Source organism: Streptomyces sp. NPDC058195, assembly GCF_042883525.1.
GTDB lineage: Bacteria > Actinomycetota > Actinomycetes > Streptomycetales > Streptomycetaceae > Streptomyces.
The window spans coordinates 54,389-166,701 of sequence record NZ_JBHVVM010000014.1 but is presented as its reverse complement, the minus strand read 5'-3'; the positions used below and the strand labels follow the sequence as shown (position 1 = coordinate 166,701).

95 protein-coding genes and 4 tRNA genes (1 of these 99 cut by a window edge) are annotated in these 112,313 nt (G+C 72.8%); 41 read left to right on the top strand and 58 right to left on the bottom strand.

Going from position 1 to position 112,313, the window contains the following annotated elements; translation table 11 throughout:
• A protein-coding gene (locus ACFVWY_RS19465; RefSeq protein WP_389873734.1) for a sugar phosphate isomerase/epimerase family protein crosses the window boundary here: on the top strand, positions 1–707 show its 3' portion. Its footprint begins 94 nt before the window's first position; only the last 707 of its 801 coding nucleotides appear in the window; its start codon lies off the left edge, out of view; it ends in the stop codon at positions 705–707.
• Between the two features lie 156 nt (positions 708–863).
• On the opposite strand, the gene ACFVWY_RS19460 is transcribed toward ACFVWY_RS19465, so the two are convergent.
• The 5 genes from ACFVWY_RS19460 to ACFVWY_RS19440 all read right to left on the bottom strand — a co-directional run bounded on the left by ACFVWY_RS19460 (position 864) and on the right by ACFVWY_RS19440 (position 5,770).
• Complete coding sequence (locus ACFVWY_RS19460) at positions 864–1,772, bottom strand: bile acid:sodium symporter family protein (protein WP_389873731.1); 909 nt, start codon at positions 1,770–1,772, stop codon at positions 864–866.
• 17 nt (positions 1,773–1,789) lie between these two features.
• A complete protein-coding gene (locus ACFVWY_RS19455; protein WP_389873728.1) occupies positions 1,790–3,124 on the bottom strand; it encodes a Dyp-type peroxidase in 1,335 nt (444 codons plus the stop codon).
• A 21-nt stretch (positions 3,125–3,145) separates the two neighbouring features.
• Positions 3,146–4,081, bottom strand: a complete 936-nt coding sequence (locus ACFVWY_RS19450) for a hypothetical protein (protein ID WP_389873725.1) — start codon at positions 4,079–4,081, stop codon at positions 3,146–3,148.
• A gap of 84 nt (positions 4,082–4,165) precedes the next feature.
• A complete protein-coding gene (locus tag ACFVWY_RS19445; protein WP_389873722.1) occupies positions 4,166–4,699 on the bottom strand; it encodes a hypothetical protein in 534 nt (177 codons plus the stop codon).
• 144 nt (positions 4,700–4,843) lie between these two features.
• Complete coding sequence (locus ACFVWY_RS19440; RefSeq protein WP_389873720.1) at positions 4,844–5,770, bottom strand: EamA family transporter; 927 nt, start codon at positions 5,768–5,770, stop codon at positions 4,844–4,846.
• A 128-nt stretch (positions 5,771–5,898) separates the two neighbouring features.
• On the opposite strand from ACFVWY_RS19440, the gene ACFVWY_RS19435 reads away from it, so the two are divergent.
• Positions 5,899–6,816, top strand: a complete 918-nt coding sequence (locus tag ACFVWY_RS19435; protein ID WP_389873717.1) for a LysR substrate-binding domain-containing protein — start codon at positions 5,899–5,901, stop codon at positions 6,814–6,816.
• Between the two features lie 270 nt (positions 6,817–7,086).
• A complete protein-coding gene (locus ACFVWY_RS19430; RefSeq protein ID WP_389873715.1) occupies positions 7,087–8,940 on the top strand; it encodes a glycoside hydrolase family 3 protein in 1,854 nt (617 codons plus the stop codon).
• A 56-nt stretch (positions 8,941–8,996) separates the two neighbouring features.
• Here the strand turns inward: ACFVWY_RS19430 and ACFVWY_RS19425 are convergent, their stop codons facing one another.
• Together ACFVWY_RS19425 and ACFVWY_RS19420 are read right to left on the bottom strand one after the other, a co-directional pair.
• The gene (locus ACFVWY_RS19425; protein ID WP_389873712.1) at positions 8,997–10,478 is read right to left on the bottom strand and encodes an aminopeptidase; all 1,482 of its coding nucleotides are present in this window, start codon (positions 10,476–10,478) and stop codon (positions 8,997–8,999) included.
• A gap of 227 nt (positions 10,479–10,705) precedes the next feature.
• Positions 10,706–11,164 carry a hypothetical protein gene (locus ACFVWY_RS19420; RefSeq protein ID WP_389873831.1) on the bottom strand — a complete coding sequence of 153 codons (459 nt, stop codon included), beginning with the start codon at positions 11,162–11,164 and terminating at the stop codon, positions 10,706–10,708.
• A gap of 162 nt (positions 11,165–11,326) precedes the next feature.
• Here ACFVWY_RS19420 and ACFVWY_RS19415 point away from each other — a divergent pair, with 162 nt between their 5' ends.
• Complete coding sequence (locus tag ACFVWY_RS19415; protein ID WP_389873711.1) at positions 11,327–11,869, top strand: hypothetical protein; 543 nt, start codon at positions 11,327–11,329, stop codon at positions 11,867–11,869.
• Positions 11,870–11,890: 21 nt separating this feature from the next.
• Here the strand turns inward: ACFVWY_RS19415 and ACFVWY_RS19410 are convergent, their stop codons facing one another.
• From ACFVWY_RS19410 to speB, 3 genes are all read right to left on the bottom strand, one after another.
• Positions 11,891–15,631, bottom strand: a complete 3,741-nt coding sequence (locus tag ACFVWY_RS19410; protein ID WP_389873709.1) for an ABC transporter ATP-binding protein — start codon at positions 15,629–15,631, stop codon at positions 11,891–11,893.
• Positions 15,632–15,760: 129 nt separating this feature from the next.
• A complete protein-coding gene (locus ACFVWY_RS19405; RefSeq protein ID WP_389873706.1) occupies positions 15,761–16,729 on the bottom strand; it encodes a serine hydrolase in 969 nt (322 codons plus the stop codon).
• 183 nt (positions 16,730–16,912) lie between these two features.
• The gene (speB, locus tag ACFVWY_RS19400; protein ID WP_389873703.1) at positions 16,913–17,881 is read right to left on the bottom strand and encodes an agmatinase; all 969 of its coding nucleotides are present in this window, start codon (positions 17,879–17,881) and stop codon (positions 16,913–16,915) included.
• A 221-nt stretch (positions 17,882–18,102) separates the two neighbouring features.
• Between speB and ACFVWY_RS19395 the strand changes: the two genes are divergently transcribed.
• Positions 18,103–19,575 carry a PucR family transcriptional regulator gene (locus ACFVWY_RS19395; RefSeq protein ID WP_389873700.1) on the top strand — a complete coding sequence of 491 codons (1,473 nt, stop codon included), beginning with the start codon at positions 18,103–18,105 and terminating at the stop codon, positions 19,573–19,575.
• 17 nt (positions 19,576–19,592) lie between these two features.
• On the opposite strand, the gene ACFVWY_RS19390 is transcribed toward ACFVWY_RS19395, so the two are convergent.
• From ACFVWY_RS19390 to ACFVWY_RS19375, 4 genes are all read right to left on the bottom strand, one after another.
• Positions 19,593–20,783 carry a lanthionine synthetase LanC family protein gene (locus ACFVWY_RS19390; RefSeq protein WP_389873698.1) on the bottom strand — a complete coding sequence of 397 codons (1,191 nt, stop codon included), beginning with the start codon at positions 20,781–20,783 and terminating at the stop codon, positions 19,593–19,595.
• Positions 20,784–20,872: 89 nt separating this feature from the next.
• Complete coding sequence (locus ACFVWY_RS19385; protein ID WP_389873695.1) at positions 20,873–21,037, bottom strand: hypothetical protein; 165 nt, start codon at positions 21,035–21,037, stop codon at positions 20,873–20,875.
• On the bottom strand, positions 21,001–23,727 hold the full coding sequence (locus ACFVWY_RS19380; RefSeq protein WP_389873691.1) for a lantibiotic dehydratase: 2,727 nt from the start codon (positions 23,725–23,727) through the stop codon (positions 21,001–21,003). Before ACFVWY_RS19380 ends, ACFVWY_RS19385 begins: the two co-directional genes overlap by 37 nt.
• Position 23,728: 1 nt before the next feature.
• The gene (locus tag ACFVWY_RS19375; RefSeq protein WP_389873689.1) at positions 23,729–24,559 is read right to left on the bottom strand and encodes a thiopeptide-type bacteriocin biosynthesis protein; all 831 of its coding nucleotides are present in this window, start codon (positions 24,557–24,559) and stop codon (positions 23,729–23,731) included.
• 625 nt (positions 24,560–25,184) lie between these two features.
• Between ACFVWY_RS19375 and ACFVWY_RS19370 the strand changes: the two genes are divergently transcribed.
• Both ACFVWY_RS19370 and ACFVWY_RS19365 read left to right on the top strand, forming a co-directional pair.
• Positions 25,185–26,342, top strand: a complete 1,158-nt coding sequence (locus ACFVWY_RS19370; RefSeq protein WP_389873687.1) for an acyl-CoA dehydrogenase family protein — start codon at positions 25,185–25,187, stop codon at positions 26,340–26,342.
• Between the two features lie 20 nt (positions 26,343–26,362).
• Positions 26,363–27,238 carry an acyl-CoA thioesterase gene (locus tag ACFVWY_RS19365; protein ID WP_389873685.1) on the top strand — a complete coding sequence of 292 codons (876 nt, stop codon included), beginning with the start codon at positions 26,363–26,365 and terminating at the stop codon, positions 27,236–27,238.
• A gap of 15 nt (positions 27,239–27,253) precedes the next feature.
• Here ACFVWY_RS19365 and ACFVWY_RS19360 read toward each other — a convergent pair whose 3' ends face one another.
• From ACFVWY_RS19360 to ACFVWY_RS19340, 5 genes are all read right to left on the bottom strand, one after another.
• The gene (locus tag ACFVWY_RS19360; protein WP_389873684.1) at positions 27,254–28,885 is read right to left on the bottom strand and encodes an NACHT domain-containing protein; all 1,632 of its coding nucleotides are present in this window, start codon (positions 28,883–28,885) and stop codon (positions 27,254–27,256) included.
• Between the two features lie 359 nt (positions 28,886–29,244).
• Positions 29,245–30,030: a phosphatase gene (locus ACFVWY_RS19355; RefSeq protein WP_389873681.1), complete on the bottom strand. Its 786-nt coding sequence runs from the start codon at positions 30,028–30,030 to the stop codon at positions 29,245–29,247.
• Between the two features lie 15 nt (positions 30,031–30,045).
• Positions 30,046–31,554 carry a DUF6056 family protein gene (locus ACFVWY_RS19350; RefSeq protein WP_389873678.1) on the bottom strand — a complete coding sequence of 503 codons (1,509 nt, stop codon included), beginning with the start codon at positions 31,552–31,554 and terminating at the stop codon, positions 30,046–30,048.
• On the bottom strand, positions 31,551–33,137 hold the full coding sequence (locus tag ACFVWY_RS19345) for a glycosyltransferase (protein ID WP_389873676.1): 1,587 nt from the start codon (positions 33,135–33,137) through the stop codon (positions 31,551–31,553). Before ACFVWY_RS19345 ends, ACFVWY_RS19350 begins: the two co-directional genes overlap by 4 nt.
• 221 nt (positions 33,138–33,358) lie before the next feature.
• A complete protein-coding gene (locus ACFVWY_RS19340) occupies positions 33,359–33,967 on the bottom strand; it encodes a TetR/AcrR family transcriptional regulator (protein WP_389873673.1) in 609 nt (202 codons plus the stop codon).
• A 98-nt stretch (positions 33,968–34,065) separates the two neighbouring features.
• On the opposite strand from ACFVWY_RS19340, the gene ACFVWY_RS19335 reads away from it, so the two are divergent.
• Genes ACFVWY_RS19335 through ACFVWY_RS19320 form a run of 4 tightly spaced genes read left to right on the top strand, consistent with a single transcriptional unit; the run spans position 34,066 to position 39,924 of the window.
• Entirely contained in the window at positions 34,066–35,673 is a 1,608-nt protein-coding gene (locus tag ACFVWY_RS19335) for a carboxyl transferase domain-containing protein (RefSeq protein ID WP_389873671.1), read from the top strand.
• A 7-nt stretch (positions 35,674–35,680) separates the two neighbouring features.
• Positions 35,681–37,783: a biotin carboxylase N-terminal domain-containing protein gene (locus ACFVWY_RS19330; protein ID WP_389873668.1), complete on the top strand. Its 2,103-nt coding sequence runs from the start codon at positions 35,681–35,683 to the stop codon at positions 37,781–37,783.
• Positions 37,780–38,721, top strand: a complete 942-nt coding sequence (locus ACFVWY_RS19325) for a hydroxymethylglutaryl-CoA lyase (protein ID WP_389873666.1) — start codon at positions 37,780–37,782, stop codon at positions 38,719–38,721. Before ACFVWY_RS19330 ends, ACFVWY_RS19325 begins: the two co-directional genes overlap by 4 nt.
• A 36-nt stretch (positions 38,722–38,757) precedes the next feature.
• Entirely contained in the window at positions 38,758–39,924 is a 1,167-nt protein-coding gene (locus tag ACFVWY_RS19320; protein WP_389873663.1) for an acyl-CoA dehydrogenase family protein, read from the top strand.
• Between the two features lie 68 nt (positions 39,925–39,992).
• Here the strand turns inward: ACFVWY_RS19320 and ACFVWY_RS19315 are convergent, their stop codons facing one another.
• From ACFVWY_RS19315 to ACFVWY_RS19305, 3 genes are all read right to left on the bottom strand, one after another.
• A complete protein-coding gene (locus ACFVWY_RS19315; protein WP_389873661.1) occupies positions 39,993–40,442 on the bottom strand; it encodes an RICIN domain-containing protein in 450 nt (149 codons plus the stop codon).
• A gap of 343 nt (positions 40,443–40,785) precedes the next feature.
• Positions 40,786–41,580: a hypothetical protein gene (locus ACFVWY_RS19310; RefSeq protein ID WP_389873659.1), complete on the bottom strand. Its 795-nt coding sequence runs from the start codon at positions 41,578–41,580 to the stop codon at positions 40,786–40,788.
• A 125-nt stretch (positions 41,581–41,705) separates the two neighbouring features.
• Positions 41,706–43,148 (bottom strand): MFS transporter, encoded by a 1,443-nt coding sequence (locus ACFVWY_RS19305; RefSeq protein WP_389873656.1) that lies wholly within the window; start codon positions 43,146–43,148, stop codon positions 41,706–41,708.
• Between the two features lie 212 nt (positions 43,149–43,360).
• Between ACFVWY_RS19305 and ACFVWY_RS19300 the strand changes: the two genes are divergently transcribed.
• The 6 genes from ACFVWY_RS19300 (at position 43,361) to glmS (ending at position 48,206) form a co-directional block, all read left to right on the top strand.
• On the top strand, positions 43,361–43,816 hold the full coding sequence (locus ACFVWY_RS19300; protein ID WP_389873655.1) for a MarR family winged helix-turn-helix transcriptional regulator: 456 nt from the start codon (positions 43,361–43,363) through the stop codon (positions 43,814–43,816).
• Between the two features lie 63 nt (positions 43,817–43,879).
• Complete coding sequence (locus ACFVWY_RS19295) at positions 43,880–44,521, top strand: GNAT family N-acetyltransferase (RefSeq protein ID WP_389873652.1); 642 nt, start codon at positions 43,880–43,882, stop codon at positions 44,519–44,521.
• The gene (locus ACFVWY_RS19290; RefSeq protein ID WP_389873649.1) at positions 44,518–44,877 is read left to right on the top strand and encodes a hypothetical protein; all 360 of its coding nucleotides are present in this window, start codon (positions 44,518–44,520) and stop codon (positions 44,875–44,877) included. Before ACFVWY_RS19295 ends, ACFVWY_RS19290 begins: the two co-directional genes overlap by 4 nt.
• A gap of 117 nt (positions 44,878–44,994) precedes the next feature.
• On the top strand, positions 44,995–45,939 hold the full coding sequence (locus ACFVWY_RS19285) for a DUF4429 domain-containing protein (protein WP_389873647.1): 945 nt from the start codon (positions 44,995–44,997) through the stop codon (positions 45,937–45,939).
• 87 nt (positions 45,940–46,026) lie between these two features.
• The gene (locus ACFVWY_RS19280) at positions 46,027–46,302 is read left to right on the top strand and encodes a hypothetical protein (protein WP_365245908.1); all 276 of its coding nucleotides are present in this window, start codon (positions 46,027–46,029) and stop codon (positions 46,300–46,302) included.
• A gap of 74 nt (positions 46,303–46,376) precedes the next feature.
• Positions 46,377–48,206 (top strand): glutamine--fructose-6-phosphate transaminase (isomerizing), encoded by a 1,830-nt coding sequence (gene glmS, locus ACFVWY_RS19275; RefSeq protein ID WP_389873645.1) that lies wholly within the window; start codon positions 46,377–46,379, stop codon positions 48,204–48,206.
• A 93-nt stretch (positions 48,207–48,299) separates the two neighbouring features.
• Here glmS and ACFVWY_RS19270 read toward each other — a convergent pair whose 3' ends face one another.
• Positions 48,300–48,821: a universal stress protein gene (locus ACFVWY_RS19270; protein WP_389873642.1), complete on the bottom strand. Its 522-nt coding sequence runs from the start codon at positions 48,819–48,821 to the stop codon at positions 48,300–48,302.
• Between the two features lie 958 nt (positions 48,822–49,779).
• Here ACFVWY_RS19270 and ACFVWY_RS19265 point away from each other — a divergent pair.
• The 4 genes from ACFVWY_RS19265 to ACFVWY_RS19250 all read left to right on the top strand — a co-directional run bounded on the left by ACFVWY_RS19265 (position 49,780) and on the right by ACFVWY_RS19250 (position 52,889).
• A complete protein-coding gene (locus ACFVWY_RS19265; protein WP_389873640.1) occupies positions 49,780–51,000 on the top strand; it encodes a helix-turn-helix domain-containing protein in 1,221 nt (406 codons plus the stop codon).
• Between the two features lie 10 nt (positions 51,001–51,010).
• On the top strand, positions 51,011–51,613 hold the full coding sequence (orn, locus tag ACFVWY_RS19260) for an oligoribonuclease (RefSeq protein WP_389873638.1): 603 nt from the start codon (positions 51,011–51,013) through the stop codon (positions 51,611–51,613).
• Between the two features lie 124 nt (positions 51,614–51,737).
• Positions 51,738–51,810, top strand: a tRNA-His gene (locus ACFVWY_RS19255).
• 545 nt (positions 51,811–52,355) lie between these two features.
• Entirely contained in the window at positions 52,356–52,889 is a 534-nt protein-coding gene (locus ACFVWY_RS19250) for a TerD family protein (RefSeq protein WP_389873635.1), read from the top strand.
• A gap of 582 nt (positions 52,890–53,471) precedes the next feature.
• Here the strand turns inward: ACFVWY_RS19250 and ACFVWY_RS19245 are convergent.
• The 7 genes from ACFVWY_RS19245 to ACFVWY_RS19215 all read right to left on the bottom strand — a co-directional run bounded on the left by ACFVWY_RS19245 (position 53,472) and on the right by ACFVWY_RS19215 (position 61,959).
• A complete protein-coding gene (locus ACFVWY_RS19245; protein WP_389873633.1) occupies positions 53,472–54,503 on the bottom strand; it encodes a LacI family DNA-binding transcriptional regulator in 1,032 nt (343 codons plus the stop codon).
• A gap of 228 nt (positions 54,504–54,731) precedes the next feature.
• The gene (locus ACFVWY_RS19240; RefSeq protein WP_389873630.1) at positions 54,732–56,192 is read right to left on the bottom strand and encodes a GH1 family beta-glucosidase; all 1,461 of its coding nucleotides are present in this window, start codon (positions 56,190–56,192) and stop codon (positions 54,732–54,734) included.
• A 78-nt stretch (positions 56,193–56,270) separates the two neighbouring features.
• Positions 56,271–57,215 (bottom strand): carbohydrate ABC transporter permease, encoded by a 945-nt coding sequence (locus ACFVWY_RS19235; protein ID WP_389873627.1) that lies wholly within the window; start codon positions 57,213–57,215, stop codon positions 56,271–56,273.
• 15 nt (positions 57,216–57,230) lie between these two features.
• Positions 57,231–58,229 (bottom strand): carbohydrate ABC transporter permease, encoded by a 999-nt coding sequence (locus ACFVWY_RS19230; protein WP_389873625.1) that lies wholly within the window; start codon positions 58,227–58,229, stop codon positions 57,231–57,233.
• 230 nt (positions 58,230–58,459) lie between these two features.
• On the bottom strand, positions 58,460–59,791 hold the full coding sequence (locus ACFVWY_RS19225; RefSeq protein WP_389873622.1) for an extracellular solute-binding protein: 1,332 nt from the start codon (positions 59,789–59,791) through the stop codon (positions 58,460–58,462).
• Positions 59,792–60,464: 673 nt separating this feature from the next.
• Entirely contained in the window at positions 60,465–61,406 is a 942-nt protein-coding gene (locus ACFVWY_RS19220; protein WP_389873620.1) for a spermidine synthase, read from the bottom strand.
• A 106-nt stretch (positions 61,407–61,512) separates the two neighbouring features.
• Positions 61,513–61,959 (bottom strand): hypothetical protein, encoded by a 447-nt coding sequence (locus ACFVWY_RS19215; protein WP_389873618.1) that lies wholly within the window; start codon positions 61,957–61,959, stop codon positions 61,513–61,515.
• Between the two features lie 265 nt (positions 61,960–62,224).
• Between ACFVWY_RS19215 and ACFVWY_RS19210 the strand changes: the two genes are divergently transcribed.
• Complete coding sequence (locus tag ACFVWY_RS19210) at positions 62,225–63,562, top strand: tetratricopeptide repeat protein (protein ID WP_389873616.1); 1,338 nt, start codon at positions 62,225–62,227, stop codon at positions 63,560–63,562.
• 9 nt (positions 63,563–63,571) lie between these two features.
• On the opposite strand, the gene ACFVWY_RS19205 is transcribed toward ACFVWY_RS19210, so the two are convergent.
• The gene (locus ACFVWY_RS19205) at positions 63,572–64,168 is read right to left on the bottom strand and encodes a histidine phosphatase family protein (RefSeq protein WP_389873613.1); all 597 of its coding nucleotides are present in this window, start codon (positions 64,166–64,168) and stop codon (positions 63,572–63,574) included.
• Between the two features lie 260 nt (positions 64,169–64,428).
• On the opposite strand from ACFVWY_RS19205, the gene ACFVWY_RS19200 reads away from it, so the two are divergent.
• From ACFVWY_RS19200 to ACFVWY_RS19185, 4 genes are read left to right on the top strand one after another with little or no spacing between them, the layout of a single operon-like run.
• Positions 64,429–65,388 carry a phosphatase PAP2 family protein gene (locus ACFVWY_RS19200; protein ID WP_389873829.1) on the top strand — a complete coding sequence of 320 codons (960 nt, stop codon included), beginning with the start codon at positions 64,429–64,431 and terminating at the stop codon, positions 65,386–65,388.
• Positions 65,273–66,460 carry a hypothetical protein gene (locus ACFVWY_RS19195; protein ID WP_389873826.1) on the top strand — a complete coding sequence of 396 codons (1,188 nt, stop codon included), beginning with the start codon at positions 65,273–65,275 and terminating at the stop codon, positions 66,458–66,460. Before ACFVWY_RS19200 ends, ACFVWY_RS19195 begins: the two co-directional genes overlap by 116 nt.
• Positions 66,451–68,064 carry a hypothetical protein gene (locus tag ACFVWY_RS19190; protein WP_389873610.1) on the top strand — a complete coding sequence of 538 codons (1,614 nt, stop codon included), beginning with the start codon at positions 66,451–66,453 and terminating at the stop codon, positions 68,062–68,064. The genes ACFVWY_RS19195 and ACFVWY_RS19190 overlap by 10 nt, the downstream gene beginning before the upstream one ends.
• The gene (locus ACFVWY_RS19185; RefSeq protein ID WP_389873608.1) at positions 68,061–69,419 is read left to right on the top strand and encodes an AAA domain-containing protein; all 1,359 of its coding nucleotides are present in this window, start codon (positions 68,061–68,063) and stop codon (positions 69,417–69,419) included. Before ACFVWY_RS19190 ends, ACFVWY_RS19185 begins: the two co-directional genes overlap by 4 nt.
• 129 nt (positions 69,420–69,548) lie before the next feature.
• Here the strand turns inward: ACFVWY_RS19185 and ACFVWY_RS19180 are convergent, their stop codons facing one another.
• Positions 69,549–71,150 (bottom strand): hypothetical protein, encoded by a 1,602-nt coding sequence (locus tag ACFVWY_RS19180; RefSeq protein WP_389873605.1) that lies wholly within the window; start codon positions 71,148–71,150, stop codon positions 69,549–69,551.
• A gap of 298 nt (positions 71,151–71,448) precedes the next feature.
• On the opposite strand from ACFVWY_RS19180, the gene ACFVWY_RS19175 reads away from it, so the two are divergent.
• From ACFVWY_RS19175 to ACFVWY_RS19165, 3 genes are all read left to right on the top strand, one after another.
• Positions 71,449–71,790, top strand: a complete 342-nt coding sequence (locus ACFVWY_RS19175) for a hypothetical protein (protein ID WP_389873602.1) — start codon at positions 71,449–71,451, stop codon at positions 71,788–71,790.
• A 173-nt stretch (positions 71,791–71,963) separates the two neighbouring features.
• Positions 71,964–72,674: a hypothetical protein gene (locus tag ACFVWY_RS19170; protein ID WP_389873600.1), complete on the top strand. Its 711-nt coding sequence runs from the start codon at positions 71,964–71,966 to the stop codon at positions 72,672–72,674.
• Positions 72,665–72,738, top strand: a tRNA-Lys gene (locus ACFVWY_RS19165). The genes ACFVWY_RS19170 and ACFVWY_RS19165 overlap by 10 nt, the downstream gene beginning before the upstream one ends.
• Positions 72,739–72,802: 64 nt before the next feature.
• Here the strand turns inward: ACFVWY_RS19165 and ACFVWY_RS19160 are convergent.
• Positions 72,803–73,996 carry a M6 family metalloprotease domain-containing protein gene (locus ACFVWY_RS19160; protein ID WP_389873823.1) on the bottom strand — a complete coding sequence of 398 codons (1,194 nt, stop codon included), beginning with the start codon at positions 73,994–73,996 and terminating at the stop codon, positions 72,803–72,805.
• A gap of 602 nt (positions 73,997–74,598) precedes the next feature.
• Between ACFVWY_RS19160 and ACFVWY_RS19155 the strand changes: the two genes are divergently transcribed.
• Entirely contained in the window at positions 74,599–76,359 is a 1,761-nt protein-coding gene (locus ACFVWY_RS19155; RefSeq protein WP_389873820.1) for a putative bifunctional diguanylate cyclase/phosphodiesterase, read from the top strand.
• 34 nt (positions 76,360–76,393) lie between these two features.
• On the opposite strand, the gene ACFVWY_RS19150 is transcribed toward ACFVWY_RS19155, so the two are convergent.
• Together ACFVWY_RS19150 and ACFVWY_RS19145 are read right to left on the bottom strand one after the other, a co-directional pair.
• Positions 76,394–77,596, bottom strand: coding sequence for an LLM class flavin-dependent oxidoreductase (locus tag ACFVWY_RS19150; protein ID WP_389873598.1), 1,203 nt, complete (start codon positions 77,594–77,596; stop codon positions 76,394–76,396).
• Positions 77,597–77,758: 162 nt separating this feature from the next.
• Positions 77,759–78,568 carry a decarboxylase gene (locus ACFVWY_RS19145; RefSeq protein ID WP_389873818.1) on the bottom strand — a complete coding sequence of 270 codons (810 nt, stop codon included), beginning with the start codon at positions 78,566–78,568 and terminating at the stop codon, positions 77,759–77,761.
• A 365-nt stretch (positions 78,569–78,933) separates the two neighbouring features.
• Here ACFVWY_RS19145 and ACFVWY_RS19140 point away from each other — a divergent pair, with 365 nt between their 5' ends.
• The 4 genes from ACFVWY_RS19140 to ACFVWY_RS19125 all read left to right on the top strand — a co-directional run bounded on the left by ACFVWY_RS19140 (position 78,934) and on the right by ACFVWY_RS19125 (position 82,606).
• Positions 78,934–79,893 carry a D-2-hydroxyacid dehydrogenase gene (locus ACFVWY_RS19140; RefSeq protein WP_389873597.1) on the top strand — a complete coding sequence of 320 codons (960 nt, stop codon included), beginning with the start codon at positions 78,934–78,936 and terminating at the stop codon, positions 79,891–79,893.
• A gap of 111 nt (positions 79,894–80,004) precedes the next feature.
• Positions 80,005–80,766, top strand: coding sequence for an IclR family transcriptional regulator (locus ACFVWY_RS19135; RefSeq protein WP_389873594.1), 762 nt, complete (start codon positions 80,005–80,007; stop codon positions 80,764–80,766).
• Positions 80,767–80,859: 93 nt separating this feature from the next.
• Positions 80,860–80,933 (top strand) — tRNA-Lys (locus tag ACFVWY_RS19130).
• Between the two features lie 131 nt (positions 80,934–81,064).
• Positions 81,065–82,606 carry an MFS transporter gene (locus ACFVWY_RS19125; protein ID WP_389873591.1) on the top strand — a complete coding sequence of 514 codons (1,542 nt, stop codon included), beginning with the start codon at positions 81,065–81,067 and terminating at the stop codon, positions 82,604–82,606.
• Here the strand turns inward: ACFVWY_RS19125 and ACFVWY_RS19120 are convergent.
• The 4 genes from ACFVWY_RS19120 to ACFVWY_RS19105 form a co-directional block, all read right to left on the bottom strand.
• Positions 82,603–84,300 (bottom strand): AMP-binding protein, encoded by a 1,698-nt coding sequence (locus ACFVWY_RS19120; RefSeq protein WP_389873589.1) that lies wholly within the window; start codon positions 84,298–84,300, stop codon positions 82,603–82,605. The genes ACFVWY_RS19125 and ACFVWY_RS19120 overlap by 4 nt on opposite strands.
• Before the next feature lie 26 nt (positions 84,301–84,326).
• Entirely contained in the window at positions 84,327–84,917 is a 591-nt protein-coding gene (locus ACFVWY_RS19115; RefSeq protein ID WP_389873587.1) for a lytic polysaccharide monooxygenase, read from the bottom strand.
• Between the two features lie 148 nt (positions 84,918–85,065).
• Complete coding sequence (locus ACFVWY_RS19110; protein ID WP_389873584.1) at positions 85,066–86,979, bottom strand: SPFH domain-containing protein; 1,914 nt, start codon at positions 86,977–86,979, stop codon at positions 85,066–85,068.
• A 78-nt stretch (positions 86,980–87,057) separates the two neighbouring features.
• Positions 87,058–88,383 (bottom strand): peptidoglycan-binding protein, encoded by a 1,326-nt coding sequence (locus tag ACFVWY_RS19105; RefSeq protein WP_389873582.1) that lies wholly within the window; start codon positions 88,381–88,383, stop codon positions 87,058–87,060.
• A gap of 184 nt (positions 88,384–88,567) precedes the next feature.
• Here ACFVWY_RS19105 and ACFVWY_RS19100 point away from each other — a divergent pair.
• Positions 88,568–88,641 (top strand) — tRNA-Lys (locus ACFVWY_RS19100).
• A gap of 331 nt (positions 88,642–88,972) precedes the next feature.
• Here ACFVWY_RS19100 and ACFVWY_RS19095 read toward each other — a convergent pair.
• From ACFVWY_RS19095 to ACFVWY_RS19045, 11 genes are all read right to left on the bottom strand, one after another.
• Positions 88,973–89,695, bottom strand: a complete 723-nt coding sequence (locus tag ACFVWY_RS19095; protein ID WP_389873580.1) for a class F sortase — start codon at positions 89,693–89,695, stop codon at positions 88,973–88,975.
• Position 89,696: 1 nt separating this feature from the next.
• Positions 89,697–90,332 carry a hypothetical protein gene (locus ACFVWY_RS19090; RefSeq protein WP_389873578.1) on the bottom strand — a complete coding sequence of 212 codons (636 nt, stop codon included), beginning with the start codon at positions 90,330–90,332 and terminating at the stop codon, positions 89,697–89,699.
• Positions 90,333–90,404: 72 nt separating this feature from the next.
• The gene (locus tag ACFVWY_RS19085) at positions 90,405–91,211 is read right to left on the bottom strand and encodes an HAD-IIA family hydrolase (RefSeq protein WP_389873576.1); all 807 of its coding nucleotides are present in this window, start codon (positions 91,209–91,211) and stop codon (positions 90,405–90,407) included.
• A gap of 102 nt (positions 91,212–91,313) precedes the next feature.
• Positions 91,314–92,375, bottom strand: a complete 1,062-nt coding sequence (locus ACFVWY_RS19080; protein ID WP_389873573.1) for a 2-aminoethylphosphonate ABC transporter substrate-binding protein — start codon at positions 92,373–92,375, stop codon at positions 91,314–91,316.
• Positions 92,376–92,544: 169 nt separating this feature from the next.
• Entirely contained in the window at positions 92,545–93,342 is a 798-nt protein-coding gene (locus ACFVWY_RS19075) for an ABC transporter permease (protein ID WP_389873570.1), read from the bottom strand.
• The gene (locus tag ACFVWY_RS19070; RefSeq protein WP_389873567.1) at positions 93,329–94,249 is read right to left on the bottom strand and encodes a 2-aminoethylphosphonate ABC transporter permease subunit; all 921 of its coding nucleotides are present in this window, start codon (positions 94,247–94,249) and stop codon (positions 93,329–93,331) included. The genes ACFVWY_RS19075 and ACFVWY_RS19070 overlap by 14 nt, the downstream gene beginning before the upstream one ends.
• The gene (locus ACFVWY_RS19065) at positions 94,242–95,342 is read right to left on the bottom strand and encodes an ABC transporter ATP-binding protein (protein ID WP_389873564.1); all 1,101 of its coding nucleotides are present in this window, start codon (positions 95,340–95,342) and stop codon (positions 94,242–94,244) included. Before ACFVWY_RS19065 ends, ACFVWY_RS19070 begins: the two co-directional genes overlap by 8 nt.
• A complete protein-coding gene (locus ACFVWY_RS19060; protein WP_389873561.1) occupies positions 95,339–96,082 on the bottom strand; it encodes a phosphonatase-like hydrolase in 744 nt (247 codons plus the stop codon). Before ACFVWY_RS19060 ends, ACFVWY_RS19065 begins: the two co-directional genes overlap by 4 nt.
• Before the next feature lie 4 nt (positions 96,083–96,086).
• A complete protein-coding gene (locus ACFVWY_RS19055) occupies positions 96,087–97,211 on the bottom strand; it encodes a TIGR03364 family FAD-dependent oxidoreductase (protein WP_389873558.1) in 1,125 nt (374 codons plus the stop codon).
• 136 nt (positions 97,212–97,347) lie between these two features.
• Positions 97,348–98,118 carry a GntR family transcriptional regulator gene (locus tag ACFVWY_RS19050; RefSeq protein ID WP_389873555.1) on the bottom strand — a complete coding sequence of 257 codons (771 nt, stop codon included), beginning with the start codon at positions 98,116–98,118 and terminating at the stop codon, positions 97,348–97,350.
• Positions 98,119–98,198: 80 nt separating this feature from the next.
• The gene (locus ACFVWY_RS19045) at positions 98,199–99,383 is read right to left on the bottom strand and encodes a hypothetical protein (RefSeq protein WP_389873552.1); all 1,185 of its coding nucleotides are present in this window, start codon (positions 99,381–99,383) and stop codon (positions 98,199–98,201) included.
• Between the two features lie 207 nt (positions 99,384–99,590).
• On the opposite strand from ACFVWY_RS19045, the gene ACFVWY_RS19040 reads away from it, so the two are divergent.
• Positions 99,591–100,766 carry a Gfo/Idh/MocA family oxidoreductase gene (locus ACFVWY_RS19040; protein WP_389873549.1) on the top strand — a complete coding sequence of 392 codons (1,176 nt, stop codon included), beginning with the start codon at positions 99,591–99,593 and terminating at the stop codon, positions 100,764–100,766.
• A 42-nt stretch (positions 100,767–100,808) separates the two neighbouring features.
• Here the strand turns inward: ACFVWY_RS19040 and ACFVWY_RS19035 are convergent, their stop codons facing one another.
• The 6 genes from ACFVWY_RS19035 to ACFVWY_RS19010 all read right to left on the bottom strand — a co-directional run bounded on the left by ACFVWY_RS19035 (position 100,809) and on the right by ACFVWY_RS19010 (position 105,781).
• Positions 100,809–101,669 (bottom strand): fumarylacetoacetate hydrolase family protein, encoded by an 861-nt coding sequence (locus tag ACFVWY_RS19035; RefSeq protein WP_389873546.1) that lies wholly within the window; start codon positions 101,667–101,669, stop codon positions 100,809–100,811.
• Positions 101,670–101,818: 149 nt separating this feature from the next.
• Positions 101,819–102,589: a YidC/Oxa1 family membrane protein insertase gene (locus tag ACFVWY_RS19030; RefSeq protein WP_389873543.1), complete on the bottom strand. Its 771-nt coding sequence runs from the start codon at positions 102,587–102,589 to the stop codon at positions 101,819–101,821.
• Between the two features lie 223 nt (positions 102,590–102,812).
• Positions 102,813–103,145: a DUF6412 domain-containing protein gene (locus ACFVWY_RS19025; RefSeq protein ID WP_389873540.1), complete on the bottom strand. Its 333-nt coding sequence runs from the start codon at positions 103,143–103,145 to the stop codon at positions 102,813–102,815.
• A gap of 134 nt (positions 103,146–103,279) precedes the next feature.
• Positions 103,280–104,779 carry a sodium:solute symporter gene (locus ACFVWY_RS19020; RefSeq protein ID WP_389873537.1) on the bottom strand — a complete coding sequence of 500 codons (1,500 nt, stop codon included), beginning with the start codon at positions 104,777–104,779 and terminating at the stop codon, positions 103,280–103,282.
• Positions 104,776–104,934 carry a DUF3311 domain-containing protein gene (locus ACFVWY_RS19015; protein WP_389873815.1) on the bottom strand — a complete coding sequence of 53 codons (159 nt, stop codon included), beginning with the start codon at positions 104,932–104,934 and terminating at the stop codon, positions 104,776–104,778. Before ACFVWY_RS19015 ends, ACFVWY_RS19020 begins: the two co-directional genes overlap by 4 nt.
• Before the next feature lie 55 nt (positions 104,935–104,989).
• Positions 104,990–105,781 carry a class E sortase gene (locus tag ACFVWY_RS19010; protein WP_389873535.1) on the bottom strand — a complete coding sequence of 264 codons (792 nt, stop codon included), beginning with the start codon at positions 105,779–105,781 and terminating at the stop codon, positions 104,990–104,992.
• An 87-nt stretch (positions 105,782–105,868) separates the two neighbouring features.
• Here ACFVWY_RS19010 and ACFVWY_RS19005 point away from each other — a divergent pair, with 87 nt between their 5' ends.
• From ACFVWY_RS19005 to ACFVWY_RS18995, 3 genes are all read left to right on the top strand, one after another.
• Entirely contained in the window at positions 105,869–106,870 is a 1,002-nt protein-coding gene (locus tag ACFVWY_RS19005; RefSeq protein WP_389873532.1) for an SEC-C domain-containing protein, read from the top strand.
• 102 nt (positions 106,871–106,972) lie between these two features.
• Positions 106,973–107,464, top strand: a complete 492-nt coding sequence (locus ACFVWY_RS19000; protein ID WP_389873530.1) for a GNAT family N-acetyltransferase — start codon at positions 106,973–106,975, stop codon at positions 107,462–107,464.
• Positions 107,465–107,811: 347 nt separating this feature from the next.
• Positions 107,812–108,204 (top strand): very short patch repair endonuclease, encoded by a 393-nt coding sequence (locus tag ACFVWY_RS18995; protein WP_389873813.1) that lies wholly within the window; start codon positions 107,812–107,814, stop codon positions 108,202–108,204.
• On the opposite strand, the gene ACFVWY_RS18990 is transcribed toward ACFVWY_RS18995, so the two are convergent.
• Together ACFVWY_RS18990 and ACFVWY_RS18985 are read right to left on the bottom strand one after the other, a co-directional pair.
• Positions 108,136–109,272, bottom strand: coding sequence for a DNA cytosine methyltransferase (locus ACFVWY_RS18990; RefSeq protein WP_389873529.1), 1,137 nt, complete (start codon positions 109,270–109,272; stop codon positions 108,136–108,138). The genes ACFVWY_RS18995 and ACFVWY_RS18990 overlap by 69 nt on opposite strands.
• Positions 109,273–109,602: 330 nt before the next feature.
• Positions 109,603–110,394, bottom strand: coding sequence for an LPXTG cell wall anchor domain-containing protein (locus ACFVWY_RS18985; protein WP_389873528.1), 792 nt, complete (start codon positions 110,392–110,394; stop codon positions 109,603–109,605).
• A gap of 240 nt (positions 110,395–110,634) precedes the next feature.
• Between ACFVWY_RS18985 and ACFVWY_RS18980 the strand changes: the two genes are divergently transcribed.
• Together ACFVWY_RS18980 and ACFVWY_RS18975 are read left to right on the top strand one after the other, a co-directional pair.
• The gene (locus tag ACFVWY_RS18980; protein ID WP_389873527.1) at positions 110,635–110,946 is read left to right on the top strand and encodes an ArsR/SmtB family transcription factor; all 312 of its coding nucleotides are present in this window, start codon (positions 110,635–110,637) and stop codon (positions 110,944–110,946) included.
• 108 nt (positions 110,947–111,054) lie between these two features.
• Complete coding sequence (locus tag ACFVWY_RS18975) at positions 111,055–112,287, top strand: MFS transporter (protein WP_389873524.1); 1,233 nt, start codon at positions 111,055–111,057, stop codon at positions 112,285–112,287.
• Positions 112,288–112,313 lie beyond the last annotated feature (26 nt).

The window sequence follows — 112,313 nt, the reverse complement described above, 5'->3', positions numbered from 1 at the left end:
TGCGCGTCCATCCCGAGGAGCCGGTGCACCCGCGCCTCCTGGCGGCCGAACGGGCCGCTGTGGCCGAGGAGTTCGCGAAGGGCGGGGTGGAGATCCTGACCGTCGCCGGATACGTGCGGGCCGCCGCCGAGGGGGACGACGCCCCGGTGCTGGCGGAGCTGGCCGCACTGGTGGACCTGGCCGGCGACCTGGGCGCCGGGAACGTACGGGTCTTCCCGGGCGGCGGCGGCCAGGACCCCGCCGAGGCCGACGCGGTGGCCGCCCGCAGGCTGGCCGCCGCCGCCCCGCACGCCGCCGACCGGGGCGTACGCGTCCTGCTGGAGACCCATGACTCGCACCGGGCCGGGGTCGACGTGGCCCGGGTCGTCGGGGCGGTCGGGCACGGTTCGGTCGGCGCGCTGTGGGACGTCATGCACACCTGGCTGGCGGGCGAGGATCCGGCCGCCAGCCACGCCGTGCTCGCCCCGCACCTGGGCTACGTACAGGTGAAGGACATCGCCTCGGCCGAGGACACGACGCCGCTGGCCCTGGGCACCGGCGTACTGCCCCTGGCGGCCTGCCTGGAGACGCTGGACGCGGCGGACCCGGACGGCTGGGTCTGCTGGGAGTACGAGAAGCGCTGGCACCCGCACGCCGCGGAACTGCCGGACCTGCTGGCCGCGGGGCGGGAGTACCTGCTGCGGCACGCTCTGGACGGCAGGTCCTGAGGAGTGTCCCTCCCGGATCGCCGTGCCCGCCGGCTGGGGACGGCGGCGGGGCGGCGGGTGGCGGTGGTCCTGTCGTACCGGGGGGATGCGTCGGCGCCCGACGGGTGCCGTCCCGCACCCGGCCGGGCCGCGCAGCCGGGCCGCGCGGCTTCCGCTTCATGGTGAGCCGTCGCCCGGGGCTGCGGTGTCCGGGGCGGCCGTGTCCGGGGGCTTCCTGCCCCTGCTGAGCAGTGCCGAGACCGGAAGGGACGCCGCCAGGCCGCTGAGAAGGATCGCGGCGAGTGCGCCCAGGACGGCGGGCTGGTCGGCGAAGGCGAGGCCGATGGCGGCCAGGGCGGGACCGGCGTTGCGTACCGAGGCGACGCCGCCCATGGTGGTGCGGCGTGTGGCGGGGCCGCTGGCCAGCAGTGTTCCCACGGCGAAGGCGAGGACGGCGAGCAGGAAACCGGCGAGGAGCGCGAGGGAGCCGAAGAGGCCGACGACGTCGTGCCAGTTGCCGAGCAGCATGCCCGCCAGCACCATCAGGAAGGTGACGTTGGAGACGGCGGCCGCGGTGGGGTGCCACGACCGGGCGGTGGGCTCGGCGTAGCGGCGCAGGAGCAGCCCGATGGCGAAGGGGACGAGTTGCAGGAGCGCCACCGTGCGCACCAGCGCGCCGACGTCGAGGGAGACCGTGGTGCCGATGTCGGCGGCCTTGAGGATCGCGTTGGCGGTGGGGGCGAAGGTGAGGCTGCCGAGGGAGGCGAGCAGTGCCTGCATCGCCGCGCCCGCGACGGTGTCCCCCTGCTGCACGGCCGCCAGCTTCGCTCCGAAGGGGCCGCCCGGGGACGAGGCGATCAGGACCAGGGCGATGAAGGAAGCGGAGGAGAGCCCGAGCAGTGTGCCGATGCCCCAGCCGAGCAGCGGGACGACCACCAGGTTGGCGGTCAGCGCCAGCGACAGCAGGCGGACATCGGCGAGGACGCCGCACAGCGCCGGGACGGTGGCCCGCAGCCCGGCGGCGAACATGGTGGCCGCGATGAAGATGACCGTGACGGCGTTGAGGACGAGGTGCAGGGTGTTCATGGCCCTTGTCCGCCCGGTCAGTCGCGGAGGTCCCCGAGCCAGCGCAGGGCGCTCAGGCTCGGCAGGAAGCAGTACTCGCCTCCCCGGGTGACGACGAAGCGGGGCAGCGGAGCGAGGCGGCGGCGCACGGGCCGCCGGGGGACGGTGTAGCCGGCCTGCCCGTCCGCGGCTCCGACGACGGGGTCCTTCGTGCCGCCGTCCCCGAAGAAGACGCCGTCGTTCATCCACTCCGACTGGACGAACTCGAACTGCCGGCCCAGGTGGGCGCCGATGAACGCGAACATCAGGCCGCGCTCCGCTCCGTCGTCCTCCAGCACCCCTTCGGGCAGCGGCGGACCGTAGACGGCGCCACGCCGGATCATGCGGTGCAGCCGCACCTCCCCGGCCACGGAGGCGTCGCGCGGGTTGGCCCGGCGTATGTGGCAGCCCCTGGGGGTGGTGAATCCCGTCGGGTCGTCCTGCTCGTAGAAGAAGGTGTTGCGGCGGAGCGGGTCGGCCCCGAGGGCGGGGTCGTCGTGCTCCGGGGCGAGGGCCAGCGGGGCTCCGCTGCGCCAGCGGCCCATGACCTTCGCGGCGATCAGTTCCTCGTCCTGGGCGGTGGTGGAGTTGTCCTTCAGGTAGCGCCTGAAGGCCGCGACGTCCTGGTGGAGTTTACGGAAGACCGCGTAACTGCCGTTGCGCCCGAGCACGGCCGGTTCGGGCGCCTGGACACCGCCGATCTCGTCGGGGCATCCCAGGATGAACTCCCCGCTCTTCAGGGGCACTTCCAGCCTGTTGGAACCGGGGATGCCGCTGCCTTCGACGGCGGGATGGCTGACGCCGTCGAGGTAGCCGAAGTGTTCCTTCTCGCTGGGCAGTGCGTAGCAGTCCTGTCGCCAGACCGCCGTCACGCCGGGCAGCCGGTCGTAGGCGGACCGGGCGCGGTCGACGGCCTCCTCCAGGTGCGGCGGATCGGGAGCGACGGCGGCGATCACCACATGGACGTCGCGGGTGCCGAGCGGCGCCTCCCAGTGCCGCGGGCTGCTGGCTCCCTCGTCGCACAGTGCCCGTGCGCGGGCCGCCATGCCCTGCCGGAACTCCCAGGCGAACGACTCCAGCGACGAGCCGGGCACCCCCAGGACCCGCAGGCCCCAGTAGGTGACGGCGACGCTGACCCAGGTGTTCCCGAGGGGGCTGGAGGTGTCGGCGGCCGAGGTCGCCGCCGTGCCCGCGCGCCGCATCAGCTCCCGCCCCTGGTCCCGGTCGTCGATGCGGAAGAGCAGATACGTCGCCGCGTACGGGGTGGGGCGCGGGCTGAGGACCCCGCGCTGGATGTCGTCGAGGTCGAGCGTGATGTCTGTGGGTGCGCTCATGCCTGCCTCCCTGCGGCATCGCTACGAGACGAGGTTGTGCCAGAAGTTCCGCAGGCTGTCGTCGGCGCCGAAGAGCGTGCTGAAGATCGTGGAGTCGGCCAGCAGCACATCGGCTGCGCGGTCGCCGCCGGGAGGCATCCACAGGAACATGTTGAACTCGGTGGTTCCGTCCTCGGTGAACGGATGGGGGCGGGAGGTGTCGATCGGCTGCCGGGCCAGCACGTGGATGGCCTCGGGCTGATCGGCCGTCACCGCGTAGTGGGGCAGGTGCAGGTGGAAGTTGAAGTTCGTGACTCCGTTCAGCCACCCCTTCCCGTCCAGGTCCGGGACGGTCGACAGGGGTGCGATCCGGTGGTCCTCACCGGTGGCGGGACGCAGCCCGTACCGGTTGATGACGGGTACGCCCAGCCCCTTCATCAGGTCGCGGACGTACGTGGCGAACCGCTGCTGGCGGGGCACCAGGGGATCGCCGTGGTGGCGGTACTCCATCTCCCGCACGGACAGGTCCTGCGACGCACCGACGTCGTGATGGGGCCCCAGGACCAGACGGGTGTCCTCCCTCGCCAGGAACGCCCGCAGCGCCTCGATCTCCCCGGGCCGCGCCTCCTGCCCGGTGACCATGTGGTCCAGCCCGAAGACGAACAGGACGTCCGTGTCATCGAGCACCCGCTCGTCGAGCGGGGTGTGGAAACCGGCCTGGTCGACGCGCTGGTAGACCGGGACGGGATGTCCGGTGGTCTCCTCGACGAAGTCCTGGAACGGAACCCAGGCCCGGAAGAACAGCTCCAGCGATCCCGCGACGGTCTGCTGGAACTGACCGGGGTCCGACCACTTCGGATCCTCGTAGGCGGGCCACGCCACCCGGCGCACCTCGGTCAGGGTGGAGAACCGGTTGTCCAGTTCGGTCACGTTCCGGCCCGCCTCGGCGGGATAGCTCCACGAGACGTAGACGCTCACACGGCGTCCGGCAGGTGTGTGCGCCCGGGGAACGTGTCGCTGGTTGTAGACCCGCGCTGTTGTGGCCTCGCTCATTTCCCCGCCTCACTGCATCTGGTCGAGCATCTCCGACAGGGCGCTCTTGATCCGCAGAGCCTTCTTGATCTCGTCCGCCGTCACATACGGATACTCCCCGTACTCGATGAAGCTCGGACAGTGGTGCTCGCGAACGAATCCGATGAACGCCTCCGGGTTGGTCCGCCAGTCCTCGGGGAACCCCTCCAGGTGCTCGAACGCCGTGCTCACGCCCGCCTTCGAGAACAGCGCGACGGCGTCCTCGGTGTACTTGTCGAAGTCGGTGTCGAAGATCCCCTGGTACATGAAGCGCGTGTCGTCGTCGAAGAGGACCCACCGCAGGTAGTGCAGCTTCAACGGCGCCAGAAGGTACGGATCCTCTTCCAGCGCCCCGGCCAGTGCGGAGCCGTACGCGCGCATCGCGTCGGCGTGGCCGGGCTTGACCCGCGCGACGATGGTGAACCCGTAACAGGCGGGGGTCTTCGGGAAGACCGGCCCGTACTTCCCCTGTTCGAGCTGGTCCGTCTCCTTGGGGAGGACGACCGCCTGAGGCCTGATCTCCATGTCCACTCCTGCCGCCCAGTGGCCGGGACGATCCCATCTTCCCGCCGCTCCGCCGGGCGCGCCTGCCGAGCGGGGAGAGGGCCTGGTGAATGCGGCGCGGGTCCGGGCTGTCCGGTGGCCCCGCGGCGGGCTGCTTCGTCCCGCCTACCGTCCGGTCGCGACCCGCCCGGAGCCCTCCGGTTCGGCAACGGGTGCCGCCTGCGGCACGGCGGGCCTGCGCGCGCCCGCCAGGGAGGTCAGGGCCACCCCGCCGACCAGCAGCGCCGCCGCGCACCACCGCAGCGGACTCACCGACTCGCCCAGCAGCAGCGCGGCCGAGGACATCCCGAAGACCGGGACGAGCAGGGTGAACGGCGCCACCGAGGAGGCCGGGTACTGGCGGAGCAGGAAGCCCCAGACGCCGAAGCCGAAGACGGTGGTGATCCAGGCGACGTAGACGATGATCCCGGCGCCGCTCCAGTCCAGCGCGGCCAGCGCCGCCCGGTCCCGGTCCCAGCCCTCGAAGAGGAGGGAGAGCCCGAGCAGCGGGAGCACCGGAACGGTCGAGACCCACACCATGAAATTGAGCGAGTCGGGCGGGGCGGCCTTGCGGGTCAGCACGTTGGAGACGCCCCAGCAGGCCGCCGCCGCGATCACCAGGACGAAGGCGAGCACGGGTCCGCTCGCTCCCTCGTCGACCGCCGCGACCCCGATGCCCGCGAGGGCCACTCCCATGCCCGTCACCCGTATCCTTCCCGGCCGCTCCCCGAGCGCGAGGGCGGCGAAGAGAGCGGTGAAGACCGCCTGGACCTGGAGGACGAGCGAGGAGAGACCGGCGGGCATGCCGCGGTCCATGCCGATGAAGAGCAGGCCGAACTTCGCGACCCCGAGGGCCAGCCCGACGCCCACGATCCATTTCCACGCGACCTTGGGCGGGCCGACGAGCAGGACCGCGGGCAGGGCTGCGGCCAGGAAGCGCAGGGCGGAGAAGAGCAGCGGCGGGAAGTGGTCGAGGCCGACCTCGATGACGACGAAGTTGACACCCCAGACGGCGGCCACCAGGACGGCCAGGGCGATGTGGAAGGGACGCATGCGGTGAGGATCACCCACCCCGACCATGTAGCACCAGCACGGATTCCTTCATGGTGGGATTGAGCATCGCTGATGAATCGTGTGCGGGGCGGCCGGCGGGTCCGACGCCCCGGAATCCTGGAGGTCTGGTGCTGGATCTGGCCCGGCTGCGCGCTCTGCACGCGGTCTCCGTGCACGGCTCGGTGGCGGCGGCCGCCGCCGCGCTCGGCTACACCCCGTCGGCGGTCTCCCAGCAGATCACCAAGCTGGAGCGGGAGACCCGCACCCCCCTGCTGGAGCGGCGCGGGCGCGGGGTCGCGCTGACCGAGGAGGCGCTCCATCTCGCCGGTACGGCCCAGGAGTTGCTGGCGATCGTGGAGCGCGCCGAGACGGCCCTGGAGGAGCGCAGGGGGCGGCCGACGGGGCGGCTGTCGGTCGGCGCGTTCGCCTCCGCGGCGCGCGGGCTGCTGCCCGGGGTACTGGCGGAGCTGGGCCGGGAGCATCCGGCGCTGGACGTCCGGATGACCGAGGTCGATCCGCACCTCTCGGTCGACCTGGTGGCCAAGGGCGTCATCGATCTGGCGGTCGCGCACGACTGGGACATCGCGCCCCTGCCCGCCCCGGAGGGCGTGGCGCAGGCGGTGCTCGGTGACGACCACTGCGATCTGCTGGTGCCCGAGGGGCACCGGCTGGCCGGGCGGGACGCGGTGCGGCGCACGGAGCTGGCGCAGGAGCGGTGGATCTGCCAGCCCCCGGGGACGGTCTGCCACGACTGGCTCGTACGGACGCTGCGGGCGGCGGGCTGCGAGCCGGACATCCGGCACCAGGCGGAGGAGAACCACACCCAGCTGGCCCTGCTCGCCGCCGGTCTCGGGGTCGCGATGATCCCGCGCCTGGGGCGGGGGCCGTTGCCGCCGGGGGTGGTGGCGGTGGCCCTCGACCCGGTTCCCGTGCGGCGGCTGTACGCGCTGTGGCGCACCGAGGCGGCCCGGCGCCCGGCGATCACGACGGCGGTGGCCGCGCTGCGGGCGCACGGGGTGACGGCAGGACTGCGGCCCGGCGGCTGACCGCTCCCCTCCACGAAGGCCGGGGGCGGCTGACCGCCCCCACCCGCGGCGGCCGGGCACGACCGTCCCCTCGGCGGCCGGGAGCGGCTGACCGGTTTTGCCCGCGGTGGCCGGGAATGGGGGCGGGGCGGCGGCGACGCCGCGCGGACCGGAACGGTCCGGACCCTTGACCGGAAGTTATTTTCTGGATATCCGTGCTCCTTGGAAGTTTCTTTCATCAGAGGATTCCCTCCTCACCTCTCGTCCCCGAGTACGGCCGAAGGAGCTCACGTGCACCACCGCACCTCCAGACGCACCCTTCTCACCGCCACCGCGGCGACAGCGGTCGCCGCCGTCACGGGCGCGGGCCTGGCCCCCGGCGCCGTGGCCGCCCCGAGGTCCGCGAGCAGCGGGCCGCACGCATCAGCCGCCACCGACCGGCGTATCCGGCGGATCATCTCCGGCATGAGCCTGGAGGAGAAGGTCGGCCAGCTCTTCGTGATGCGGGTGTACGGGCACTCCGCCACCGAGCCCGACCAGGCCGACATCGACGCCAACCTGGCCGAGATCGGGGTCCGTACGGCCGCCGAGATGATCGGCAAGTACCACGTCGGCGGGATCATCTACTTCGCCTGGGCGCACAACACCCGCGACCCGCACCAGATCGCCGACCTCTCCAACGGCATCCAGCGCGCCGGGCTCGCCGGGCCCACCCCGCTGCCGCTGCTGGTCTCCACCGACCAGGAGCACGGCATCGTCTGCCGGGTCGGCGAACCGGCCACCCTGATGCCGGGCGCGATGGCACTGGGCGCGGGCGGTTCGCGCTCCGACGCCCGCAAGGCCGGGCAGATCGCGGGCGCCGAGCTGGCCGCGCTCGGCATCAACCAGAACTACGCCCCGGACGCCGACGTCAACGTCAACCCGGCCAACCCGGTGATCGGCGTACGGTCCTTCGGCTCCGACCCGCAGTCCGTGGCCGGTCTGGTCACCGCGCAGGTCAAGGGGTACCAGAGCAGCGGGGTCGCCTCGACCGCCAAGCACTTCCCGGGCCACGGCGACACCAGCACCGACAGCCACACCGGACTGCCGGTCATCAGCCACACCCCGGCACAGTGGTCCGAGCTGGACGCGCCGCCGTTCCGGGCCGCGATCGCCGCGGGCATCGACTCGATCATGACCGCGCACATCGTGGTCCCGGCGCTGGACCCCTCGCAGGACCCGGCGACGCTCTCCCGGCCGATCCTCACCGGCATCCTCCGCGAGGAGCTGGGCTACGACGGTGTCGTGGTGACCGACTCGCTCGGCATGGAGGGCGTCCGGACGAAGTACGGCGACGACCGCGTGCCGGTCCTCGCGCTGAAGGCGGGCGTCGACCAGCTGCTGAACCCGCCGAGCCTGGACATCGCCTGGAACGCCGTCCTCGGGGCCGTGAAGAGCGGCGAGCTGACCGAGGCCCGGCTCGACGAATCGATCCTGCGCATCCTGCGGCTGAAGTCGAAGCTGGGGCTGTTCGACCACCCGTTCGTCAGCCACGCCGGGGTGGACCGCACCGTCGGCACCCGGGCGCACCTCGCCGCCGCCGACCGGATCGCCGAGCGCACCACCACTCTGCTCGCCAACGACGGGGCGGTGCTGCCGCTCTCCCGCCGCTCGCACAAGAACCTGCTGGTGGTCGGTGCCGACCCCGCGTCCCCGTCCGGCACCACCGGCCCGCCGACCACCACCCTGGCCACCGCCTTCGGCGAACTGGGCTTCGCGGCGACCGCGCTGTCCACCGGCACCGCGCCCGGCAAGGCGGTGATCGACCAGGCGGTGACGGCCGCGCGGGGCAAGGACGCGGTGGTCGTGGCGACGTACAACGTCACGGCGAGCAGCGCGCAGCGCACCCTGGTCGGCGCGCTGGCGGCGACCGGTGTCCCGGTGGTCACGGTGGCGATCCGCAATCCGTACGACGTCGCCCAGCTGGCCGGTACGGGCTTCGCCGCGAACCTGGCCACCTACTCCTGGACCGATGTGGAGCTGCGGGCCGCCGCCCGGGTGATCGCGGGCCGGGCCGCGCCGCGCGGCACCCTGCCGGTCCCGGTGCAGCGGGCGGACGACCCGGGCACGGTGCTGCACCCGGTGGGTTACGGGCTGCGGTACTGAGCCGACGGGAGGGGCGCGGAACCTCCGCGCCCCTCCCCCGGCGGGCCCCGGTGCGGCTACCGGCGCAGCCCGCGCTCCTCGCGTACGTCCCGCTTGTCGAGGCGGGCGTCGAACGCGGCGAGCGGCGCCGCCTTCGCCGGGTCCTCGCGCACGGCGGCCGGGGCGACGCCCGCCCAGCGCAGCACGGCGGCGGTGGCCTCCGCCCGTTCCTCCCCGGCGAGGGCACCGACCGTGGCGCCGTGGTTGCCGCCGGGCACGGTCATGACGTAACTGTCCCGGGAGCCCGCGCCGAGCCGGAAGGGCTCGGCACCGTACGGGTCGTTCTCGCCGTACACGTACAGCATCCGCTCCCCGTGGTGGCGCACCCAGCTGTCGATGTCGCGCATCGCCGAGGGCTGGAACCTCATGGGGATGGAACGCGGCACGAAGGTGCGCGGCGGCTGGTAGCCGTAGCGGCTGAGGCCGCCGAGCCAGGGCTGGCGGATGTCGGGCGAGCCGAGCTGGGTGCCCGCCTGGTAGTAGTACGGGACGTACTTCTCCAGGCCCTGATCGGTGTAGGTGGAGAAGCCGGAGACCGCGTCGACGGAATCCCAGATCGCCTGGTCGGAGGCGGACGTGGCGTCGGCCGGGACGTTCTCGCAGTCGGCCGGCAGGCTGTACTGCCAGAACGCCCAGTAGTAGTCCATGACGACGGCCTCGTACGCCTTGTCCAGCGAGCCGGTGGTCTGGAAGGTGTAGCCGTGGGCGGCGGCGTACTCCCGGTACTTCTCCTCCAGCGGGGCACGGCGTACCAGCGCCTCGCGCTGGAGGGCGCCCAGCCGGTCGCGGCACGCCTTGGTGCCCACCCGGGCGAGGAAGCGGTCGTAGGCCGAATCCTCCTTGTCGACCACGTCGTTGGGCGCCACGTACGCGACGACGCCGTCCATGTCCCCGGGGTGGAAGCGCTCGTAGTAGGTGGCCGTCATGCCGCCCTTGGAGGCGCCGGTGGCCAGCCACTTGGCGGGGTAGATCCGCTTCAGCGCGGTGAAGACCCGGTGCTGGTCGTCGGCGGCCTGCCGGATGTCGAGCCTGGACCAGTCGGCGGGCGAGGGCCGCGACGGCGTGAAGTAGCGGTACTCCAGGGAGACCTGGTTGCCGTCGATGATCCGGGTCGGCTCGGCGCGGCCGGGGCTGGTGGAGACGTTGTAGCCGCTGGTGGAGAAGACCGTCGGGCGGGAGGTGTCCTTGTGCAGCAGGGTGAGGCGCTGCTGGAAGGTGCCCCGGGACGGGTCGCGGTGGTCGACCGGCTGGGTGTAGGCGAGGACGAAGTAGCGGTAGCCCGCGTACGGCTTCTCCTCGATGACGCTCATCCCGGGGATCGCCAGGATGCGGTCCTTGATGTCCGTGCCCGTGCTGTCGTCAGCGGGGGCGGGCCCGCTGGTCACCGCGGCCGGTTCGGCGGCGGTGACCGCCCCGGCCGACGCACCCGTCATACCCGTCACACCCACCGTGCCGATGAGCACCGCGAGCGACAGGAACCCTCTGAGCGCCTTGCGCATACGACCTCCCTCAATTGGCCTTGTCGGCCGCGAGCTTAAGGGCTGTCCCGATCCCTGGTGGATCGGCGTGCGGCGTCAGACGCGGTGCGTCGCACGGCGGAGGAACGCCCGAATACGGGATGCATCCGGGCGTTCCGGCAACGCGGCGAGGTGCCGTGGCTGTCGTCGCACACCCGCCAGGGATTGGGGACAGCCCTGAGGAGGTCCGGCGGGAGTCCGGGCGTGCGTCAGCAGAGAATCCAGCCGGTGGAGCCCGACTTTCCTGAGATCGTGCCCGTGGCACGGACGCAGCGGTTGAGGGCGTGGACCGTCACCGGGCCCGCCTGCCTGGTGTACCGGCCCCGGTCGACGACGGGACGGCCGCCGCGCGCCTGGATCGTCACGGACATCGTGCGGGCCGCACCGGACTTCTTGGCGACCGCCAGCGCGCAGGCATAGGAGCGGTTCTTGTACACGCGCAGCTCGCCGGTGCCGAACGGGACGGTCTTCGCCGGGCGCCCGGCACAGACCGAGACGGCCCCGGCCGGTCCGACCGCGGGGCCGCCGAGCACCAGCCCGAGGGCCGCCGCCACGGACAGGACGACCACGCGCACCAGCGCCCGGCGGGCCCCCGGGAGGGGGCCACCGTCTCCCGGGCCTGCGGCCTTGGCGGACTTGCCCGTCGTTCTGGTCACTCGTCGCCCCATCATCACTCGAACATACGCACCCTGATCCAGCGCATACGCATACAGGTGTACGACGCAGGGAGCCCGTCCGAAGGTTGCGCGCCGAGTGCCCCGTACGCGGGGCGGCCGAAGCGCCAGCATGGCTCCACAGGACAGAGCCCCACGAAAGGCAGGAACCCCCTCATGCCTCCACTCCGCACCGCACCGTGTCCCCGGGGCCGGCGTCCCGTCGCCCGGACCCTGCTCGCCGCCGCGCTGCTGACCGCCGCCGCCGCGGTCCCGGCGGTCGCGGCGGGCCCGTCGGCTCAGCGGGCCCCGCAGGAGACCGTGGCCGCGGCTCCGGCCCGTGCCGAGCTCGGTTCCTCCGCCCGCCAGCAGGTCGCCCACTTCTACGGTGCCTACATCGACGCCAGGTCGGCCGAGGACGGCGAGAAGCTCGCCACCGGTCTGCGCGCGTTCTATCTGACCGCCCGGTTCCGCTCCCAGGTGGACGCCTGGGAGCGGCGCAGCCACGCGGACGGGGTGCTCCGCGCCCAGAACGCCCCGCTCGGCTTCCGGGTCACCCCGGGCGACAGCGGCGCCGGGCACACCTGGTCGACGGTGCGGCTCACCTGGAGCGCCGGGAAGCAGCCCGCGTACACCTACCTGACCGTCCGTTCCGACCTGCGGAACGGGAAGATCTCCGACATCACGGACGGCTCCGGCGGCTCCGGCGGCTCCGAGTGACCCGGCGGGCGGGCCCGCCGCTCACACCCCGGCGGGCTCGTCCTCCCCGATGAAGGTGCGCCACAGCACGGCGTAACGCCCGTCCCTGGCGAGGAGTTCGTCGTGGGTGCCGTCCTCGACGACCCGGCCGTGGTCCATCACCACGACCCGGTCGGCGCGGGCGGCCGTGGTCAGCCGGTGGGCGACGACCAGGGTGGTGCGGCGGCCGGCCAGCCGGTCGGTCGCCTGGTTGACCAGGGCCTCGCTGGCCAGGTCCAGGGAGGCGGTCGCCTCGTCGAGCAGCAGGATGTCGGGGTCGACGAGTTCGGCGCGGGCCAGGGCGATCAGCTGGCGCTGCCCGGCCGAGAGGTTGCGTCCGCGCTCGGCCACCTCGTGCAGGTATCCGCCGTCCAGGGTGGCGATCATGTCGTGGGCGCCGACCGCCCGCGCCGCCGCCTCCACCTCCGCGTCGGTGGCATCGGGCCGCCCGTAGGCGATGGCGTCGCGGACCGTGCCCGCGAAGAGGTACGCCTCCTGCGGGACGACCCCGAGCCGGTGCCGGTACGCGGTGAGGTCGAAGCGGCGCAGATCGGTGCCGTCGGCGGTGACCCGGCCGCCCGTCGGGTCGTAGAACCGGGCGACGAGCTTGACCAGGGTGGACTTGCCCGCACCGGTCTCGCCGACGAAGGCGACCGTCTGCCCGGCCGGTATCCGCAGCCCGACGCCGGTCAGCGCCTCCTCGGCGTCCCCGCCGTCCGCCGCTCCGCCGCCCCCGTACGCGAAGGAGACGTCCTCGAAGGCGATCTCGCCGCGCAGCGACGGCACGTCCAGCGGTGCGTCGGCGCTCTTCGTGGAGGTCGGTTCGCGCAGCAGTTCCTGGATGCGGCCGAGGGAGACGGTGGCCTGCTGGTAGCCGTCGAAGACCTGGGAGAGCTGCTGGACCGGGGCGAAGAACAGGTCGATGTAGAGCAGGTAGGCGACCAGCGCGCCGGTGGTGAGGGTGCCGTGGTCGACCCGGCCCGCGCCGACGATCAGCACGGCCGCGGCGGCCACCGAGGACAGCAGCTGCACGAACGGGAAGTAGACCGAGATCAGCCACTGGCCGCGTACCCGGGCCTCGCGGTAGTGGTCGCTGCGTCCGGCGAACCGTTCGGCCCCGTCGTGCTCGCGGCGGAAGGCCTGCACGATCCGCAGCCCGGAGACGGACTCCTGGAGGTCGGCGTTGACCACGCTGATGCGTTCCCGGGCCAGTTCGTAGGCCTGGACGCTCCTGCGGCGGAAGAAGAACGTGCCGACGATCAGCACCGGCAGCGTCGCGAAGACCACCAGGGCCAGCTGCACGTCCAGCACCAGCAGCGCGACCATGATGCCGAAGAAGGTGACGACCGAGACGAACGCGGTGACCAGTCCGGTCTGCAGGAACGTGGAGAGCGCGTCCACGTCCGTGGTCATCCGGGTCATGATGCGGCCGGTCAGCTCGCGCTCGTAGTAGTCCAGGCCGAGCCGCTGGAGCTGCGCGAAGATCTTCAGCCGCAGCGAGTACAGCACCCGTTCACCGGTGCGGCCGGTCATCCGGGTCTCGCCGATCTGGGCCGCCCACTGGACCAGGACGACCACCAGGGCCAGTGCGGACGCCGCCCAGACCGCGCCGAGCGCCAGCTGCGAGACGCCCTGGTCGATGCCGTGCCGGATCAGGACCGGCAGCAGCAGTCCGGCTCCCGCGTCGACCGCGACCAGCCCCAGGCTCACCAGCAGCGGCAGCCCGAAGCCGCGCAGCAGCCTGCGCAGCCCGTAGGAGTCCTCGGGGCGGACGGCCAGGGCCTCGTCGATGCCGGGGGTGTCGGTGGCGGGCGGCAGCGCCTCGACCTGGGCGAGCAGCTCGGGGGTGGCGGGCATCCCGGCCGCCGCGGTGTCGCCGGGCTCCTCCTTGCGGACCCACAGGTGGGGGCTTATGCCGCGCTCGGCGTCGAACTCGGCGTCCAGCTCCTCCTGGAGGGCCCGGTCGTCCTCGGGGCCGGGGGCGGCGGGGGTGAGCGGCCGGTGGCCGGGCGAGGTGCCGCCCAGCCCGTCGGGGTCGGTGAGAAGGCGCCGGTAGAGCGGCGAGCGGCGTTCCAGCTCCTCGTGTGTGCCGATGTCGGCGAGGCGGCCGTTCTCCAGGACGGCGATCCGGTCGGCGAGGCCCAGGGTCGAGCGGCGGTGGGCGATCAGCAGGGTGGTCCGCCCGGCCATCACCTGGCGCAGCGCCTCGTGGATCTCGTGCTCGACGCGGGCGTCGATGGCGGAGGTCGCGTCGTCGAGGAGGAGCAGCCGGGGGTCGGTGAGGATGGCGCGGGCGAGCGCGACGCGCTGGCGCTGGCCGCCCGAGAGGGTGAGTCCGTGTTCGCCGACCTTGGTGTCGTAGCCCTCGGGCAGTGCGGCGATGAAGCGGTCGGCCTGGGCGGCGCGGGCCGCCGCCTCGATCTGCTCCTGGGTGGCGTCGGGGACGCCGTAGGCGATGTTGGCGCGGACGGTGTCGGAGAACAGGAAGCTGTCCTCCGGTACGAGTCCGATGGCGGCGCGCAGCGAGGACTGGGTGAGTTCGCGGACGTCGTGGCCGCCGACCAGGACGGCGCCGTGCGTCACGTCGTAGAAGCGGGGCAGCAGGAGGGAGACGGTGGACTTGCCGCTGCCCGAGGCGCCGACGACGGCGACGGTCTCGCCGGGCTCGATGGTCAGTGAGAAGCCGTCGAGGACGGGGCGCTCCTCGGTGTAGCCGAAGCGGACGTCGTCGAACTCGACGCGCGCGGGGGCGTCGGCCGGGAGTTCCCTGGTGCCGTCCTTCATGGCCGGCTCGGTGTCGATGAGTTCCAGGACGCGTTCGACACCGGCGCGGGCCTGCTGGCCCACGGTGAGGACCATGGCGAGCATCCGGACCGGGCCGACGAGCTGGGCGAGGTAGGTGGAGAACGCGACGAAGGTGCCGAGGGTGATCTGGCCCCGGGTGGCGAGCCAGCCGCCGAGCGCCAGCATGGCGACCTGGCCGAGCGCGGGGACGGCCTGGAGGGCGGGGGTGTAGCGGGAGTTCAGCCGGATCGTGCGGAGCCGTCCGGCGAAGAGGCGGCGCCCGACCTCGCGGAGCTTGCCGGTCTCCTGCTCCTCCTGCCCGAAGCCCTTGACGACCCGGACGCCGGAGACGGCCCCGTCGACGACTCCGGCGACGGCGGCGGCCTGCCCCTGGGCGTACCAGGTGGCGGGGAAGAGGCGGGCGCGGGAGCGGCGGGCGATGTACCAGAGGGCGGGGGCGACGGCGACCGCGACCAGGGTCAGCAGCGGGGACAGCCACGCCATGATCACCAGGGAGATGACGAAGAGCAGGACGTTCCCGATGGTCATCGGGAGCATGAACAGGAGGCTCTGGATCAGCTGGAGGTCGCTGGTGGCGCGGCCGACGACCTGTCCGGTGGACAGCTCGTCCTGCCGTTTCCCGTCGAGCCGGGTGATCGTCCCGTACATCTCGGTACGGAGGTCGTGCTGTACGTCGAGGGCGAGCCTGCCTCCGTAGTAGCGGCGGATGTAGGTGGCTATGTAGACGAGCACGGCGGCGGCTATGAGGAGCCCGGTCCAGGTGGCGAGGGACCTGGTGTGGCCGACCACGACATCGTCGATGATCACCTTGGTGATCAGCGGGACGAGGGCCATCACCGCCATGCCCGCGAGCGACGAGCCGAGCGCCAGCAGCACATTGCGCCGGTAGCGCCATGCGTAGCCGCACAGGCGCCGGGCCCAGCCCTGGGTCCGTGTCACGCTCTGTGCGTCCTCTGCGTCCGTCACCGGTGCCTCCCGTCAGACCTGGTCTACCGGAAGGCACCAACGCGGTGGGCTGCGGATTTCATCCCGCCGTAACAAAGACGGGCCCTTGGCGGCGGGCGGGTGCTACGACCGGGGTGTGGCGGTGAGCATGCGGACGGCCGGGGCCTCCGGTACCGCGGGCACGGCCTCCTGCGGGGCGGCGGGCGGGGCGACGGTCGTGGTGGTGCGCGCGGCGACCGCCGGGCTGAGGTCCTTGTGCACGGCGCGGGCGACGGCCTGGATGGTGTTGACGCCGTCGTTCATCGTCTTGTTGTCGTGGGTGAGCACGGTGATCGCGTAGTCGTGCCCCTTGCCGGTGAAGGCGCCGATGCTGTGCACCCGCCAGCCGTGGGTGGCGCGCGGCAGCCAGCCGTTCTTGACCTGGACGGTCACCCCGGAGGGGGCTCCGGCCGGGGTGCCCCAGCGCTGCGAGGCGACGACCTTCTTCATCAGCCCGAGCTCGTAGGCGCGGGAGTTGTCGCTGAGCACGCTGTTCTTCACGGTCAGCAGGTGCAGCAGCCGCAGCTCGTCCTGGGCGGTGATCCGGGTGAGCCCCCAGTAGCCGCCCGAGCCGGGCACCGTGTGCGTCATCCCGGCGGCCTTGAGGAACGCCTTGACCTTGGTCACGCCCAGCTGCTTCCACAGGCTCGTGGTCGCGTCGTTGTCGGACTTGGTGATCATGGCGGTGGCGAGGTTGATCTCGCGCTGGGTCAGGTAGCGGTTGTGCTTCTTGTTGTCCCAGAGCAGCGTGGCCAGCACGGTCGCCTTCACCACGCTGGCGGAGTCGTACGTGCTCGTGGCCCGCAGGGTGCAGCTGGTCTTGGTCGTGCGGTCGTAGAGCGCCACGGCCGTGGTCGACTTGCGGCCCTTGAGCGCGGCGGTGATGTCCTTCGACAGCTTGGCGGCGAGTCCCGCCTTGCCGGAGGTGCAGCTCACCGTCGGTGTCGCCGCGGCGGCGGGTGCGGCGCCGAGCGCCACCGGCACGAGTACGCCGGCGGCGAGCACGACGGACAGCGCGCCCCGCGCACGGCGGGATATGTGGGATCCGTTCATGAGGCTTCCCCCTGAGTCGGTGTTCCGGGCGCGCCCCCGGCACGCCCGAAACAAATGACTCCTGGGAAGCGGAAAAGTTGTACGAGACACGCGTCAGGCGGCACACATCACCCTGCGGGGTGCACCGGTGTCGTACAGGCGGCTCAGTCCGGCCGCCGGGCCCTCAGGCCGCGTTCCGGGAGCTCACTTCGTCCGGGAGGCGGCGATCTGCCGGGACATGATCGTGGTCAGCTCGTACGCGGTGTGGGAGGCGGCGACGGAGGTGATCTCGGCGTGGTCGTACGCGGGGGCGACCTCGACCAGGTCGGCGGAGACCAGATGGCAGGAGGCGAGTCCGCGGACGATCTCCAGGAGCTCGCGGGAGGTCAGCCCACCCGCCTCGGGGGTGCCGGTGCCGGGCGCGTGCGCCGGGTCCAGGACGTCGATGTCGATGGAGATGTACAGCGGCCGGTCACCGATCCGCTGACGGAGCTGGTCGGCGATCTCGTCGACGCCGCGCCGCATGACGTCGGCGGAGGTCACGATGCCGAAGCCCATCTTCTCGTCGTCGGTGAGGTCCTGCTTGCCGTAGAGCGGGCCGCGGGTGCCGACGTGGGAGAGCGCGGAGGTGTCGAGGATGCCCTCCTCGACGGCGCGGCGGAACGGGGTGCCGTGGGTGTACTCGGCGCCGAAGTAGGTGTCCCAGGTGTCGAGGTGGGCGTCGAAGTGGAGCAGGGCGACCGGGCCGTGCTTCTTCGCGACGGAACGCAGCAGCGGCAGGGCGATGGTGTGGTCGCCGCCGAGCGTCATCAGCCGGGCGCCGGTGCCGAGCAGGTCGTCGGCGGCGGCCTCGATCGTCTCGACGGCCTCGTTGATGTTGAACGGGTTGGCGGCGATGTCCCCGGCGTCGGCGACCTGCGCGAGCGCGAACGGCGAGGCGTCCTGCGCCGGGTTGTACGGGCGCAGCAGGCGCGAGGCCTCACGGATCGCGTTGCCGCCGAAGCGGGCACCGGGGCGGTAGGAGACGCCAGTGTCGAAGGGAACGCCGACGACGGCGACGTCGGTGGTGCCGACCTCGTCGAGGCGGGGCAGCCGGGCGAAGGTGGCGGGGCCCGCGTACCGGGGGACGCGGGAGGAGTCGACCGGTCCGCGCGGGGTTTCGTTGCTGCTCATGTGGGTGCCTTTCCTTCGCTTCTCGCTCACGTACGCGGCCCGGGTGCCACGAGGCGTCACGAGGTGTCATGAGGCATCACGTGGCGTCGTGACGTGGTGTGCGGTGTCACGGGCGGCGCGTGTGTCCGATGTTCCGACGTGAAGGAACGGTAGGTGGCCCACGAGCGGCACTGAAGAGTACGTTTCCTCCATCATCGCCCTCATCGATGGATGGATCGTCCATGTCGCACGTCCCGGGCGGGCCCGCCCTGCCGCCCACTCCCCCGGTCCCGCTCGCCGAACTGCTCGCCCGTGAGGAGCTGGGGCTGCGCCTGATCGCGGGCCCGGCCGAGGCGGAGCTGCTGTGGGTGCACACCTCGGAGATGGCCGATCCGTACCCGTACCTGCTCGGCGGCGAGCTGCTGCTGACCGCCGGGGTGCAGCTGACGGACCCGGACGCCTTCGTGGCCCGGCTGGTGGAGGCGGGAGCGGCGGCGCTGGGGTTCGGGGTGACGCCGGTGTTCGACACGGTGCCGAGGGGGCTGGCCGAGGCGTGCGAGCGGCACGGCCTGCCCCTGGTGGAGGTGGGGCCGGGTACCCCGTTCACGGCGATCGCCCGCGCGGTGTGGCGGCTGATGGCCGAGGCCCGCCTCCGCGAGCTGCGCCGGGTGTCACGGGCCCAGCAGGCGCTGGCCTCGGCGGCGGCCCGCCCCGACCCGGTCCCGGCGGTCCTGCGCCAGCTGGCGGCCCAGCTGGGCGGCCGGGCCGTCCTGCTGGCCGCCGACGGCGGGGAACTGCACGCCTTCGGCCCCGTCCCGGCCCCCGGCGTCCGGGCCGCGCTGGCCCGGCTGACCCGGGTGGTCGCGGCCGGGGAGCGCCCCGGCCCGGCGTCCGCCGGTGACACCGTGCGCGAGACCCGTCTGTCGGCGTATGCGCTGGGCGGCGGGCAGGGGCTCGTCCTGGCGCTGGCCACGGACCGGCGGGAGGCGGGCGACCACACGATCTCCGGGGTCGCGGTCGTGCTGCTGTCCCTGCTGGCCGCCCCGCACCAGGGCGCCGACGCGGCGGGCCGGTCGGCGGCCCTGGTGCGGCTGCTGCTGGGCGCGGGCCCGCAGGAGGTCGCGCCGCTGCTCGGCGGCGCCGAGGAGTGGACGGTGGTGCACGCGCGCCGCGGCGGGAGCGGCCCGGTGGACCCGCTGGCCGCGGGGGCGCTGGGCGGCGCGCTCGGTTCGGCCCTGGTGGACGCGGGACGGGGCGGCGACGCGGTACGGGTGCTGGTCCCCCGCCTTCCCGGCGGCGGCCGGATCACCCCGCAGCCGGGCTGGACCCTGGGCGCCTCCGCCCCCGTCGGCCTCGCCGGTCTCGCCGCCGCCGACCGGCAGGCCGCCCGCGCCCTGGGCCGCGCCGTCGCCACCCGCACCCCGCTGGCGCACCACCGCGACCCGGACCCGGCCGGTCTGGCCGCGCTGGTCCCCGCCGACCGGGCCGAGGCGCACGCCCACGCCCTGCTCGCCCCGCTCACCGAGCCGCTGGCCGAGACGCTGCGCTGCTGGCTGAGCCTGCACGGCAGCTGGGACCGCACGGCCGTGGCCCTGCGGATCCACCGCAACACGGTCCGCCAGCGCATCACCCGCTGCGCGGCCCTGCTGGACGCGGACCTGGACGACATGGACGTACGCGCGGAGCTGTGGTTCGCGCTGCGGACGCTGCGCTGAACGGTTCCCTTCCCCGGCTACCGCAGCCCGAGGCAGGGCAGCCAGTCGCGCGAGGTGGCGTGGGTGACGGTGAGCAGGGCGCCGAGCGCGCCCGGCGCGCCGTCGAGCAGGGCGGTGGACGGGCGGGCGGCGGCGAGGGCGCCGGGCAGCCGGCTGCTCAGGTGGTCGGTGAGACGGGCGACGAGCGGGGCGGCGGCGGGCACCCGGGCCCGGTGGTGGAAGGCGTCCGCCACGGCCAGCACGCCCGCCGCGCCGTGGCACAGCCCGAGCCGGTCGGTCAGCGGGGCGCCGAAGAGGTGGAAGTCCATGTCGTACCGCTCGGCGAGGGTGGTGAAGGCGTGCGACGCCCAGTCGGCGCCCGCCCGGTCGCCGAGGGCGTCGGCCGCGTCCCAGAGCGCCCAGGTGATGCCGGGGGCGCCGTAGCACCAGGCCTGCCGGGCCAGGGCGCCGGCGGGCGGCGGGCCGTCGAGCCCGGCCCCCTCCCAGCTGCGCACGGACCGGGCGTCGTCGAAGGACTGCCGGACCAGCCAGCGGGTGGCGCGGCGCAGGGCGTCCGTCAGCCGGGGGCGCGGCCCGGTGCGGCGGACCGCGGCGGTCAGCGCGGCGGTGAGCCCGGCCACGCCGTGGCCCATCCCGGTGTTGACGCGGCCCTGGAGCCAGCCCAGGCGGGGGTGGTCCGCGTACTGGCCGATGCGCAGCCGGCTCAGTTCGTCGTGGTCGCACAGCATCGCCACATGGGCGGCGAACGGCAGGAGCTGACGGCCGGTCGGCTCGGGGTCACCGGCGCAGAGGGCGAGCAGGGTGCCGGACGGGCCGCCGATGAGGTCGTAGTCGGGCAGGCCGACGTCCCTCGTGCGCCAGGGGTGTGCGGCGGCCCGGTCCAGGAGGTGGTCGCGCAGCCGGTCGGCGGCGCGGTGCAGCGGCGGGTGGACACGGGCGGCCATGCGCAGGCCGACGAACGTACCGGCCAGGCCGCCGTCGTACAGGCCGTGGTGGGAGGGGCCCCGGCCGACGGTGCGTGCCCAGGCCGCGACCGCGCGCCGGGCGCTCGCCGCGGCGCCCGCCTCGTGGGTCTCCCTGACCAGCGCGGCCAGGACGGGAACCCCGGGGTCGGGGGTGGCGTGGGGGCCCCGGGCGAAGTCGTCGAGGAACCGGATGGCGAGATCGAGGGCGGCCCGGCGGGGCGGGGCCTGGTTGCCTGGATGCATCGGAGCTCCTCGTCGGGGAGCCACCCGTACCGGTCCGGGTGGCTCCGTTCATCGCAACGGCGGACACGGGGTGTCCGGGTGGGGGGCTGTCAGCAGTTGATGACGGAACCGCAGATGGTCGAGTTGCCGCAGACGACGGCAGTGGCGCAGAGCAGCGTGTCGCTGGCCTCCACGGCGGGCAGGTCGGCGCTGGTGATCCGCTCGTCCAGCTCGTCGATCAGCGTGTCGAGGTCGGTGAGTTCGATGAGGGGCATGGTGGTTCCTCCTGTTTCCCTGGTGTTCCCTGTGGTGCGTCGGCCGCCCCGGCATCCGGCGCACCAGGTGCGGCCGGGCCGGGGACGTCGGGGAGGAGGGCGGCGGCCGTGGCCGCCGTCTCCTGTGCGGTCCGGTCGAAGGGAATCCTGAGCAGCAGACCGGCGGCCACCGGTGCGCCCCGGTGCAGCGCGTCGCGCAGCACCGGTCCCCGCTGCCCGGCCCCGGGGCCGGGCAGCATCTCCTCCAGGACCAGTTCGTCACCGGGGGCGGCGCAGGTCCGCTCGATGACGTTGAGGGCGGTCAGCGCGTCGAGGTCGGCCGGTACCGGCTTCGCCCCGAACCCCGGCCGTACGAAGACGAAGCGCGGCAGCCCCGCGGAGCGCCGGAGCGAGCCGAGGGCCCGCACCCGGTCGAGGTCGTCGTCCCCCCGCCGCCCCAGCAGGGCGCGCGGCACCCGCCAGGCGGCCGGGCTGACCACCAGGTCGCGGCCGGCCGTCACGCGCGGCGCGCGGGTGACGGCGGGGCCCGCGGGGAAGGCCTCGGCGAGCCCGTCCAGGGCGATCACCGTGCCCGCCCAGGGGTGCCCGGCGGCGAGCAGCAGCCGCACCAGCCGGTCGTAGGGCGGCATCGGGTTGCGGGTGGCGTGGTGGACGGGCACCAGGCGCACGCCGTCCGCCTCCGCGACGATCCGGCGGCCCGACCGCCGCAGGGTGATGCGGTCCAGCGGCAGGTAGCGCTGCCCGGCGCCGCCGGGCGGGAAGTACGCGGCCGGGTTGGGGTCGCCCGTCCACCAGCGGGTGAGGACGGGGCGCCGGACGGTGTTGGCGGCGCGGCCGTCGGCCGAGGGCACCAGCAGTTCGACGAACCGCACCCCCGAGCGCTGTTCCACGGCGGCCAGGAACTCCCGGTAGGCGTCGGCGGTGTCGTAGCCGCCGTGCAGGGCCCGGAGCGCCTCGGTGAACCGGGCGTCGACGATCCCGGCGGGCGAGGCCGTCTCCAGCACCGCGAGCGGCCCCGGCCCGGCCATCGGGCGCAGCAGGCAGTCCAGTGGCCAGGGCGGCACCACGTCGTCGGCCGGTGGTGCCCCGAGCACGTCCAGCAGCGCGTCGTCCACGTCCACGCACGGTTCGCCGGCGCGGGCGGCGAGGTGGGCGAGGAGGTGGGCGTATCCGGACGCGGGGTCGTGCGCCGGGTGCCAGCCGGGGTGGCGGTGCGGGCCCCGGGCGGGCGGCGCGGGCTCGTCCGGGGCCAGCAGCCCGGCCAGGATCTCGCCGAGCGGGCGCGGGCGCGCGCCGAGCCCCTCGGTGCCGGGGACGGGGGGTGGCGCGCCGGCTCCGGTGGCCCGGTCGGCGCGGCGCAGGGCGGCGAGGCGGTGGGCGGTGCGCAGGGCTCGCTGGACGCGGGCGGCGGCCGGTCCGGGAACCCGGGCACCCAGGGCGCGGTGCGAGTCGAGGAACCGCTCGCCGTCCGTCCCGGGCTCCGTCCACCGGTCCGCGGGGCGGGGCAGGGCACCGGAGGAGGCGGCCCGGACGGCCGGGGACCAGGGCGTGTGGTGGCGGCGCGGGGCCACACAGAGCTGGAGCACGCCCAGGCGGGCCAGGTGGGTGAGGAAGCCGCGCAGGACGGCGGGGTCAGAGACCGGCAGCGCGCGTTCCAGTTCCGCGAGGGTGCGGGGCCCCTGGGTGAGCACGGTGAGGACGCGGTCGAGGAACGCGGTGCGCCGCAGGACGGTCTGCCGCAGCCGTCCGGGGTCGTCGGGGTCGATCGCGTAGCAGCGCAGTGCGCCGGCCGCGCCCGCCGGGGGGACGCCGTCCCGGCCGCCGCCCCGGCTTCCGCCTTCGGTGACGTACAGCGGGGCGAGGGCCAGGGCGGTCGCCGGGTCGGCGGTCAGCAGATCCCGGGCGGCGGCCCGGGTCCGTACCGTGTGGACGTTCTCCACGACGGCGGCGGCCAGCGCGGCGAGCTCGGCGCCGGGGGTGAGGAGGCGCCCGTCCGCCGCCGGACCGCCGACCGGGACCGGGGCGACCTGCCCCACCCAGCCGCGCGGCGTGGTCTTCACGGCGGCCCGGCCCAGCACCCGCCACAGATAGGCGGACCGTTTGCGCAGCCGCTTCCCGCTCCACCGCTCCCCGGCGGCCAGCCGGGCGGTCACCTCCGCCACCAGCCCGGGGCTCGCCGTGTCCAGGAACTCCCTCAGCACCGGGTCGGCGCGGACCAGCGACCAGCCGAGCGCCGCGACCCGCTCGCGCTCCGCCACGATCTCCCGTTCCAGAGCCGCCCGGTCCTCCCGGGCCGGTCCGGCCGCCCCGCACAGCTCGGCCGCCTCGTGGACCAGCCCGGCGGGAGCGACGGGCAGTGCCGCCAGGAAGCCGTGGTCCGCGGGGGTGGGCGCCGAGCCCGCGTGGAGCCGCCGCCGCAGGGCGAGGACGGCACGGCGCTCGGGGCCCGTCAGGCCCGGGTCGGGGACGAGGGCGCCCAGCTCCCCGGCCAGCCGCCGGGCGCGCGCGGCCCGCCGCTCGGCGTCGTCGGCGTGCGCGACGACCCGGCCGAACAGTCCGGAGCCGCCCGCGGCCGCCCACATCGCACAGGGGACGCCACACGCGCGGACCAGGGCGGTGGCACCCAGCAGCGGCCCTCGGTCCGCGCCGGAACGAACGGGCTCGGGGGCGGGCACGGGGGGGCCGGCCATGTCAGTCCACCGCCCCGTCGTCGGCCAGCGCCTCGGTGATCAGGCTCTGCCGGGCGTAGGAGAACCGGCCCCGGTTCCAGTGGAAGATCACGGCGTAGGCGGCGGCGCGGCGCGGTCCGCGCACCGCGTCCCCGGACTCGAAGTAGCCGGTGCGCCAGTGGTCCGCGGCCCGGCGCACCGCGTCGCCGTGGCCGTCCACCCCTGCCCGCCACCCCTCGGGCAGGGTGTCGAGCAGGTGGGCGCGGGGCTGGCGCCAGTGGGCGCGGATGCCTTCGGCGGCGCGGCGCAGGGCGGCGTCGCGCAGCCCCTCGGACAGGCCGCGCCCGGTGTCGCTGCGCACCGCGTCCCAGACGCCCCGGTGCTCCCAGCCGACGATCCGGAGCCCGTCGAACATGTCCCGGAGCAGGAAGAGGGAGAGCCGCCAGTCGGCGGCACCGGTGCCGTCGCCGGGCCGCCGGGTGTGGTGGTCGAGCCAGGCCAGCGAGTCGGCGGTGAACAGCTCGTGCACCCCGGGCATGGAGGCGGGGCCGCCGAAGAGGTAGGACTCCGGTTCGTAGACCGCGCAGACGGGAGGCCCGGTCAGCCCGTCGAACTGCCGCAGTCTGCTGAGGAGTTCGTCCCGGAGCGGGACGGTGCCGCCCGCCCCGTACGCCTGGAACCGCACCCGCAGGCCCGGCGGCTTGTGCATGAAGAAGAAGGCGCGCGCGGTGTCGGCGCCGAGGAGGTCGTGCGCGGTGTCCGCGAGCCATTCGTACAGGCGCGGCCAGGCCGTCGGCCGTGGGGTCAGATTCACCTGAACCCAGCTCGCCTCCGGGTGCTTCACCCCCAGCATGGGACCTCCGTGTGTCGTACGGGTGCGGTGCGTGTGCCGTGTGCGGCTACAGGTGTGCGGCCGGGTGCGCGCGGGCAGACGCGTGGGCCGTGGTGCGCGCGAGGAGGGCGGAGGGCGGTGCGGAAAGACCGCCCGGCGGCGCCGCGGGACGCCGGATCCGCGGGGCCGCGACCGGCCCCGGATGCGCGCGGTGCCCACGGAGCTTCACGGTGGGGACCGGCTGCGCCGGACGGGTGCGGAACCGTCCTACTCGCCTGTGTCGGCCTTGCTCAGGCCCTTCACCTCTCTCATTTCCCGCAGAATCACCATTCGAAAGAGAGAGGGGCATTAGTCATATCTTGGATGGGTGTGCGCTTGGCGTGATCACGGCGGCGCGAGCGCGACCGGCCGCGCCGGTGCGCACCGGGACGCCGCACGCTCCGGCACGGCCCCCGGGCGTCCCCGGGCCCGCCCGCCCACCTCCGGACCGGTCCGGGCCGGTCCGGAGCGGTCCGGAGCGGCCAGTCCGGGCGTGCTGCGCATCACCTGGACAGCGCCGGTGACCGTTGGGTAACTTCTAACGGTCTGAGCAAGCGCTTAGCCAGGGTGGCCGAAGCCCGACCGCAGCCGACCAAGGAGGCATCCCGTGCGCCGTACGGTATTCAACGAGGACCACGAGGCGTTCCGGGAGACCATCCGCGCCTTCATCGAGGCCGAGGTCGTCCCGCACTACGACGAGTGGTTCCAGCAGGGCATCGTGCCGCGCGAGTTCTACGGCAAGCTCGCCGGCCTGGGCCTGTTCGGCATCAACGTGCCCGAGGAGTTCGGCGGCGCCGGACTGGAGACCCACAAGTTCGAGGCCATCCAGTACGAGGAGACGGCCCGCGCGGGCGTCAACTTCGGCGGGTCCAACGTGCACGTGCTGCTGGCCCTCCCGTACATCAAGACGCTGGCCACCGACGACCAGAAGAAGCGCTACCTGCCGAAGTTCGTCTCCGCCGAGGAGATGTGGGCGCTCGCGATGACCGAGCCGGGCACCGGCTCCGACCTCGCGGGGATGAAGACCACCGCCAAGCTCTCGGACGACGGCACCCACTACGTGCTCAACGGCTCCAAGACCTTCATCACCGGCGGTGTCCACGCCGACCGGGTCATCGTCTGCGCCCGCACCTCCGCGCCGACCGCCGAGGACCGCCGCTTCGGCATCTCGCTGTTCGCCGTCGACACCACGTCCGAGGGCTACTCGATAGGGCGCAAGCTCGACAAGCTGGGTCTGCGCACGTCCGACACCGCCGAGCTGGCGTTCGTCGACGTGAAGGTGCCCGTCGCGGACCTGCTCGGCGAGGAGAACAAGGGCTTCTACTACCTCGGCCAGAACCTGCCGTCCGAGCGGTGGGGCATCGCCCACGGCGCGTACGCGCAGGCCAAGGCCGCCGTCGCGTTCGCCAAGAGTTACGTCCAGGACCGCACGGTCTTCGGCAAGACGGTGGCGTCCTTCCAGAACACCAAGTTCGAACTGGCCGCCTGCCAGGCCGAGGTGGACGCCGCCGAGGCCGTCGCCGACCGCGCTCTGGAGGCGCTCGACGCCGGTGAGCTGAGCCCCGCCGAGGCCGCCTCCGCGAAGCTGTTCTGCACCGAGGTCGCGCACCGCGTCATCGACCGCTGCCTCCAGCTGCACGGCGGCTACGGCTACATGAACGAGTACCCGATCGCCCGCCTGTACGCGGACAACCGGGTCAACCGCATCTACGGCGGCACCAGCGAGGTCATGAAGTCGATCATCGCCAAGTCCATGGGCCTCTGAGCGGCGGACCCGTTCGTGCCATGAGCGCAGCACTCGATTCCCTGCTCGATCTGCTCGACCTGGAGCAGATCGAGCGGGACATCTTCCGGGGTACGAGCCGTTCCTCGCTCGTACCCCGCGTCTTCGGCGGCCAGGTCGCGGCCCAGGCGCTGGTCGCCGCGGGCCGCACCGTGCCCGCCGACCGGACCGCCCACTCCCTGCACGCGTACTTCCTGCGGGCGGGCGACCCGGGCGCGCCGATCGTCTACAGCGTCGACCGCATCCGCGACGGCCGCTCCTTCACCACCCGCCGGGTCGTCGCCGTCCAGCACGGCCAGCCGGTCTTCCACCTCTCGGCGTCCTTCCAGACGTACGAGGAGGGCCTGGAGCACCAGGTGGCGATGGCGTCCGCCCCGGATCCGCGGACGCTGCCGACGGCGGCGCAGATGCTGCCCCGCCACGCGGACCGGTTCAGCGACCCGGGCGTGGTGGACCGGCTGATCGAGGCGCGGGCCGCGGTCGACCTGCGGTACGTGGACGATCCGCCCTTCGCCACCGTCGGCGAACCCCGCGAGCCGCGCTCCCAGGTGTGGTTCCGCGCCAACGGCAAGCTCGCGGACGATCCGCTGCTCCATGTCTGCCTGGCGACGTACGTCTCCGACATGACGCTGCTCGATTCGGTGCTCCTCGCCCACGGGCGCGGCGGCTGGACGGTCGGCGACGTGGTCGGGGCGAGCCTGGACCACGCGATGTGGTTCCACCGGCCGTTCCGGGCCGACGAATGGCTGCTGTACGACCAGGAGTCGCCGTCCGCGTCCGGCGGGCGCGGCCTGGGCCAGGCCCGTATCCACACCGAGGACGGGCGGCTGGCGATCACCGTCATCCAGGAGGGCGTGGTCCGGGTGCCCCGGACCTGATCCGGGGCCGCCCGTTCAGGCCGACCGGTCCAGCGCCCGCATCTCCTCGGGGGTCATGCGGGCCGCCCGCGCCGCGAGGTGGTCCTGGATGGTCTTGTGCAGGAAGGCGTGGCCGTCCCCCACGCGGCGCATGATCGCCCGGTCGGTCGCGTAGTCGAGGAAGCCCCGCTGGAGGTAGTCCGCCAACGGCGACCCCACCAGCGGGAGGGGCACCTGGTAGAAGCCGACGAGGAGCCGGTAGACCCGGTTCGGCCTGCTGGCGGGATTCCCGGCCTCGTATCCGCTCAGTCGGCGCATGCCCCGGAACACCGGGTACATCCATGACGGCATCTGCTGCCTGACCACGTCGTCCGGTGCCTGGAGGACGATGCGCGTGAAGTCGTCCGCGTAGTACACCGTCGCGTGCGCCTCGCTGAGGACCCGGGCGAGCCGCAGCAGACCGGCCCGCACCTGGACGGCGGGGCGTTGGGGTGTGACCGGCCGCCCCTGCAGCGTCCGGTCCCGGTGGATCATGCGTTCGATGTAGGTGTCGAAGATGCGGCCCCTGCGCTCCTCCGTGTCGCCGAGGGCCGCGACCTCGTTCTCGTCCACGCCCTCGTAGGCGAGCGCGGCGACGCCCAGCATCAGCGGTGTGGTCAGCAGCCGGGCCAGCACCGGATCGGCGGCCGCGGCGACGGCCAGGCCGCGCAGCCCCTCGCCCGCGCTGCCGAGCAGCGCGTGCACGGCCGCGACGTCCATGGGCCGCACGCGGACCGCGCCGCTGACGGTGAGCCGCTCCCCCAGCTCGTCGTAGTCGGCCGAGCGGCACGAGACGGCGATCGGGCAGTGCGGGTACCACTCGGCGGAGAGCAGCCCGTTGACCGCGCGGACGCATTCGTCGCGCAGGCCCGGAGCGACCTCGTCGAGCCCGTCCAGCACGAGGGCGATGCCGTTGCCCCGGAGCAGCGCGAGGCCGGTTTCCCGGGAGACCCGGTACCGGCTGTGCAGCTCGTCGAGGACCCAGCGTGTCATCGGTCCGCCGTGCCAGTCCGTCAGCAGCAGGACCACCGGAACGGGAGCGGCGTCGTCCCGCTCGGCCGCCTCGGCCAGGTCCTTGGTCAGTTCGAGCATCCGCGAGGTCTTGCCCGCGCCGGGAGCGCCCAGGACGAGGAGCTGCCCGTGGTGACGGTCGAAGACCTCGCCGATCCGGGTTCCCGCGGGCAGCTCCACCCCGCCCTCCGGGCCTCCGGCCGCGAGCCGGGGGGCGCCCCAGGGGTCGTGCACGGCCGTCCGGTGCTCGGCGAGGCCCAGCTCGATCCGCACGGAGCGCTCCCAGGCCCGGTCCGCGCCGTCCGTCCAGCTGCGGCGCACCGCGTGCAGCAGCGCCGCGCGCACCCTGGCCCGCTCCTCGGCACCGAGCTCGAAGTCCGCCTCCCGAGGTACGAGGCCGCGCAGGTGAACGATGTAGAGGAGCAGGCCCACCACGGCGAAGGCGACGGCCGCGCCGATGACCAGCGCCTTGCGGCTCTCGCCCGCGAAGCCCTTGTAGATGTCGGGCAGCAGCCCGGCGGCGAGCTCCTGGAGAAGGAAGAGGGCGAGCAGGACGAGCAGCCCGGTGAGAACCGGCTTCTGCCCGCGTCCGCGCAACCGCCGCCCCGATGTGAACATGGGCCCCCCACGACACTGGACATTCGCGGCACAGAATAGCAACGGCGCGCGTGCGGGGCGGAGTTAAGGCTCCGCGCCCTGGCGGTTTCCAGAGGCCGCTCCGGAGCGGGAAGCGGGGCCGTACCGGGCGCGGAACGGGCATCCGGCGGTCCCTCTGGCCCCCGCCCGCTCCCGGCCTGTCCCGTCCGTGCCTGTCTCGGCCTGTCAGGGCCCGTCTCGGCCTGTCCCCGGCCTGTGTCTCGGCCTGCCTGGGCCCGTCTCAGCCTGCCCCCGGCCTGCGTCTCGGCCTGCCTGGGCCCGTCTCGGCCCGTCTCAGCCCGTCCCCGCCTGCGTCTCGGCCCGTCCCGACCAGGCCGGGATCAGTCCGCGTCCAGCCCCGCCGCGTTCAGCAGGTAGGCCGTCATCGGGTCGTAGAACCGCGGGTCGATCACGTGGTCGTCCAGCGGGACGGCCACCTGGAGGGTGCCCTCCGCCTCGCCGAGGAAGAGCGCCGGGTCGTTGCAGTCCGCGTACCCGACCGCGTCCAGCCCGCGCTGCGCCGCGCACCCGGCCCATCCGTGGTCGGCGACGACCAGGTCCGGCAGCGGGCGGCCCTCGCGCTCCAGCCCGTCCAGGATGGCGGCCATCGGGGCGGGCGAGTGGGTGTGCCAGAGCGTCGCGCCCCGCTCCTGCACGGCGACGTCCGCGAACTGGAACACCATGCCCTCGTCGGCGACCAGCCCGGAGGGGATCCGCACGATCTCGCAGCCGGCCGCCCGCAGCGCCTGCGCCGTCTGCCGGTGCACGTCCAGCAGCCCGCCGGGGTGCCCGGTCGCGAACAGCACCCGCTCCGCGCCCGCCGCCGCCTTCCGCAGCCGTGCCGCCATCCGCTCCAGCGCGTCCACCGTCAGTTCCGGGTCGATGGTGTCCTGCCCGAACCGGTGCTCCGGGTCGTCGCTGACGCCGCAGCGTTCGGCCATCACCGCCAGCACGTCCTGCTCGTCGCGCCACCGGTCCCCGAGCTCCAGGCCCAGCCAGTAGTGCCGGTCACCGTTGGCGAGCCGCCGGTAGTGGGAGAGGTTGTTGTCGCGCGGTGTGGCGACGTCCCCGGCGATACGCGTACGGACGAGGTGATCGACGAGGGCGGCACGGCTGGGTATCGGCATGAACCCATTGTGCCGTCAGGAGTGCGCTCCGTGCTGGGAGTAGGTGACCTTCTCCAGACGGTAGTACTGGGCGACACACCCCGCGGGCCAGGGCCGCCGCCCGTGCCCGCCGAACGGCTCCACCATCCTGCCGACCGGCACCGGCGTGTACGGCAGCACCCGGGCGCCGTGCGCCGCCCCGTCGCGCAGGGCCCGGTCCTGGCGGTCCCAGCGCTGGGCGCGCACCTCCATCTGGGTGCCCAGCCGCGGCAGCGGGGCGGCGAGCCCGGCGCAGCTCAGCGCGCAGACGGCGGCGGCGACGGCGGCCACCGCCGGGCGGGCTCCGGGCGGCCGGGCCCGCAGCACACCCCCCAGCAGGGCGCCGAGACCGGCGAGCAGCAGGACGTACAGCAGCAGGAAGTCGCCCCAGACCCGGGCCGCGGTCACCACGGCCGCGCCGAAGGCCGGGTAGGTGATGACGGTGCAGAGGAAGCCGGAGACCAGGAAGGCGAGGGCCCCCGCGGCGGCCAGGAGCAGCGGGGGCCCGAGCGGGCCGCCCGCCGTCCGCGCGTCCGGCGCCCGCTCGCCGCCCCGGGCCAGCAGGCCGAGCAGCAGGCCCGCCGCGAGGGCCCCCAGGTAGGGCCAGGTGGTCAGGACCGTGCCCAGGATCTCGCCGAAGGCCCGCAGCGCGGTGGTCAGCCGCCCCGCGTCGAGCAGGGAACCGGCACCGGCCCCGAAGCGCGCGCGCCGGGCGTGCGCGCCGGGCGAGGTGTACAGCACGGCCGCCCCGGCCACGATCCCGGTGAGGGCGAGCACGCACCAGCGGCGGGTGAGCGTCAGCCCGGGTCCGGGGAGGGCGCGGAGGCCGAGCAGCAGCGCGGTGCCGAGCAGCACGCAGGCGACGACCGCGGTCTCCTCCGAGAGCGTTCCGAGGAAGAACCCGCCGAGGAGCGCGGTGCCCAGGGCGAGGCCCCGGCCCCGCCGGGTCCGGGCGCGCAGCAGCGGGATCACGGCGGCGCAGGCCAGCACCGGCGCCAGGGTGTGCGAGACGGAGTTGGCGGGCCAGTAGAACACCTTGTACGGGTCGGGCGTCGCGAGGAAGAAGACCACCGCGCCCGTCGCGGCCACCACCAGCGGCACCCCGCGCGGGGCGGTCAGCGCCGTCCGGTGGAGCACGGCGATGGTCAGCGCCCACAGGATGCCGACCATGAGCACCCCGCTGACCAGCGCGAACCAGGAGTGCCCCGGGACGCCGAAGGCTCCGTACGCGACGACCAGCAGGGCGTTGGCGACGCGTCCGTTGTCCTCGTAGTAGAACTTCGCGATCATCCCCGAGACGCCTTCGTCGCGTACGACGGGGAGGAAGCACCAGTCGTCGGCCCCCGGGCGGACCAGCCGGCCGGTCCAGAAGACCGCGGCGAGCAGGGCGAACGGGAAGGCACCGAGCGCCACCGTCCAGCCGGTGGCCCACCGCCGTACGCCCGGTGGCTCCTGTTCCCGCTCCCGCTCCCGCCCGTTCGGGGCTTCGAGGGTGTCCGTGGTCATGCGCGGCTTCCCTCCCCGTCCGGGCCCCGGGCGGCACCGGAGTCGATCGCCCAGCGGGCGAGCAGGAAGGAGAACGGGGTGGCCGCCAGCCCCGCGGCCAGGGCGGCGAGGTTCTTGTCCATCCCCAGCCCGCTCACCCCGAGGGAGAGCAGGGCGCCGCTGAGCACCAGGTTGACCGCGCTCGACAGGGGATAGCGGACGAACGCCTGCCAGGTCGGCCGCGTACGGCAGGTGAGGTACGAGTTGAGCAGGAAGGAGCCCGCGACGCTGCCCGCGTATCCGAGGACGTGGGCGGCCAGATAGGGCATCGCGGAGTTCAGCGAGGCGTACACCGCGAGATACACGGCCGTGTTGACGACGCCGACCGCCGCGAACGTCAGGAACTGCCGCACCGTACGGGAGCCGGGGGCGCGCGGCCCGGCTTCGCCGCGCGCCGGTTCCTCCCGGACCGCCGCCACCTGGACCCGGCCCGCCGGAATCCGTCCCCCCGCGCCTGAGCCCGGCCCCGGACCCCGCCGCGAGCCCGAGCCCGAGCCCGAGCCCGATCCCGTATCAGCTGCTTCGGCGGCGCCCGAATTCACCGCGGCCGAAGGGGAAGGAGCCGAATTCACCGCGACCAGTTCCGCCGGAATGCCGCGCATCAGGGCGGTGTCCAGGGAATCGCTCGTCTCCCGCACCAGATAATGCGGTCTCCGTTTGGACTCGCAGTAGATGCGGCCCACGTATTCACCGATCACCCCCAGGGTGGCCAGCTGAATTCCGCCGAGCGCCACGACGGCGGTGAGCAGCGTGGTGTAGCCGGGTACGCCGACCCCGTGCAGGGCGACGTCGGCGATGATCCACAGGGCGTACCCCAGCGCCGCCAGGGCGAGGGCGAGTCCGGCGTGGATGGCGAGGCGCAGGGGGCGGCTGTTGAAGGAGATCAGCCCGTCGATCCCGTAGTTCAGCAGCCGTCTGCCGCCCCACTTCGAACGGCCCGCCGCGCGCCGGACGTTGCGGTAGGTGAAGGCCACGGTGTCGTAGCCGATCCAGGAGAAGACGCCCTTGGAGAACCGGTTGGTCTCGGGCAGCGCGAGCACGGCGTCCACGGCCCGGCGCGACAGCAGCCGGAAGTCCCCCTCGCCGTCGACGACGGCCACGTCCATGCACCGGCCCATCGCGCGGTAGTAGGCGGTGCTGAGCAGGGTGCGCAGGGCGCCCTCGCCGCTGCGGTCGCGGCGGGCCACGACCTGGTCGTAGCCGTGCCGGTGCAGCTCCAGCATGCGGGGCAGCAGTTCCGGCGGGTGCTGGAGGTCGGCGTCCATGAGCACGACGGCGTCGCCCCGGGACATGCCCAGCCCGGCGAGCATGGCGGCCTCCTTGCCGAAGTTGCGGCTGAAGGAGACGTAGCGGACGCGGCGGTCCGCGGCGGCGAAGTCACGGACGCGGGCGCGGGTGCGGTCGCCGCTGCCGTCGTCGACGTACACGATCTCGAACGTCTGCCGGGTCGGTTCGAGGGCGGCGGTCAGCTCACGGTGAAAGGACTCGATCACCTCGTCCTCGTTGAAACAGGGGACGACGACCGAGACCTGGCATGTTTTCATTTAATTTCCCCAGCAGGCACAGGCGAGACGCCTCAAACCATATGCCCGGGGATCGCCACGACACTCCGAGGAAATGCCCCGGAAAAGAGGAAAGCGGGGAAGTCCGCGAGAAATCCCGCCGAAATCCCGCACCCTTCACGCATTAATTCATATGTTCGGGACGCCGCGGGGACGGCGGAGTGTCCTCAGCCGCGGAACAGCCCTCCCGCGGGGAACCGCCCTCAGGCGCGGACCGCGGCCGCCTCGAACGCCCCGCGTGCCAGCCGGTGCAGCAGCGCCGCGGTCTCCGCGCGGTCCGGGCGTACGCCGGGGCGGCCCAGGTGGGGGGTGGAGTTGAGCAGGCCGAAGACGGCGTGGACGGCGGCGCGGGCCTCGTGCTCGGGCAGGTCCGGGTAGACCGCCCGGACCACCTCGACCCACACCTCGACGTACTGCCGCTGGAGCTGGCGGACCCGCTTGCGGTCGGCCTCCCGCAGCCGGTCGAGCTCGCGGTCGTGGAGGGTGATCAGGGGGCGGTCGTCGAGGGCGAAGTCGATGTGCCCCTCGATGAGCGCGTCGAGCAGCGCCCGCGGGGAGCCCGTCGCGCTCGCCGCGTCCTCCGAGACGCGCAGCCGCCCGCCCTCCAGCAGCCGCTCGCTGATGCCGACCAGCAGCTCGGCGAGCATCGCGTCCTTGCCGGGGAAGTGACGGTAGAGCCCGGGGCCGCTGATGCCGACGGCGGCGCCTATCTCGTCGACCCCGACGCCGTGGAAGCCGCGCTCGGCGAAGAGGCGGGCGGCCTCCTTGAGGATCTGCTCGCGGCGGGTGGGGGCGTCCGTCCTGGTGGTCATGGATTCGATTCTAGACAGCCGGGTTAGCGAACGTTAACCTGAAGAACGGACGTTAACGTTCACTAACCACTGCGGTACGGGCAAGGGGGCTCGACACGATGCAGCAGGCACCGGTGCTGACGAGCGCGGCCGATCCCGCCTCCGAGGCCTGGAAGGCCAACGAGGCGGCGCATCACGCGCTCGTCGACGAGCTGCGCGAGCGGCTCACGAAGGCCAGGCTCGGCGGAGGTGAGCGGGCCCGCGCCCGGCATGTGGCGCGCGGCAAGCTGCTGCCCAGGGACCGGGTGGACACCCTGCTCGATCCGGGCTCCCCGTTCCTGGAGCTGGCCCCGCTGGCGGCCGAGGGGCTGTACGGGGGCGCCGCCCCGGCGGCCGGGGTGATCGCCGGGATCGGCCGGGTCGGCGGCCGGGAGTGCGTGATCGTCGCCAACGACGCGACGGTCAAGGGCGGCACGTACTACCCGATGACGGTGAAGAAGCACCTGCGGGCCCAGGAAGTGGCGCTGGAGAACCGTCTCCCCTGCCTGTATCTCGTCGACTCCGGCGGGGCCTTCCTGCCGATGCAGGACGAGGTCTTCCCCGACCGGGAGCACTTCGGGCGGATCTTCTACAACCAGGCCCGGATGTCCGGGGCCGGTATCCCGCAGATCGCCGCGGTCATGGGCTCGTGCACGGCGGGCGGGGCGTACGTCCCCGCGATGAGCGACGAGGCCGTGATCGTCCGCAATCAGGGCACGATCTTCCTGGGCGGTCCGCCGCTGGTGAAGGCCGCGACCGGCGAGGTCGTGACGGCCGAGGAGCTGGGCGGCGGAGAGGTCCACTCCCGTACGTCCGGGGTGACCGACCACCTCGCGGAGGACGACGCGCACGCGCTGCGGATCGTGCGGAACATCGTGGGCACCCTGCCGGACCGGGGCGCGCTGCCGTGGTCCGTGCGCCCCGTCGAGGAGCCCAGGACCGACCCCGCCGGGCTCTACGGCGCCGTCCCGGTCGATTCCCGCACCCCGTACGACGTGCGGGAGGTGATCGCCCGGGTCGTGGACGGCTCGCGGTTCGCCGAGTTCAAGGCCGAGTACGGCACGACGCTGGTCACCGGCTTCGCCCACATCCACGGCCACCCGGTCGGCATCGTCGCCAACAACGGCATCCTGTTCTCCGAGTCCGCCCAGAAGGGCGCCCACTTCATCGAGCTGTGCGACCAGCGCGGCATCCCGCTGGTCTTCCTGCAGAACATCTCGGGATTCATGGTGGGCCGGGACTACGAGGCCGGAGGCATCGCCAAGCACGGCGCCAAGATGGTCACGGCGGTCGCCTGCACCCGCGTCCCGAAGCTGACCGTGGTCGTCGGCGGTTCGTACGGGGCGGGCAACTACTCCATGTGCGGCCGGGCCTACTCCCCCCGCTTCCTGTGGATGTGGCCCAACGCGAAGATCTCCGTCATGGGCGGCGAGCAGGCCGCGTCGGTCCTCGCCACGGTCAAGCGCGACCAGCTGGGCGACGACTGGAGCGTGGCCGACGAGGAGGCCTTCAAGGCGCCGATCCGCGAGCAGTACGACACCCAGGGAAACGCCTACTACGCCACGGCCCGGCTCTGGGACGACGGCGTGATCGACCCGATGGAGACCCGGCAGGTGCTGGGGCTCGCCCTGACCGCCTGCGCCAACGCCCCCCTGGGCGATGCCGGCTTCGGCGTCTTCCGGATGTGAGGAACAGATGACGATGTTCGACACGGTTCTGGTCGCCAACCGCGGCGAGATCGCGGTGCGCGTCATCCGCACGCTGCGGGAGCTGGGCATCCGCTCGGTCGCCGTCTTCAGCGACGCGGACGCCGGTGCCCGGCACGTCCGGGAGGCGGACACCGCCGTACGGATCGGGCCCGCCCCCGCCGCCCGCAGCTACCTGCACGTCCCCGCGCTGCTGGACGCGGCCCGCCGCTCCGGCGCGCAGGCCGTCCACCCCGGCTACGGCTTCCTCGCCGAGAACGCCGCCTTCGCGCGGGCGTGCGCCGAGGCGGGGCTGGTCTTCATCGGCCCGCCCGCCTCCGCGATCACCCTGATGGGCGACAAGATCCGGGCCAAGGAGACGGTCGCGGCGGCCGGTGTCCCGGTGGTGCCCGGCTCCTCGGGCAGCGGTCTCACCGACGCCCAGCTGTCCGGCGCCGCGCGGGAGATCGGCACGCCGGTGCTGCTGAAGCCCTCGGCGGGCGGCGGCGGCAAGGGGATGCGGCTGGTGCGCGACGAGGCGCTGCTCGGAGACGAGATCGCCGCGGCCCGGCGCGAGGCGCGGGCCTCGTTCGGCGACGACACCCTCCTGGTGGAGCGGTGGATCGACCGGCCCCGGCACATCGAGATCCAGGTGCTGGCCGACGCCCACGGCAACGTGGTCCACCTCGGCGAGCGGGAATGCTCGCTCCAGCGCCGCCATCAGAAGATCATCGAGGAGGCGCCCTCGGTGCTGCTCGACGCGGCGACCCGGGAGGCGATGGGCGAGGCGGCCGTGCAGGCGGCCCGCTCCTGCGGCTACGTCGGCGCGGGCACGGTGGAGTTCATCGTCCCCGGCGACGACCCGGCCGCGTACTACTTCATGGAGATGAACACCCGCCTCCAGGTCGAGCACCCGGTGACCGAGCTGGTCACCGGCCTGGACCTGGTGGAGTGGCAGCTGCGGGTCGCCGCGGGTGAACCGCTCCCCTTCACGCAGCCCGGCGTCACCCTCACCGGTCATGCGGTCGAGGCCCGGATCTGCGCGGAGGACCCGGCACGCGGCTTCCTGCCCTCCGGCGGCACGGTCCTCGCCCTGCACGAGCCGCAGGGCCACGGGGTGCGCACGGACTCCGGGCTCGCCGAGGGCGGCGAGGTCGGCAGCCTGTACGACCCGATGCTGTCGAAGGTCATCGCGTACGGCCCCGACCGGGCGACCGCCCTGCGCCGTCTGCGGGCGGCGCTCGCGGACACGGTGGTCCTCGGCGTCCCGACCAACGCCGGGTTCCTGCGCCGGCTGCTCGCCCACCCGGCGGTGGCGGCGGGCGAGCTGGACACCGGACTGGTGGAGCGTGAGGCGGCCGGGCTGGTCCCGGACGGCGTGCCCGAGGAGGTGTACGCGGCGGCGGCGCTGCTGCGGCAGCGGCGGTCCGCGCAGGCGGCCCGCGCCGACGCCTCCGGCTGGACCGACCCGTTCTCGGCGGCGAGCGGCTGGCGCCTCGGCGGCACCCCGGCCCGTACGGTGCTCGACTTCCGGCTCCCGGGCCACGACCCGGTACAGGTCTGTCTGCGCCCCTGCTCCGGAGACGTGGACGGTACGGAGCTGTGCTTCGGCCATGTGGGCGAGGACCCACAGCCGCCGCAGCCGGTGACGGGGGCCTGCGGGCCGCTGGCCCCGCTGCCGGGCGGCCGGGAGACGGCCCGCTCGGTCGAGATCTCCGAGCACCGGATCACCTTCGAACTCGCCGGGGTCACCCACACGTTCACCCACGCCGCCACGCCCGCGGGCGTGTGGCTCGGCCAGGACGGCGACAGCTGGCACGTCCAGGACCACGACCCGGTGGAGGCGTCCTTGTCCGGGGCGGGCCGCTCCGGGGCGGACACCCTCGCCGCGCCCATGCCCGGCACGGTCACGGTCGTGAAGGTGGCGCTCGGGGACGAGGTCGCGGCCGGGCAGAGCCTGCTGGTGGTGGAGGCGATGAAGATGGAGCACGTCATCTCCGCCCCGCACGCCGGGACGGTGACCGAACTGGACGTCACCCCCGGCTCCACCGTCGCCATGGACCAGATCCTGGCCGTGGTCACCCCCGCCGAAGCCTCCGGGGAGGAAGCATGACGACCGGCCGCACCCTGCCCATGAGCGTTCCGGCGCAGGACCTTCCCGCCCGGGTCCGCATCCACGAGGTCGGCGCCCGCGACGGGCTGCAGAACGAGAAGTCCGTCGTACCGACCGAGGTGAAGGCGGAGTTCATCCACCGGCTGGCCGCGGCCGGGCTCACCACCATCGAGGCGACCAGCTTCGTGCACCCCAAGTGGGTGCCCCAGCTGGCCGACGCCGAGGACCTGTTCCCCCGCCTGGCGGACCTCGGCGGCGTCGCCCTGCCGGTGCTCGTCCCCAACGAGCGCGGACTGGAGCGGGCGCTGGCGCTCGGGGCGCGCCGGATCGCCGTCTTCGGCTCGGCGACGGAGACCTTCGCGGCCCGCAACCTCAACCGCACGGTCGACGAATCGCTGGCGATGTTCGAACCGGTCGTCGCCCGCGCCAGGACCGACGGCGTACACGTCCGCGGCTACCTGTCGATGTGCTTCGGCGACCCGTGGGAGGGGCCCGTACCGGTCCACCAGGTCGTGCGGGTCGCCAAGGCGCTGATGGACCTCGGCTGCGACGAGCTGTCCCTCGGCGACACCATCGGAGTGGCCACCCCCGGCCACGTACAGACCCTGCTCGCCGAGCTGAACGAGGAGGGGGTGCGCACCGACGTCATCGGCGTGCACTTCCACGACACGTACGGCCAGGCCCTGTCGAACACCCTCGCCGCGCTCCAGCACGGCGTGAGCACCGTGGACGCCTCGGCGGGCGGCCTCGGCGGCTGCCCGTACGCGAAGAGCGCCACCGGGAACCTCGCCACCGAAGACCTCGTGTGGATGCTCCAGGGCCTCGGTATCGAGACCGGGGTCGATCTCGACGCGCTCACCGCCACCAGCGTGTGGCTCGCCGACCGGCTGGGCCGTCCCAGCCCGTCCCGTACCGTCCGTGCGCTTTCGGCGCGATAGGCGCCCGTCCCCCGTCCCACAAGGAGTGACCCTGCCATGCCCCTGGACCACCGGCTGACCGCCGAACACGAGGAACTGCGGCGCACTGTCGAGGAGTTCGCGCACGACGTCGTCGCGCCGAAGATCGGCGACCTCTACGAACGACACGAGTTCCCGTACGAGATCGTGCGGGAGATGGGGCGGATGGGCCTTTTCGGGCTGCCGTTCCCGGAGGAGTACGGCGGCATGGGCGGCGACTACCTCGCCCTCGGGATCGCCCTGGAGGAGCTGGCCCGGGTCGACTCGTCGGTGGCGATCACCCTGGAGGCCGGGGTCTCGCTCGGCGCGATGCCGGTGTACCGCTTCGGCACGGAGGAGCAGAAGCGGCAGTGGCTGCCGAAGCTCTGCTCGGGCGAGGCGCTCGGCGCGTTCGGGCTGACGGAGCCGGACGGCGGTTCGGACGCCGGGGGCACGCGTACGACGGCGGTGCGCGACGAGGCGGCCGGCGAATGGGTGATCAACGGATCCAAGTGCTTCATCACCAACTCCGGTACGGACATCACGGAGCTGGTCACGGTGACGGCGGTGACCGGCCGCAAGGAGAACGGCGCCCCGCTGATCTCCTCGATCATCGTCCCGTCCGGCACCCCGGGCTTCACGGTCGCCGCCCCGTACTCCAAGGTCGGCTGGAACAGCTCGGACACCCGTGAGCTGTCCTTCTCCGACGTCCGCGTACCGCTGGAGAACCTGCTGGGCGAGGAGGGCCGCGGCTACGCCCAGTTCCTGCGCATCCTGGACGAGGGCCGGATCGCCATCGCCGCCCTCTCCACGGGCCTGGCCCAGGGCTGCGTGGACGAGTCGGTGAAGTACGCGGGCGAGCGCCACGCGTTCGGCCGGGCGATCGGCACGAACCAGGCGATCCAGTTCAAGATCGCGGACATGGAGATGCGCGCCCACATGGCCCGCATCGGCTGGCGCGACGCCGCCTCGCGGATGCTGGCGGGCGAGCCGTTCAAGAAGGAGGCGGCGATCGCCAAGCTGTACTCCTCCACGGTGGCCGTGGACAACGCCCGCGAGGCCACCCAGATCCACGGCGGCTACGGCTTCATGAACGAGTACCCGGTGGCCCGCATGTGGCGCGACTCCAAGATCCTGGAGATCGGCGAGGGCACGAGCGAGGTCCAGCGCATGCTCATCGCCCGGGAGCTGGGCCTCCCGGCCTGACGCGCGACGACACCGCGACGGGGCGGCCTCCGCGGAGGCCGCCCCGTCCGCGTACGGACCCCTGGGGGTCATGACCCCCAGCGCTGGTTGTCCCCGCCGTTGCAGCCGAGCGTGTAGACCTTGCCCGCGCCGTTGCTGTCGAGGCATCTGCCGGTCGCCACGTTCTTCCACACGACGACACCGGCGCCCGACTCCCCCGCCGTCCAGCGCTGGTTGTCGCCGCCGTTGCAGCCCAGCGCGTACACCTCGCCCGCGCCGTTGCTGTCCAGGCACCTGCCCGTGGCCACGTCCTTGAGCGCCCCGCCCCCGGTGTGGTTGAACTCCACCGTCCAGCTCTGGTTGCCGCCGCCGTTGCAGCCCAGCGCGTAGGCCCTGCCCGCGCCGTTGCTGTCGAGGCATCTGCCCGTGGCCACGTTCTTGAATCGCACCTGCGGACCGGCGACGGCCGGGGTGGACACCGCTGCCACCAGGGCGCATCCCACGCCCAGGGCAGCCAGCAGAGTGATCCGTGACCGCATGACTGAACCTCCTGATCGAACGGGTGGGTCGAGGTCTCAGTGGGCTGCTCACGGCGGGGACGTGCCGCCCCCGCGAGAGGAGCGCCCGCGCCCTCTCCCAGCCCGGCCACGCCCGAAAGCCCGGCCGCGGCAGATCCGGTGCGGCCGTCCAGGGCGTGTGCCCATGCTCGCCACTGCTGTACCTCGTCGCTTCGAGGGCGGCGCCATGGATTCCCGTCCTTTGTACAGCACCACCAGGGCGCATCCGCGCCGGAAACCGCCGCGCCCCGCCCCGGGCGGCCTTTCGGACCACGGGAAGGCGGCATCCGGGACGGACCACGGCCCCGGCCACGGAGCCCGTCGCTCAGCGGTGGTAGTCGGGCCAGTGCGGGTCCTCCCAGCGGGCGGGACCGGTGAGGCCGAGCAGGCGTATGCGGTGGAGCAGTTCGCCGGGGGCGCCGTGGGCGGCGAGGCGGGGGCGGGCGTGATCCAGCAGCCAGGCCGTCAGTTCGGCGCACTTCTCGTCCTCGCCGTCCCAGGCCGTCCAGGGGAGCCGGTCGCCGAGGAGGCAGTCCTCCCAGTGGAAGGCGGCCTCCGCGAGGTGCCGGGTGGCCGTGGCACCGGTCAGCGCCTCCCAGCGGGCGAGCCACGGGGTGAGCGTGCCGGATGCCTCGGCGACCAGGGCGAGGAGGTCGTGGGCCGGGGCGGACGGGGCCGGGGCGGTGAGGGTGTGGGACCACCAGGCGTGGAGGAACTCCCGTACCGCCGCCGCCTGTTCCTCGGGCCACCGCTGCCAGTGGCCACGGTCGAACGAACGGCCGATCTCCTCCGGGCCGAGGAAGGGTTCGACGCGGCCGGCGACGAGGGACCGCGCGAACTGCGGGAGTATCCGGCGCAGCACCGCCGGGTGGTCGCTCCAGTCGGGAGCCTGCCAGGTGCGTCGCAGGAGATCGTCGTCCAGCTCGACGTCCGGGGCCTTGAGCCGGGCCAGTTCCTCGGCGCTGCCCCAGTGGCACACGCAGTTGTGCTCGTCGGGGTGGGCGGTCATGCCCCGGAAGGCGACCGCGAGGCCGTCCAGCGCGGCGTCGAGGCGGCGGGCGGGGTGCGCGGCGGCGGAGAGACGCGAGGAGAGCGAGGAGGAGGAGAGCGAGGAGGTCATCGGCGTGATCGCCTTCGGGGCTCCAGGGGCTGACGCCGCCCGAAGAGCGCCACGTTACCGAAAACCGCCGCCGCCCGTCCCCCGCGAGCGCGGAGAACGGGCGGCGGCCGTGCGCACGTCGCGGGTCAGACCTTCGCGGCGGCCGGTTCCGGCAGGGCGTCGGCGCCGTCCCCGCCACGGCTCAGCGCCGGGATGAGGGCGGCGATCGCGGCCGCGACCAGGGCGACGCCGCAGCCGACCATGAGTCCGGTACGGAAACCGTTCTCCGAGGTGAGGGTGTAGCCGCCCGCGGTGATGGTCATCTGGGAGAGGACCACGCCGACCACCGCGGCGCCGATCGACGTACCCAGCGAGCGCATCAGCGTGTTGAAGCCGTTGGCGGCGGCGGTCTCGGAGAGCGGGACCGAGCCCATGATCAGCGCGGGCATCGAGCCGTACGCCAGGCCGACACCGCTGCTGGTGACCATGCCGACCACCATCAGGCCCCACGCGGAGCCCATGAGCATCAGCGCCAGGCCGTAGCCGACCGCGATGACCAGGATGCCGCTGACCAGGGTGAACTTCGGGCCCCGGGCGTCGATCAGCTTTCCGCCGAGCGGAGAGACGATCATCATCATGACGCCGCCGGGCGCCATCCACAGGCCCGCCGCGAGCATCGACTGGCCCAGCCCGTAGCCGGTGGCGGAGGGCAGCTGAAGGATCTGCGGCGAGATCAGCATGGTGGCGTACATGCCGAAGCCGACGAAGACGGAGGCGAGGTTGGTCATCAGCACCCGGGGGCGCGCGGTGGTGCGGAGGTCCACCAGCGGGTCACGGGTACGCAGCTCCCACACGCCCCAGGCGAGCAGCACCACCACCGCGGCGGCGAACAGGCCGAGCGTGGTGGCCGAGCCCCAGCCCCAGTCGGCGCCCTTGGACACCGCGAGCAGCAGGCAGACCAGGCCCGCCCCGAGACCGAGCGCGCCCAGCACGTCGAACCGCTGCCCCTTGGCCCCGGCGGGCACCTCGGGGATCAGGAACCAGATCAGCGCCGCGACCGCGGTGGCCAGACCGGCCGAGCCCCAGAACAGCACCCGCCAGTCGGTGTACTGGGCGACCGCCGCGGCGATCGGCAGCCCGAGCGCGCCGCCGATGCCCATGGAGGCGCTGACCAGCGCGATGGAGGAGCTGAGCTTCTCCGCCGGGACCACGTCACGCAGCAGCGCGATGCCGAGCGGCAGCACGCCCATGCCCATGCCCTGAAGGCCACGGCCGACGATCATGGGGACGACGGTCGACGAGAGCGCGCACACCACCGAACCGGCTATCAGCGGTACGGAGCAGACGAGGAGCATCCGGCGCTTGCCGACCATGTCGCCCAGCCGGCCGGAGACGGGTACGCAGACGGCGGAGACCAGCAGGGTGACGGTGATCACCCAGGCCGCGTTCGAGGGGGTGGTGCTCAGGATCTGCGGCAGCTCCGCGATGAGCGGGGTGACCAGGGTCTGCATGATCGCCGCCGTGATGCCGGCGATGGCCAGGGTGGCGACGACGCCGCCGGTACGAGTTGATGGCTGGGGCGCGCCCATCCGGGACTCCTCGGGTGTGTATCGGGAAGAAGGGTATGCATCGTACACACTCCATGCAGCATGCAAGCTATATGTACGCTACATAGCCTATGGGAAGATGGAGGTCGGCCTCCGGAACTCCCCGGAGTGCCGCGACACGCCGGGGTGCCGGACCGCACCGGGGCGCCAGGGCGCCCGGACGGCAAGACGACGAGGGAAGACGGCAGGCACACATGACCAGGCCCACCCATGAGGTCGAGTACGAGCAGATGCTCCTCAGCCGCCACAGCCTGCTGCGCAACAAGGGCGGACGGCGCAAGGGCGGGCTGATGGACCACAGCGCCTACGTCCTGCTCAGCCGCGTCCGCGTCCAGGGGCCGATGTCGATCGGCGAGCTCAGCGACGCCTTCGGGCTCGACGCGTCCACCCTCAACCGGCAGACCGCGGCAGCCATGCGCGCCGGGCTCGTGGAGCGCATCCCGGACCCCTCGGGCGGCATGGCCCGCAAGTTCCGGATCACCGACGAGGGCGCCCGCACGCTCGACGCCGAGCGCGAGGGCATCGTCGACTCCCTGGAGCGGGTCATGACCCACTGGTCGGACGAGGACATCTCCGGTTTCGCCGCCTACCTGAGGCGCTTCAACACCGACATCGAGCGGCTGGCCGGCCGCCCCTGGCCGCGCCCCTGACCCGCCGCACGGCCCCGGGGAATTCGTTCGACACCGCGGCACCGCACCCGGCAGAGTCCGGATATGAAGCCACAGCACTGGCCCTTGTACGGGCTCCGCCTCCGCACACCCCGCCTGGAACTACGCCTGCCGGACCTGGAGTTGCTCGACGCTCTCGCCTCGGTCGCGGGCGGCGGGGTGCACGCCCCGGACGAGATGCCGTTCACGGTCCCCTGGACGGAGGCGTCGCCCGCCGGGCGCGGCCGGGCCACGTTCCAGCACGTGCTCCGCACCGTCGCCGACTGGTCCGCCCAGGACTGGACGCTGAGTCTCGCGGTGCTGTGCGAGGGCGAGGTGGTCGGGCGGCAGGACCTCGGCGCGAAGGACTTCGCGGTGACCGGCCGGGTCACCTCCGGGTCGTGGCTGGGCCTCGCCCACCAGGGCCGGGGCATCGGCACCGAGATGCGTGCCGCCGTCCTGCACCTCGCCTTCGCGGGCCTCGGGGCCCAGAGCGCGGTGACGGCGGCGATGAGCGACAACGCCCGCTCGCTGGGCGTCTCGCGGCGGCTGGGCTATCTGCCGGACGGCCTCAATGTCGCCGCCGTACGCGGAGCACCCGTCACCCTGCAGCGGCTGTGGCTGGACCGTGCCCGCTGGGAGGAGTGCCGCCGCACCGAGGTCACCGTCGAGGGGCTCGACGACTGCCGGACGGAGTTCGGAGCATGACCCTGCTCGTACACACCTTCGTCCACGACGAACACGGGGACCGGCGGCTGCTCGACGACCCCGACGACGGCAGCGACATGGCCGGGTTCGAGAGCAGCCGGACCAAGCTCTGGGGCTCGGAGTACGCACGGGCGCTCGGCGCCCGGTTCTTCCCGGATCTGGCCGACGGCGACCTCTGCGTACAGCCGCGGGACGTCGGGGACTTCCTGGCCGAGTGCGAGCTGCTGCGCACCCACACCGCACAGCTCGCCGCGCACAGCGGCTACCGGGACGACTACGTGGCCGCCCGGCTCGCCAACATCACCGGCGCCGCTCTGCGCGCCCGGTCCGTGGGCGGCGGGGTCCTGGTCTGGTGAGCGGGGACCGCGAGCGGCCGGCCGTCTCCCGGCCGCCCGGACCTCCGGGCTCCGCGGACCGCTCCCCCGTTCGTACGGGCCGCTCACGCGTTCGTACGGGCTGACAGAATCAGCGGCATGGCGGACATCATCCAGCGCGACGGGACCTGGAACTTCGACGGCGGGGCGGTACGGATCGTGCCGGGCCGGGGCAAGGGCATCCACCCGCTCCGGGAAGCGCTCGGGGAGCGGATCGTCCCCTTGCACGCCCTGGCGGGCATCTCCTTCGAGCCGGACCGCAAGGGCGGCCGGCTGCGGTTGCGGCTGCGCGACGGAGCGTGCCCGGTGCTGCGCGCGGCCGACGGCCGGCTCAAGGACGCGGCTGACCCGTACCAGCTGGCCGTGGAGAAGGACCGCGACGGCGTGGCGGGGTACTTCGTCGACGCGGTGCGCAACGCCCTGCTGATCGAGCAGGTGCCGTCCGGTCCGGTGGACGGCTTCCTGCTGCCGGGGCCCTCGCTGCCGGTCGCCGGCGGCGGCGGGGACGGCACGGCCTCCTTCGACGGTGAGACGGTCCGGCTCACCTGGAACTGGAAGGCCGACGAGGTCAAGACCTCGGGCGGCCCGGTGGCGTTCCCGGTGTCGGAGGTGACGGACGTGCGCTGGGTGCCCCCCATCGGCCTGGAGAACGGGCATCTCCGCTTCGTCCGGGCCGGAGCTCCGGCAGCGGCCCCCATACCCGAGAAGGACCCGTACTCCCTGGATCTGTGGGGGCTGTCGAAGAAGGAGTACACGGCGGTGCTGGTCGCGGCGGCGGTCCTGGTACGGCTGCCCGGCGTTCCGGACGCGGACGCCCTGCCCGAGGCCACCGGGCCCGCCGCGTACGCCGGGCCCGCGGCGATCGCGGCCCCAGCCCCAGCCCCAGCCCCAGCCCCGGCCCCGGCTCCGGCTCCGGCTCCGGCCGAGGACGAGCACGACGTACTGCTGCGCAGGCTCCGCGAGCTCGGCGAGCTGCACCGCTCCGGGGTGCTCACCGACGACGAGTTCGGCGCCGCCAAGCAGGCCGTCCTCAGCCGCCTGTAAGCCCTCCGAGACCTCAATCACACCCACCCTTGCCCGATATCGGGCAGAATTGTTGCGTAAGCGCCTCTCCGACCGCAGTATCGACGAGTGCTCGAACGCCGCCCGTCGCACGACGACCTCATCGACCACCTGGTGCGCAGCACCGCGCTCCAGCGCGGTGAGGCAGCCCGGGTGATCCTCGACGTGCTGGCGTACTTCGATGAGACGACCGAGGACTTCGTCCGCCGCCGCCACCGCGAACTGCAGTCCGGCGGTCTGGTCAACGCGGAGATCTTCGAACGGATCGCGGCCGAGCTGCCGCACCGCGCGGTCGCGCCGCCGGAGCTCTCGCTCCGTCAGCTGCGCCGGATCGTCTACGGCTGACACCACCGGCACGGCCGGTACGGCCGCGCGCACGGGCACCACAGGTACGTCGTTGTTGGAGGGGCAGAGACTCTATGTGCGGAATCGTCGGATACATCGGGAAGCGTGACGTGGCTCCCCTGCTGCTGGAAGGGCTGCAGAGGCTGGAGTACCGGGGTTACGACTCCGCGGGCATCGTCATCACCGGCAAGGCGACGGCCGGGAAGCCCGCCGCCCTGCGGATGGTGAAGGCCAAGGGCCGGGTCCGCGAGCTGGAGGCCCGCGTCCCCAAGCGCTTCACCGGCACCACCGGCATCGCCCACACCCGCTGGGCCACCCACGGCGCCCCGAGCGACGAGAACGCCCACCCGCACCTGGACGCCGAGAACAAGGTCGCCGTCGTCCACAACGGCATCATCGACAACGCCTCCGAGCTGCGCGCCAAGCTCGTCGCCGACGGCGTCGTCTTCCTCTCCGAGACCGACACCGAGGTGCTGGTCCACCTGATCGCCCGCGCCCAGGCGGACACCCTGGAGGGGAAGGTCCGCGAGGCGCTGCGCTCGGTCGAGGGCACGTACGGCATCGCCGTCATGCACGCCGACTTCAACGACCGCATCGTGGTCGCCCGCAACGGCTCCCCGGTCGTCCTCGGCATCGGCGAGAAGGAGATGTTCGTCGCCTCGGACGTCGCCGCGCTGGTCGCCCACACCCGCCAGGTCGTGACCCTGGACGACGGCGAGATGGCCACCCTCAAGGCCGACGACTTCCGTACGTACACCACGGAGGGCTCGTCCACGACGGCCACGCCGACCACCGTGGAGTGGGAGGCCGAGTCGTACGACATGGGCGGCCACGACACGTACATGCACAAGGAGATCTCCGAGCAGGCCGACGCCGTGGACCGGGTGCTGCGCGGCCGGATCGACGACCGGTTCGCCACCGTGCACCTGGGCGGTCTCAACCTGGACGCCCGCGAGGCGCGCGGGGTCCGCCGGATCAAGATCCTGGGCTGCGGCACCTCGTACCACGCGGGCCAGATCGGCGCCCAGCTGATCGAGGAGCTGGCCCGCATCCCCGCGGACGCCGAGCCGGCCTCCGAGTTCCGCTACCGCAACCCGGTCGTCGACCCGGACACGCTGTACGTCGCGGTCTCCCAGTCCGGCGAGACGTACGACGTGCTGGCCGCCGTCCAGGAGCTCAAGCGCAAGGGCGCCCGGGTGCTCGGCGTCGTCAACGTGGTGGGCTCGGCGATCGCCCGGGAGGCCGACGGCGGTACGTACGTCCACGCCGGGCCCGAGGTCTGCGTGGTGTCCACCAAGTGCTTCACCAACACGGTCGTCGCGTTCGCGCTGCTCGCCCTGCACCTGGGCCGCATCCGGGACCTGTCGGTCGCCGACGGCAAGCGGATCATCGAGGGGCTGCGCAAGCTCCCCGCCCAGATCAGCGAGATCCTCGCCAACGAGGACGAGATCAAGAAGATGGCCGCCGCCTACGCGGACGCCAAGTCGATGATGTTCATCGGCCGGGTGCGCGGCTACCCCGTCGCCCGGGAGGCCTCGCTGAAGCTCAAGGAGGTCTCGTACATCCACGCCGAGGCCTACCCGGCCTCCGAGCTGAAGCACGGGCCGCTGGCACTGATCGAGCCCGCGATGCCGACGGTCGCGATCGTGCCCGACGACGACCTGCTGGAGAAGAACCGGGCCGCGCTGGAGGAGATCAAGGCCCGTGAGGGCCGCATCCTCGCCGTCGCGCACCAGGTGCAGGAGAAGGCCGACCACACCATCGTCGTACCGAAGAACGAGAACGAGCTGGACCCGATCCTGATGGGCATCCCGCTCCAGCTCTTCGCGTACCACACGGCGCTGGCCATGGGCCGTGACATCGACAAGCCGCGCAACCTGGCGAAGTCCGTCACCGTCGAGTAGGTCCCGTACCGCAGCTGTACGCCGCCCCGCCGATCCGTCAACCACCGTGCTTCCACGGACGAGTTGACTCACGATTGGCGGGGCGGCGCCCGTTCAGGGGATGACGACGACGGGGCGTTTCGCGCGCCGCGCGAGGCGGCCCGCCACCGAGCCGAAGATGCGGCCGACGACGCCGTGCGTGGAGCCCACGACGATGGCGTCGGCCGAATACTCCCGGCCGACCTCCTCCAGCTCGTGGCAGATGTCCCCGCCGCGCTCGACCAGCACCCAGGGCACCTCGGAGAGGTAGTCTGCGCAGGCGAGCTCCAGCCCGAGGACCTCGGTGCGGTGATCGGGTACGTCAACGAAGACGGGTGGTTCGCAGCCCGCCCAGACCGTGGTGGGCAGCCGGTTGGCGACATGGACGATGATCAGGCCGGAGCCTGATCTTCGGGCCATCCCGATGGCGTAGGCGAGGGCGCGTTCGCTGGAGGTCGAGCCGTCGAAACCGACCACCACTCCGTGGCGGAACGCCGGATCGCAGGAATGACGTGCTTCTTCGACCGCCAGCGGGTCCGACAGGTGGTCGGCTACCTGCTTGCGGTCGGCGGGTTCGGGGATTTCGTGACCGGCCATCGGTGTCTCGGCGAAGAGGATCCTCGTGAGGAGAACGACGTGGGGAAGGTGCGTCAGCGGGCAATGATGCGGTGTCCGGGAATCATCTTCCCAACCCCTTACCCCCAAGGGTACGGCGCCACTCCTCCACTGCCCAGATCCGCGCAAAGCGCGCGCGACGTGTCACGGAGCATGCCCGAGCCCGCCCCGGATGGCAATGGCCCCTGTGCCGTACACCGACGCCGACACCTCCCGGACGGTCCCGCTCGGTGACCGCGCGGCCCGGATGCGTCACCCCGGCGGCGCGGAGTTCGGGCCACCGGGCGTCAGGCACCCGCGGCACGGATCCGCGCCCGGCCGGCGTCCCCCCGGAGCGACGCGCCGCCCCAGAGGCCCCACAGCGCCCGCCGGGCCCGCCGCGGCCCGCCCGCCCCGTTCCCGGCGCCCGCGTGGCCGGAGACGCGCGCTCGCCCGACGGGCTCAATCCGGTCGCCGCGGGTTGCGAGTGCCGCATTCCCCGCAATCGGCCGCCCGACCTGCCCAGGGGGCGCGTAGAAGCGGTTGTTCAGCCGGGTTGTGCGCCGGTTCAATGACCGAATCACGTACGCACAACCGTCTATTTCAAGCCAACTTCACCCCCCTGCCCGTTCCTTGCCGAAATGGCCGACCAACCCCCTTGCACCAGGCAGGAAGAGACCGCGCGGTACGCTTCTGCCCAACAGGGACGGGCCATCAATGCGCAGCGCCCTTCCCTGTGCGTTCTCCAGATGCAACGCTTCGTGATCGAATGCTTCCCGCCAAGTGACCTTGTCGATATAACGCCGGTGGGTGAAGTTGTCACCCCGGCACCATGGGACGCAGTAGATTCGATCTTGGGTTTCGAAGTCTGGGGAACTCGTGCAGGACCGAGGGGAAAAGTGCAGGAGCGACAGGCCCGTAAGGACCAGGGAGACGCGAACACCAAGGGGGGCTTAGCGTCATGAGCCAGGACTCCGCCGCCGCAACGGAGGCTGTACGAAAGCTCAGCGGACGTCGACGACGTGAAGTCGTCGCCGTACTGCTGTTCAGCGGCGGCCCCATCTTCGAGAGTTCGATCCCGCTCTCCGTGTTCGGAATCGACCGTCAGGACGCGGGAGTTCCGCGCTACCGCCTGCTCGTTTGCGGCGGCGAAGAAGGACCGCTGCGCACCACCGGTGGGCTCGAACTCACCGCGCCGTACGGGCTGGAGGCGATCAGCAGGGCCGGCACCGTCGTGGTGCCCGCCTGGCGCTCGATCACCTCGCCACCGCCCGCAGAGGCACTGGAGGCGCTCCGCCGCGCCCACGAGGAAGGCGCCCGCATCGTCGGGCTGTGCACGGGCGCGTTCGTGCTCGCCGCCGCGGGCCTGCTGGACGGCCGCCCGGCGACGACCCACTGGATGTACGCGCCGACGCTGGCCAAGCGCTATCCGTCGGTGCACGTCGATCCGCGTGAGCTCTTCGTCGACGACGGCGACGTGCTCACCTCCGCCGGAACGGCGGCCGGCATCGACCTCTGCCTGCACATCGTCCGTACGGACCACGGCACGGAGGCCGCCGGGGCACTGGCCCGCCGGCTCGTGGTGCCGCCCCGGCGCAGTGGCGGTCAGGAGCGCTACCTCGACAGGTCTTTACCTGAGGAGATCGGCTCCGACCCGCTCGCCGAGGTCGTGGCCTGGGCCCTGGAGCATCTGCACGAGCAGTTCGACGTGGAGACGCTGGCCGCGCGCGCCTACATGAGCAGGCGGACCTTCGACCGGAGGTTCCGTTCGCTCACCGGCAGCGCACCGCTCCAGTGGCTGATCACTCAGCGGGTGCTGCAGGCGCAGCGGCTGCTGGAGACGTCCGAGTACTCGGTCGACGAGGTGGCGGGCCGCTGCGGCTTCCGCTCGCCGGTCGCGCTGCGCGGGCACTTCCGGCGCCAGCTGGGCTCCTCCCCCGCGGCGTACCGGGCCGCCTACCGGGCCCGGCGTCCGCAGGGCGGGGATCCGGTGTCCTCGATGCCGGAGACGATGGTGCCCGCCCAGAGCAGCGCGATGATCCGGCGGGCCGCGGCCACGGCGGGCTCACAGGTCATCGTGCCGCCACCGCCCGGCTCGCTCCAGCCCGAACAGGGGAAGCCCGGACCCGACGCGTACACGACGGGACGCCCGACCCTGCCGGGGCAGCGCAGCGCCCCGTAGGGTGGGGGTCATGAACGATCGCATGGTGTGGATCGACTGCGAGATGACCGGGCTCTCGCTGACGGACGACGCACTCATCGAGGTGGCCGCACTGGTCACCGACTCGGAGCTGAACGTGCTCGGCGAAGGGGTGGACATCGTGATCCGCCCGCCGGACGCGGCCCTGGAGACGATGCCCGAGGTGGTACGGCAGATGCACACCACCTCGGGCCTCCTCGACGAGCTGGCCGGGGGCACCACCCTGGCCGACGCCGAGGCCCAGGTGCTGAACTACGTCCGCGAGCATGTGAAGGAACCAGGCAAGGCCCCGCTCTGCGGAAACTCGATCGCCACCGACCGTGGTTTCCTGGCCCGGGACATGGCCGCGCTGGAGGGTTACCTCCACTACCGGATCGTCGACGTCTCCTCCATCAAGGAGCTGGCGCGGCGCTGGTACCCGAGGGCGTACTTCAACAGTCCGGAGAAGAACGGCAACCACCGGGCACTCGCGGACATCCGTGATTCCATCACGGAGCTGCGCTACTACCGCGAGGCGGTCTTCGTACCGCAGCCGGGCCCCGACTCGGAGCGCGCGAAGGCCATCGCGGCCCACGTCGCACCGCCCACGCCGTAGAGCCTCGTGAAGCCGCTGGTCATGGTCCTTCCGAGGACATGAACCAGCGGCTGAACAACAGGGGAGCGAGCACCCTCCCAGACCCTGTACACTTTTTCTCGGCCGGTCAGAAAGACCGGACGCGGTGGGTATAGCTCAGATGGTAGAGCACCTGGTTGTGGTCCAGGATGTCGCGGGTTCGAGTCCCGTTACTCACCCTGAAGGGAAAGGCCCCGGTCTTCGGACCGGGGCCTTTCGCATGCCCGGGGCCCCGGCGCCGGGTGGCGTACGTCACGGCCGCCGGGCCGGGCCGACCGGGCCACGGGCACGGGCGGCGGCGGCCCGGTCGGCGGCAGGCCGGGCGGCGCGGCACCCGGACCGTCCGGTACGCCGCCGCCCGCCCGCCCAGGCCGCTCTCCGCGCGGGAGAGGCGCCGCCGCGTCGCCCTGATCCGTTCCGGCGTCGTACAGGCCGCGGTCCGCGCCATTCCCCGGCTCCGCGCCACGAAGCCCTGCGGGAAGACCCGATGGCCAGGTGCCGGCGATCACACCGATGAGGACATGGCGTCCGCGGAAAGGAACCGGTACCGGCGGTCGTGGCCGCCCGTTCCGCCCCTCGGCACCGTCCGGGCCACGCGCCGGACAGTGCCCCCGCTCCGGTGGAGCGCACTGGTGTGAGAACGCCCCTGACGTGCCATGATGGACGAACGCCCTTGACCATCAGCGGTGTTGACGCATCAAGCGCACAATCAGGAGGAGGGCCGGTGAACGGCACCAGAAAGGACGTTCGCAAGATCGAGGTGGCGCTGAAATGGCAACCGAGCCCTGCCGGTGAGCCGGCCAGTCACCTGGACATTGTCGCCGCGACCTACCTGACGGCTGCCCCGTACGGAGATCCCTCGTACATCGTGCACTGGGACAGCCGTTCCCCGGACGGCACCATCTACCTCAACCGGGACAGCAAGGACGGCAAGGGCCTGGGCTGGGACGAGGTCATGACGCTGGAGCTCGACCGGCTGGATCCCCGGTACGGGCGCGTGGTCGTCGGCGTCGTGATCCACCAGAACGCCTGCCGCAGGACGTTCGACGGCGTGCTCAGCCGCGGCCTGCGCCTGCGCGAGGGCTACACCGTCCTGGTGGAGGACGACTTCGGCGGAGTCCTGGAGTCGACGGCGGCGACGGTCGGCGAGTTCGTACGCGACGGCTCCGGAGTGTGGACCTTCCGCCCCGGGATCCGCGGGTACGACGAGGAGCCGCAGACCTTCACCAGGATCATGGGCCACACCCCCGGGCCGTGAGACCGGGGCGCCGCCCGCCCCCGTTGGGCCCCGCCCCTTCCCGCGCAACGCGGGGAGGGGCTGTTCCGTGTGCCGACCGGGCGTCCGCGAAGCACCGGCCGCGACCGGGAAGCCCACCCGGCGCCCACGGGCAGGCGTCGCGCGCGGCGAGAGCGTCCGGCTCGCTCTTCCCGGCGGTGGTGACGGCCGGGCCGGAACCCGCCGGTGAGGCCGCCGCGGCGGTCGCGGCGGCCGAAGTGCCCGGTGGAGCGGGTGGCCTGGCTGGTGGTCAGGTCGCTCCTCCGCGGTCTCCCGGCGGAGGATGTCCAGGGTGCTGTCCCCCGGGCCGCCGTTGCGCCGGTGTCTCCCGCGTCCCGGCCGTGGAGTCGCCGGGGTGACGACGGGCGGCCAGGCTCCCGTTGCCGCGCCTGATCACGGCGGCGACGACGAAAGCGGTGGTTCACGGGCTTCGGCGTCGGCCGCCAGGCCCGCCGCGACGGCCCGTGGTGGTCTCTGGCCCTGCCGGACGCGCAAACGTACTGCCCGGCCGGTTTCAGGTCCCGCGCACGATGCCGGACGGGCCCGTCCCCGGGCGGGGCGGGTTCAGGAGGAGTCGCGGACCACCAGTTCGGTGGGGAGCACGATCTGGGGGCGTTCCTGGGAGTCGCGGTCGATCTCCTGGAGGAGGACTCGGGCCATGGTGCGGCCCATTTCCTCGATCGGCTGGCGGACGCTCGTGAGGGGCGGGTCCATGTGGCGGGCCACCGCCGAGTCGTCGAAACCGATGAGGGCCACGTCGTCCGGGACGCGGCGGCCGGACTCGCGGAGGACCTGGCGGGCGCCCGCGGCCATCACGTCGGAGGCGGCGAAGACCGCGTCGACATCGGGGCGCAGGGCGAGGAGTGCGCGCATGGCCCTGGCACCGCCCTCCTCGGTGAAGTCGGCCGGGGCGATCAGCTGCTCGTCGGGGGTGAGACCGGTCCCGGTGATCGCCTCGCGGTAGCCGTCGAGGCGGCGCCGGGCACCGTAGACGTCCAGCGGGCCGGTGATCGTGGCGATGGCGCGGCGGCCCCGGGAGTACAGGTGGCCGACCGCGGCGCGGGCTCCCGCGAAGTTGTCGGAGTCGACGGAGGCGAGCTTCTCCGAGGCCGATCTGCGACCGCTCATCACGGCTGGCATGCCGAGCTGTTCCAGCAGGTCGGGCAGCGGGTCGTCGGCGTGTACGGAGACCAGCAGCACGCCGTCGACCCGGTGCGCGGTCAGGTACTGGACCAGCCTGCGGCGCTCGCGGTCGTTGCCGACGAGGGTGAGCAGCAGCTGCATGTCGGTGTCGGCGAGGGCCGCCCCGACACCGCGGACGATGTCGGAGAAGTACGGCTCGGCGAAGAAGCGGGTCTCCGGCTCGGGCACCACCAGGGCGATGGCGTCCGTTCGGTTCCCGGCGAGCGCGCGGGCCGCGCGATTGGGTACGTAGCCCAGCTCGGCCACGGCCGCCTCCACCGCCTCGCGGGTCCGTGCGCTGACCCGGGGCGAGCCGTTGATGACACGCGAGGCCGTGCCGCGTCCCACCCCCGCCCGCGCCGCGACCTCTTCGAGCGTGGGCCGGCCACCGCTCCGTACTCGCGCTGCCGCCATGGCTGCCTCCCGTTCGCGGCCAATTTCTCATAGCCGGATACCCAAACCAAGTCCGGGCATCGGGCCCCGCAGCACCCCTACGGGCCGGGCGGCAGCTCGCGGACCGCCCTTCTGGGAGCGCTCCCAATTCTAGGTGCGCGGAGCGTGAGGGCCGTGGGGACAGCGATGAGACCCGGCTCGGGGAGCCGGGTCTCCTCAACCAAGGAAGGGAGTGGGGAGGGAGGCGGGTCAGGGCGTCTTCGCCGGGGGCAGGGCGTGGCGGCGGATGACGTCGGCGTACCAGTGGGCGCTCGCCTTGGGGATGCGGCGCTGGGTGGAGTAGTCGACGTAGACGGCGCCGAAGCGCTTGGAGTATCCGTACGCCCACTCGAAGTTGTCCATCAGGGACCAGAGGAAGTAGCCGCGGACGTCGGCCCCGTCGGCGACCGCCCGGCGGATGGCGTCGAGGTGGCCGTGCAGGTAGGCGATGCGCTCGGGGTCGGCGACGTGGCCCTCGGGCGAGATGTAGTCGTCGAAGGCGGCGCCGTTCTCGGTGACCATCAGCGGCAGGCCGGGGTGTTCCCGGGCGACGTCGAGCAGCAGGTCGTGCAGGCCGTCCGGGTCGATCGCCCAGTTCATCGCGGTGCGCTCGCGGCCCTCGGCGAGGTGGAAGGCGACGTGCTCGGAACCGGGCCACGGGGAGTGGTCGCTGTTTCCGTGCCCGTCGTCGCGGGTGTCGCCGGTGCCGTCGGCGGGCGTGGAGACCACGGTGGGGGTGTAGTAGTTGACGCCCAGTACGTCGACCGGTGTGGAGATGGCCGCCAGGTCGCCGCCCCGGACCAGCTCCGTCCAGTCGACCAGGTGACCGGTGTCGGCGAGCAGGTCCTCCGGATACGCGCCCTTCAGCATCGGCCCGGTGAAGATCCGGTTGCCGACCGCGTCGATCCGGCGGGCGGCGTCCGCGTCGGCCGTGCCCGCGGTCAGCGGGCGGACGTGGTGGAGGTTGAGGGTGACCGAGATCCGCGCGGCAGCGGGGAGGTGGTCGCGCAGGATCCCCGTCGCCCGGCCATGGGCGAGGTTGAGGTGGTGGGCGGCGCGCAGGGCGGCGGCGGGCTCGGTGCGACCGGGGGCGTGCACGCCGGAGCCGTACCCGAGGAAGGCCGAGCACCAGGGCTCGTTCAGGGTGGTCCAGGTGGTGACGCGGTCGCCGAGCGCGCGGGCCATGATGTCGGCGTAGTCGGCGAAGCGTTCGGCGGTGACCCGCTGGGGCCAGCCCCCCGCGTCCTCCAGGTCCTGGGGCAGGTCCCAGTGGTAGAGCGTGGCGACGGGTGCGATGCCCGCTTCGAGGAGCTCGTCGACGAGCCTGCGGTAGAAGTCCAGGCCGCGTTCGACGGCCGGGCCGCGGCCGGTGGGCTGCACCCGGGGCCAGGAGATCGAGAAGCGGTAGGCCGTGAGGCCGAGCCGCTTCATCAGGGCCACGTCGTCGCGGTAGTGGTGGTAGTGGTCGGCGGCGATGTCTCCGGTGTCCCCGTTGCGGACCTTGCCCGGGGTGTGGCTGAAGGTGTCCCAGATGGAGGGGGTGCGGCCGTCCTCGGCCGCGGCGCCCTCGATCTGGTAGGCGGCGGTGGCCGCCCCCCAGACGAAGCCGGGCGGGAACTGCCCCGTGCCGGTCGCGGGCTTCGGGGCGGTGTCGGGTCGTACGGCAGTCATGCGGGAGCGCTCCCAGGGTGTGCGGAGGGAAGGGGGGCAGGGCAGGCAAGCGGAGAGGAGACCGGGGAGGGGCCGGGGTCACCCCTTGACGGCGCCGGACATGATCCCGCCGACGATCCGCTTGCCGAAGATCACGAACACCACGAGCAGCGGCAGCGTGCTGATCAGCGCACCGGCCATGACGATGCTCTGGTCAGGGGTGTAGGAGGCGCTCAGCTGGCCGAGGGCCACCTGGAGCGTGGGGTTCTGCTGGTTGAGCGCGAGGTAGGGCCAGAAGAAGTCGTTCCACGCCTGGACGAAGGTGAGCATGCCGAGCACCATCATCGCGGGACGGGCGACCGGCAGCACCACGCTGAGCACGATGCGGAAGTTGTTCGCGCCGTCGATCTTGGCGGCCTCGACCAGTTCGTAGGGAAGCGCCTCGCTCAGGTACTGCCGCATGAAGAACACCCCGAAGGCGCTGACCAGGGTCGGGAAGATCACCGACTCCAGCCTTCCGCCCCAGCCGATGTCGGACATCATCATGAACAGCGGTACGACGCTGAGCTGCGGCGGGATGGTGAGCGTGGCGATGACGCCGGTCATCAGCGCGCCGCGGCCCCGGAAGCGCATCTTGGCGAAGGCGTAGCCCGCCAGGGTGCAGAAGAAGAGCGTCGCGGCGGTGATGCAGCTGGACACGATGACGCTGTTGAGGATGGCCCTGCCGAGATTGGCGTCGTTCCAGGCCGCGTCGAGGTTGTGCAGCAGCCGTCCGCCGGGCAGGAACGGCGGTGTGGTGGCGAGGACTTCGTCCTGGGTGTGGGACGCGGCCACCAGCGTCCAGTAGAGCGGCAGCAGCGAGCCGATGCCGACGACGGCCAGGGCGAGGTACGCGAACGGGCCGCCCTTCAACTGCTGTCCCGCGCCGGGCCGGAAGCGGATCGGGCGGCGCGCCTCCCGTCGGCGGGGGGCCGGGGAGGACGGGGTGGCCGAGGCTGCCGGGACCGCGGGGTCCGGGGACGTGGTGGGGCTGGTCGTGGTCATGAGAGTCGCTCCCGGTCAGACCGCGGATTTACGTACGAGGCGGCCGACGAGCCAGTTGGCCGCGGCGATGATCAGCAGGAGGGCGAGCATCGCCCAGGCGACTGCGGCGGCCGGGCCGAGGTGCCCGAGGTTCCAGCCGTAGTTGTAGAGGTAGACGCTGAGCGTCTCGTACTGATTCTCGTTGCCGCCGATGGCGCCGAGACGGCCGCCCTCCAGCAGCAGGGGCTCGCCGAAGAGCTGCATCGAGCCGATGGTGGAGATGACGATCGTGAAGAGGATCGTGGGCCGCAGCGAGGGGATGGTCACCTTGCGGAACTGCTGCCAGCGCGACGCGCCGTCCAGCGAGGCCGCCTCGTACAGATCGGTGGGCACGGCCTGCATGGCGGCCAGGTAGATCAGGGCGTTGTAGCCGGTCCAGCGCCAGATCACGATGACGGAGATGGCGATCTTCGAAGTCCAGTGCCCGTTGGCCCAGTTGGTGTCGCCGAGCCCGACGAAGTGCAGCACCCAGTTCAGCAGGCCGCCGTCGGCCCGGAAGACCAGGGCGAAGACGAGTGCCGCGGAGGCCACCGAGGTGGCGTACGGGGTCAGCACGACGGTCCGCCAGAAGGTGCTGGCACGGAGCCGGTAGTTCAGCAGATGGGCCAGGCCCAGCGCGACCAGCAGCTGCGGGACCGTCGACATGACGCCGATCAGGAAGGTGTTGGTGACGGCCGTCCAGAACTCGGAGTCGTGCAGGATCGTGCTGAAGTTCTCCCAGCCGACCCACTCCATCTGGTCCAGCCCGGTCATCTCCACCCGGTGCAGGGCTATCCACCCGGTGTAGAGCAGCGGGTAGAGCCCGAACGCGCCGAAGACCAGGAAGAACGGGGCGATGTAGGCGTACGGCGAAGCCTTGTCGTCGAAGCGCCACAGCCTGCTCCGCCAGGTCCGCCGGGCAGAACCGGCCGGGGCGTGCGGAGATCCGCCGGGTGGCGGGACGTGTGCGTCCCGGGTGGGAGTCGAGGGGGCCACGGGCGGGAGTCCTTCCCTGGGGTACGTACCGGCGTGCGGGGCGGGGCGGGATGGTGCGGGAAAGGGGCGTGCGTACGGGGTGCGAAGAGGGCCGTGCGCTGGGGCTCAGAGGAGGCGCGCACGGGGTCCGACGGGCGCGTGCGCGGGGTGCCGAGCGGGTGGGTACGGGCCCGGGGGGCACGGGCCGGTGCGGGCGGTCCCGGGGAGGGAGGCGCCCGCACCGGCGGCGGTCAGCCGATCGCCTTGTCGATCGCGTCGGTCGCGGCCTTCCACGCCTTGTCGGGGTCGGTGCCCCGCTGCTCCATGTTGGTGATCTGGGTCGAGATGGTGTCCTTGATGGTGGCGTCCTTCGGGCCGAGCACCGCCTCGGGGATGGTCTTGGCCTCATCGGCGTAGATCTGCCCGATCGGCGCGTCGTTGAAGTACGGGAGCTTCGCGTTCTTCACGTCGGGGAGCTCGTAGGCGCCCTTGTTCGACGGGAAGACCCCGATCGCCTTGAACACGGCGGCCTGCTGCTCGGGGGCGGTCAGCCACTTCACGAGCTTGCCGGCCTCCTCGACGTTCTTGCCCGACTTGGGCACGGCGAGGAAGGAGCCGCCCCAGTTGGCGGCGGTGGCGCCGGGCGCGGTGGTGATGTTCCACTTGCCCTTGTTGCCCTCACCGGCGTTGACCGAGATCTGCCCGGCCATCCACGCGGGGCAGACGACGGTGGCGACGGTGCCCTTGCGCAGCGCGGGAACCCAGGTGTTGGCGTCGAACTGCGCGAGCCCCTGGGAGAGCTTCTTGGACGCGACCTCGGCGGCCAGGTTCCAGCCCTGCTGGACGCTGGAGCTCTCCTTGTAGACCGGCTTGCCGCCCTTGTCGTAGTACTGCTCGGCGTTGGAGCTGACCACGGCGTTGAACATGGCGCTCGCCGAGTCCATGAAGTACGTGCCCGCGGGGGCCTTCTTCTTGTACTCCTCGCCGAGCTTGAGGTAGTCCTCCCAGCCGCCCGCGACCTTCTTGGCGACCTCCTCGCGGTCGGTCGGAAGCCCTGCCTTCTGGAACAGATCGGTGTTGTAGCAGAGGGACATCGGGCCGATGTCGGTGCCCGCGCCGATCACCGCGCCGTTCTGGGCGGTGGCCTGCTTCGCCTTCCACGAGACCCACTCGTCGACGTCGATGACCTTGCCGAGATCGGCGAAGGAGTCCGCCTTGGTGTCGACGATCTCCTTGATCCGGCCGACCTCGATGCCCTGGATGTCGGCGAGTCCGCTGCCCGAGTTCAGCTGTTGCAGCAGCTTGGGGTAGTAGACCTTCTCATCGGCGGTGACGTCTTCCTTGATCGTGACGTTCGGGTGCAGTTCGTGGTACTTGGCGAAGAGCCCGGCCTCCTTGTAGCCGAACTGCCCGAAGTCGGCGATCGTCAGCGTGACGTTCCCGTTCTTGTCGGGGCCCGTGCTGCCCGACATGTCCGAGCCGCCGCTGCAGCCGGTCAGCAACAGGGCCGAGACCGTCAGGCCCGTGGTGGCCAGAACCGCGGCTCTGCGGCTCGGACCGGCGCCGGTGCGGGTGATGCGCATTCCACTACTCCTTGTTCCGGGTGGGACGTGCCGGGGTGGGGGGCGGTGTTCCGGTCGCGCGGCGCGGCCGGCGGCGGGAACGGGAGCGGGCGGGGAAACCCGTCCGACGTGGGAGCGCTCCCACGCGTCGATGTCGGAAGGTTCCTGCCTTGAAGGGGTGAGTGTCAAGACTTGAAGACGGTTCCGTTGCCCGAGCGTGTCCGGCAAGTCACGGGACCGTGTCCCGCCCAGGTCTTGCCACGGCTCGTATACATGGGTTCCCCGCCCCGGACCCGTGAAGAACGCGCAGGCCAGGGGTGCGGCCGGGCTGCCGGTACGGGCCGGGCGCCCGGGAACGGAGGGTTCGGCGCGGGCCGCCTCCCGCGCACCGCGCCTCCGGACGGCCGCCCGCCGGAAGGTGAACGGGGTACGGCGCGACGGGGCGGCCGGGGGCGGCTCGCCCGCCTTCCCCCTTCGAGGCTTCGAGGCGTCGGGCGCCGAGGCGTCGATGTGCCAAGGTTCGGGGTTTCGGGCGTTCGAGGCGTCGGAGCTCCAGGGGCCACGGCTTCGATCCTGGCGGTGCTGTCCGTGGCGAACCGGGCGCAGGGGCGTAAGGACCGCCCGGCATGAATCCGTACCGCCGCCCGTACCGGCCGCACCGCCCGTACTGGCGGTGCCGCCCGTACCGCCGTGCTCAGCCGAAGACCGAGGGCGGCGGTGCCGGGGAGGGGCGGGCGTCGGCGTCCCGTACCGGTGTCGCGCCGCCGGTGAAGTCGGCCAGCGCCCGCCCGTGTTCGACGCGGCCGGGGTGCGGGTCGGTGGCCACCTTGCGGGTCAGCTCCGCGATCTTCGGCGGCAGGCCGGAGGCGAGCAGCACCGCGTTGCCGAACCGTCTGCCGCGCCACACGGCCGGGTCGGCGGCGAGCGCGAGCTCGGGGAAGACCGTGGCGGCGGTGGCGATCTGGGCGCGCAGATGGGCCAGCGGGGGCCCGTCCGCGAGGTTGGCGACGTAGCTCCCGCCGGTCTTCAGGGCCCGGCGGACCTCGGCGAGGAACTCGGTGCTGGTGAGGTGGGCGGGGGTGCGGGCCCCGCTGAAGACGTCGGCGATGACGAGGTCCGCCCAGCCGTCCGGGATCTTCCCGAGCCCGGCGCGGGCGTCGGTGGCCCGGACCCTGATCCTGGCCTGCGGGTCCAGCGGGAGTTCCCGGCGGACGAACTGGACGAGGGCGGCGTCCACCTCGATGACCTGCTGGGTGGAGCGGGGCCGGGTCGCGGCGACGTAGCGGGCGAGCGTGAAGGCGCCACCGCCCAGGTGCACCACGTGCAGCGGCTGCCCGGCCGGGGCCAGGAGGTCGATGATGTGGCCGATCCTGCGCTGGTACGCGAAGGACAGGTACGTGGGGTCGTCCAGGTCCACGTGGGACTGCGGGGCGCCGTCCAGCGTCAGTGTCCAGGCCCGGGGCCGCTCCCGGTCGGGCACGAGTTCGGCGAGCGCTCCGTCCACCGGCTCGGCGAGGGGTTCCGCCCCGCGCCCGGCCCGGCCCCCGGCTGCCTTGTCCGCCCCGGTCCCGGCCTTCCGGCCGGACCGCTTGCGGGCCCCCGCGCCCCCGTCCGACGACGTTCCTCGACGTGCCACCGCTGCTCGTGCCCGCTCACTGCTCTTCGCTCCGGACCGGTACGGAACCGGCCGTGCCGGGGAAACCCGCCCACCAGCCCATTATGGGCGCGGGCGGGCCCGGCGGTCAGCAACAGCTGTCGGCGGCCTCGATCAGCCGGGCCGCCTGGTCGAGCGCGGCCCGCAGCACCACGGGGTCGGTGACCGGGGAGTCGGCCTCCGGCGGCAGCAGCCAGCCGCTGCCGGTGACGGGCGGCTCGGCGGGGATGCGCAGCCCCCGGCCCGCGGTCCGGGTGCAGGCGCTGCCGGGTACGTCCCACGCCTCGGCGGTCCCCGGCGGCACCAGGAAGCCGAGGGTGTCGCAGGCGCCGTCGTGCAGGACCGGACCGACGTCCTGCGCGGCGTCCCGGCGCAGGATGTCCACGGCCTCCAGCCCCTGCCGGGCCGGTACGGTCACCAGATCGCAGGGGGCCGCGCCGTGCTCCTCGGGGGGCGCGGCGGCCACCGGGGTGCCGGGGGCGGCCGGGGCCGTCGCAGTGGTCAGTGAGTCGGTCTCCGTGCCGAGATGCAACAAGGGACCTCTCCTCTCATCGCCGGGCGGAGCCGGATTCCGTGGTCACATGGCCCAACGCTCCGACGGCGTCAAGGGCTACGGTGCCACGCCGCCGCAAAGGGTGGCAGTTCATGGCGGATCACGCCCGCAATGCCCTCTTTGTCAATAAAAGTCGTGTGTGGTGAACCACAACAGCCGGTACGTTTTAGCTCCGTCGGGTCATCCGCCGGGACACCGGACACAGGGAACCCGGCTGCAGAGGTGCTGCAGAAGAGAGGTCCCGCCCATGGTGTCGACAGGGGCAGTGCCCAACCTCGCCTTCCGGCGGCTGCGCGGACAGCGCTCCGCCGGGGAGTTCGCTGCCGCCGTGCGCAGATCGGCCCGTGAGATCGGCGAGCAGGTCGCGTGCGACGCCCGGTACATCGGACGCGTGGAATCCGGCGAGATCCGCTGTCCCAACTACGCGTACGAACGGGTCTTCCTGCACATGTTCCCCGGCACGACCCTGGCGGACCTGGGCTTCTCACCGCGCGAATCCGTGCGCGGACGGGCGGCACGGCTCACCGCCTTCCCCCCACCCCCTACCCCCCACAGCAACCCCGACGAGGAGAGCGACGTGCTGCGTCGCGTATTCATGACGAGCGGCACCACTTTGGCCGCGACCCTGGGCCTGAGCGTCGGCGGCACGTCCGCCGCCGCCACGCTCCCCCACCCACGCCGGGTCGGCGAGAAAGAGGTGAGTGCCGTCGAAAAGGCGGTGCGGCAGATCCGGCTGCTCGACGACCGGCACGGCGGCGACGGCCTGTACCGCAAGGCCTCCGGCCCGCTGCGGGCCGCGTACGAGCTGCTGGACTCCGGGCCCGCCGCCCGGCGTTCCACCGCCGACCGGCTGCACGCCGGTGCGGGCGAGCTGGCCATCTCGGTGGGCTGGCTGGCCCACGACTCGGGCCGGCTGGAGGACGCCCGCTCGCACTACGCGGAGGCGCTGGCCACGGCGCGGGTCTCCGGTGATCCGGCGCTGGAGGCGCACGCGTTCTGCAATACGTCGTTCCTGGCCCGGGACACCGGGCGGCCCCGTGAGGCGGTGCGCGCGGCGGAGGCCGGGCAGCGGGCGGCCCAGCCACTGGGCTCGCCCCGGCTCCAGGCGCTGCTGGCGCTGCGGGAGGCGGGCGGCCGGGCCGGGCTCGGTGACCGCATGGGCTGCGAGCGGGCCATCGGCCGGGCTCTCACCGCCTTCGGCCGGGGGCCGTCCGACTCCGATCCGGAGTGGATGAGCTTCTTCCGGGAGGCGGAGCTGGAGATGCTGGAGGCGCAGTGCTGGTCGGCGCTGGGTGAATGGTCGCGGGCGGCCCGGCACGCCTGGCGGGCCACCCGGCTCCAGGACCCGCATTTCGCCCGGAACCTGGCGCTGTACCGCACCGAGCTGGCCTGGGACCTGGCCCGCGCCGGCCGGGCCGAGGAGGCCGCGGCCACCGGCCATCAGGTACTGGACCTGCTGGACCACGTCCAGTCGACCCGTATCCGGGGGATGCTCGCGGCGGCCGTGGAGGCGCTGAGGCCGCGGCGGGCCACGGCCGAGGTGCGGGAGTTCCTGGACCGGTACAAGGCGGTGGCCTCGGCCTGAGCGGCGCGCTCAGCCGTCCAGGTGGCCGGTGTCGTTCCAGCGTTCGATCGCGGGGGCGCCGTACGCCCAGCCCAGCACCGAGAGCGAGGTCGGGTCGAGCCGGACGCGTGCCGCGAACGACACGTCCTCGCCGAGCCACCGTGCGCCCAGGGCCCGCAGGATGTGGCCGTGGGCGAAGACCAGTACGTCACGGTCGGCCGAGCGGGCCCACGCCACGACCTCGTCGGCGCGGGCGGACAGTCCGGCCAGGGTCTCCCCGTCCGGCACCCCGTCGCGCCAGATGAACCAGTCCGGCCGGATCGCCTTGATCTCGGCCGGGGTCATCCCCTCGTACGCGCCGTAGTCCCATTCCAGGAGCGCGTCCCACGGTTCGGCCCGGTCGCCGAACCCGGCGATCTCGCAGGTCTCACTGGCCCGCAGCAGCGGGCTGGTGCGTACCTCCACGTCCGGCAGCCCGTTCCACGGCGCGTGGCGCAGCCGCTCGCCGAGGAGCTTCGCGCCCTCCCGGCCGGAGTCGAGCAGCGGGATGTCCGTCCGGCCGGTGTGGTTGCCCCTGACGGACCATTCCGTCCGGCCGTGCCGGGCGAGCAGGATTCGCGGTGCCATGACGGCCCTCCCTGGGCTGTGATCGGGGGCCGGATTTCGGGGACCGGCGACCGGAACCGGGACTACACGGTCATCCGGTCGTACCATCATCCCGCACATGATCGGGAGGCAACCTCGCGGGCCGGTGCGGCGTCCCACTCCCCGCGGAGGAATCCGCACGCACCCGGCCCATACGGGCCCCGGGGGAATCACTGCCGCATCGCACCGTACGGTTGAACGCCCGTCGTCGGCCGCATGAAATCATGATGGAGAGCTACCGGATGCAGGATGCCCGCACCGCGCCCGCGCCGCGCCCGCGGCCCCGTTGGTGGACCGAGCTGCCGCTGCTGGCCCTGGTGTACGGAGCCTACTCGGCGGGCCGTCTGGTGGCGCGCGGCGACGTGTCGACCGCCGTCGACCACGGGCTGAGCATCCTGCGGATGGAGAAGGCGCTCCGCATCAACTTCGAGCATCCGCTGAACCGGCTGTTCACCGCCCACCCCTCCATAGGCATACCCTCCGACTTCGCGTACGCCTCCCTGCACTACCTCGTCACACCGGTCGTCCTGGTCTGGCTCTTCCGCCGCCGCCAGGAGATATACCGCAGGGCCCGCACCTGGCTGATGACCTCCACGATGCTCGGCCTGATCGGCTTCACCCTGCTGCCGACCTGCCCGCCCCGGCTGCTGGAGGCCCGGTACGGCTTCGTCGACACCATGGCGCAGTACAGCTCGTACGGCTGGTGGGGCAACGAGGCCAGCGCCCCGCGCGGCATGGGCGGGATGACGAACCAGTACGCGGCGATGCCGAGTCTCCACGTCGGCTGGGCGATCTGGTGCGGCATCCTGCTGTGGCGCCACAGCAAGAACCCCTATGTCCGGGCCGCGGGTGTCGCCTACCCCGTGATCACCGTGCTCGTGGTCATGGGCACGGCCAACCACTACTTCCTCGACGCGGTGGCGGGCGCCGCCGTGATGGGGGTCGGGGCGCTGCTGGCCCGGCCGCTGATGCGGCTCGCGGACCGGATCGCGGAGCGGTTCTCCGGACGTTTCCCCGGGCTCGCCCCGAAGGCGGAATCCCCGATTGTCAGTGACGGGTGCAAGACTTCGGCGGGTGAGCGAATCCCTGGCCAGCGGACCACCTCCGCAGACGCCGTCGACGCCGCGGCAGGCGGCACCCCCCGGGCCGGTTCCGGCGCTCCCGCGGGAGCGGCCGACGACACTCCGGCAGCGGCTCGCTGAGCTGCGCGGACCAGCTGTCCCGCCGCGTCCGCTGGACGCCCGCGCGCTGGCCGCCCTCGCCGCCAACCCTGGCTGCCGCCGCCGCGCCCTGCTGGACGGGGCCGGGGTCGACAAGGCGGCGCTGGCGACGGCACTCGGCGCACCGGCGCCGTTCGGCCAGTCGCAGTTCGCCTTCGTCCGGGGCAACGCCTTCGAGGCCAGGGTCAAGGCCGACCGGGGCACGGAGCTGATCCGGCTGCTGCACGAGCGGCTCGGCCCCGGCGGCGAGCCGCCGCGCGGGATCGCGGTGCCGGACCTGACGGCGGCGGGCCCCGAGGGCCGCGCGGCGCGTACGGCGCTGGCGCTGCGGGAGGCGACGGAGGCGGGCGGCTGGGCGCTGCTGGACCACCCGATGCTGGCGCTGGAGGTGGCGGGCTCCCCCGCCTACCTGGAGCCGGACGCGGTGGCGGTGCACCCGGACGGCACCTGGACGGTCGTGGAGATCAAGTCCTTCCCGATGATCGACGGTTCGGCCGACGCGGCGAAGGTCGGCGCGGCGGCCCGCCAGTCCGCCGTCTACGTACTGGCGCTGGAGCGGGTCGCGGAGCGGACGGCGGGCGCCGAGGTGAGCCACCGGGTCCTGCTGGTCTGCCCGAAGGACTTCTCCAACCTGCCGACCGCCTCGGTCGTCGATGTGCGCAAGCAGCGCGCGGTCACCCGGCGTCAGCTGACCCGGCTGGCCCGGATCGAGGACATCGCGGCGGCCCTGCCCGAGGGCGTCACCTTCGATCCGGAGTGCCCCCGGGAGCGGCTGGACGCGGCGGTCGAGTCGGTCGGCGCGACGTACGCCCCGGAGTGTCTGGCCGCCTGTGAGCTGGCCTTCCACTGCCGGGCGAAGGCGCGCGCGGCCGGTGCGGTGGAGGCCCTGGGGCGCAGCGTGCGCGGGGAGCTGGGCGGGCTGACCACGGTGGGCGAGGTGCTGGCGGCCGCCGCGGGCAAGGAGGGCGATCCGGCGGACCCGACGGTCGCGGCACTGCGGCGCGCGGCGGCGTTGCGGGCCGAGGCCCTGGAGGGCGGTGCGGCATGTCGCTGATCGGCACGCTGGCCCGGCTGGAGGCGGTGGAGAGCGGCCGGGCGCAGCCGCTGGCCACGGTCCGCCACCGCCATCTCACGGACCGGCCGCTGGTCCTGGTCCCGCTGACCACTGCGGGCGAGGCGGGCGCTCCGCTGGGCGCGCTCGTCGGGACGGACCGGGAGGCGCCCCTGCTGCTGACGGTGGCGCAGCCGCGCGACCGGGACCTGCGGTTCGCGTTCCTCGCCGAGCTGGCCGAGGCGGTGCTGCCGCACATCGAGTCGTACGAGGACGTGGTCGAGCCCGCCGAGCGCAACGAGACCGATCCGGGCACGGGCAAGCGCGCCAAGGTCGAGGTCGAGCTGTGCGTGGACGCGCCGCAGCTGATCGTGCCGAGCCGGGCGGGCATCGAGTACGTCCGGCTGCTGGGCCGTTCGATGCGGTTCCGGCGCACCGCCGAGGACGATCCGGACGCCCCGTTCCCGGCGCCCGCCCGGGTTCCGCTGCTGGGCCGCTGGCTGACGCATTACGGGGAGCGGGCCCGGGTGCCCGGCTCCTCGCTGCTGCTGGCCGCGACCGATCTGCTGAACCGGCACTGGGCGACCGGGCAGAGCAGTCTGGAGGACCAGCACCTGGGGGCGCTGCTGGCCTGGATCGACACCCCCGCGGGCGAGTCGGGCGCGGCGGCGGCGTACCGGGCGGAGCTGGGGCGGGACGGCGAGGGACAGTTGCTGTGCCCGCCCGCCGGTCCGGCCACCGACCCGGCGTTCGACAACCGGCTGCTGGCTCCCGCCATCGAGCGGTACGACCGGGCGCGGACCTCGCTCGCGGCGGCCGAGGACGGTCTGGCCGCCGATGCCCGGCTGGGTGAGCTGACCGCCGCCGAGCGGGACATCAGAGCACTGCTGGCAGGGGTGACCCGGCCGGTCTGGGACGCGGTGTGGCGGGCGCTGGACGTGCTGCGGGAGGTGCCCGAGGGGGCCAGGGCCGAGGAGCGCTGGACGCGGGACCGCTGGTCGTTCACCGGGCACCGGGACCGGGTGCGCTCGGGCGAGCCGCCCCAGCCCCGCCGGGACGACGCGGTGACGGCGGCGCAGAAGCTGGCCGGGCGGGAGACGGCCCAGGCCCAGCTGGAGGCGCAGGAGGCCCTGGACGACCCGCTGGTGCTGGCCGGACGGCGGCTGGCCGGTGAGGCGTTCGTGGCGGAGGTGACGGAGGTGGTGATGGCGTACAGCGAGTCCAAGCGCCCCGCGCCGCGCCCGCTGCTCACCGTCCGTACGGACGAGCAGCCGCATCTGGGCGAGCGCACCAAGGTGTACCGCTCGCTGGACGGCAAGCCGCAGACCGCCGAGTTCGTGGCGTACGCCGGGCCCGGCTCCGGCGGCGGGGGCGCGCCGGGGCTGGTGCTGCGGGTACTGGACCGGATGGGCCGGGGCAGGGAGCCGGCGCCGGGTTCGGTGCCCGAGCCGGGCGACCGGATCGCGTGGACGCTCTTCGAGCACGACCAGCGCGGCGGCCCCAAGCTGCCCGACCCGCAGGACACACCCTGGACGCACGGCGGGCCGCCGGGAGCGTCCGGGCACGCCGAGCATCCCGACCCGGTGACCGCGGAGGATCTGCTGTGACATCTGCTGCGACGGACGTTCTCGGCTTCGGCCTCGATCCGGGCACCCGGGCCGCGCGGGCGACGGAGGCGATCCTCGCCGACACCCTGGGCGGTACGGAGCGCGGCATCGTGGTGGACTCCCCGCCGGGGGCGGGCAAGTCGACGCTGGTGGTGCGCGCCGCGCTGGAACTGGCGGCGGCCGGGCGTCCGCTGATGGTGATCGCGCAGACCAACGCCCAGGTCGACGATCTGGTGGTGCGACTGGCGGAGAAGGAGTCGCAGCTGCCGGTGGGCCGGTTGCACAGCAGCGATTCCGACCCGTACGACAAGGTGCTGGACGGGCTGGACAACGTACGGAAGTCGGCGAAGGCGGCCGATCTCGCCGGGCTCGGCATCGTCATCTCCACGGCCGCCAAGTGGGCTCATGTGAAGAACGTCGAGCCGTGGGGCCATGCGATCGTCGACGAGGCGTACCAGATGCGGTCGGACGCGTTGCTGGCCGTCGCGGGGCTCTTCGAGCGGGCGCTGTTCGTCGGCGATCCAGGGCAGCTGGACCCGTTCTCGATCGTGGGCGCGGACCAGTGGGCGGGGCTGTCGTACGACCCGTCGGCGAGCGCGGTCTCCACGCTGCTCGCGCACAATCCGCGGCTGCCGCAGCACCGGCTGCCGGTGTCGTGGCGGCTGCCCGCCTCGGCGGCGCCGCTGGTGTCGGACGCGTTCTACCCGTACACCCCGTTCCGCAGCGGGACGGACCACGGCGACCGGCGGCTGTCGTTCGGTACGGCGTCGGACGGCTCGGCTGCGGACCGGGTGCTGGACGAGGCGGCGGAGTCGGGCTGGGGCCTGCTTGAGCTGCCGGCCCGGCACACCCCGCGTACCGACCCGGAGGCGGTGCGGGCGGTGGCCCTGGTGGTCCGCCGGCTGCTGGACCGGGGCGGCGTGGCGACGAGCGAGCGCTCCCCGGACCCCGCTCCGGTGACGGCGGACCGGATCGCGGTCGGCACCGCCCACCGCGACCAGGCGGCGGCGGTACGGGCGGCCCTGGCGGAACTGGGCGTGAGCGGTGTCGCGGTGGACACGGCCAACCGGCTGCAGGGCCGCGAGTTCGACGTGACGGTGGTTCTGCACCCGCTGTCCGGCCGCCCCGACGCCACGGCCTTCCACCTGGAGACGGGCCGCCTCTGTGTACTGGCCTCGCGCCACCGGCACGCCTGTGTCGTGGTGTGCCGCGCGGGGGTCACGGAGCTGCTGGACGAGCATCCGTCGACGGAGCCGGTGCAGCTGGGCGTCACGGTGAAGTTCCCCGACGGCTGGGAAGCCAATCACGCGGTCCTGGCCCACCTCGCGGAGCACCGGGTGTCCTGGCGGCCGTGAGCGCCGGATGACCACGGCCGGGCCGGGCCCGCGGGCCCGGCCCGGCCGATGACCGCTGCGGCGCGGGCCGGTCGGCGCATCCGGGCGTCCGGCCCGGCGCGTCGCCGACGGCGGTCGCCGGGGACCGGGTCAGGTGACCGTCAGGGTCATCGGTCCGCCCGGCATCGGGGTTCCGTCCGGAAAGCCGAAGGACGAGGAGTCACGCGCCCGGTCGGACAGCCGCAGGGCGATGGTGTACGTACCGGGGGCCACGCTGGACGGGAGGGGGAAGGAGATGGCCAACGGGCCGCCGAAGGTCACCGGGGTGCCGCCGGTGACGGCGGGGAACCACCGCTCCGAGGAGTCGATCAGGTAGACGCTGTAGCCGTTCACGCCCGACGTGGTGCCCGAGACGTTGACGGTGAGGCGGAGGTCCGTGGAGTGGTCGGTGGCCGGGATGGTGGTGTGCGAGAGCGTGGCCCCGTCGATCTCGGGCAGCACCGTGTTGGGTGCCGAAGTGATCGTCAGGCCCGTCTCCGGCGCGTGGTGCTCCGAGCCGTACAGGGCGACGTTCCCGGCGCCGTCCGTGATGATCAGGCCGGTGACGCGGCAGGTGAAGACGGCCGACGGCACCTCGTACTCCACCCAGACGGTTCCGTCCGCCGCGGTCGTCGCCGTGGTGGACTTCTGCCGGCAGCCGGTGACACTGTCGGTGTCCACGATCGCCGACGTGATCCCTCCGGTGCCCCCGTGGGGCCGGAAGCCGACCTTGACCGTCCGTTCTCCGTGCCAGATGTCGGCCGGGTTCGGCGTCGCCGTGAAGCCGTCCGCCGAGAGCACGTCGTTGGAGGTGACGTGGACGGGTGCGGCCGAGAGGCCGCCGTAGGTGCTGGTGCTGCCCGCGTTGTCGGTGAGCTCGACCTGCGAGACCGTCCACGTTCCTGATGCCGTGTGCGCGGGGAAGGTCACGGACACCCGGCAGGATCCGGCGTACGTCTGGCCCGAGTCGATGTATCCGCAGCCCTGGTAGCCCTCGTCCTGGGACCATTCGATGGCGAACGAGCCGGTCAGGTGCTGCCCTCCGGGGCCGGCCAGGGTCAGGGTGCCGCCGGAGACACCGGCCGCGGGATCCCGCACGTCCAGCTCGTAGGTCATGCTCGCCTCGTTCTCGCCGACGTAGAGATACGGCTGTCGTCCGTAGCTCGTCGCGAGGTTCTCGTACGTCGGCCCCTGGGTGTCGGCGAGCGTCCGCGCTTCGAACGTGGCGGGGAGGGAGCCGGGCCCGGCGGCGTCCCAGTGCAGCGAGGTGCCCTGGCCGTCCCAGGCCTCCAGACGGGTGACAGCCCAGGTGGCCTGGGTCTGTGCCGCGTACTGCGGGACGGCCAGGGTCCACTCGTACGTGGCCTGCTGAGGTGTCGAACCGGGCACCAGGGTGATGTCCTGCCCGTAGGAGCCCACATCGTAGGAGCCGACCAGCGGCACACCCACGTACGTACCGGCCGTCGCGCCCTGGCGGCGCAGGTGGACCCGCGCGTTCATGCCCTCGGCCCCAGCCGTGGTGTCCGTCATGGTCCAGCGGAGCGTGACCGTGCTGCCGCCGGGCGTCGCGTCCACCACGGGCGGGGTGAAGTCCATCGCGGTGACGGTGATGGCACCCGTCTCCTGCGCCGTCGCGGCGCCTGTGAGCGACGTCAGGGTCAGCGCGAGCCCCGCCCCGATCGCCGTGATCATCCGTCTCAGTCGTATGCGCAACTGCGGTCCTCTCCTTCGGACTTCCTTGTGCCTCCGCACTCCGGGCAAGCGGACTGTAACAGCGCGGTCACCAGTCCGTTCGAAGGAATTTCGAAGGAATCGGCTGACGGGGCGCCGCTGGGCGGCGGCCCGGGGCGTCGGCCCCGGGGCGTCGGCCCCGGGGGCATCAGGAGACGGCTGCGGGCCCCGGCACCACGTGCCCCGGCCCGCGCACGCCTCGCGGCAGGGGGCTTGCAGGGCGTTGGACAATAGAGGGTGGCCGTCAGGACGATCCGATGATCCAAGGAGGCACCACCACATGGCACAAGCCGAGCGGAACGGGCAGCAGCGGCTGCGCCCCGCACCCCTGCTCTTCGAGCCGTCGGAGGCGGTCGCCGATCCCGAGCACTTCTTCGACCTGGAGTCGATGGACGATCCCCGGGAACTGCTGTCCCGCGCCACCGAGCTGAGCCTGGCGTTCCGCGCCGCGACCGACCGTGCGGTCGAGTTCCAGGCGGTCGCCGCCGCTCAGCTCGCCGATCCGCGCCGGTTCGACCGGCTCACGACCGCGGACATCGCGAAGCGCGCGCAGTGGACCGAGGACTATGCCAAGAAGATGGTCGAGTTCGGCCGGAGCCTGCTGAACGGCACCGCTCCCTGACGGTCGCGGCAGCCCGGGGCCCGTACGCCGGTCCGGCGCGTACCGGCCGGGCCTGACTCCGGGTAACACCTCTGGCATATGCCCGAGCGCAAGATACTCCTCCCCTCCCCAGCCTGTCCCGGTTTCCGGCAACTCTCGGAACGCGACCGATCACTCCCGGTAGATATGTCGGCATGACCGCATGGCTACCGGACCACACGACCCTGTTCCCCGGCGACACCTCCCACCACCGCCCGCATCACCGCACTGGCTTCTTCACCGGCCCCCGGGACCAGACGGCGAACCAGACGGCGCAGGTCACCGCGGCCGGTGCCGCCTGGCTCGCCAGCGCCGCCGCGTATCCGCGCAGCACGCTGGCGCAGTGGGAGGCCCGCCCCGCCTCGCCCGGGGTGCTGCCGTGCGGATCGGCCTTCGACGTGGTGAACGTGCCCACGCTCTTCGGGCGCCGGATGCTGGAGCACCTGTGGACCGACGGCCCCGGTTCGGGTCCGGTGGCCACGCACCGGGGGCGGATGCTGCTGTTCGCCTCGCCCGGCACCGCTCAGCGGCTGCCCTCACTGCTCGACTGGGAGGAGTGGGGCGGCTGCGGCGGTCCGGGGCCGCGGGAGCACAGCCGGAAAGGGGACGAGCGAGTCCCTCCGCTGCTCTGCCACGGCACCGGGGACGCGGTGACCGTACCGCCCCTGACCTGCACCTCCGCCGCGCCTGGGCCCCGCTGGCTGGTCGCGCCGGACACCCGCACCCCGTGGCTGCCGGGCCCCGACGTACTGCTCTGGGCCTGCGTGCGGGTGGCCAGGTCGGCACCCTCACCGGCGGCCAGGGATTCGATTTTTCCTCCCGCCGATCCGGATGCTAATGTCTACGACGTCAGCAGGCGCCGCTAGCTCAGTTGGTTAGAGCAGCTGACTCTTAATCAGCGGGTCCGGGGTTCGAGTCCCTGGCGGCGCACAGACGGAAGAAGCCCCTCGCAAAAGCGGGGGGCTTCTTCGTTGTGCACGCGTCCGTCGCCACCTCATGGTTTTCCGGTGGTGATGTGGATCGTCCAGGCGCCGGACGCGGTCCGGTCGGCGACCTCGATCCGGGTGTGCCCCTCGGGGAGGGTGTACGTCTCGCCGACGCGCAGCGGGGCGTCCGCGAGCGGGGCGTAGACCGAGCGGTCCCAGCAGGCGTCGGTGCGGGGGTGGGTGTCGATGACCTGGACCGGGCCGCCGCCGGACGGGGTCTCGTTGCGCACCCGGTAGAGCAGGACTCCCTCGGTGCAGGTGGTGGCGTCGTTGCCGGTGGAGCCGCGGGCCTCGATGGCGACGGCGGTGTTCTCGCCGGTCCTGATCACCGCGAGCCGGGTGCCGAGGGAGGCGCCGGGGCCGGGCGCGGCGGCCATCGGAAGCAGGGTGAGGTCCCGGCCGCTCTGGACGCAGACCACCTGCCGGCGGTCCAGCCAGCCGAGCTTCCACTTGTGCCAGCCGAAGAGGTCCGGCGCGAGTCCGAACTGGCTGCCCATCACGTCCCAGTCGCCGACGTAGGTGTCCCAGTCCCCCTTGCCGTCCGACGGCCGGTGGTAGAGGTCCGGCAGGTCGAAGATGTGCCCGGTCTCGTGGGCCAGCACGTTGTGGTCCGGCGGGTGCTGTTCGAAGACGGTGACGACGCGGCGGATGTCGGTGCCGTCGGCACGCAGCGGCCGGTCGAAGTTGACGACCTTGGTGGCGTCGGAATCGACGCCGGGGGCGTCGGGGTCGGCGACCAGATAGACGATGTCGTACCGGGAGAAGTCGACCTGCGGATCGGCGGCGGCCACGGCGTCCCGCAGGTAGCTGCTGCGCCGTCCGTCCTCCCAGTCCCGGTGTATCGCGTACTGGTCGGACGCCTTGGGCATCCTGATCCACTGGTCCACCGGGTGCGCGCGCAGCGTGAACTTCCCGTACGAGGCGCGCCGGAAGAACTCGGTGGTGGCGGGGAAGTGGTCGGCGGCGAGCCGGGCGGGGGCCATGGCGGGGCGGTGATCCGGGAAGGAAAGGAAGACCATGACCGCGTCGAGCGGGTGGTCGGGCCGAGGGTAGGCACTGTTCCAGCCGTCGACGCCGAGCGAGTGGTGCGCCTCGGTACGGGGCAGGGCACAAGGGCCCCCTCCGGCGGTGGCGGCCACGGCGGGCCCGGCGACGAGGGAGGTGGCGGCGAACGCCAGGAGGGAGGTCGCGGCGGCACCCATCGCGCGCAGGCGGGACCGCTCCACTCCCCCCGATCCGCGCGGACACGGCACAGCTACCTCCGGTACCTCCGGGTACGAAACGCGGTCACCTCACCCACCCTGGGCCGGGGCCGGCGTTTCGGCCCGCTGGGCTGCACCAGTCGAGTCAGGGACCGAGTACGCCCCTGACCCTCACAGAACGTCACATTCGATCAATGGCGCATCGTGGGAGAAGGTGAACGCTCGCAAGTGATCGGTTACGGGCAAAACGGAACCTTGCGTGAAGGGCGCGTGCGGGGCGTACGCGGGGCGTGCAAAGGTCGGACGCTGGAACGGCCGACACACCAGCCTCTATGCTTCACCAGGCTTTCCCACGTGGTTTCCGCCTCACACCCAGGCGCCCCACGCGGCGGGCCAGTCCGGCCACACCTGTTCAGGACAGAACTGCACGGCGGGAGCGAACGGTGAGCGGAACCTCCGAAGGGGCCGCGTCCGCGGCGGGCACACCCCGGTGTTCCGTGGGACCGGCGGCCCCCGGCTGTCACGTTCCGTGGCCACCCGCCGGGGCCGGGGGCTCCGAGCAGCACGGCTACCGGGCCGCCTTCCTGGCCGCCACGCTCCCGATGGCCGTCGTCGACCACGAGGGCCTGGTCGTCACCGCCAACGAGGCCCTCGGCAACCTTCTGGGCCTGCCCGCGACGGCGCTGACCAGCCAGTCCGCCGCCGACCTCCTGGATCTCGCGGCGGACGGCCGCACCTGGCACGCGTACCGCGAGGTGCTGCACGGACGGCGGGCGCGCTTCCGGCGTACGCACCGGCTCAGGCACCCCGACGGGCGCGCGCTGTGGGCCGAGGTCACCGTCGTACCGATGTCCGCGTGCGAGGGGCGGGAGGGCTGCTCCCCGGACGAGGAGGCGGGGCGGGTGCTGCTGTCCGTGTCGGACGTCAGCGACCGGCGCGAGCTCCAGAAGCGGCTGCGCCACCTCCAGATGCACGACCCGGTGACCCGGCTGCCCAACCGGACGCTGTTCTTCGAACGGCTCTCGGCCGCCCTGGAGGTCCCGGCGAGCCGGACTCCGGCGGGCGAGGATCCGGAAGACGGCTCCGCGGCCGGTGAGGGCGACGGCCTCGGGGGGCTCCGGGTCGGGCTGTGCTACCTGGACCTGGACGGCTTCAAGGCCGTCAACGACACGATGGGCCACCGGACCGGCGACCGGCTGCTGGCCGCCGTCGCCGCCCGGCTCGCCAAGTGCGCCGCCCAGGTCGGCCCGCACCGCGGCGGGGCCCGGCTCGTGGCGCGCCTCGGCGGCGACGAGTTCGCGATCCTGGTCGAGGACTCCGCCGGTACGCGGCAGCTCACCGACCTGGCCTGCGCGGTGCTGGCCGCCCTTCAGCAGCCCTTCGACCTGGCCGGGCAGCGGATCTCGGTGTCCGCCTCGATCGGGGTGGTGGAGCGGCCGGTGGCCGGTACGTCGGCCACCGGCCTGATGCAGGCCGCCGACACCACGCTGTACTGGGCGAAGGCGGACGGAAAGTCCCGCTGGACGGTCTTCGACCCGGAGCGCAACGCCCACCGGATGACCCGCCAGACGCTCTCCTCCACGCTGCGCCCGGCCGTGGAGCGCGGCGAGTTCACCATCGAGTACCAGCCGCTGGTCGGCATGGCCGACGGGGTGGTGCGCGGGGTGGAGGCACTGGTCCGCTGGAACCACCCGCAGTTCGGGATGCTCTCGCCGAATCGGTTCGTCGCGATCGCCGAGGAGGACGGCTCGATCGTCCAGCTCGGCCGGTGGGTGCTCCAGTCCGCCTGCCGCCAGGCCCGGCGCTGGCAGCTGGAGCATCCCGCCAATCCGCCGCTGTTCATCAGCGTCAACGTGGCCGTGCGCCAGGTCTGGGACTCCGACCTGGTCACCGATGTGGCGGAGATCCTCGCCGAGACCGGGCTCGATCCCTCGCTGCTCCAGCTGGAACTCACCGAGTCCGCGGTGATGGGCTCGGCGGGCCGCCCGATCCAGGCGCTCCAGTCACTCAGCGACATGGGGGTGCGGATCGCCATCGACGACTTCGGCACCGGCTACTCCAACCTCGCCTATCTGAGCCGGCTGCCGGTCTCGGTACTGAAGCTGGACGGCTCCTTCGTCCGCGGCTTCCGCTACGACGACGGCGCGCACCCGAGCCCGGCCGACGAGACGATCGTCGAGGCGATGGTGCAGCTGGCCCACCGGCTGGGCCTGACCGTCACCGCGGAGTGCGTGGAGACGGCCGGGCAGGCCGAGCGGCTGCGACGGATCGGCTGCGACACCGGGCAGGGCTGGCTGTACTCGCGCGCGGTGGCCCCGGAACGGATCGCCGAGCTGATCGGCACAGGTCCGTTACGGGGCTGAGCGACGCGTTCCGGGGCCTGCCGGGCGGGTGCCGTCAGAGCGTGGGCAGCCCGTACGCGTCCGCGATCAGCTCGTAGCTGCGCATCCGGGCCTCGCCGCCGTGGGCATTGGCGGTGATCATCAGCTCGTCGGCGCCGGTCCGCTTGGCCAGGTCGTCCAGGCCGGTGCGGACCTGGTCGGCGGTGCCGTGCACGATGTTGGTGAGCCAGCTGTCGACGAACTCCCGCTCCATCGGGCTGTAGTCGTACGCCTCCGCCTCCTCGGGTGTGGGGACCAGTCCGGGGCGGCCGGTGCGCAGCCGGACCATGGACAGGGCGCCGGAGAGCACCTGGCGGCGGGCCTCGCGCTCGTCGTCGGCGGCCAGCGCGGCGACGCCGATCAGCGCGTACGGGGCGTCGAGCACCGCGGAGGGCCGGAAGGAGTCCCGGTACAGGTCGAGCGCCGGAATCGTGTTCTGGGCCGAGAAGTGGTGGGCGAAGGCGAAGGGCAGGCCGAGCACCCCGGCCAGCCGGGCGCTGAACCCTGAGGAGCCGAGCAGCCAGACGGGCGGGCGGCCCGGCGACTGGACACCGCCGTCGGCCGTGGCCTGGACCGGACCGGGGACCGCGTGGATACGGGCGTACGGGTGGCCGTCGGGGAAGTCGTCGTCCAGGAACCGGGTCAGCTCGGCGAGCTGCTGCGGAAAGTCGTCGGCGCCTTCGTTGAGCCGGTCGCTGCGGCGCAGGGCGGCGGCCGTGGCGCCGTCGGTGCCGGGGGCGCGGCCGAGGCCGAGGTCCACGCGGCCGGGGGCCATGGCCTCCAGGGTGCCGAACTGCTCGGCGATCACGAGCGGGGCGTGGTTGGGCAGCATCACACCCCCGGAACCGAGCCTGATCCGCTCGGTGTGCGCGGCGAGGTGGGCCAGGATGACGGCCGGGGAGGAGGAGGCGACACCGGGCATGGAGTGGTGCTCGGCGACCCAGTAGCGGTGGAATCCGCGGCGCTCGGCGAGCCGGGCCAGGTCCACCCCGGTGCGGAGCGCCTGGGTGGAGGTGCGGCCCTTCCCGACGGTCATCAGGTCCAGTACGGAGAGCGGGACGGGGGCCGTTCCCTCCGCCCTGCCGTGGATGCCCGCGTCGTCGTGCCCGTCGTCCCGGGTCCGGTCGCCCCGGATCTCGCCACCGCGGCTGTCCTCGGCGTGGTTTCCTCCGCCTCGGTGCCCGTCGCCGCGGTGCTCGTCGCCTCGAATCTCGTCCACTTCCTGGCCTCTTTCGGTGATGCGTCCGATTCCGGCCCGTACGTCCGGCGTCCGGGGGCCGGTGCGCATGCCCGGCGTCCGGGAGCCGGGAGCCGGTGCGTGCGTCCGCGCCCGGGAGCCGGTGCGTGCGTCCGGGGGCCCATAACAGGAGGTTGTCTCCGTTTATTCCCGTACGTCGCTGCTCCGCGCGCCCCCGCCCCGCCCGCTGTGGGCGCGGGCCCGGCCCTCGCCCCAGACGGCCACCGGGGCGGGCGGTGCCTCCCGGCCCGCGAAGAGCCTGCCCAGTCTCGGGGACCAGGCGCGGCGGCCCGCCAGCCGCAGCCCCTCCCGGACGGTGACCTGGTTCCCGGTGAGGACCGGTTTGCCCAGGAGCTCCTCCAGCTCCGCCTCGTGCCCGGCGGTGTGCAGGGCCGTGTCGGACAGCAGCACCACGTCCGCCTCCGGCCGGTCCGCCGCCGTGGCCAGCTCCTTCACCCGGTCCAGGTCCCAGGCGGCGGCCTCGGCCGCCGAGCCGAGTCCGGCGGAGGTGGTCGCGGCCACCTCGACGCCGGCGGCACGCAGGAACGCGGCGAACGCTCCGGTGACCTGCTCGGAGTAGGTGGAGGCGACGGCGACCCGTCCGGCACCCAGTTCCCGTACCGCGTGGGCGAAGCCGAAGGAGGTGCTGGAGGCGGAGACGCCGACCGCGCGGGCCAGGGCCCTGGTCTGCTCGTGGGCGCCCTCCCACCCGTACAGGAAGCTGCCCGCGACACCGGCCCACACGACGCACTCGGCACCGGCGCGCTGGAGGTCCGCCACTCCGGCGGCCAGCCGGCCGGGCTCACCGGTGCGCAGCAGCGCCTCGGGCCCGTAGGCGTCGTCCGCCACCTCGGTGTGGTGCACCACCAGCCGGACGGCGTCGAGCAGGATCTCCATCCGCGGGTAGTCGTCCTGGGCGAAGTGGCCCGGGTAGAGGATTCCGACGGTCGTCATATCCACGTGTCCGACCTCCTGTGCCGTCCGGGGCCTTGTCCACTGCTGTCCGGGGGGCCTGCCGGCTGCCGTCCAGGTCCTTGTCGGCTGCCGCACGGGGCCTTGTCAGTTGCCGCACGGGTCCTCGTCGGCTGCCGCACGGTCCTCCCGGCCGCCGCGCGCGGGCCTCCCGCCGCGCCGTACGGGGCCGCCTGCCGCCGTCCGGACCGCTCCGGACCGTCCCGCGCTACCCGGACCCCGACGCCCGCTTCCTCCCAGTATTCCCCCATACGCGAGGAAACCCGCGACGCCCTGTTGACGCGTGGCCGTACGGCTGCGAGCGTGGACGGTCCGCACCCCCGGACGCAGCGGAGCGAGCGACTCTCATGCCGGAGCCCACCGTGCTCGTCCTGGACACCACCCCTTCACCGCGCCTGGGACAGCTCACCGGCCGGGCCCGCATCCGGTACACGGACGGGGCCGGACTCCCCGCCCTGCTCCCGGCCGCCGACGTGCTGCTGGTGTGGGACCTCACCTCCGACGCGGTACGGGACGCCTGGCCCGGCGGCGGGCCGCGTCCGGCCTGGGTGCACGCCGCGAGCGCGGGGGTGGACCGGCTGATCTGCCCGGAACTGACGGCCTCCGACACCGTGCTGACCAACGCCCGCGGCATCTTCGAACGGCCGGTCGCCGAGTACGTGACCGGGCTGCTGCTGGCCTTCGCCAAGGGCCTTCCCGCAACCCTGGACCTCCAGCGGCGGCGGCAGTGGCGCCACCGGGAGACCACCCGGCTCGCGGGCAGCCGCGCGGTCGTCGTCGGCGCGGGCCCGGTCGGGCGGGAGATCACCCGGCTGCTGATGGGGCTGGGCGTCAAGGTGGCCCTGGTGGGGCGTAGCGCGCGACGTACCGTGCACGGCGTCGGGGACCTGGACCGGCTGGCCTCGCTGGCCGACTGGGTGATCTGCGCCGCCCCGCTCACCGACGCGACCCGCGGCATGTTCGACGCCCGGTTCTTCGGGCTGATGCAGCCCTCGTCCCGCTTCGTCAACGTGGGGCGCGGCCCGCTGGTCGTCGAGGAGGATCTGGCCGAGGCGCTGCGCAGACGGTGGATCGCGGGCGCGGCCCTGGATGTGTTCGAGCGGGAGCCGCTGGGGCCGGAGAGTCCGCTGTGGGACGTACCGGACCTGGTCATCTCCCCGCACATGAGCGGGGACGTGGTGGGCTGGCGGGACCGGCTGAGCGAGCAGTTCGTCACGATGTTCGAGCTCTGGACGGCCGGGCAGCCACTGCCGAACGTCGTGGACAAGCGGCGCGGCTACGCCCCGGTCCGCGAACCGGACGAGTGAGCGAGCTTGTCACCGTATCCGTGGGCGAGTGGCCGTGACGGCCCGCCCGGCGGACCTCGTGACGGCTATCGTGAGGACCGAGCGCGCGGCCGCAACCTGGCAGGGGGATCCATGGCAGTGAAGCCCGAACCGGCCGCACCGTTCCCGGGGCTGCCGTACGCCCTCCGCGTCCTCGATGCGGTCTCCCGGCATGACGACGGCGTATCGGACACCCAGATCTCCCGGGAGACCGGCCTGCCGCCCGCGCACCTCACGTCCCTGCTGCTGACGCTGCGCCGCGAGGGCTATCTGGAGCAGGTCGCCGACAGGGCGTACGTGATCGGCTCCGCCATGACGCTCGCCGCCCCCTCCGGACCGGCCCACGGCACGGCGCTGGAGGCCAGGCTCCAGCGGGTCCTGACGCGGCTGCGCGACGCGGTCGGCGCGGCGGTCTACATCAGCCGGTACGTGGACGGCGAGATCCGGATCACGCAGTACGCCGACGGTCCGGGCACCCCCGCCGTCACCGAGTGGGTGGACTTCCGGTCCGCCGCGCACGCCTCGGCGGTCGGCAAGTGCCTGCTGGCCCAGCTCGACCGGAACGGCCGCCGGGACCACATCGCGCGTCACCGCACGCCCCGGCTCACCTCCCGGACGATCACCAGCGAGAAGGTGCTCTTCTCCAAACTGGACAGTCAGCCCGCGACGGTCCCCGTGCTCGACCTCCAGGAGTACGCGATCGGCACCGTGTGCGCGGCGGTGCCGCTGACCGCCGGGGCGTCGGCGGGCTGCCTGGCACTCTCGCTCCCGGTCTCGGACGCGCACCGGCTGCGCGCGGCGGCGGAGGCACTGAACCGCAGGGCGGCACCGGTCCTGCTGTCGATGGCGCTCTGACCACGGCACATGCTCTCACTCATACCGGTTCGCCCCTTTTGCCGCAGTGGCATCGGCACCCTTCCGGAACAGGTATGATTTTCGAGTCAGCAGGCGCCGCTAGCTCAGTTGGTTAGAGCAGCTGACTCTTAATCAGCGGGTCCGGGGTTCGAGTCCCTGGCGGCGCACCGACGACGCACCGGGCGGTTCACGTACACACGTGGACCGCCCGGTGCGTTTTCTGCTGCCCAGAAATATGTACAAGCGTTTTAAACGGCAGTACTAGACAAGCGTTTTACACGCTCGTACATTCCTTGTCATGACGAACGCCACGAGCACCACGAGCTCCCCCGCTGCACGCGGCCCCCTCGCGGGACGCCGGGAATGGACCGCTTTCGTGGTCCTCCTGTTACCTCTCCTCCTCGTCTCGATGGACATCTCCGTCCTCTTCTTCGCGATCCCGTCCATCGACCGGGACCTCGCCCCGAGCGCCACCCAGCAGCTCTGGATCTTCGATGTGTACGCCTTCGCCCTGGCCGGTCTGCTCATCACGATGGGCTCGCTCGGTGACCGGATCGGCCGCCGCAGACTGCTGGTCGTGGGCGCGGTGGCGTTCGGCGCCGCGTCGGTCGGCGCCGCCTACGCCAGCAGCCCGGGGATGCTGATCGCGGCCCGCGCCCTGCTCGGGGTCGGCGGGGCGACGCTGATGCCGTCGACCATGGGGCTGGTGCGGAACATGTTCCGTGACGAGCAGCAGCGCACGCGCGCCGTGGGGATCTGGTCGGGGGCGATGGCGGGCGGGATCGCGCTCGGCTCGGTGCTCAGCGGGGTGATGCTCCAGCACTTCTGGTGGGGTTCGGTCTTCCTGGTCAACGTGCCCGCGATGGTGCTGCTGGTGGTCCTGGTGCCGGTGCTGGTCCCGGAGTTCAAGGACCCGGACCCCGGGCGCTTCGACCTGCTGAGCGTGCCGCTGTCACTGGGCTCCGTGCTGCCGGTCATCTACGGCGTCAAGGAGACCGCCGCCCACGGCTTCGGCGTACGCGACGGGCTGATCATCGTCGCCGGGCTGGTCGTCGGATGGTTCTTCGTCCGCCGCCAGCGCGTCCGGCGCGACGCGATGATCAGCCGGGAACTCTTCCGCGACCGCGGCTTCTCGCTGGGGATCGGGCTGAACGCGCTGGCCGCGTTCGCGATGATGGGCTCCTCGTTCTTCACCACGCAGTACCTTCAGTCGGTACTCGGCATGGGCACGCTGGAGGCGGCGTTGTGGAGCCTGGCACCGTCCCTGGTGGTGGGGGCCGCGGCGCCGACCGCCGCCACGGTCGCGCAGCGCGCCGGGCGGGCGCGGGTCGTCTGCGCGGGCTTCCTCATCGCCGCCGCGGGCTTCGTCCTCCTCGCCCTGACCGGTACGGACTCGCTGTGGCTGCTGCTGGCCGGATGCGCCGTGATGAGCAGCGGCATCGTCACGGTGATGGCGCTGGTGTCGGACCTCGCGCTGTCCACGGCACCGCCGGAGAAGGCGAGTTCGGCGGCCTCGCTCCTGGAGACCGGGCAGGAGTTCGGCGGGGCGATGGGGATGGCCCTGCTGGGGGCGGTGGCCACCGCGATCTACACGGCGGACATGCCGGGTTCGGCTCCGGAGGCGGCCCGCAAGACTCTGGCGGGAGCGGTGGCCACGGGCGACGCTTCGCTCATCGCGGCCGGGCGCGAGGCCTTCGTCCACAGCATGCGCTACGCCTCGGTGGCGGGTTCCGTGCTGCTCCTGGCGGGCGCGGTCCTGGCCGCGACGCTGCTCCGGCGGGCCGCACGGCCCGGCGGGCGGGAAGCGGCTCCGGAGACGGCACCGGCCCCGGCGGCTTAGCGGGTGTCCTTCGGTGCCGGCCGGACTCGGGTGGCGAGTCCGGCCGGCACTGGTGTGCCGTGCGCCGTGTACGCGTCCACCAGCGCGGCCAGTGCCTCCTCCGTGAGCGGGGCGTACCGCCCGTCCGGGGCCCGGTGCCACACCGGATCACCGCTCCAGAAGCCCTCCTCGCGCAGGGCCGCGCGGTGCACCTTGTTCGTCGCCGTCACCGGCATCGCGGGCACGATCCGTACGAAGGCGGGGGCCATCTTCGTCCCCAGGTCCGGCTGGGCCGCGAGGAATCCGGCGAAGGCGGCCGGGTCGAAGGCGGTCTGCGTCCGCAGTGCCAGCGCCGCCATCACCTGGTCCCCGGCGGCCGGGTCCGGCACCGCGTACACCGCCGCGGCCACCGCGTGCGGCCACCGGGCCAGGATGTTCTCGATCATCGCGGCGGCCAGGTTCTCGCTGTCCACCCGGAGCCGGTCGTCGGTGCGGCCCGCGAAGTAGAGGAAACCCCCGGCGTCGCGGAAGAAGAGGTCCCCGGTCCAGTACCAGCCGCCGCGCAGCCGTTCGGCGTCGGCCGCCGCGTTGCGCCAGTAGCCCTCGAAGGGGGTGCGGCCCCGGTTGACCAGCTCCCCTATCGCCTCGGCTCCGTTGACCAGTCGCCCCGCCGCGTCGAAGCGGGCCGTGGCCCGCTCCCGGCCGGTCTCCGGGTCGACCACCGCGAGGTCGTCGCGCGCCGGGGCCCGCCCGACCGCCCGTGCCGGGGTGTCCGGGGTCCGCTGGATCGCCGCTCCGCCCTCGGAGGAGCCGTAGCCCTCGACCAGCCGCACCCCGAACCGTTCCCGGAACCGGGCCGCGTCCACCGCCCCGGCCTCCGTGCCGAAGCCCAGCCGGAGGGAGTGCTCCCGGTCGTCCGGGCGCTCGGGGGTGGCGAGCAGGTACTGCACGGCGCGGCCGACGTAGGTGAAGTAGGTCGCCCCGTGGGCGCGTACGTCATCGAGGAAGCCGGAGGCGGAGAAGCGGCGGCGCAGCGCGACGGCGGCCCCGCCCGCCAGCGCGGGGGCCCAGTCGGCGATCACCGCGTTGCCGTGGAACATCGGCATGCAGATGTAGTGGACGTCCTCGCGCCGGACGCCGAAGTGACCGGCCAGCGAGGCCCCGGCCGCCGCCAGCCGCCCCTGCGTGCAGATCGCGGCCTTGGGGGCGCCGGTGGAACCGGAGGTGAAGTAGAGCAGCATCCGGGTCGCGGGGCCGGGGCCCGGCCGCGCGGTGTCGCCGGGCGCGGCTCCGGCGTACGGGGCGAGGAGTCCGGCGTACGCCTCGGTGTCCGTCACCAGGACGCGGACGCCCGGGAGGCCGAGCCCGTCGAGCAGCGGCAGGTGCGTGCGTTCGGTGATCAGGACGCGGCAGTCGGTGTGCAGGATGTCGCGGGCGAGCTCGGCGCCGCGCCGGGTGGGGTTGATCCCGGCCACGGCGGCCCCGGCCAGGGCCGCCGCGCTCAACCAGAGGGTGAACTCCGGGGTGTTGTCGAGCAGCACCCCCAGGTGCGGCTCTCCGCCCGCCGGCAGCAGATCCGCCAGGAGTGCGGCCCGAGCGGCAGCGCCCGAGGCGACCTGGTGATGAGTGAGGACGGTGTCCTGGTATCTCAGTCCGGGCCGGTGGTCGCCCCATTGGCGCTGTACGAGCTCCGCTACGGTGCCTGCGCTCCCCATGGCGCCGCACGGTAACTGACTACACGTCAGAACTGAACATCGGAGCAGGCGTAGAACGCGTTGGCCGTGTCCGCGACGTTCCAGACGCTCAGGATGATGTGCTTGCCGGTCTTCTGGGTGGGGATGGTGCCCTGCTGGGTGAGGGTCGCCGGGGGCTGCTTGCCGCCGTACGGCACCGTCATGAACGGCTGCGACTCCAGGGCGGCCCGGGTGAGCGGCTTGGTGGGATCCCAGCCGTCCTTGGTGATGTAGTAGCGGAAGTCCGACGTGGCGTGGCGCGCGGTGAACTGCCAGCGGAAGTTGAAGCCCTGACCGGCGGTGACCTGGGTGGCGGGCCAGTTGCCGCCGCGCGGGTCGTCCAGCTGGGCGAACTCGCCGTGGCCGCCGGAACAGATCTTGCCGTCGGCCGGGCCCGCCGCCGGGAAGCCCTTCAGGCCCTCGACGCTCTGCGGCTCCCACTGGATGTTGCCGCAGCCGGTCACCGTGCCGTTGGCACAGAGCTTCTGACGACTGATGGGGTTGTCGGTGTAACCGTGGCTGCTGGCACTGCTGGTCGCGAACATCGAGACGCCCGCGATGGCCAGGCCGACCACGGCCGCGCTTGCCCTTTTACGCATTGCTGTCGCTCCTCAAGAACGGGGGGAGGTTCCATGAGCCGTGCTGCACGCGTTTCCTGCGGTCTAGACCAAGTCTTAGGTTATGGACAGGACATGAACATGTCCAGACCAATCGGAGTCGGATTCCGTTTGCTGGTCCGACGCGGCCTCAGGACCCGTCCCGCCCGTTGCGGCCCGTGTAGAACGCCACCGTCAAGTCCTTGACGAGCGACTTCCGTTCGTAGTCGTCCAGCTCCACGATGCCCCGCGCGGTGAGCCGGTTGACGGTGTCGTCGACGGCGTCCACCACCGAGGTCAGCACACTGTCGCGGTGCTTGGCGTCGAGGGCCGCGATCCGGCGGCGCTGCATCGCGGCGGCGACCTCGGGCGCGTACTCGATGCCGGTGGGCTGCGCGGAGTAGACCTCGATGCCGACCGGCTCGCAGTCCGCCCTGAGCAGCCGGGTCAGCGCGTTGCCGACCGCCTCGGCGTTGCGCAGGGTGCGGGTGTCCTCGTGGAAGGCGTCGGCGGGCAGCTGGGAGAGGACCCGGGCCATCGCCGCCTCGACCTGCTCGCGCAGATACGTCTCGTGGTCGGCGACCCCGAGCGCCGCCCGCGCCGTGTCGTCGATCCGCCACACCACCAGGACGACGACGCGCAGCGCGGTGCCGTTGGCGTCGACGGCGGGGAGCGGTTCGCTGCGCCAGTGCCGCAGCCGTACGTCGATACGGCGGCGCAGCAGGAGCGGGCTGATCCACATCAGCCCGGTCCGCCGTACGCTCCCCCGGTATTCGCCGAACAGCGTCAGCACCCAGGCGTGACCCACCCGCCCCCGGCTCAGGCCGCCGAGGGCGAAGAGCGCCAGCGAGGCCAGCGCGGCGAGCGCGGCCCAGACGCCGAACCCGATCCCGCCGTCGGGGCGCGGTGCGAACCCGAGCCGGTGGAGCACCCCGGCGGGCAGTGCGCCGCTCCACCAGAGCACCGCACCGGCCCCGGTGGCCCCGGCCAGGGCCGTGAACAGTGCCAGCCAGCCGGGCAGCGCGGGCCCCGGCCGCTCGGCGAGGAACGGGTCACCGGCGGGGGCGGGCCGGGTCGGGGGCCTGACCTGCGGGCCCCTCGGCAGGGGTGGCCGCCGTACCGCGCCCGGCCGGGGGTGCTCGTCGCCGCCCCACCAGGGGTCGTCGTGCGGCGGCCCGGCCCCCTCGGCGCGGGCCCCTTCCGCGCGGGCGGCCTCGGCACGGGCGGCGTCCTCGCGGAAGAGCAGGTGCACCGGGATGGTCGCGGGGCGCTCGGTGGCGATGACCGCCTGGTGGCGTCCGGCCGCACGCAGCGCATCGCCGGACGGCCCGGCCGCATCGCCGCCGGAGACGGGCAGCGAGTCGAAGACGGTCTCACGGGCCGGGCGGTGCCGGGGCGCGGGCGGACTGCCGACCTCCCGGTCCGTACGGTCAGCGGTAGCCGGCGCCAGCGGCTCGCCCGCCGCGGCCGGGAGCGTCGGTACCGGGACCGCAGGCACCGAGACCGAGGCCGAGGTCGTGCCGAGCACGGTGCCGGGGTCGTCGCCCGGGACCAGGTCCAGCACGAGATCGACCACCGAGTCCGCGGCGGCGCCCGGAACGAACCCGTCCGCCTCGGGCGCCTCCCACCTGGGCACCCCCCGGTCCTCGGGCGTCTCCCGCCGGGGTGCCTCCTTGCCGCCCTCACCCGCACCCCACCCAAGTGCCTCCCTGCCGCCCTCGCCCGCGCCCTGATCAGGCACCTCCCACCGGGGCACCTCCCGGCCCCCCTCACCCGCACCCCGCTCGGGCACCTCCCACCCGAGTACCTCCCGGCCCTCACCCGCACCCCGCTCGGGCACCTCCCACCGGGGCACCTCCCGGCCCCCCTCACCCCCACCCCAGCCGGGCACCTCCCGGTCGGCCGTCTCCCACCCGGGCGGCACCGCCCGGTCCGGGGAGGGCGTCCGGTCCGGGGGCCAGACCGGGGAGGACTCCGGGACCGGGGCGGCCCAGTCCCCCAGCCGCCCGCCCCCCGGCCTTCCGTCCTCCGGGGTTCCGGAGCTGTCCGACACCGTGGATCGCATAACCGCCTCCGTCATGTCCGTCGTGTCACCCGAAGAGCCGTGCTCACCCGAGAGCCGTGCCCAGCCGAGGAGTCGTCTTCAGCCGAAGAGCCGCCGCCAGGTCTCCGGCCCGGGGTAGCCATCGGCCGCCGCGCCCCGCCAGCCCTGCGCACGCTGGAAGGCCTCGACATTGCGCCGGTCGGCCTCGGTCCACCGGGGTCCGGGGCCCGACGTGTAGTACTTACCGAATCCCTTCTTCACCAACTGCCTGCCGAGCCGCTCGACATGGCTGTTGCTCTGTCCGGACCGGAAATAGCCCCGCCCGGGGTACTCCGCGGCCTGGTTCGAACCGCCGTTCCCGGCGCTCGCCCCGCCCCCGGAACCGCCCCCTGCGGCGGGGATTCCGTGGCCGGTCCCGTTCACCAGCAGCCGCCAGGTGCCGGGGCCGGGGATGCCGTCCGCCTCCCGGCCCCTCCACCCCTGGGCCCGCTGGAACGCCTGGGTCGCGCGCCGGTCGGCGTCGCCCCACAGCGGGCCGGGCCCCTCCCGGTAGAAGCGCCCGCCTCCCCGCGCCACCAGCATCCGGCCGAGCTGGGTGACGTACGCGTTGCGGGCGCCGGGTCCGAACTTCCCGGCACCGGGGAAGGCCGTCGACACCGAGCCGCCCGCGCCGCCCCCGGTCAGGCCCCGGTAGCGGTAGGCGACGTAGCTGCCGGAGTGGGACCAGTACGCCATGGGCGCCGTCACCCGGCGGGTGTGCGGCTTCGTCTGCTCGTACGCCGTGTAGTGGCTGTGCGTGGAGTCGGTCCAGCCGCCGAAGATCGTGACGTGCGATCCCTTCGTGGGGTCGGCCGGGTTGTGGAAGAGCAGGATGTCGCCGGGCTGGAGCCCGGCCCGCGGAATCCGGGTGCCGAACGCGGCGAGGCTGCCGGTCCACTCGTTGCCCGGCAGGTTCCAGGCCATCGACACATAGCCGGAGCAGTCCCGCCGGTAGCCGTCGGACCAGTACCCGGCCATGCTGTACGGGACCTGGGCGGACACCCAGCGCCGGGCCCGCTGGATGATGGCCTCGCGGGTGGTGGGGCGCAGCTTGGGCGTGGTGGTCGTGGTCGAGGGCGGTCCCGCCGCCCCGGCGCCCCGCAGCGGTCCGGGTCCGCCCTGCGGACTGTCCCCGTCCGGCTCCGCGCGGGCCGCACCGGCCGCCCTGGCCGCCGGACCCGTGACGCCCGCCGCCTCGGCCACACCGCCGCCCAGCACCACCCCGGCCGCCGTGGCCAGCACCAGGGCGCGCCGGGCGCCGTGGGCGGCCGGATGGCCCCCGTACCGCACGGGCAGGGCGCGGGCGGCGGTCCGCCGCTGTGCGGCGCACCCCGCGCAGACGCAGTCGGCGGCGGGCTCGTACTCCTCGAATGCCGGCACAGCCATGCGATCCCCTCCGCGCTGGTCACGATCTCCGGGAGCGCCCGCGCGGGCGCCGATGTCTCCACTCTCCCGACATCACGCATTTTGAGGGACAGAAGAGAAAAAACGACCATCCGACAGGCCGTGGACGGACGGTAAATGGTCTGGAGCACCCTCCGGCTTCCGGTAGAGTTCTCCAGGTCAGCAGGCGCCGCTAGCTCAGTTGGTTAGAGCAGCTGACTCTTAATCAGCGGGTCCGGGGTTCGAGTCCCTGGCGGCGCACGCAGAGTCGAAGCCCCCTCACCACGCGCGAGGGGGCTTTCGCTCGTCCATGACCCGCGGCGCACCCTCGCACCGGATCTCCCACCCCGAGGCACCCTCGATGGCGCCCTCCTGAAATCATTACCCGCGCGGACGGCACACAGTCACCGAATGGTTACTCAGCGGCGCGGAGTTCGCTTCCGTACGCCTCCGCACGCCCCTCCGCGTCCCGGGGCCGTCAGCGCGGAGCAGGGCGCCCCCACCGTGCGGCCGGGGGCTTCGCCGCCGCCCTTCACCGAGCACCGCCTGCCGGAATCCGTACCGGCCCGCGCGGTCCCGGAGCCGGCGGCGTTCATGGCCAAGACGTCGGCCGCACCGACGCTCCGCCGCGGCCGTCCGCCGCCTTCCCGCCCGTCAGGTAGGCGGAGACGACCACGTTCGCGTCGTACGCGCGGGAGGTGCGGTCGTAGGTGCCGCCGCAGGTGATCAGGCGCAGTTCCGCCCGGCCGTCCCGGCGCGGCCCGTACGCCTTGTGGGCGTCGAAGCGGGCCCGGGTGAGGACCTGGACGTCGTCGACGGTGAACACCGCGACGGTGCCGTCCGTTCGGGTGACCTCGACCTCGGCGCCGGGGCGGGTGGCACTCAGCCCGTAGAAGACGGCGGGCCGGGTCTCGGTGTCGACGTGGCCGACCAGAAGGGCGGGGCCCGTCGCGCCGGGCAGGGCACCGTCCCCGTACCAGCCGACGGTCTGCGGGGAGCCGAACGGGGGCGGTTCGACCGCCCCGTCCCCGTCGAGCCCGCGGGGGATCACGGGGGCGTCTACGCCGATCGACGGAATCGTGACGCGCTCCGGCGCGGCGCCCCCGATCGGCCGGTGCGGCGGGGGCAGCGGTACGCCGAGCGGACGCCCCACCGCGGCGATGTCACCGGTGGTCGGGGCGGAGCCGACGCCGGAGCCGTCGGTGAGGTCGCGCCCCCAGAGCCACAGGCCCAGCAGCAGAACGGCCCAGGTCACCCCGGCCAGCAGCCGGCCGTGTCCGGGGGCGTGGTCCGGCGCTCCGCCCGGGGCGCGCATGTCAGTCCGCGGCCGGACGACGACGGCGGCGCCGGCGCGTGCCGCGGAGCGCCACGGCGACGGCCGTGACGGCGGCCAGGACCAGTCCGGTGACCGCGTGCGCGGTGCCGGGGCCCTCCCGCCGTTCGTCCCCGGCCGCGAACAGCGCGGCGCCACCGCCGCCCGCGGCGACCGGGGCGAGCGGGGTGGCCCGGCCCCGGTCGGTGACGGTGACCGTGCCGGTGGTGCCTGCGGTGCTGGTGGCGCCTGCGGTGCCGGTGGTGCCCGTGGCGCTCCTGTCGTCCGTGCAGGTGACCCGGATGGTGTGGTCGCCGAGTGGGGCGTCCGAGCTGATCCGGGTCTCGGCGTAGAGCCCTCCGTCCGCGGCGGGCGAGAAGCGCGCCGCGGCGACGAAGGCGTCGGACTCACCGGTGGCCGTGCGGCCCGCGCAGCCCGCCAGCCGCAGCTCCACCTCGCCGCCCGGCCCCGCGGTGGGCGGTCTCGCCGTCAGCGAGATCCCGGAGGTCCGGTCCCCGCCGGGGACGGGCGCGGGAACCGGCACGGGCGCGGGCCCTGGTTCGGCCAGGGCGGCGGAATCCGGCACCAGGACCGCCGCGACCACCGCGGCGGCACAGAACGTGAGGAGCGTGGAACGCATCGTGAACCTCCTTCGTGCAGGTTCACGTCTCCGGGCGCGTTCCGCATCCGCAGGAGCCGGACGCGCCGGGACTCAGCCCTCTTCCGCCGAACCGGCCGGCTCGATCAGACCGACGAGGTCGGCGATCGAGTCCACGACCTTGGACGGCCGGAAGGGGTACGCGTCGATGCCGGCGACCGTGGTGAGCCCGGTGAGGACCAGGAAGGTCTGCATCCCCGCCTCCAGACCGGCCAGCACGTCGGTGTCCATCCGGTCGCCGATCATGGCGCTGGACTCGGAGTGGGCGCCGATCGCGTTGAGCCCGGTGCGCATCATCAGCGGGTTGGGCTTGCCCGCGAAGTACGGAGCCTTGCCGGTGGCCTTGGTGATGAGGGCGGCGACGGAGCCGGTGGCGGGCAGCGGGCCCTCGGCGGACGGGCCGGTCTCGTCGGGGTTGGTGCAGATGAACCGGGCGCCGCCGTTGATCAGCCGGATCGCCTTGGTGAGCGCCTCGAAGCTGTACGTGCGGGTCTCGCCGAGGACCACGTAGTCGGGGTCGTGGTCGGTAAGGACGTACCCGATGTCGTGCAGGGCGGTGGTGAGCCCGGCCTCGCCGATGACGTACGCCGTGCCGCCGGGGCGCTGGTCGTCCAGGAACTTGGCGGTGGCCAGCGCGGAGGTCCAGATGTTCTCCACCGGCACGTCCAGGCCCATGCGCATCAGGCGGGCGTGCAGGTCCCGGGCGGTGTAGATGGAGTTGTTGGTGAGGACGAGGAAGGGCAGGCCGGATTCACGCAGCCGCTTGATGAAGGCGTCGGCCCCGGGGATCGGGGTGCCTTCGTGGATCAGGACTCCGTCCATGTCGGTGAGCCAGGATGAGATCGGCTTGCGCTCTGCCATGTGCGGTACTCCTGCCGTACGCCGTGTGCGGGGACGCCGGCGGCACCGCGCTGTGCAGCGCCGACGTCCCCGATTTTAGAGCGTCGTTCTTTCGGGCCCTGGTCAGCTGCCGGTGGCGGACTTCCAGGCCTCGACGTAACCGTCCAGGTTGGTGCCGATGTCCGACCAGTCGGGCTCGAAGACCTCCACGCCGTCCACCAGCTTGGCGAGCTCGATGGCGTTGGCGTCGGTGGCCTCGACGTCCTTGCGCGCGGAGAAGCCGCCGCCGACGGCGCTGACGTCCTTCTGGGCCTGCTCGGAGAGCATGAAGTCGAGCAGCTTCTTGCCGTTCTCGGTGTGCGGGGCCTTGTTCACCAGGCCCGCCGCGTACGGCAGCGCGAAGGTGGTGGACGTGCCGCCCTGCTTCGCGGGGAACCAGATGCCGAGGTTCGGCATGTCCTTGGACTGGGCGAAGTTCATCTGGACGTCGCCGTTGGCGGCGAGCAGTTCGCCCTTGTCGACCTTGGGGGCCAGCTTGCCGGTGGAGGCGGACGGGCCGACGTTGTTGGCCTGGAGCTTCTTCAGGTACGCCATCGCCGGCTCCTTGCCGCCGAAGTCGTGCATGGCCTTGATCAGGACGGCCGTGCCGTCACCGGCGACCCCGGGGGTGGAGTACTGGATCTTGTTCTTGAACTTTCCGTCGAGCAGTTCCTCCCAGGTGCCCGGCGCCGTCTTCAGCTCCTTCTTGTTGTAGATGAAGCCGAAGTAGTTGTTGACGACCGAGGTCCACTTGGAGTCGGACGCCTTGTCGGCGCCGTCGACCTGGTCCGAGCCCTTCGGCGCGTACGCGGCCAGCAGGCCCTTGGCGTCGGCCTGCTGGATGAACGGGGGCAGGGTGACCAGGACGTCCGCCTGGGTGTTGGACTTCTCGCGGACGGCGCGCTGCACCATCTCGCCGGAGCCGCCCTCCACGTACTTGACCTTGATGCCGGTCTTCTTCTCGAAGTCCTTGAAGACCTTGTCGTACCAGCCGTCGCCGTTCTCGCCCTTGAGGCCGTCGGCGCTGTAGACGGTGACGACCTTCTCGTCGGAGGCGGCGGAGGAGCCGCCGCAGGCGGAGAGGGTGGCGGCGAGGGCGAGAGCGCCGGTGACGGCGGCGATGGGCTTGAGGTGGTTCTTGCGCATGGCGGGTCGTATCTCCTGGGTGTCGGCCGGGGAGCCGGCCGGAGTCGTTGCGTTGCGGGATGTCGGCCGACGAATCGGCGGAGGCGGATCAGCCGGGGCGGATCAGCCGGGGGCGGCGTCGCCCGATCGGCGAAGGCCGGTCAGCGCCAGCCGGTCAGCGCCGGGCCGGTCAGCGGAACGAAGCCCTGGTACGGATGCGGGAGACGCCGAGCAGCACGAGCAGCGTCGTCCCCATCAGGACCACGGCGACAGCCGCTCCGGTGAACAGCGAGCCACGGTCCGTGGCCGCGAAGATCTGCACCGGCAACGGTGTCCAGTCGGGCGGGTAGAGCATCATCGTGGCGCTCAGCTCACCCATGGACAGCGCGAAGCAGAGCCCTGCCGCCGCCGTGAGCGACGGCAGCAGGAGCGGCAGCTTGATGCGCCACAGGACGTAGCCGGGGCGTGCGCCGAGACTGGCCGCCGCCTGTTCGTACATCGGGTCGAGACGTACTATCGCGGCCGAAACCGACGAATAGGCGAACGCCGTGACAAGAATGGTGTGCGCCAGGATCACGATCCAGCGCGTTCCGTTGAGCAGCATCGGCGGCTTGCTGAACGCGACGAGCACGGCGAGACCGACGACCACCGACGGCACCGCGACCGGCAGCATGAACAGCGCGTCGAGGAGCCGTTTGCCGCGGCTGCGCAGCGAGGCGGCGGCCAGGGCGGCCCAGGAGCCGACGGCCAGGGCCAGCAGGCTGGCACTGACGGCGGTGATCAGACTGGTGGTCAGGGCCTGGAGGGAGTCGCCGCCGGTGGCCGCCGTGTAGTGCTTCATGGTCGGTCCGGAGGGGAAGGCGCCGGACCAGTTGGTGGTGAAGGACGCGGCGAGGATGACCAGCAGCGGCACCGCGAACAGCGGGACGAAGAGCAGGAAGAACACGGCCCAGCTGGCCCATTTCCCGGTACGGCTATGCACCAACACGGCGGCTCACCATCCGATACAGGCTGTAGAGACCGACGGAGATCGCGATGTTGACGACGGCGACGACGCAGGCCGCCGGGTAGTCGGACTCCAGGATCGCCTTGCTGTAGACGAGCATCGGCAGGGTCGTGACGCCCTTGGCGCCGGTGAACAGCACGATGCCGAATTCGTTGAGGCACATCACCAGGACCAGGCTGCCGCCCGCGGCGAGCGCGGGCAGCGCCTCGGGGAGGATCACCTGCCGCACGATCCGGGCGGGCCTGGCGCCCAGCGAGGAGGCCACTTCCAGCTGCGCGGTGTCGAGCTGGGAGAACGCGGCGAGCAGCGGGCGCATCACGAACGGGGTGAAGTAGGTGATCTCGGCGAGCAGGACGCCCCACGGGGTGGTGAGGAAGTCGAACGGGCCACTGGCCGCCCCGGTGACGTCCGTCCACAGTCCGTTGGCCATGCCGACGTTGCCGTAGATGAACAGCAGGGCGAGCGTGATCAGGAAGGACGGGAAGGAAAGGAAGACGTCGATGAACTTGGCGACGGCCCGGCCGCCGGGGAACGGCACGAACGAGATGATCATGGCCAGTACGAAGCCCAGCACCAGACAGCCGACCGTGGCACCGACCGCCAGCCAGACCGTGGTGGTCAGCGCCGAGCGGAACGACGGGGAGGCGAACACCTCGCCGTACGGGGCGATCGAGGTGCCGCCCTCGTCGGGGCGGACGGACTGCTGGACGACCAGGGCCAGCGGGTAGAGGAAGACCACCGCGAGTACGGCGACGGGCGGCAGCGCCCAGACGAAGCGCGGTACGCGGCGGGGCTCGCGGGCCGGAGCCTGCGGGCCGGAGCCCGTCCCCGTTCCCTTCGCCGCCCTCGTCGCCTTCGTCGGGGCGAGGGCCGGTGCGGCGCTAGCCATCGGCTCCTCCCCCTGTGCCCGGGGCGGCTCCGGCGGGCAGCAGCACCGCGTCCTCGGCCGCGAAGTGCAGGGTGACCCGGTCGCCGAGCGCCGGGGTCTCGCGGAGTTCCTTCACGTCGGCCTTGACACGGTGGCCGTCGATGTCGACGTAGAGCCGGTGGGTGGAGCCACGCCACTGGACCTCGGCGATCGTTCCGGCGAGCGCGTTGGGTCCGTCGCCGAGCCCGACCAGGTGCGGGCGGACGCAGAGGGTGGCGGCGGAGCCCCGGGCGGCCTCGCCGGTCGGTACGCCGAGGGCGCGCCCGGCGAAGTCGACGGTGCCGGTGGCCTCGGCGACGGTGACCGGCAGCAGGTTGGCGTTGCCGACGAAGGAGGCGGTGAACTCGGTGCGCGGGCGGCGGTAGAGGTCCTGCGGGGTGCCGCAGTCCTGGAGCCGCGCCTTGTCCATGACCGCGATCCGGTCGGCGAGGGTGAGCGCCTCGACCTGGTCATGGGTGACGTACAGGATGGAGACGTCCGGCAGCTCCCGGTGCAGCCGCGCCAGTTCGGCGAGCATGCCGGAGCGGAGCTGGGCGTCGAGGGCGGAGAGCGGTTCGTCGAGCAGCAGGACCCCGGGCCGGATGGCGAGCGCGCGGGCGATCGCGACGCGCTGCTGCTGGCCGCCGGAGAGCTCGCGCGGGTAGCGCGTGGCGTAGGCGGCCATGCCGACCATGTCGAGGGCCTCGGCGACCCGCTGGGGGATCCCGGACTTCTCGGCCTTGCGGGCCTTGAGCCCGAAGGCGACGTTGTCCTGGACCCGCATGTGCGGGAAGAGGGCGTACTGCTGGACGACCATGCCGATGCCGCGCTGGTGCGGCGGCAGGCCCGTGACGTCGCGGTCGCCCAGGTAGACCCGGCCCGAGGCGGGCCGGACGAAACCGGCGACGGCGCGCAGGGCGGTGGTCTTGCCCGACCCGGAGGGGCCGAGCAGGGCCATGACCTCGCCGGGTTCGACGGTCAGGTCGAGCTGGTCGAGGACGGTGTTGCCGCCGTACTCGACGCTGACCCGGTCGAACCTGATTCCGCTGCGGACGGACCGCTCTCCGCCGGTCACGCCTCGGCCCGCGCGATCAGGCCGGGCAGTTCGGCGACGGAGCCGAGGACGTGCGTGGCGCCGTTGCGCGCCAGCTGGTCCTTGTCGTGGGCACCGGTGAGCACCCCGGCGACGATCCCGGCACCGGAGCGGACCCCGCTGAGCATGTCGTACGAGGTGTCGCCCGCGACCACGATCTGCTGGACGCCGTCGACAGCGCCGGTGCGCAGGAAGGCGGCGAGCACCATGTCCGGGTAGGGGCGGCCGCGACCGCCCGCGTCCGCCGGGCAGAGGGTCAGGTCCACCAGGTCCTGCCAGCCGAGCGCGGCCAGGATGGCGTCCTGGGTGACCCGGGCGAAGCCGGTGGACAGGACCACGGTGCGGCCCTCGTCCTTGAGCTGTTCGATGGCGTCGCGGGCTCCGGGGACCGGTGCGATACGGCCGCCGTCGACCAGCTCGCCGTACGCCGCCTCGAAGGCGGTGTTCGCCTGCTGGGCGCGCTGCTCGTCACCGAAGAGGTGGCGGAAGACGGAGATCTTGGACTCGCCCATGGTGGCGCGTACGTAGTCCAGCTTCCCGGCGTGGTCGGCCGAGCCCGGCTCCACGCCGAGGCGTTCGGCGGCCACGGAGAACGCCTGCTCGACGAGTCCGCCGTCGGCGACGGTGGTGCCCGCCATGTCGAGCACGACCAGGTCGAGGGGGGTCGCGCGGTTCTGAGAGGTCGTGGTCCGCTGCGGGGCCGCGGGGTTCTGAGGGGTCATGTCGTCACCAGCCCAGTTCGTCGGCGGTCGTTTCGGCGATGGCGGGCGAGCAGGTCATGCCCCGGCCGCCCGGCCCGGTGACCAGCCATACGCCGTCCCGCACCTGCTGGCGGTGGACGACCCTGCTGGTGTCGGTGCACTGGGCGTAGACCCCGGCCCACCGGTGGCGGATCCTCGGCAGCGGGCGCCCGAGGAAGGACTCGACGACCTCGGTGAGGTGCTCGTACGGCTCCTCGACGGTGTCGAAGGCGAAGGGGTGCTCGTACTCGTGGGTGTCACCGATGGTCAGTCCGCCGTCGCGGCGCTGCACCATCAGCAACTGCATCCGGTGCTCGGCTGCGGTGGGCGCCTGGGCCTGGCCGGCGTTGAGGGCGTCCAGCGCCCCGCCCCGGTACGCCGGGTAGTAGCGGAAGCTGTCCGCGTCGGCGACGGAGGTGGTGAGCCGCTCGCCGAGCGGGTCGGTCTGCATCATCTGGAGGCGGACACGGCGCACCGGCAGGCCGGGACCGGCCAGCTCGCGGACGAGCCCGCCGAGCCAGGCCCCGGTGGCCAGGATCACGGCGTCGCCGGTGTGGACGTCACCGTGGTCGTCGCGGACGGAGGCGGTGCCGACCACCTCGCGGACCTCACGTCCGCCGAGGAAGGTGTACCGGCCCGACTTCAGGAGCTCCTGCTTCAGGGCGACCTGGGCGGTGCGCGGTTCGACCGCGGCGTCCCGCCCGCACCACAGCGCGGCGGCGAACTCGCCGCGCAGCGCCGGGTTGACCGCGCGGGCCTCCTCGGCGGTCAGCAGCTTGTAGCCGCGGTCCGCCGCGTCGGGACGGGCGACGGCGGCCTCGGCGACCGCGATCTCCAGCTCGGTGCGGACCGGGGTGAGCGAACCGCAGGCCCGGAAGCCGAGACCGGGGACCTGCGCCCCGATTCCCTCCCAGAGCTCACGGGCCCGCAGCGCGGTCTCCAGTTCCTCGCCGGCGGCCCGGCCGCTGACCCATATCTGTCCGAAATTGCGGAGCGAAGCCCCGCGCGCCTCGCTCTCGCGCTCGATCTGTACGACCTCGTGGCCGCGGTTCACTGCGTGCCAGGCGTGCATGGTTCCCACCACGCCGGCTCCTACGACGATGACTCTCACGGCGGTTACGCTCGTCGGGGCGGGTGACCCGCTCGAATCCGTACGGCAACGGGACGGTGAACTGGGCCCCAAGCTTGGCCTAGACCCGTTACCTTTCCGTGATCCATGGTGAGGTGGCGCGCGGCGGCGGGGTCCGTCAGCGGCCGTCCTGCGGCCCCAGGTGGGCGGTGAAGGAGAAGCGGTCGCCGCGGTAGAGGGTCCGTACGCGCTCCAGCGGCTTCCCGGCCGTGTCGCGCGAGACGCGGTGGATGAGCAGCATGGGCAGCGCGGGCGGCGTGCCGATGAGCAGCGCCTCGCGGGGTGTCGCGAGCACGGTCTCGATCCGCTCGTCGCCGTCGCCGAAGGAGATGCCGAGCCGGTCGCGGAGGTAGGCGTAGAAGGACGAGTCGGGGTCGAACTCCGTGCCCAGGTCCGGTACGCGCGCGACGGGGACGTAGGTGCTCTCCAGCCCGACCCGGTCGTCGTCGGCGAGCAGCACCCGCTCCAGGTGCCAGACCGGCTCGCCCCGGGCCACCCCGATGTCCCCGGCCAGCGCCTCGGGGCAGGGGAACCGCTCCAGGCCGATGAGGTGGCGCCCCGGGGCGCGGCCCTGACGGCGTACGCCCTCGGTGTAACTCGCCAGCGAGAGCGGCTGTTCCAGCTTGGGGCCCGCCACGACCGTGCCGCGCCCCTGGCGCGCGAGCCGTCCCTCCAGCAGGAGTTCGCGCAGCGCCTGCCGCACCGTCTCGCGCGAGACCGCGTAGCGCTCGGCGAGGTCGCGCTCGGTGGGCAGCATGCCGCCCTCGCCCAACTCCTCTATGAGCACGGAGACATGGGCCTTGACCGCGTAGTACTTGGGGATGCGGCCGTGCTCCGGGATGCCGGAGCGGATCGGTGCGCCAGGTGCCTGGTCGTACAGGTAGTCCACGGGCCGATCGTGGCAGACCGACATGAACATCGGTGAACATCGGGGGACGCGCGGACGAGGGAGGAGTCGCGGGAGCGGTGTTACGGGCGGTCGCGGCGCAGGCGCCGGGCCGTGACGACCATCGCGCCGCCGCCGATCAGCAGTCCGGTGGCGGTGAGGCCGGGGGCCGGGGACGGGTCCGTGCCGGTGGCGGCCAGTTCAGGAAGTCCGGGCGGGAGCGTTCCGTCGGGTACGGAGGTGGTGTCGCCGGTGTCGCCGGTCCCGTCCGGCTCGTCGGCCTCACCGGTCTCCGTTGTCTCCATCGGCTCCGTCGGCTCCGTCGGGTCCGTCGGGTCCGTCGGGTCTGCTGGTTCCGTCGTCTCTGTCGTGTCCGTCGTGTCCGGGGGCTCCGCGGTCTCTTCGGCCGCGCCGCTGTGGTCGTCGACGACGGTGAAGGGGTAGGCGCCGGACTCGCCCACCCAGGTTCCGTCGTCCTTCTCCGCCGTGCGCTGCCGCTGGACGATGGCGGCGTTGGCGGTGATCCGGCCGGGGCTGGTGTCGGAGGTGAACGCCATCCGGACCTGGAGGGTGACGGTGCGGCCCGCCGGAACGGTGAGACCCTCGAAGGCGTCGCCGCCGGTGCCGCCGAAGACCCCGATGTGCTCGTCCTGGTCGGTGGTCTCCCAGGCGACGCGGTGCTCCGTGCCGGGGTGGGCCTCCTCGGAGAACTGGAGCTGGATCTGGTCGGAGGTCAGCTTGCGGTCCTCGTCGGTGAGGACGAGGACGGGGTGGACGGCCCGGCAGGGTTCGGTGGTGGTGTTGGTCAGATCCAGGAACCAGGTGCCGTAGCCGCCGCCGGACGCGTAGGTGTCCGGGCCGCCGTGGATGCGGGTGCTGATGGGGAAGTCCTTCGCCGCCGGGTCACCACAGGCGGGAACCCGGCCGGGGGCCGGGGACGCGGAGGCGGGGGCGCCCGCGGCGGGCGAGGAGGCGGTGGAGCGGGCGGCCGAGGCGGGCGTGACGGAGGTGCCGCCGAGGACGACCGCCGGGACGACGCTCGCCACGGCCAGCCCGAGCGCGAAGCCGTGCCGGGTGCGCCCGGGGGGTGCCGGGTTCCGGGGCGGGGCGGCCTCCGCGGGGGCGGCGATCACCGGGATGGACGCGGCCGTGGTCACCGGTACGGAGGTGGGGGCGGTGGTGGCGTACGGCGCCGGGGGCGGCGTCGTCACGCGGCTGCCGGAGGGAGTGCCGGAAGGGGTGCCGGGGGGCGGAGCGGTGGGGGCCATCGGGGGTCCTTCGCTGGGCGCGGAACGGTCGGCTCACCCCGTGCGCCGGAGTTCACCGGGTCCGGTCGACGCTGCCACGCGCGCGCGGCGGACGGGGCCGACATGCCGCCGGGCCCCCCGCCCGGCCCACCGGATTCCGCCCGATCGGCCCCGGCCCGCTGAGCACCGCTGCTTGCCCCGGGGGAACCGCGTTGCTTAAGTGACGGCATGACCGGCTCCTCGCCCCGCCCCCAGCCCGAACCGTCCGGATCAGCGGCCCCGGCCGGAACACCCGCTCCCGCGCTGCGCGTCGGGCTCGTCGGCTACGGCCTGGCCGGTTCCGTCTTCCACGCCCCGCTGATCGCCGCGACCGACGGCCTCGTCCTCGACACCGTCGTCACCACGGACGAGGAACGCCGGGCGGCGGCCCGCACCGCGTTCCCGGAGGTGCGGTTCGCCGCGTCACCGCAGGAGCTGTGGGAGCGCGCGGGCGGGCCCGAGGCGCTGGACCTGGTCGTGATCGCCTCCCCGAACCGGACCCACGTCGCGATCGCGACCGCCGCGCTGCGGGCCGGGGTGCCGGTCGTGGTGGACAAGCCGATCGCCGGTACGGCGGCCGAGGCGCGGGGGCTCGCGGCCCTGGCGGACGAGCGCGGACTGCTGCTCTCGGTCTTCCAGAACCGCCGCTGGGACAACGACTTCCGCACGCTGGCCCGGCTGCTCGCGGACGGGGCGCTGGGGGAGGTGCAGCGCTTCGAGTCCCGCTTCGAGCGATGGCGTCCCCGGCCCAAGGGCGGCTGGCGGGAGTCGGGCGATCCCCGGGAGATCGGCGGGCTGCTGTACGACCTGGGCAGCCATGTCGTCGACCAGGCGCTCACCCTGTTCGGCCCGGCCGTGCTGGTGTACGCGGAGGCCGATGTGCGCCGCCCCGGGGCCGCCGCCGACGACGACACCTTCCTCGCGGTCACCCATGCGAACGGGGTCCGCTCGCACCTGTACGTGAGCGCCACGGCGGCCCAGCTCGGCCCCCGCTTCCGGGTGCTCGGCCGGGACGCCGGGTACGTGAAGTACGGCCTCGACCCGCAGGAGGCCGATCTGCGCGCGGGTCTGCGCCCGGCGGCGGGCCGCCCCTGGGGCGAGGAGCCCGAGGAGCTGTGGGGCCGGACCGGCTCGGGCGAGTCCCCGCACACCGGAGGCGGCACCCCGGTCCCCACGCTGCCCGGCGACTATCCCGCGTACTACGCGGCGATCGCCGACGCCCTGCGCGGCCGGGGCCCGAACCCGGTGACCGCTCTCCAGGCCGCGGCGGCCCTGGACGTCCTGGAGGCCGCCCGCCGCTCGGCCCGCGAGGGTGTGACCGTACGGCTTTCCCCGGCCACACCCCCGCACGCCTCCGACCTTTGAGGCATTCCCCTTCGGGGAACGCCCAGGGTCCGCTCCCGGCGCCTACGCGCCCTTCAGCTCCTGGCGCTGGCGCCCGAGGCCCGCGATCTCCAGCTCCACGACGTCCCCGGCCCGCAGATACGGCTTGGGCTCGGGCTGCCCGAGCGCGACCCCGGCCGGCGTACCGGTGTTGATCACGTCGCCCGGGTACAGCGTCATGAAGTGGCTCAGATAGCGGACCACCTCGCCCACCGGGAAGATCTGGTCGGCGGTCGTACCGTCCTGCTTCAGCTCGCCGTTGACCCAGAGCTTCAGCGGCAGCGCCTGCGGGTCGGCGATCTCGTCCGCCGTCACCAGCCACGGGCCCAGCGGGTTGAACGTCTCGCAGTTCTTGCCCTTGTCCCAGGTGCCGCCGCGCTCGATCTGGAACTCTCGCTCGGAGACGTCGTGCGCGGTCGCGTACCCGGCGACGTGCGCGAGGCCCTCCTCGGCGGACTCCAGGTAGCGGGCGGTGCGCCCGATGACGACCGCCAGCTCGACCTCCCAGTCGGTCTTCACGCTGCCGCGCGGCACCAGCACCGTGTCCTCGGGGCCGACGACGGTGTCCGGCGCCTTGAAGAACAGGATCGGCTCGGCGGGAATGTCCGCACCCGTCTCGGCGGCGTGACCGTGGTAGTTCAGCCCGATGCACACGATCTTGCCGATGCCGGTGAGCGGCGGACCGATCCGCAGCCCCCCGGCGTCGAGCGCGGGCAGCTCGCCGGGGGCCGCCGCCGCGGCCCGTACCCGGGCGAGCGCCGACTCGTCGGCGAGCAGGGCGCCGTCGATGTCGGCGACCAGCCCCGACAGGTCGCGCAGGGTTCCGTCGCCGTCCAGCAGCGCCGGTCGTTCCGCCCCTGCCGTACCCACACGAAGCAGCTTCAACTCTCTGTCTCCCTTGGTCGAGATCGGGCCCGTCGAATGGGTGGCGGCCATCGCAGGCTCGTCCGATCGTCCAAGACATCCGATGAATCCACAAGTCCCTGTTCACACACTGGACCGGCACGGCCGCCGTCCTGACCGCGCCACGCGGCTCACACCGGGCTGGCCACGGCGGCCCCGGCGGCCGGCATGTCGCGGTAGAGGACAGCCCGCTCGACCGCGGTCCAGGTGGTGCTGGTGACGACGTACAGCGCGGCGGCGAGCGGGACGACGGCCACGGTGACGAGCGTGAAGAACGACATCAGCGGCATCAGCCTGGTCATCGCGCCCATGCCGGGCATGGGCTGTCCGTCCGGACCGCTGGCCGGGACGACGGGGCTGGCGGCCAGCTGCCGCTTCGTACGCCGGAAGTTGAACGTGGCCACGGCGGCGACCACCACGAACAGCGCGAGGTAGACCAGCCCCTGCGTGCCGAACGGCCCGCCCTGCGCGAGCGCGTCGTGCCAGCGCGCGCCGAGCGGGGCCCCGAGGAGCTCGTGGCCCAGCAGCTCGTTGGGGGCGTCGCCGATCCGGTGGCTGGAGAAGAGGTGGTAGAGCAGGAAGAACGCGGGCATCTGGAGCAGGCTCGGCAGGCAGCCGGAGAGCGGCGAGACCTTCTCCTCGCGGTGCAGCTCCATCATCGCCCGCTGGAGCCGCTCGGGGTTCTTGCCGTGCTTCTTGCGGAGTTCGGCGATCTGCGGCTGGAGCCTGGTGCGGGCCTTCTGCCCGCGCGCCGCGGCCCGCGACAAGGGGTGCACGGCGAGCCGTACGAGTGCGGTGAACAGCACGATGGCGGCGGCGGTGGAAGCGGTCTGGAAGAGCGGGTGCAGCGCGTCGGCCAGTGCGCCGACCAGCGAGGCGAACGCGGACATGAAGGCGGACATGGATGAGCCCTCCGGGGGTCTCGTCGTGCCGGGAGAAGTACGGGGACGTACGGAATCGGCATGACGGACCGCGCGGTGGGGCGGCGAACTGCACGTGCTTCAGGCTCTGCTGCCCGGCCTGTACTGCTGGCCTGTGCTGCTTGACCTCTGCTGCTTGACCTCTGCTGCTGGCCGATGCTGATTGACCGGTGCGGCTTGTGGCCGGTGCTGTTGTCGCGCGCCCCTACGCGGCCGTCGGAAGGCCGCGCCCAGGGGCTCGGGGGCGCCTGCGCCCCTTGGCGTCCGGGTCGCGCTGGGGCAGGAAGGCGGTGCGTTTCTCCCGGTCGCGGATGGCCGTGCGGATCCGGGTGCGGGGCACCGGGGGCGCACAGCGGGCGCTGATGACCGCAGCGACGGCGAGCGCGGAACCGGCGGCCGCGGTGGCGGCCAGCGCGACCGCGGCGGAGAGGCTGCCGCCCTCGGCGAGGAGAACCTCGGTGACGAGGAAGAGCAGCAGACCGGCGGGGCGGAACAGCCGGGCGAGGAAGCCGCGCAGACGGCTCACGTCACCGCTCATCGGCCCCTCCCCTTTTTCCGTCCTCCGGCCGGACGCGCCGTCCGGTGCTCTCCAGCCGTTATACACGACCGGCCGGAACACACGCCCGGCCGGACGCGGTGGACGTACCTCATCCCGCCACGGCGGGAGCGGCCTCACCCCACGGTCGCGGGATGGACCTCGTCCCGCGCGAGCACCTCCTCGTCCGGCCGGTCGTCGCGCTCGCGCGGACCCGCGTACGTCACGGCGAGCGCGACGGCGAGGTTGGCGGCGAGCGCCACGATGCCCGCGTTCATCCCCCACACCGGATCGTGCTCCGAGAACACGAACCCGCACACCAGGGCCACGCCGACGACGAGCCCGCTCACCGCCCCCAGCAACGTCAGCCGCCGCCACATCAGCCCCAGCAGCACCATCGGGAGCAGTTGCGCCATCGCTTCGTACGAGATGAGGGAGAGCCGGACCAGGGTGTTCGGCGCGGTGTACGTCAGCAGCAGCGCGAGGCTCCCCGCGACCACCACGACGATCTGCGCGGCGCCCTTCTGCCGCTGCCGCCAGCGCGGTACGAGGGAGAGCACACTGCGCCCCCACATGGTGCCGATGACGAGCATGAACACGGCCATCGGCACGATCGAGGAGAGCGCCGCGGCCACCCCGATGACCCCGACCGCCCAGGCCGGCAGCGAGTCCACCACCAGCCGGAAGAGCGCCAGGTTGGACTCGGCGCCGACCAGCCCCGGCACGACGAAGAGCGCCGCCATGCCGAGCAGCATCGGCACGAAGAGCAGCACGTTGTACGCGGGCAGCAGGATCGCGTTGCGGCGCAGTACCTCGGCGTTCTTCGCACCGAGGTATCCGGCGACGGTGGTCGGGAAGATGACCACGGTGAGCGAGTTGAGGAACGAGGTGGTGACGAACCAGACCTGTCCGAGCCCGCTGTCCCCGTGCCCGGGGAAGGTCAGCCACTCGCTCTTCTCGGTGACGAGCCGGTCGAGGAAGGGCCCGTACCCGCCGAAGTAGTGCGACGGCACGTAGAACGCGAGGAAGCCGAGCGTGGCGATCACCAGCACGTCCTTGAGCACGGACACCCACGCGCTGCCCCGCAGCCCGCTCACCACGACGAAGCCGGTGGTGACCGCGAAGGCGATGAAGTAGGCCCAGTTCAGGCTGATGGCGCCGTAGGAGATCGTCGAGACGACCACGCCCATGCCGGTGATCTGCAACTGGATGTACGGGAGCAGGAAGACGGTCACGAGCACGGCGAGGAGCGCGCCCAGCCAGGGCCGTCCGAAGCGGTGCGCCACCATGTCGGTGATCCCGACGAGCCCGTGGTCGCGCGCGTACGCCCAGAGCATGGGGCCGACGACATAGCCGACCGCGTAGCCGCAGGACATGTACGCCACGACGTACAGCACCGGAGCCCCGTAGTTGTAGCCCCAGCCCGCGGCGCCCAGGTAGCTGAAGCTGGTGTAGCCCTCACCGGCCATCAGGACCCAGATGAACACCGTGCCGAGGCTGCGCCCGCCGACCGACCACTCGGCGAGCCCGCCGCCCTCCTCTCCCCCTTTGCGCCGCCCGCGCGCGGCGAGCAGCCCGAGGGCCACGGTGACGGCCATGAAGGCCCCGAACACGGAGGTCGCGATTGTGGCGTTCACCGGCGGTCCCCCCGTCGGGCCAGCCATACGGCGACGGGGGTCAGCAGGGTCGCCCCGAGCAGCCACGCGAAGAGGAACGGCAGCCCGAGAATCACCGGATGGATCCGGTTCACGAGCGGCAGCACCCCCAGGTACAGCACGTAGGGGACCAGCAACCACCACAACTGCGGACGTCGTCTGAGCACGTCAGGGCACTTTAGGGCCTGCGCGCTACCGCGGCCGGACATCCACGAGTTTTCCCCAGACGACGAGTCGGTAGCGGGAGGAGAATTCGGGCGTACAGGTCGTGAGCGTCACATAGGACCCGGCCCGGTGGTACCCGGGGTACGGGCTCAGGTTGCTGCGCGGGACGGCGGCGATGACCCCGCTGTCGCGCGGGCTGGTGCGGGCCAGCGTCCGGTCGACGGTGTACGTGTACACGGCGTCCCGGGTCTCGACGCCGATGCGGTCGCCGCGCCGCAGCCGGTTGATGTAGCGGAAGGGCTCGCCGTGCGTGTTGCGGTGCCCGGCGAGGGCGAGGTTCCCGGGCCCGCCGGGCTGCGCGGTGCCCGGGTAGTGCCCGACGTACCCCTTGTCGAGGACGCCCCGTTTGCCGATGCCCTGGGCGACGGGCGCGACGAGCCCGAGCCGCGGGATGCGGATGACGGCGTACGCCTGATCCCACCGCGGCCCCCCGCTTCCTCCCCCGGCCGCCCGCTCACCACTGCCACCACCGCCACCACCGCCAGCGCCGCTGCCACTGCCGCCGCCACCGGTCCGGGGGCGGCCTTCGTCCCCGGGTCCGCCCCCACGCTCGGCCTCCCACTCCCGCTGGAGGGACCGCACCTGGTCCCCGGCCCCGGCACGGGCCTGCCGGTTGGTCCACCACAGCTGGTGAACGACGAGCAACAACAGGACGACGCCGAGGGTCATCACCAGCTCGGCACCCGTCCAGAGCCCGCGCGCGACGGCCCTGCGCCCCCGCGCGTTCCGCTGCGTCACCACCGGTATCCGCTCCCGCACGGCCCGCACGATAGGCCCACGGGCCGTAACTCTCCAGGGTCCGAACGACCCTCCGCCCGGAAGCCGCACGGCAGTACGGTGTGGTCCATGCGCCCCGACACGCCTGCCGCCCACACCACCGAAGCCGAGCGTCTGCTGCGCGCCGCGGCACGGTACCCCGAGGACCGTGAGCCGCTGCTCCTCCAGGCCGCCGCCCATCTGGAACTCGCCGGCGACCGCGCCCGCGCCACCACCCTCTACGACGAACTCCTCGCCTCCCCCGAGCTCGGCCGGCCCCACCTGGTCAAGGCCCTCAACGCGGCCAACCTGTGGGAGTACGGCCATGAGGCGGAGGCCCGCGCGATCATCGAGGGCCTCCGTATCGCGAGCCCGCTCGACCCCGGCGCCTGGGAGATCGCGGCCGCCACCTTCGAGGCCCACGACGAGCTGGAGTCCGCCCACGACTTCTCCTCGGCCGCGCTGGCCCTGCTCCTGACCCCCGGAGAGGAAGTACCGTATGCCGCCCAGTCCCTGCTGTTCGGCCGCCACCGGGTCCGTCGGCTGATGGGCGTCGGCCACGACTCCTGGGACGAGCTGGCCGACACCCTCCACACCGCGGACGTCCCGCTGGACGAGCTCCACGACCCGAAGCGCCTGTGGTCCCTGGGCTCCTCGGACCCGGGCGAGCTGCGGGCCGAGATCACCCGCCTGCGCGCCGAGCTGGGCACGTACCGCGACGCCCTGTCCCGGCCCTTCCCGGTCGCGGTGCTGCACTGGCCCGCGGCCGAGCTCGCCGAACTCCTCGCCGCGTACCCGAAGCTGCGCGGCGAGTACCCCTCGCACGCCGAGCACCTGGGCCGCCTGGAGTCCGCCCTGCGCGACCTCCACCAGGCGGGCACCCCGAACCTCGGCATCGTGACCGGCACGGTCCCGTCGTACGAGGCGTTCGCCGCCTCGGAGGCCACGTCCCCGTCCGACCCGGACCTCCTCCCCCAGTACGCCACCACCCTCGCCGCCCGGGGCCGCGCCGCCCCCTGGCCCCCTGCCCGCACCGCCCCCTGCTGGTGCGGCTCGGGGCGCACGTACCGGGAGTGCCACGGCAGCGACTGACGCGCGCGGGCGAACGTGTCACACCACCCCCGAAGTGCCACGTTCGCCCGCTCAGGCACAAAACACCTCGGCCGCGCGCCCATCGGTCCGTAGGGTGACGCCATGCCCGAACTCCAGCGCCTCCGCCCCGAACACGCCGCCGCTCTGCTCGCCTTCGAGCGGGAGAACCGCGCGTTCTTCGCCGCGTCCGTCCCGGACCGGGGTGACGACTACTTCGCCGACTTCGACGCCCGCCACGCCGCGCTCCTGGCCGAGCAGTCCGCCGGGCTCTGCCACTTCCACCTGCTGGTCGGCCCCGACGACGAGGTGCTGGGCCGCTTCAACCTGGTGGACGCCGCGGACGGCGCCGCCGAACTGGGCTTCCGCCTGGCCGAGAAGGCCACGCACCGCGGCCTGGCCACCGCCGCCGTCCGCCACCTGTGCACCCTGGCGGCCACGGACTACGGCCTCACCACCCTCCACGCCAGAGCCGCCATCGCCAACGCTCCCTCCCGCACCGTCCTGACCCGCGCCGGCTTCACCCCCACCGGCGAAACCCTCCAGCTCAACGGCCAGCCGGCCCTCGCCTACGTACGCGAAGAGCGCGGTCAGTAACGTCTCGCGCCGGCAGCTGTTCGCGCCCCCGCCCCGCAGCATGGCCGCATGGCCGCATGAAGCGGGCCCGCCGCGAAGGTGACGCGCGCCATCAGCTCCGGAAGACGGAGTCCTGGTCTTCGGTGAGCTCTCCTGTCACCTATCACCAGGGAAAGGCGGCGCAGTTAGAATGGTCAGTGCTTCACGAAGGCAAGCTTTTCAGCGCATAGCCTTCCGAAATCTGCCCTCGGCGCGGAAGAAGAAACAATCCCCGCAGAGGAATCAGAAAGGACACCGCGGTGCATAACGAAGAACCCTGGGTTCCACCGACGGGATCCTGGGCCTCTTCCGCGGCACGGCGCCGCAACATGCAGGCGATCCGAAGCCGCGACACGAAACCAGAACGGCTCGTCCGCCAGCTGGTCCACGCACAGGGACTTCGCTACCGGGTCGCAGCGAAGCCCCTGCCCGGCCTCCGCCGGACAGCGGACATGGTATTCCGCCCGGCGAAGGTTGCCGTATTCATTGACGGCTGCTATTGGCACGGATGCCCCGAGCACTATGTGCCACCGAGGACGAACCATGGTTACTGGTCGGAAAAAGTAGCCCGGAACATAGCCCGGGACCGCGACACGAATCAGCACCTAGCCGACGCGGGATGGACTGTCCTGCGGTTCTGGGAGCATGAGCCCTCACGAGACTGTGCCGACCAGATCATCCTCACCGTGAACAGGATCCGCCGACCTGGAACCACCGGATGAGCCAGCTTCCATCTGCGCCCGGTACGCCTTGAGCGCCTCCATGATCTGGAGGCCGACCGCCTTGGCCACGGGCGGCGGGAAGGCATTCCCGACCTGCCGGTAAGCCGCGGTCTTACGGCCCTTGAACTCCCATTGCCTCTCGCCTTGCTCCGGGTTGAATCCCTGGATCATCGCCGCCTGGGGGACAGTGAGCATGGGCCCGTTGTCCGTTCCCGTACCAAGGTCCCGGCTGGGGTTCTTCGTCGTCCCCGATTCCTTGTCCGGCTCGTCCGCCACACCCATGCCGCAGACTCCGAGATCAGCCCACGCCCTTTTGGCCCGGGTCGGTCCGAGATCCGCGCCGCCATGCTTTTTGGAGCCGCCGACAAGGGTGGGAGCGATGCCCTTCCCCGCCTTTTCGAACCACTTGTCAAACGCCTCCCCTTTCAGCCCCCGGTCCTTCATCGAGGCTGAGAGAAGTTCGCCAACCGAAAGCGCGGGCACCTGATCTTCTGGAGGCAGGTGCCAGCCCTCCGCGTTGAAGCGCTTCCAGTACTCAGGCTTCAGCGCCACGAGTACGCTCCTCGGCCTCAGCTGCGAGACGCCGAAGTCGCCGGCCTGCAACTCGCGCCAGTCACACTCGTACCCCAGGTTCCTGAGGTCCCGCATGATCTCTTCGCGGTAGCCGTCGAACTTCGACTGCATCAGCCCGCGAACGTTTTCGATCATGATGGCTGGCGGATCAAGCTGCTGAGCCAGCTCGATCATCGTGGGGAAAAGATCCCTGTCGTCGTCACGCCCCAGCTGCTTGCCCGCCAGGGAGAACGGCGGACACGGCACGCCTCCGGCGAGAAGGTCGATGCCGACCTCGCTCTTGAGGGCCTCGGCGGCTCCACTGCGGACGTACTCGCGAAGGTCACCTTCGTGGACCTTCCACTGGGGACGATTGTGACGGAGCGTTTCGCATGCGCTCTTGTCCATCTCGATCAGAAGCGCGTGCTCGAACCCGGCACGCTCCAGGCCGAGCGCCTGGCCTCCCGCCCCCGCGCAGATCTCTACCGAGGTGAACCTCTCCTCAGTGCTGGTCACGCACCCTCCTTACGAACTTGCGCGGTGGACACTCTTCGCGTTCCACCCTTACAGAGGGTGACAGACCCCACTGACATCACGGCCGTCCTCCAGTGTGCGGCACGAGCCAGCGTTCCCCGGCCGGCCATACAGCTTGGCGAACACTCATACGATATTGCCCCAGCGCGCCGCCCCGGCCAGCCTCAGCGGTGAGCGGCGGGCGAAATCGGGAGCGCCACGGAACGGGGCGGGCCGCACACACCGCCAGCCACGCCGGATGCCCTCTACGGCGCTGCCCCCGCCCTCCACGGTGTGGAGTGCGGGGGCAGCGGGGTCCGCGTGCGGGGCCGGTCAGTGCTGGGCGGCCTTGCGGCGGCGGAGGGCCAGATAGGCGCCTGCGGCGACGAGTGCGGCGGCGGCTGCGGAGAGCAGGCCCACCGGTGCGCCGGTCCCGGTCTCGGCGAGGTCGCCCTCGGCGTGGTCGCCAGCGGAGGGCTTGGCGGCCGGTGACGAGGCGGAGGCCTGCGGGGTGGCGTCCGCGGGCACGGACGACGAAGGCTCCCCGGTCGGCTTCGCCGGAGTGGAGGAGCCGGAGCCAGGGGTCGACTCGGAGGTGGAGGGCGTCGGCTTCTCGCCGGGCTTCTCCCCGCCCGGGTTCTCCTCGCCGGGCTTCTCCCCGCCGGGGTTCTCCTCGCCGGGCTTTTCCCCGCCCGGGTTCTCCTCGCCCGGCTTCTGGCCGCCGCAGTCGGTCCAGAAGACCTTCTGCTTGGCCTTGCCGTGCTCGCCGTCGAAGTTCCAGTACAGCTTGTAGTGCCCGTCGGGCAGGGTCTGGTCCGGCGTCCGGCCGTGGCCGTCGGCGTCGAGCTTCAGCGAACCGGACTTCACGATCTCGCCCTTGACGGCGGCGGTCGGGGCCCAGGCGGCGATGCGCCAGTCGACGTTCTGACCACCGTCGAAGCCGAAGGCGTCGAGGTAGAACGTGCAGACGTGCGGTTCGTTCTTGCGGAGTTCCTCACCGGTCTTGGCATCGTGAATCTTCACGGTGCCGTTGTCGCCGGGAGGCGTTGCGTGGGCGGCAGGGGCGAAAATCATCGCCGCGGCTACGGCAGCGGTGAGCATGCCTGCGGAAGCGAGTGAGCGCATAGACAATCCAACATCTGGAGAAGGGCTTCCGTGGGGGGCGCTTCAGCCTCCTGCGGCCACATGGTCCCGTCAAGGCACATAGATGCCCGCTTGTCGCCTATCTCCCTCTTTGCTCGATCGGCGACCTATAACGATTGAGGGACCGGCACCCTCCGGTGTGTGCGATTTGACCCAGCACTACGTATCGCGAAAGATAGATACGTTCCCTGCCGGACCACGAGAAGACGAGGAGACTGGACGATGGACCCCCTGACCGTGCACAAGGCGCTCGCCAACCCCGCGCGCCTCCAGTTCATGCAGTGGCTGAAAGAGCCCGGGAAGCACTTCGACGAGGACTCCTACCGGCAGCAGGGACTCGGCTTCCACATCGGCGTCTGCGTCGGCGACATCCAAAAGCGCGCCGGACTGGCACAGTCGGTGGTCTCCGCCTATCTCCAGACCCTGAAGGACGCCGGACTGCTCACCTCGGAGCGCATCGGCAAGTGGACGTACTACCGGCGCAACGAGCCGGTGATCGCCGCGTTCGCCGCGCACGTGCAGAACGAGCTGTAGGGCACGTCACCCCCGGCGCCCGGTGCCGGACCGAGCCCTGGCGCCGGGCCGAGCCTTGGTCCGATTCATCTAGATTTCTCGATTTGACGAAAGGTATGGGTCGATTCGATGAGAAGGGCCTCCCTCGCCGTTCCGGTGCTCGCCCTGGGCGTGTTCGGGATCATCACCACCGAGATGGGCATGGTCGGGGTACTCCCCCGGGTCTCGGCCGAACTCGGTGTCACACCGTCCGACGCCGGCTGGCTCGTCGGGGTGTTCGCCCTGGTCATCGCGGTGTCCGGGCCGTTCAGCACACTGCTCGCCTCCGGCATCGACCGCAAGAGGGTGCTCGCCGCCTCGATCGCGGTGTTCGCCGTGTCCAACGCCGTTTACGCGCTCACCACGCAGTACGGGGTGATGCTCGCCTTCCGGGTGGTGCCCGCCCTGTTCCACCCCGTGTTCTTCGCGGTCGCGCTCGCCTCCGCCGCACGCCTGGTGTCCGCGAAGGACGCGACCCGGGCCACGACGACGGTGTTCGGCGGGGTCACCCTCGGCTTCGCGTTCGGCGTGCCGCTGACCGCGTACCTCGCCGACCATCTGTCGCTGTCAGCGGCCTTCTGGTTCGGGGCGCTCGTCAACCTCCTGGCGTTCCTGGGCATTCTGCGGTTCGTGCCGTCGATGCCGGTCGAGCGCCGCTCCTCCTACGGCGCCCAGCTGAGCGTGCTCAAGCGCAGCGGTACCTGGCTGAGCATCATCTCCGTCGTTCTCGTCTTCGCGGCGATGTTCTCGGTCTACGGCTACTTCGCCGAATACCTGGGACAGGTCACGCACATGAGCGGTACGTGGGTCAGCGCGATGCTGATGGCCTTCGGCGTGGTGATGATCCTCGGCAACTTCGCCTTCGGCAGCCTGCTGCGGCGCGGTCCCGTCCGTACCGCCGTCGCGTATCCGGTGCTCTGCCTGCTGGTCTACGTCCTGGTGTACGCCACAGGTCCGCTGTTCGCGCCGATGGTGGCCGTGGTCCTGGTGTGGGGTGCCGTGCATTCCGGTGGCCTGGTCGTGAGCCAGAACTGGCTGGGGCGGGACGCGGTCGACGCGCCGGAGTTCGGCAACAGCCTCTTCATCTCGTTCTCCAACCTCGGCATCACCCTTGGCACCGCCGTCGGCGGCTGGGCCCTGGCGGCTCACGGGGCCCGCCAACTTCCCTGGGTCGGAGCGGGATTCGCGATCGCCGCCGTGGCAGTGATGGCACTGCGGCTGGGGCTCGGGGCCCGGGTGAACCGATACGGCCGAACGAGTGGCTCCCGTGCGGAGCGCCAGGTGCGGCGACGCGCTGTTCAGGAGACTGGCGAACGGTGCTGACGGCGCTTCGCGGCAGGTCGTGACCA

What these genes read in the sequence shown, in the direction of transcription:
- ACFVWY_RS19105 (WP_389873582.1), bottom strand. Translation starts at nt 88,383, where the DNA reads ATGGCTGTGCCGGCATTCGAGGAGTACGAGCCCGCCGCCGACTGCGTC.
- ACFVWY_RS19005 (WP_389873532.1), top strand. Translation starts at nt 105,869, where the DNA reads ATGCGCCCCGACACGCCTGCCGCCCACACCACCGAAGCCGAGCGTCTG.
- ACFVWY_RS19030 (WP_389873543.1), bottom strand. Translation starts at nt 102,589, where the DNA reads ATGTCCGCCTTCATGTCCGCGTTCGCCTCGCTGGTCGGCGCACTGGCC.
- ACFVWY_RS19025 (WP_389873540.1), bottom strand. Translation starts at nt 103,145, where the DNA reads ATGAGCGGTGACGTGAGCCGTCTGCGCGGCTTCCTCGCCCGGCTGTTC.
- ACFVWY_RS19380 (WP_389873691.1), bottom strand. Translation starts at nt 23,727, where the DNA reads ATGGCCGGCCCCCCCGTGCCCGCCCCCGAGCCCGTTCGTTCCGGCGCG.
- ACFVWY_RS19210 (WP_389873616.1), top strand. Translation starts at nt 62,225, where the DNA reads ATGGTGTCGACAGGGGCAGTGCCCAACCTCGCCTTCCGGCGGCTGCGC.
- ACFVWY_RS19205 (WP_389873613.1), bottom strand. Translation starts at nt 64,168, where the DNA reads ATGGCACCGCGAATCCTGCTCGCCCGGCACGGCCGGACGGAATGGTCC.
- ACFVWY_RS19345 (WP_389873676.1), bottom strand. Translation starts at nt 33,137, where the DNA reads ATGAAAACATGCCAGGTCTCGGTCGTCGTCCCCTGTTTCAACGAGGAC.
- ACFVWY_RS19145 (WP_389873818.1), bottom strand. Translation starts at nt 78,568, where the DNA reads ATGACGACCGTCGGAATCCTCTACCCGGGCCACTTCGCCCAGGACGAC.
- ACFVWY_RS19190 (WP_389873610.1), top strand. Translation starts at nt 66,451, where the DNA reads ATGTCGCTGATCGGCACGCTGGCCCGGCTGGAGGCGGTGGAGAGCGGC.
- ACFVWY_RS19355 (WP_389873681.1), bottom strand. Translation starts at nt 30,030, where the DNA reads ATGCCGATACCCAGCCGTGCCGCCCTCGTCGATCACCTCGTCCGTACG.
- ACFVWY_RS19365 (WP_389873685.1), top strand. Translation starts at nt 26,363, where the DNA reads ATGAGCGCAGCACTCGATTCCCTGCTCGATCTGCTCGACCTGGAGCAG.
- ACFVWY_RS18995 (WP_389873813.1), top strand. Translation starts at nt 107,812, where the DNA reads ATGCAGGCGATCCGAAGCCGCGACACGAAACCAGAACGGCTCGTCCGC.
- ACFVWY_RS19335 (WP_389873671.1), top strand. Translation starts at nt 34,066, where the DNA reads ATGCAGCAGGCACCGGTGCTGACGAGCGCGGCCGATCCCGCCTCCGAG.
- ACFVWY_RS19060 (WP_389873561.1), bottom strand. Translation starts at nt 96,082, where the DNA reads ATGACCCCTCAGAACCCCGCGGCCCCGCAGCGGACCACGACCTCTCAG.
- ACFVWY_RS19285 (WP_389873647.1), top strand. Translation starts at nt 44,995, where the DNA reads ATGGCGGACATCATCCAGCGCGACGGGACCTGGAACTTCGACGGCGGG.
- ACFVWY_RS19080 (WP_389873573.1), bottom strand. Translation starts at nt 92,375, where the DNA reads ATGCGCAAGAACCACCTCAAGCCCATCGCCGCCGTCACCGGCGCTCTC.
- orn (WP_389873638.1), top strand. Translation starts at nt 51,011, where the DNA reads ATGAACGATCGCATGGTGTGGATCGACTGCGAGATGACCGGGCTCTCG.
- ACFVWY_RS19200 (WP_389873829.1), top strand. Translation starts at nt 64,429, where the DNA reads ATGCAGGATGCCCGCACCGCGCCCGCGCCGCGCCCGCGGCCCCGTTGG.
- ACFVWY_RS19265 (WP_389873640.1), top strand. Translation starts at nt 49,780, where the DNA reads ATGAGCCAGGACTCCGCCGCCGCAACGGAGGCTGTACGAAAGCTCAGC.
- ACFVWY_RS19445 (WP_389873722.1), bottom strand. Translation starts at nt 4,699, where the DNA reads ATGGAGATCAGGCCTCAGGCGGTCGTCCTCCCCAAGGAGACGGACCAG.
- ACFVWY_RS19090 (WP_389873578.1), bottom strand. Translation starts at nt 90,332, where the DNA reads ATGCGTTCCACGCTCCTCACGTTCTGTGCCGCCGCGGTGGTCGCGGCG.
- speB (WP_389873703.1), bottom strand. Translation starts at nt 17,881, where the DNA reads ATGAGCAGCAACGAAACCCCGCGCGGACCGGTCGACTCCTCCCGCGTC.
- ACFVWY_RS19120 (WP_389873589.1), bottom strand. Translation starts at nt 84,300, where the DNA reads ATGGGGAGCGCAGGCACCGTAGCGGAGCTCGTACAGCGCCAATGGGGC.
- ACFVWY_RS19225 (WP_389873622.1), bottom strand. Translation starts at nt 59,791, where the DNA reads ATGCGCATCACCCGCACCGGCGCCGGTCCGAGCCGCAGAGCCGCGGTT.
- ACFVWY_RS19270 (WP_389873642.1), bottom strand. Translation starts at nt 48,821, where the DNA reads ATGGCCGGTCACGAAATCCCCGAACCCGCCGACCGCAAGCAGGTAGCC.
- glmS (WP_389873645.1), top strand. Translation starts at nt 46,377, where the DNA reads ATGTGCGGAATCGTCGGATACATCGGGAAGCGTGACGTGGCTCCCCTG.
- ACFVWY_RS19175 (WP_389873602.1), top strand. Translation starts at nt 71,449, where the DNA reads ATGGCACAAGCCGAGCGGAACGGGCAGCAGCGGCTGCGCCCCGCACCC.
- ACFVWY_RS19385 (WP_389873695.1), bottom strand. Translation starts at nt 21,037, where the DNA reads ATGCCCCTCATCGAACTCACCGACCTCGACACGCTGATCGACGAGCTG.
- ACFVWY_RS19155 (WP_389873820.1), top strand. Translation starts at nt 74,599, where the DNA reads ATGGCCGTCGTCGACCACGAGGGCCTGGTCGTCACCGCCAACGAGGCC.
- ACFVWY_RS19115 (WP_389873587.1), bottom strand. Translation starts at nt 84,917, where the DNA reads ATGCGTAAAAGGGCAAGCGCGGCCGTGGTCGGCCTGGCCATCGCGGGC.
- ACFVWY_RS19460 (WP_389873731.1), bottom strand. Translation starts at nt 1,772, where the DNA reads ATGAACACCCTGCACCTCGTCCTCAACGCCGTCACGGTCATCTTCATC.
- ACFVWY_RS19040 (WP_389873549.1), top strand. Translation starts at nt 99,591, where the DNA reads ATGACCGGCTCCTCGCCCCGCCCCCAGCCCGAACCGTCCGGATCAGCG.
- ACFVWY_RS19325 (WP_389873666.1), top strand. Translation starts at nt 37,780, where the DNA reads ATGACGACCGGCCGCACCCTGCCCATGAGCGTTCCGGCGCAGGACCTT.
- ACFVWY_RS19125 (WP_389873591.1), top strand. Translation starts at nt 81,065, where the DNA reads ATGACGAACGCCACGAGCACCACGAGCTCCCCCGCTGCACGCGGCCCC.
- ACFVWY_RS19245 (WP_389873633.1), bottom strand. Translation starts at nt 54,503, where the DNA reads ATGGCGGCAGCGCGAGTACGGAGCGGTGGCCGGCCCACGCTCGAAGAG.
- ACFVWY_RS19360 (WP_389873684.1), bottom strand. Translation starts at nt 28,885, where the DNA reads ATGTTCACATCGGGGCGGCGGTTGCGCGGACGCGGGCAGAAGCCGGTT.
- ACFVWY_RS19340 (WP_389873673.1), bottom strand. Translation starts at nt 33,967, where the DNA reads ATGACCACCAGGACGGACGCCCCCACCCGCCGCGAGCAGATCCTCAAG.
- ACFVWY_RS19305 (WP_389873656.1), bottom strand. Translation starts at nt 43,148, where the DNA reads ATGGGCGCGCCCCAGCCATCAACTCGTACCGGCGGCGTCGTCGCCACC.
- ACFVWY_RS19135 (WP_389873594.1), top strand. Translation starts at nt 80,005, where the DNA reads ATGGCAGTGAAGCCCGAACCGGCCGCACCGTTCCCGGGGCTGCCGTAC.
- ACFVWY_RS19000 (WP_389873530.1), top strand. Translation starts at nt 106,973, where the DNA reads ATGCCCGAACTCCAGCGCCTCCGCCCCGAACACGCCGCCGCTCTGCTC.
- ACFVWY_RS19095 (WP_389873580.1), bottom strand. Translation starts at nt 89,695, where the DNA reads ATGCGCGCCCCGGGCGGAGCGCCGGACCACGCCCCCGGACACGGCCGG.
- ACFVWY_RS19320 (WP_389873663.1), top strand. Translation starts at nt 38,758, where the DNA reads ATGCCCCTGGACCACCGGCTGACCGCCGAACACGAGGAACTGCGGCGC.
- ACFVWY_RS19085 (WP_389873576.1), bottom strand. Translation starts at nt 91,211, where the DNA reads ATGGCAGAGCGCAAGCCGATCTCATCCTGGCTCACCGACATGGACGGA.
- ACFVWY_RS19440 (WP_389873720.1), bottom strand. Translation starts at nt 5,770, where the DNA reads ATGCGTCCCTTCCACATCGCCCTGGCCGTCCTGGTGGCCGCCGTCTGG.
- ACFVWY_RS18980 (WP_389873527.1), top strand. Translation starts at nt 110,635, where the DNA reads ATGGACCCCCTGACCGTGCACAAGGCGCTCGCCAACCCCGCGCGCCTC.
- ACFVWY_RS19315 (WP_389873661.1), bottom strand. Translation starts at nt 40,442, where the DNA reads ATGCGGTCACGGATCACTCTGCTGGCTGCCCTGGGCGTGGGATGCGCC.
- ACFVWY_RS19290 (WP_389873649.1), top strand. Translation starts at nt 44,518, where the DNA reads ATGACCCTGCTCGTACACACCTTCGTCCACGACGAACACGGGGACCGG.
- ACFVWY_RS19405 (WP_389873706.1), bottom strand. Translation starts at nt 16,729, where the DNA reads ATGAACGGATCCCACATATCCCGCCGTGCGCGGGGCGCGCTGTCCGTC.
- ACFVWY_RS19170 (WP_389873600.1), top strand. Translation starts at nt 71,964, where the DNA reads ATGACCGCATGGCTACCGGACCACACGACCCTGTTCCCCGGCGACACC.
- ACFVWY_RS19415 (WP_389873711.1), top strand. Translation starts at nt 11,327, where the DNA reads ATGCCTCCACTCCGCACCGCACCGTGTCCCCGGGGCCGGCGTCCCGTC.
- ACFVWY_RS19375 (WP_389873689.1), bottom strand. Translation starts at nt 24,559, where the DNA reads ATGCTGGGGGTGAAGCACCCGGAGGCGAGCTGGGTTCAGGTGAATCTG.
- ACFVWY_RS19110 (WP_389873584.1), bottom strand. Translation starts at nt 86,979, where the DNA reads ATGCGATCCACGGTGTCGGACAGCTCCGGAACCCCGGAGGACGGAAGG.
- ACFVWY_RS19300 (WP_389873655.1), top strand. Translation starts at nt 43,361, where the DNA reads ATGACCAGGCCCACCCATGAGGTCGAGTACGAGCAGATGCTCCTCAGC.
- ACFVWY_RS19160 (WP_389873823.1), bottom strand. Translation starts at nt 73,996, where the DNA reads ATGGGTGCCGCCGCGACCTCCCTCCTGGCGTTCGCCGCCACCTCCCTC.
- ACFVWY_RS19140 (WP_389873597.1), top strand. Translation starts at nt 78,934, where the DNA reads ATGCCGGAGCCCACCGTGCTCGTCCTGGACACCACCCCTTCACCGCGC.
- ACFVWY_RS19350 (WP_389873678.1), bottom strand. Translation starts at nt 31,554, where the DNA reads ATGACCACGGACACCCTCGAAGCCCCGAACGGGCGGGAGCGGGAGCGG.
- ACFVWY_RS19295 (WP_389873652.1), top strand. Translation starts at nt 43,880, where the DNA reads ATGAAGCCACAGCACTGGCCCTTGTACGGGCTCCGCCTCCGCACACCC.
- ACFVWY_RS19425 (WP_389873712.1), bottom strand. Translation starts at nt 10,478, where the DNA reads ATGCGCAAGGCGCTCAGAGGGTTCCTGTCGCTCGCGGTGCTCATCGGC.
- ACFVWY_RS19240 (WP_389873630.1), bottom strand. Translation starts at nt 56,192, where the DNA reads ATGACTGCCGTACGACCCGACACCGCCCCGAAGCCCGCGACCGGCACG.
- ACFVWY_RS18985 (WP_389873528.1), bottom strand. Translation starts at nt 110,394, where the DNA reads ATGCGCTCACTCGCTTCCGCAGGCATGCTCACCGCTGCCGTAGCCGCG.
- ACFVWY_RS19310 (WP_389873659.1), bottom strand. Translation starts at nt 41,580, where the DNA reads ATGACCTCCTCGCTCTCCTCCTCCTCGCTCTCCTCGCGTCTCTCCGCC.
- ACFVWY_RS19235 (WP_389873627.1), bottom strand. Translation starts at nt 57,215, where the DNA reads ATGACCACGACCAGCCCCACCACGTCCCCGGACCCCGCGGTCCCGGCA.
- ACFVWY_RS18975 (WP_389873524.1), top strand. Translation starts at nt 111,055, where the DNA reads ATGAGAAGGGCCTCCCTCGCCGTTCCGGTGCTCGCCCTGGGCGTGTTC.
- ACFVWY_RS19390 (WP_389873698.1), bottom strand. Translation starts at nt 20,783, where the DNA reads ATGCATCCAGGCAACCAGGCCCCGCCCCGCCGGGCCGCCCTCGATCTC.
- ACFVWY_RS19455 (WP_389873728.1), bottom strand. Translation starts at nt 3,124, where the DNA reads ATGAGCGCACCCACAGACATCACGCTCGACCTCGACGACATCCAGCGC.
- ACFVWY_RS19070 (WP_389873567.1), bottom strand. Translation starts at nt 94,249, where the DNA reads ATGGCTAGCGCCGCACCGGCCCTCGCCCCGACGAAGGCGACGAGGGCG.
- ACFVWY_RS19420 (WP_389873831.1), bottom strand. Translation starts at nt 11,164, where the DNA reads ATGGGGCGACGAGTGACCAGAACGACGGGCAAGTCCGCCAAGGCCGCA.
- ACFVWY_RS19045 (WP_389873552.1), bottom strand. Translation starts at nt 99,383, where the DNA reads ATGGCCCCCACCGCTCCGCCCCCCGGCACCCCTTCCGGCACTCCCTCC.
- ACFVWY_RS19395 (WP_389873700.1), top strand. Translation starts at nt 18,103, where the DNA reads ATGTCGCACGTCCCGGGCGGGCCCGCCCTGCCGCCCACTCCCCCGGTC.
- ACFVWY_RS19330 (WP_389873668.1), top strand. Translation starts at nt 35,681, where the DNA reads ATGACGATGTTCGACACGGTTCTGGTCGCCAACCGCGGCGAGATCGCG.